Raw genomic sequence first — 115,343 nt, 5'->3', positions numbered from 1 at the left:
GGGACGGGAAAGCCGCTGGACGGATTGCAAAGATTTTGGTCGGCTGAGTGGGGAGTGGGGAGTGGGGAGTGGGGAGTGGGGAGTGGGGAGTGGGGAGTGGGAAAAAAAATGACAACACTTCTGTGTCCCTTCTTCTGCAAAGAACTCTTCTTCCATTCGCGCTAATTAGCGTTATTCGCGGGCAAACTTTTTAGCCGGCTGATGGATCGTTTTGCCCGCTAATCACGCGAATGGGAGCTAATTGAGCCCCGGATACTCACGGATTAAACATGGATCGGGATGGTGGGGCCCATTGTGTCGCGGTGGTCAAAGCCGATAGGCAGCAGAATCTGGGTGGTGATGAGCATGCAAACCAAGAGACGATATCGGTTGCCCCCATTCTGCTGTCTCGATCTACGACGATTAACGCGACCCTAGCCAAGCGGTTAGATAGACCTCGACTGTTACGCCGAAGGAGCTTTGGAATGCTTGCTCGAACGGCTCTCCTTGGCCTAGTTTTCGGAGTAAGGAATCAAAACCCTTTCGCCGTGGACGTTCCGTCATCGACGCGACAACCGCGGCACTGATTTGGTCGGTTTGCTCAGGCTTTAGTTTTTCATCGAGGAATTGCTTGGCGTCTTTCATCGCTGCGGCTGCGAGCTGCAGTTCAGCCTGCTCGCGGCGTAACGTGTCACGATCGACCCTCTGCCGATTCTGCTTGCGGATCGTTTCGCCGACTCCTGTGGCAAACCAAATCGGGACATCTTTGCCGGATGTCGCCAATGCCAAACTGACGAGTGGGCCTGTCAATCGCTCGGCGATTTCTTTGCTCTCCTCTTGCTGCGTCGCGACGATGGCGACGTAAGCATCGAGTCCGTCGTATTTCCAGTGACTGTTCCAATCGGCGGGCACGTCTCTGGCTTCGATCATCTTCGCAAATTCGCTGTAGTCATATCGTCTGGCCCAAACAAAGAGGGTTGCCCGACCTGCGAAGTAGGCAGGGCCCTCTTCGCCTGGAACGAGCCGTCTCACCAGATCCATTTTTTCTTCTGCCTGCTCGGCGACGAGTTCGATCGTCTTCTTGTCCGCGGTTCCTGTGACAAAAAAGTGGTCGGTCTCGAGTTGGATGGGGTTGGAGTTTTTGGAATTGACCCATTGCAGATCTTCGAGTGCAGCTTGCTTTCGCTGATCACTGAGTTGCAATGGGGTTGCTTTGTCCGCCCAAGCCAGTTGGCTCATCCGTTTGATTGGTTGGTTCGCGCGATTCCGATCGCCACCGAGAACGGCTCCTTCATTGATCCAGGTCGAAATGAGCTCGATCGCTTCGTCCGAAAACGCCGGCCGTCCACCTGCAGGCATCCGATCGCCCGCCATACCGCGCAGCTTTTGAATGAGTAAACTCGAGGCGGCATCGCCAGGAACAATGATCGGGCCGCTATCGCCACCACGCATCATTTGGGCGAAGGTGTCCATTCGCAGTCCACCACGATTCTGCATCGAATCAAGATGACACCCGCTGCAACTTTGGATAAACATCGGTGCGACCTGGAGTGCGAAATCGACGGTCTGTTTGTTTGCGGGGGTTGCAGGATTGATCGGAGCGGATGCCGATGGTTCTATTTTCTTCGATGCAGACGATAACAACGCGAACAGTGACGTTTCGGGATCGTCGCCATCGAACTTGGCTCCGCTCGCGATCCACTGTTTGAGTTTTTCTAAATCGGAGGCTGGCACGGTCCCATTGGGTGGCATCGCGCCCGACTCGATATTGTCGATTAAAACACTGCTGGCCACATCGCCTGCAAAAACGACTCGCCCGGCACGCGATCCTTTCATCAGTTGCGAGTAAGTAGCCATGTTGAAGTTGCCACGCGAACCGGCGACGTGGCAACGACCGCACTGGTTGACCAGGATGGGCACCACATCGCTGACAAAACCGACCTCCGGACTCGCGGGCATTGGTGGAGTGATCGAAGGAGTGATTGGTGGGGTGGGCGTTGGTGGATTCGACGCCGGCGCGGCTCGGTTTGATTCGTTCACGGAGACGGATGTCTGGTCACTCTCACGATCACGACGGGGCAATTCAAAGGGTGGCACTCGCACGCCTTCGAGTTCGAGATAGACGTGAGCGGCACCGAGCGATTTCATGAGTGGTTTGAGTTCTTCGTAGACCGCAGGCGAACCCTTTTTGACCGCTTCATGCATTTGCTCGCCCGCGATCTTCATCGACTCGACCGCCGCCTGCAACTGGCCCGCTTTATAGCGGCTGCCTGCCGTCGAAAGCGACCGTTTGATCTCGGCGACTGCCTGTTTCTCTTGGATCGTCAATTCTACCGCTGAGGATTTGTTAGCAAAGATTGCCAAAAAGCACAAAAAGCAAACGATAAGTGGACGCAAACGTTGCATAGGTTGACTCGAGCCGAGAAACGAAAAGGTGTGCTGGTGCATTATACACGGCTTGTCGACGTCGGTTCATCCACTGTCGTGTGTCCTGCGAAGACCCCGTTGAGTTGAATTTTGTAGCGGAATCCTGCCGCCGATCGTAAGGGTGGTATCAACTCGTGCCAATAAACAAACGTTTGCATTATTGACGCCAAGTACCCATAATGGGTGGTGTCTGGCCCGCGAGCCAAAATGAACCGTGCTTTTCAGGTGACATCTTGCGATTCCCCGCTTTCCATATTGTTGTTTGCCTGTCCCTATCGGTATCCCTATCGGGTTTGGCCGATGCGGTCGCGGCCTTTCCGCAGAGTTCGCGTATCGTGCAAACGGCAGCGCAAAATGGGGTCGTTCCCACAGCGATACCGTCTGGCGCGGCGAAAAAATCAGAGCAGAATGTCGAAAAAGCCGCAAACGAGAAAGCGGGCGACAAACAACCCAAGAAAGAGTCAAGCTCGGAACCGAAGGTCATCCGCCGTCCCGATAACGCCGAAGACGCATCGATTGATTCAGACCAACTCACCGCAACCGTAGGCGAAGACGGGCGGGTCGCATTCCACTTTCGTGACCAACCGTGGGTTGAACTCGTCCAATGGTTGGCCGAAATCTCGGACCAGCCTCTCGATTGGTTGGAATTGCCTGCTGACCGGGTCAACTTGTCATCGCCGGGTCGGTACACGGTTGCCGAAACACGCGATCTCTTCAATCGCTATTTGTTGGCTCGCGGCTATACGATTTTGGAACTCGATGGCGGTTTGACGGTTGCTAAAACGGAAACGATGAACCCAGCGATCGTACCTCGCGTGACACCCGAGCAACTTGCGTCGCTGCCGCCACATTCGTTTGTCCGCACTTCGCTTGACGTCGGTTGGTTGTCCGCCGAAAAACTGGCCGAAGAACTCAAACCGATGGTCAGTTCCAATGGACGGCTGATCGCATTATCAACCACCAACCGTATCGAAGTGCTGGATGCAGCCATCAATGTCCGGCAAGTCGCCGAGTTGTTGGCGCAAGAACGAAGTGTATCGAGTCGCGAAGCCCTTGCACCTGAATTCGCGTTACGGCACATCCCAGCCGAAGAGGCGAAGCGAATGTTGGAGGAGTTTTTAGGCGTTGACAAGAAAAATTCGGCACCCATGACGGCTCAGCAAATGATGGCTATGCAGCAAATGCAGCAGCGTGGTGGTGGCGGCCAACCAGCTCCGGTGGAAAAGAAGACCGAGGTGTCGATCGTCGCCAATTCGCGACAAAACTCGGTCATCATTCGTGCTCCGGCTGATCGGGTGGCAATCGCAACCGAATTTCTAAAACGGATCGACGTCCCCAGCAAATCGATGGTCTCCTTAGCCGATATCGAAGACCGTGTTCAAGTCTTTCGCCTGGCTTCACTCGATCCAGAAAAGCTGATCGAAATCGTCTCCGAAATGAACATTTTGGAACCGACCACGCGAGTCCGAGTCGACAAGGATAATAATGCGTTAATCGTCTCTGGATCACCGGCGGATCGTTTTATTATCAAATCGTTGATCGAGCGGCTTGACGGCAGCGGACGGAATTTTCATGTCTTACAATTGAGAAGGCTTGACGCGGGTGAGGTTGCTGAATCGATCGCGTTTTTGATGGGCCAAAAAGATGGAAAGGATAAGCAAAACAACAATCAACGCTACAATTATTGGGATAGTTTTAGTAGGCAAGAGGAGGACGAGAAAGAGAAAGACGAGTTTCGCGTTGCTGCGAACAACCGAAACCGTCAAGTCCTCTTGTGGGCCAACGAAATGGAAATGGAGCAGGTGGAATCGTTGCTGATAAAGCTCGGTGAATTACCACCGCCAGGCGGAAGCCCGCGTACGGTACGGGTCATCGAGGCTTCCGCGACCCCCGAAACGCTCGAATACCTCAAACGACTCAAGGTTCAATGGGATCGTGTTTCCCCCAACCCGTTGGAAATCCCCAGCTCCGATCAATTTGACCATCCCCTAAGCGATGAAATGTCACCCAAAGAAAGGGACAAATGGGATGACGCAGACGGCCAAGAAGCCTCCCTGCCGAGCGAGCCGAATGGCGTTCGGGAAGATCACGATGTGATCACGTTTGCGTCAACGGGCAAGCCTGAATATCAGTTGGCATGGGACTATCCGCCCGCCGCTCTCATCGATGATTTGGCTCCAACAAAGGCAAGGACTGAAAATGCAAGACCGGCGATCCAGTCCACCCGCGATTTCGATCGCGAGTTCGGCGACCAAGACGCACCCGATGCCGCGAACCCCACGCAAACATCGACCGGAATTCGTATCGAAGTCGACTCGTCAGGCAATTTGATTCTGAGCAGTCCTGACACCAAGGCGCTAGACCAACTTGAATTGCTGATGCAACAAGTCGCACCACCGAAACGTCCTTATGTCGTGTTTAAAATTGAAAACACAACCGCCTATTGGATGCGATTGAACTTGGAAGAGTTTTTTGAAGACGAGGAGGAAAAAGAGGGCAGCGGCGATTCCTTCCTTCGTATGTATTGGGGGATGGCTCAAGACGATTCGAGCGAGGAACCATCTGGTTTGGGGAAAGGCAATAAGCTGAAATTTGTTGATGATGCCGACACCAACACCCTGGTCGTCAGCGGTGCGACGGCAGACCAATTAAGAACCATTCGGGATTTGATTCGTTTATGGGATGTGGAAGCATTGGCAAACAACCGCCGCGCTCGGTTCACGAAACTGGTCCAAATCCATCATGGAAATGCGAAAAGGATTGCGGAAACCGTCAAGGAAGCCTATCGAGATTTACTCAGCAGCAATGACAAGACATTTCAAGGTGGTGGTGGAGCAGGCGGCGAACAAGCACAGCGAGCTCAAAAGAATGCCGCGCGGAATCGAAGCGGCAGCGGAAGTGAGTTGGTCGCCAGCGAAGGCGGTGGGAACGGTGGCAACGCCGACTTTTCTTTCAAAGGAAAATTGTCGATCGGAGTCGATGAGGTCGGCAACACGTTACTAATCAGCGCCGAAGGCGAACCATTGTTAAACTTGATTTGCGAAATGGTCGAGCAACTTGACAACGCGGCTCTCTCAAGCGGTGAAGTACAGGTTTTGAAACTGTCCGGCAGCATCAGCAGCGGATCGCTCCAGTCGGCGCTGAAGTCCTTCGGTGCCGATCGTCGCACGCAAGCCACGACCGAGCCACCTTCTCTTCAAGACAATCCGAAGTAAGAGTTGGATGCAGCGGGGCAAATTGACTATTCCTCGTCGCTTTCCGACTCGGCATCGGCACGAGGATTGTCATCACCGAACCCCTCCTGGTCTGCTGCGGAATCCGTATCGCGAAAATAGGTGCGTTGACTACGAGGCAGTGGGTCAAATGCTAATTGGTCTTTCAAGTATCCCTTTTGTTTCGCCTCTCTGAAAACGGCAACCACATCACCATAACCGCCACCAACCGCTGCGATCCCTTCGGCAACCGATTTCGCATTGCTAGGAATCGTCACTCGGCGATCATCCTCACCCGCCTTGAAGCGGCTAATGCGAAGCATCCCTGGCGTGTCAGGATCATTTTTTAACATGATCCCATGCGGGCCCATCAGGAACGTCGGAATGTCGAGATTCCCGGGGCTTCCAAAGAGCACCACTTCAGGATGATGTTTTAGCGAAATGACAATTGCAGGCGAGGCGGTTGATGCAACGTCGTACAAGCGAAACGCTTCACCAAGCGTCTCGCCAAGCAGATAGTGTTTCGCGTCGGGTCGGCTCCGGATCGCTACGAACGCTCCGTAGCGGGTTTCCAAACTCGGTTCGTCCATCAGACTCACCAAACCGTCGATCGCCAATTGCTGGTCGAGACCTTGCAGAGCAAGGAGAGCGGGATGTCGGAAAGCAGCAACGGAACGAGCGGATTCCAACAAGGGATCAATCGCTTCGTTACGGTCGAGGTATGCCAGTGCCTCGGCTGCATAAAAACGCAACTCGGGGTTGGTTGCCTTGAGTCCCTCTAGCAGCGTCGGAATGGCACACTCGCCTAACCCTTCGAGTTGCAGGGCGGCATCCGATGCGGTTGCTGGTTCCTTCAATCGGCTGGCAAGTTCTACCAGTCGTTTTTGAGTTGCAGAGGACTCTGGTGCAACGCCAAGTGCGCGAATGACCGCGACCATACGTGCTTCGTTCCCGCGGTAGCGAGGGTGGGCTTCGATTTCGATAAAGTCGTCTTCGATTGCTTTGGCGATACCCCGCCGAGTGGTTCCGTCGAAAAAGTAGAATCGACGATTGATCGCCGCCGCAATCGCGGTGGCCATTTTGACGTGTTGATACTGAGGGCGGAGAATCAACCCGATTTTTCGATCGATTTGAATGCGTCCGCCACCGAGGACAACACCCTCAAGCCGGTAGGCATCGTCTTCCGATGGATGGTGGTCGGCTCGCGTTAAAACGGGGCCCGTGCCAACGACCATGACGTCGCTTTGACGCACGCTACTTTGCAAAACTTGTTGATGACGAAGTCTTGACTCAAGCATCCAGCCACCGTGTAGATCATGCACCTCCGATCGTGGTGGTGTGATGAACCGCAAATCGACCGGATCGCCACGGCGGGCTCCGGGGGGAACGAAAGCGCGGACACGGACCAAGGCGGTTTGTTTGAGTTCTAAAAAATGGTTCGGGTCTTTCACCTCATGACGCTGCATTTCATCGAGCAGTTGGTCACGATAGATCGAGGGGACTGCCGGACCGCCCGTGCCAGGTAGACCGTTGATTGCCGCAACCCCGTCCACTTGGATCGTATTCATCCCCTGGGTGATGGAGGCATCACGAATCAAATCGGGCGGCTCGGGGACTTTGAGAAGTTCTTTGAGCCTCGCTTCTTTTTCACTGTCTTCGGAAGTTCCATTCCAAAAGGAGGTGCATCCAACGGTATGGATGCAGCAAATAAGAACCAAGACGGCAGCCTTTACAGCACGCCAGCGTTTGGAATCGAAGACGATTTTTGGCTTCTTGCCTCGCATCGGATGACTCGGTCGAGAGTTGAAAATGAGTGTTCAAACCTCATTCATAGCTAACATTCAGCTTCAAATGCAAGACAGATTGTCGGAGCTCCTAAGGAGGTCCGACGTGCATGCTGTCGCAGACGTTGTCGAGTCTTTCGGCGAATCTCTGCCTGCCGAAAGTCTTGACGACTTTCGCGACGAGAGATTTGAGTGGCGACGAATTACCGGTGCGCGGTCAACGGGCGAGAACCGGCCGCTGACTCGCTACGATTGATGAAATCAACAGGTTTTAAGCGAGAAAAACGCTGGGTTTGGAAGGTCGACACGCGGATTCGTGGTGACCAACGCTCAGGTGGCAATCCAGCCTTCAGACGCAAATGCCGGAATAATTCGACCGGATCTTGCAACGTTTCCCAAATTTCGGGGAGGAACATCGCATGCCGCCGGCCGAGACGCAGGACAACCCCGTCGACTCCAGGCTGAATTTTGGCGATCACATCGCCGAGGCTCCGAGTAATCAAATGCTTTAGCGGACTCAGAACGGTGACCTGAATCGTCAAGCTGGGAAACTCGGCTTCCGTCAACGCTGGGTACCGTCCATTGTTGAATGCCGCGCGAAAAGCATTGTGGCTAACGTCAAAGACGAGTGGATCGCTCGCTTCTACCGAACCGACGCAGCCACGCAACTGCTCGTCGGTGCGAAGCGTTACAAAAGAGGCTTGGACGTGCCTCAACGCGTCACTGTAAGAGACAAGTTCGGGTTCAACGATCCGCCGCGTTTGAAGCCCCGCTGCAATGCTTTGCTCGGCAACATCAAGTAGCCTTTCGCGGTCTGATTTGGGTAGCCGCGATTGTTCAACACTCATTTGCATAACAACTATCCTAACTTTCTAAGTTTAACCGCATACCCACCAGGACACGCGATTGTTGGGACCGGCTGGTCCTCAGGCTCCTGCCTGGGAACCTGATCATCGGCGGGCCCCCGCCACACTCGCCACACGCTTGCGAGGTGGGGGCCCCGAATGCCTTCCACTCCCAAGGCAGAAGCCGGGGAATGAGTTCCACCAGTCCTTAGTGTATCAGAATTGCAAACGTTTTGGATTGACAAACCCGTTTTCTCAATGATGCATAGGATAAGCCTCGTCGGTACGCAATCGTCAAGCCAACATGCTTTGCCGAGAACGGCAAGCTGGGAAGATTTTAACGGCTGGGTTCGCTTGGGTGAAAGATCTAATTTGATTGGCGCGAACGGAAGGAAGTGTTCGATGACAGTGAAACGAGTCGGTCGATTCGCGTGAGACGCCCACGGAGCTGCTTAGTAACTGATGAAAACTCCCTTCCCTTTTCCGTCCATGGCGATTGATCGAGTGTTGCTGATTGTCACACTCTTCGTCCCCTTGGCTGCCGACGCGTATGGACAAGGTGAGGGTGGTGAAGTTCCCACCAGTCTGCGGCAGTTGATTTTGCAGGATGGGGGGAGTGGACAACGGGGTAGCGATACCGATGCGGCCTTGGACGATAGAGCGAGTGAGCGAGAGAAAGAGGTTTCGCGAGGACGCCAACGGCGTGAATACTTGTCAGCGCTCCGAAAACCGGTATCGTCAATCGATGTAGAGCCGCTTGATCGCACGGCGAAAGAGCCTCCGAGGATAGGGATCGAACAAGACGGAGAACGAACCCTTTTTATTTCGTCAATGGCATTAGCGGTGCATCGACCGGATCGTTATCCGGACGTGTTTTGCCACGAACCTCTCTACTTTGAACAGATCAACCTCGAGCGTTGTGGTCATCACTGGGGATTCTTTCAAAACGCGGTTTCATTTGCTGAGTTCTTTGGGCGGACGCAGACGCTACCGTATCATTTGGCGACGGAGCCAATCGACAGCCTCACCCCTTCGCCAGGCGATTGTCGGTCAGGCGAATCCTTTCATCGAGAGAGTTTACTTCCGATCGACCGCCACGGAGCATTGCTCGAAGCCGCCGCGATTGCTGGTTTTATTGTTCTGCTTCCGTAGCGAATCGTCGCTCGCTTGACCTCGCTATAACGGCTTGTTTTGCCGAGGTTTATTTTTGAACGTCAGATTGCCGATGCACCTAGATCGCTAGAAACCAGCATTGGTGTGAAGCCCGTCATAGGCCAATGCCATGCCAGGGGGCAGCTTTGCCATCACCGCGTCGTAATCCAAATCGTGCGATAGATGGGTGAAGTAGGTCTGTTTCGCATTCACCTGTCGTGCTACCGCGATCGCCTCTTCCAGATTGAAGTGAGTTGGATGAGGTGTGAATCGTAAAGCTCCGACCACAAACGTACGGACGCCTTCAAGGAGTTTCATGGACGCAGGGGGGATTTCGTTGGTGTCGGTACAGTAGGCGAAATCGCCGATCCGAAATCCCAGGACATCAAAGTTCGGCCCATGCTTCATCGGGATCGGCACGACTCGAACCCCCATCACTTCGAAGGGTTCCGTATCGATCGGACGGAATGCTAATTGGGGCACCGACCCTGCGTGAGTTTCCTTGCGGTTCGTGAACGCATAATCAAAAGAGGTTCGAATGCGATGTTCAACCTTGGCGGTACAGTAGAGTGGTACGGGATGGCCGAGTCGAAAGGGGAACAGCCGCAAATCGTCGAGGCCAAACAGATGGTCGGCGTGCTCGTGAGTAAAGAGTACCGAGTGGACAAGTTTGACTTTTTCACGCAGCAATTGAATCCGCAATTCGGGTGGCGTGTCGATCAACAGATTGCCTTGCTCCAAGTGGACGAGAATCGCACATCGTGTCCGGCTGTTATGAGGATCCGCGCTTTGGCAGACCTCGCATTCACAACCCAGGACGGGGACTCCGACACTCGTCCCGGTCCCTAGGAAAACAACTTCAAATCGGCGAGCAGGCAAAACGTCAATGGGCATAGAACGGATAAGGTCTTGAGAGAGTTGCAACCGTTATCGCCTCGATGGTCGCTCTAACTCTTTGAGCGGACAGCGATTTCGGCGTAAAGACCAGAAGGTCTGGGATCGAAAGTTGGATCGTGCGAATCGGTGGACGCTTTCCGCACGCGAGAGCAGAGCGACCCTACGGCGGAGGCCGCCCCAAAATTATCCAAAGTCTTGGCGACTTTCGCTATGGGTGGCAAATGCATCATCCCGATTCAAACATTGGTTTTTCAACATTTGCCGTTTGGGTACTAGCGGCCTGCTGATTTAATCGTTTAACGCTTAGCCGAAGGCGTCAGCTTTTCCATCATCGGTCGCCTATGGCTTGGCGTTAAACAATCAGTCGAGTCAAACCGATTAAATCAGCAGGCCGCTAGCCCCTTTTTTGGGGAGCTGTACGAATGCCAAAACAGCTTCTCTAAAACCGAACGTGGTTGAAGCACTAACTAAAGTTTGGGGTCGGTGGTCGATAGTCGCCCAAATCGATCGACTTGAACCATTCGATTGTTTTAGCAAGTCCCTCTTCGAGCTTGACTTTTGGTTCCCAGTCAAGTTCTTTTTGGGCTAGGGTGATGTCGGGACGACGGCGAGTTGGATCGTCGGAGGGTAACGGGCGGCTGACAAGCTTGTTTTTTGTGCCGCAAAGCTTGATGACCGTTTCGGCCAATTCGCGAATCGTAAACTCATCGGGATTGCCAATGTTGACGGGGCCGATAAATCCATTTTCATTGTTCATCATTGCGATGATGGCGGTAACCAAGTCGTCACGGAAACAGAAGGATCGCGTTTGCGACCCGTCACCAAAAATGGTCAAGTCTTCGCCAGCCAACGTTTGACGGATGAAGTTGGAAACGACGCGGCCATCATACGGGTGCATGCGTGGTCCATACGTATTGAAAATACGAACAATGCGAATGTCGACATTGTTGGCACGGTGATAATCCATGAACAACGTTTCGGCGACACGTTTGCCTTCGTCATAACACGCGCGGATCCCAATGGGGTTGACGCTGCCACGATAGCTTTCCGGTTGTGGATGCACTTCGGGGTCGCCGTAGACTTCGCTCGTGCTCGCCTGCAACACTTTCGCACCGCAGCGTTTTGCCATCCCCAAGACGTTGATCGATCCCATCACACTGGTTTTGATCGTCTTGATCGGGTTGTATTGGTAGTGTCCGGGAGCAGCGGGGCAAGCCATATTGTAGACTTGGTCGACTTCCAAGTGGATTGGCAACGTTATATCGTGCCGAATCAGCTCAAAGTTGGGTCGATCCAGCAAGTGGCTGACGTTTGATTTTTGGCTGGTAAAAAAGTTATCCAAGCAAATAATGTCGTGACCTTCGTCGACGAGTCGCTCACAAAGGTGGGAACCGAGGAAACCAGCGCCGCCGGTAACAAGAATTCGCTGGATCATGCTGTTTTAAGCCGCTTGCTGACCAAGAGTAGAGAAAGAAGGACGATCGGGCGGCTAGTCTACCCCCATCGACAGGGAAGGTAAAGCGGAATGAGTGAGGAGTGTGTTACCGGTTAATCGGCGTGAATCGCGTGAAGAAAACACCCGATGGGTAGAAACCAACAACGGAGAGAGCCGTTGGGTAGGAAGAGTCTCGGCAAACTCCCGCTCGTCGAGCGAAACTCGCGAGGCGGGAGCTACCAAGGCATGGAGTTCCCAGGCAGGAGGGGCTGTGTGTTTTTGTAGCGATCACCTGCCAAGAGTATCGGCAGCGGTCAAGAAGACGTCGGAAAGACGAAGGTCTTGGCGACTTTCGCTACGGTTGAAGCCGTGATTTCGCCTGGTTTCTAAAAAATCACAGCCTCGGAGCCTGGGAACAGGTTTTCATGTTTCAAAACCTTTAATCGTTTAACGCTTAGCCGAAGGCGTCAGCTTTTCCATGAGCGGTCGCCTATGGTTTGGCGTTAAACAATAAGTCGAGTCAAACCGATTAAATCGACAGTCCATTAGCCGCGGCGGGCCGCAATGGCACTTCGGATCAGACTGCGAACGGGTTGCTTGGTTTGAAAGCCTCTGAGCAATTGTCGATTCCATCCGCCAGAATCATTTTTGGTGAACATAATGATTTGAGGAATCATTTTTTCGCCCTTGGTCAATTGTTCAGCTAACTCCGGATCCTCGTCCTTGTTAATAACCGCAACGCTTACCTCGTCCAATTCGCCGGTAGCGGCCATTGGCATGATCGTCGAATTCTTTAAGACAGTACAAGCGGGGCACCACGGAGCGCCGACGACGACCATCAACGGCTTATTTTGTTCGACGGACTTCTTGTAAGCGAGTGTGTAATTTTGTTCAACAGATTGTCCCGTTGGAACACCAGACAAAACCACAGCTAACAGCAACGAAACCATTCCTTAACTCCTAAGGTTGTTCGGTTGAGCATTTTCATGGGATCGGCACGACACCGATTAGGTCGATCCATCGGTTACGAAAAGGGAGGATCGAGAAGTGAATTTGGAGACCACGAAAATGTCAGAAAAGACTTCCAGTCAAGTCACTCCAGCGGGCTCCATCTACGACTCGCATCGATACGAACCGAAGCGGTAACATTCACCGCTATAAGACTCGATTCATTCGAGACGAGTGCCGAGTGACACAACATCCATTCGTTTGAGCAACACGCTGCAAATCGAATGGAATACTTTTCGCCAAGACGTAAACTGGAAAAGCTAGCAAGCTTTTCTGGTTCAGGTCGTTCGGGCGAGTTGCGAGGATTCTATGGTTCGATCGGGACTCCACAAGGGTCAACGCGAAGATTTTTAGAAATTGTCTCTCGACAGAAAATCCTGGATTTTCCAATTTAGCTCCTCCGCAACTGGCGGGCAGGCGCTAAATTATTGTGAAGAAACGGTTTGCAACGGACCAAAAAGGTGTGGCATTTTGCAGCATCCCCCTCATTTGAGCCGGTTACAGCGTCAAAAAAAATATTGAAGATGGTGGTGTTTTTGATGCGGGACTTGTCGTGGAATCACGCTCTGGGAGCCGATCGGTTACATTAGGACGGCAACATCCTTCCGTTTTGGCGATCGTCGCCTTTCATTGAGCGAAAGCAACGTACGAAAGGTGAGCTCAATGCGTACTTTTTCGGGGCGAAGGGCGATAATTGTTTTGTCGAATCGCGTGAAATCAACAAGTCCTTTGCCGGGCAATAGAGCAGTCGATTATGAAACTTCGTATAGGTTTGATTGGTTTAGGCGACAGTTGGCAAACACGTCATCGCCCGGCCATTCGCATGCTGCAGGACCGCTTTGATGTCCGCGCGGTCTACAGTCCGGTCGCCAAATTAGCGGAAAACGCGGCTGCTGAGTTTCAAGCGGATCCGGTGGACGGGTATCGAGCGATGGTGGCGCGTTGTGATATCGACGCTGTGATGGTTCTGCAGAATTCATGGCTAGGATGGTTGCCGATGTTGGCCGCCTGTGAAGCGGGCAAAGCGATCTACTGGGCTGGGGATTTGGATTTTGATCCCGCCGAGGCGCAACCGATTCGCGAAGCGATTGATCGCAGCGGAATCGCATTCATGACGGAGCTACCCAAGCGATTTGCTCCGGCAACGCTTCGTTTGAAAGAGCTAATCGCGACCCGACTTGGCCCCCCGCAACTGGTGTTCTGTCATCGCCGCGTCCAGCACGAATCGAACCATTCAAAACCGAAATGTGTGGCGGACAACCCTTTGCATCAAGAGCTACTCGAGTTGATCGATTTATGCCGCTACGTTGTCGGACGCGAACCGGCGACCGTCGTCGCAACCGGGGTCAGCCAAACCGTTCCGGCTGACTACGAGAGCATGAGTTTACGGTTTGATGCTCATGAATCCCAACCAGCGGTCACGGCACAGATTAGCTGCGGCAGTTATATTCGACCAACTTGGCACGAAGCAATCGGTTTCCGCCCCCCTTCGGCCATGCAGATTTGTTGTGAGCGGGGTGTCGCATTTCTCGATTTGCCGACCAGTTTGGTTTGGTTTGATGACGCCGGCCGACACTTGGAGTCACTGGAAACCGAGTTGTCCGTGGGGCAACAACTGTTGACCCAATTCTATCGTGCGGTGACTAGTTTGGTGAGAAACATGAGCGATTTGGATGACGTGTGTCGATCCGCAGCGATACTGGCAGCCGCCCGAGAAAGTAGCCGTGACGGACGTCGAATCGAGTTGGCATAACCGTCTGCTCTCCTTCCCCACAACAACATCTCCCTCAAAAAAGGTCTCCCGTGTTAAAGGTTGAATCACTTGTCAAGACGTTTTCGGTAGAGGGCGAAGACGTCCATGCTGTCGACGAGCTGTCCTTTCAGGTCACGCGAGGGGAAGTCTATGGGCTACTTGGTCCCAACGGTGCAGGCAAAACGACGACGCTGCGAATCATTCTCGGCTTGCTTGAGGCGGATCGGGGGTACACGGAAGTGGATGGTTATCAAACGGCCGAAGATCCGATCGAAGTCAAGTCGCGGCTCGGCTTCGTCTCGGCAAGCGATGGCGTTTACCCCTGGCTAACTGTCCGAGAAATGCTGCTCTATTTTGCCGACCTTTATCACGTCGATCCCTGGGTGGCGAGGGAGCGAGCGGAAGGGTTGTCGCGGGTGATGGATATCGAAAAACTACTGGATCGTCGCGCTGGAACGCTTAGCACCGGGCAACGGCAGCGAGTGACATTGGTTCGCGGTCTGATACACGATCCGCCCGTCATGCTACTCGATGAACCGACGCGAGGTCTCGATGTCGTGGGCGTGCAAACCATTTTTCAATACATCGACCACTTAAGACATCTCGGTAAAGCCGTTGTCGTTTGTACTCACCGGCTCGACGAAGCGGAGCGTTTGTGTGATCGGTTTGGCTTGCTGCTTGAAGGCAAACTTCGATACGAAGGAACGATGAACGAATTGCAAGCGGCAACGGGACGCGACCACTTGGTCGATATGTTTGTCGACATGATGACAGCAGGTGCCATATGACTCAAAGCGACATGCCAGACCCCCACTCGAAACGGCCAGTTCTCAAAGGACGTTTGTTTCGGCTTTGTCAAAAGGAACTGCGTGAGACGATCCGTGACCGTCGCACCGTGTTCACGTTGCTGTTGATGCCGCTGCTGCTCTACCCGTTACTCAGCATGGCGCTCAACCGGTTTTTGCTGACATCGGATACCCATCAAGCGAGTGGCTACCTTGTCGGAGTAGCGAGCGAAGAAGAAGGATCTTTGCTGCGATCCTACTTAAATGATCCACGCAGCAAACCACCCGAATCGATCTTGCAGGTTAACAGTGGAGAGTTGGCGGAGTTCCGGTTTGGAATCACGAATGAATCGGACGCAGTCGAAGCTCTGAGGAAAAACGCTATCGATGTAGCGGTATCGGTTGAACCGGGTGAAATCCCGGTATTCAAGATCACCGCGTATCAAGGTGATGCCGCCAGTGAGACAGCGCAGCGGATTTTGGTAGAACGTTTACAATGGCTCGAGTCGAGTGTCGCTCAGGAGGTGGCCACGGCAGCATCGCCCGACTATCGATCGGTTGCCAAGGTGCAGGTGGCAGAAATTGGTGGCGCAGAACAACTGCCGCTGCTCGCGACCATCGTTCCACTCGTCTTGGTTTTGATGACGATCACCGGCGCGGTCTATCCCGCAATCGACTTGACCGCGGGTGAGCGTGAACGGGGCACGATGGAAGCATTGATGGCTTCGCCTGCATCCCGATTCGACCTTTTGTTCGCCAAGTATATCGCGGTGGTGATCGTTGCGCTGTTAACCGCGATGATCAACCTGTTTGCCATGTTTACAACGCTGTGGGCGTCGGGGCTTTTGCAATTATTGACGGGCGATGACGCCTTTCCGTGGTTGTCGGTTCTGCAAATTCTTGGTTTGTTGATTCTCTTTAGCGGGTTCTTTTCAGCGCTATTGCTGTCGCTAACGAGTTTTGCAAAATCGTTCAAGGAAGCACAGGCATATCTGATTCCGGTGATGTTGCTGGCGCTTGCACCGGCGATGCTTTCCTTGCTGCCAGGTGTCAAGCTTTCCGGCCCGCTGGCGATCGCACCCCTCATCAGTATTGTCATTTTGGCACGAGACATTTTGGCGGGCCATTTTGAACCGGCGGGGGCTTTGGCTGCAATCCTTAGTACGATCGCTTATGCCGCAGCCGCTTTGGCCGTCGCGGCTCGGCTATTCGGAAATGATGCTGTTATGCGAACGAGCGATCAATCGATTGCGTCTTTCTTTCATCGCCCCAAGAAACCCAGCCTTGTTCCGAGTGTCGAGTCGTCCGCCTTGATGTTGGCTTTACTCGTTCCCTTTTACTTTCTGGTCTCGAACGGGCTGATTCGCTTAGTTGAAATTCCTCGTGACCAACTTTCGTTATCGATGTTGTTCGCTTTCAACTTGCTCGCGTTGGTGTTGACCTTCGGGCTAGTGCCATTGCTTGTTGCCACGATTGGCCGCAACCGGTATTCGAGTACCTTTCGTTTGACGGGGCCATCCGCATCCGGCTTGTCGGTCGGCGCGTTTGGAGGATGTCTCGTTGGATCGGTACTGATCGGATTGGGAGCATGGGCACTTGCCCATGAGTCGTTTGTGATTGGGGAGTCGCTCGGGATGGGTGGGCTCAGTGAAGAACGAATCCGTCAAACATTGGAGGCGCTCGAAGCGCAGAAAGAAGTGCCGTTTTGGTTGGTGCTGCTGACCTTTGCGGTTGCCCCGGCGATTATCGAAGAGTTGTGCTTTCGCGGTTTTTTGTTTTCGTCCTTGTCCGCCGTACTCTCGCCCATTCGAGTTGTTTTTCTAACAGCCGTTTTGTTTGGCATGTTTCACGTTTTGACTGGAAATGCACTGCTGATCGAACGTTTCCTGCCGACGACGCTACTCGGGGGCATCCTCGGCTGGATCGCCTACCGAAGTGGCAGCGTGTTGCCAGGAATGGTGATGCACTTTGTTCACAATGCCCTGCTCAAGAGCGTGGCTCGCTACCACGACTCGTTCAGCCTGTTCGGTAGCGAGCTGAATGACCAATCGCATTTGCCGGGCAATTGGTTGATCGGAACAACGGCGGTTGCCTGTGCCGGTGCGATCCTGATCTGGTTATGTACGCGGCAACGAGTTCATGGGGCGACCGACTCGATCGGTTGATGGCAGGTGTTCGTTTGCTTCCAAAATGGCAACTGCCCCGCTAGAATGCACCCGTCGTGTTGTTGTGATCCATCCATCAACACAACACGATCCTCTCCTCTAAAAAGGTAACGGTAATGGACGCAATGGATGTACTCGGAGCACTTCTGGGCCGCAAAGGCTCATCAAATCGTGGTGGTGGAAGTGCCGATATTTTAAAAGAGATGATGGGTGGCCGGAAATCGGCTCCCGCACCGCCGAGACAGCGAACGCATCCGCGTGCCCAACAACCGTCCACGATCGAGGGGGCCGCCCGAAGTCTGGAAGAGATGCTCGGAGTTGGACGTGAATCGACTCGATCGGTCCCGAGTCCTCCTATGCCAAGTCGTCCGCGCCAAGCTCCGCCTGTGACCGAAGCGAGGTTGCCGGAGCGGACGCCAGAACCCAGAGTCCCCGAGCGGTCAGGCATGGACGCTCAAAGCGAAATGCTGGTTCGTGCAATGATCAGTGCGGCAAAGTCCGATGGCAGTATTGACCAAGCCGAACAAGAGCATGTGGTCAAACAATTTGGCCAACTCAGTCAGGACGAAGTCAACTTTCTCAAGCAAGAGTTTGCAAGACCGGTCGATGTACGTGAACTGGCTTGGTCGGTTCCAATCGGGTTGGAAGAGCATGTTTACACGGTATCGCTTTTGGCGATCGACTTGGATGAAAACAAGGAAGCTCAGTACTTAGGTGAACTCGCTCACGGCTTGAGGTTATCACCCCAGAAATGCAACGAGATCCATCGCCAATACCGAGCACCTGAAATATTCGGCTCGGCCGAAGAATCCGTGGGTTGATTCATCCATCCCAAGTACCGAAGGGTAGGTTTTTCAGGCACCGCAGGGCAAAAAGGAATGTTTTTGGGGCATCGGCAATCGGACGTTCAAAAATAAACCTCAATAAACCGACACTTCTCGCTAATCGCCACCATCAAACTATCCGCCCCCAACGACCTTGCGTCGTTGGAGCGAACGATTGTTAGCTAAATCCTAGTGTTTTTCACATGATCGACCCCAACGGGCTTGCCCCGTTGGGTGAGCGAGATCTGATTCACCAACGGGACAAGCCCATTGGGGGCTTACTTGACAACGGTGCTGTTTTTAGCTGCCAATCGTTGGCTCCAATGGGGCAAGCCCATTGGGGGCCGCTGCAACAGTGGTGGCGATTAGCGAGAAGTGTCAATAAAACAAGACGTTCTTCCCTCTCTGACCCCGTTGTCCCTAAGTAAGTTGTTCCTCAGAGCCGGCCCGGAATGGCGTGTACTGAAGGAATTCTGAAACGTGAAAGATCCTTCCGTCGAGCTTGTCTCGGCGGAGGAAACAAGTGGCGGCTACAAACCGCACGGCCGAAAGAAATTCGCCCCCACCCCCACGAATCGCCTCCGGCGATTCGTGGGGGTGGGGCGAGCGTGGAATTTTGCATTCAGGGTAGCTGCCACCTGTTGCTCCGCCCGGACAAGCCGGACGGAAGCAGGAAAAAACACCCCTGTGAAACTCACTCCGTTTTTCTTCAGTCCACGCCATTCGAGCTAGCCCGGATGATTCATGGGCTTGCAAATTGTTTTGCTAACGTCTACGCCTTCAAGCGTTTACGTTCATTGCTCGAAAAGCAGTCTGCGTATTAGCCGTTTTGGCTATCGGCCTGTCGATTTAATCGGTTTGACTCGACTGATTGTTTAACGCCAAGCCATAGGCGACCAATTATTGAAAAGCTGACGCCTTCGGCTAAGCGTTAAACGATTAAATCGACAGGCCGCTATCGCCAAAACGGCTAATGAATAATCCGGGCTAAACGCTTCGTGGCGTCGTCTCACGAGACGGCGTCGATCGTAGACTGGGATCAGGTCGTTTCTTTATACCGAGATGCGATACCGAGATGCGATACCGAGATACCGAGGCGACCCCGGCAAGAAACCTTCCATCAAACGTCGGATTGCAAAAGGAGGCAAAAGATGTCAGGCAAGTCATGAAGGCAAAAATCACATGCGCGATTTTTACCTTGCATTTCTTGCCTGCTTTTTCGTTGCGCCCAACACCCTTTGGTCGAGCCTCATTCGCTGGTTGAAGGTTTGATTCCGACGGTTCGCAAGTATAGTTCGGTGAGTTGCGCCGCATCGACGTTTCCAGGTGCCTCGGTCATCAAGTCGGCAGCCTTTTGGGTTTTCGGGAACGCGATGACTTCGCGAATGTTATCGAGTCCTGCAAGCAACATCACCCATCGGTCGACACCGAGTGCGATTCCGCCGTGTGGGGGTGCTCCAAAGCGTAGCGCGTTGAGCAAGAATCCGAACCGGTCTTCTGCGGTCGCCTCATCGATACCCAATAGCCCAAAGACTTGCGACTGAATCTTTGAATCGTGGATTCGGATCGTCCCTCCGCCTGCTTCACTGCCGTTAATCACCAAATCATAGGCCTGGGCACGGCACCCGCTCGGGTCATCGGCAAGTTTCGGTAGGTCCTTTGCAAGCGGTGCGGTGAACGGATGGTGCATCGCTGTCCAATTCCCCGTTTCCTCGTCCTTTTCGAACATCGGAAACTCGGTGATCCAGCTGCAACTGAGTTGGTCAGGTCCGTACAATTTGAGCTCCGCCCCGAGTCGTTTGCGAAGTGCATAGAGGCCTTTGCAGGTGACCTCCCAAGTGTCGGCCAAGAACATTAGCAAATCGCCTGGCTCACCCTTCATCAATTCCTTTATCTCGGCCAAATGAGCATCATCGAGATTCTTACTGATTGGGCTCCAGAGCGATCCATCGTCTTCGACGCGGAACCATGCCAGTCCTTTGGCGCCGAACTCTTTGACATAGTTGGTCAAATCATCGATTTGCCGGCGTGAGTACTTGCTAGCAGATTCTTTGACGTTCATGCCGCGAACGAAATTGCCTGCGTCGGCTGTGCCGCGAAAAACGCGGAATTCGGTTTTGGCAGCAACCGCTGTGATGTCGACAATCTCCATATCGAATCGCAAATCGGGGGCGTCGTGCCCATAACGACGCATCGCTTCGTCGTAGGTCATGCGCGGCAGCGGCGTTTTGACATCTTTGCCAAGTACCTCTTTGGCCGTAACGGCGACCAAACCATCGATCAAGCTCATGATATCATCGGCATCGACAAACGACATCTCGAGGTCGAGCTGAGTGAATTCGGGTTGCCGGTCGGCACGTAAATCCTCGTCGCGGAAGCACTTTGCGACTTGGACGTAGCGATCAAAACCCGCGACCATTAGGATTTGCTTGTACAGCTGTGGCGATTGCGGAAGTGCGTAAAACTTCCCTGCATGCACGCGGCTGGGGACGAGATAATCGCGAGCACCTTCGGGGGTACTACGGCCGAGAATTGGCGTTTCGACGTCGATAAAATCGTGTTTCGCAAAGTAGTCACGCATCGTTTTGATGATTTTGCTGCGAAGAATCAAACTTTGCTGCATCTCTTTGCGGCGAAGATCCAAGAAACGGTACTTGAGTCGTAGATCTTCTCCAGGCAAATCGTTTTGGCCAGGTGTGAAAGGAGGCGTCGCGCAGGTGTTGAGAATCTCAACATGATCGCTCCGCAGCTCGATTTCGCCTGTCGCCAGTTTCTCGTTCGTTTTGCCCTCAAGCCGCTCGGCGACTTTGCCTTTGATGAGTATCACGCTTTCGGTAGGAATTTTGCCAGCATTTTCGATCTGCTCCCCATTTGCTTCCGGCGGCCCCACAACGACTTGAGTCAATCCGTAGCGGTCGCGAAGGTCGATGAAAACCGCTCCACCGTGGTCGCGTTTACTTTCAACCCATCCACAAAGGGTGACTTCAGATCCGATATCAGTTTTGCGGAGTTGGCCGCAGGTATGGGTTCGTAGCAAGGCTCGATTGGGGGCTTTAAGGGGGAATCGACGTAAGGGAACAAAACGACAGGGCCAGATTCTAGCGACAAATCGGCTCGCTGCTTAGAGGGGGAGAGGTTGCGGGGTTGGCAGAAAAGCTCGTCGACATTCGGTCGATTGCCGTAGCAAAAGTCGCCAAGACTTTCGTCCCGCCTACTCCCGTTCCTCCTGCCCGCCGCCGCGATATCCGCCAAAGTTTCATTTTTCGCAAGCCAAGGCAGTCGGCGACCGCGGGTCTTGACGACATTCCGTGACGTTTTTCCCCCTGTTTCCCGCTTTTCTGGATTAATTTCGTACTTTCCTGACGGTTAGCCATTTCGCTACGATAGCGAAATCATAAAATTTCGGTAAGTTTCCTAGTCGGAATGATCGATACAAACGTTACAACGTTTCTTGAAATCGTCGTTAATTTCCACCCCTACCCAACAAGCTGCGATTCGTTGTGGCGTTTAAATAGAGATATATGACCGTTCCTCCAACTCCATCAAATGTAGTTCCTCCCGATTTGACCACCTCCAAGAGTGTCAAAACGGTTACCGGCATCACCGTTCGCCTTGCGGGTGACTCAGGGGATGGGATGCAGCTACTCGGTACACAACTGACGAACACGTCGGCCCTTGCAGGGAACGACGTTGCCACATTCCCCGATTTCCCCGCTGAGATCCGTGCACCGCGGGGGACGCGAGCGGGCGTGAGTGGTTTCCAGGTTCAATTCGCCAGCGAAGAGATCTTTACGCCTGGTGACACGCTCGACGCTTTGGTGGTGATGAACCCTGCGGCGATGGTCACCAACTTGGCGGATCTGCGCAAAGGTGGCATTTTGATCGCCAACGTTGACGGTTTTAATGAGAAAGAATTTAAGCTAGCGAAGGTCGAATCCAACCCGCTTGAAGCGAGCGTGATCGAGGAGACCTATCGGATCTTCAAGGTTTCGATGACCAAGTTGACTCGGGATGCGGTAGCCGAATTTGGCCTTGGTACGAAGGTGGCCGACCGCTGCAAGAACTTTTTCGCGATGGGACTTGTCTATTGGTTGTTCGGCCGTTCGCTCGATACGACGCTTCGATTCATCGACGCAAAATTTGGCAAAAAGCCTGATGTGGCTGCCGCCAACGTCGCCGCCTTACGGGCTGGTTGGGCTTATGGCGAAACGACCGAAGCGTTCGGCGAGAGTTTCCAAGTCGAGGCCGCTACGTTGGTTCCCGGGACATACCGAAACATGATGGGTAACCAAGCACTTGCCTGGGGCTTGATTACCGCTTCCAAGTTGAGCGGCAAAGATTTGTTCTACGGTACGTATCCGATCACGCCGGCAAGTGACATTTTGCACGAGTTGTCGAAGTACAAGAATTTCGGTGTGCGAACGTTCCAAGCCGAAGACGAAATCGCAGCGGTTTGTGCGACGATCGGTGCCGCATTCGGTGGTACGATGGCGGTAACCGCCAGCAGTGGTCCTGGTATCGCTCTGAAGGCGGAAGGCATGGGACTCGGTATGATTTTGGAACTGCCGATGATTGTCATCAATGTTCAACGCGGAGGACCAAGTACCGGTTTGCCGACCAAGACCGAGCAGAGTGATTTGTTACAATGTATGTATGGCCGAAACGGCGAAGCTCCGCTGCCTATCCTGGCACCTCGATCGCCCGGCGACTGTTTTGACATTGCCGTCGAGGCCTGGAGAATCGCAACCGAGTGCATGTGTCCCGTTATGATTTTGTCGGACGGATATATCGCTAACGGTTCCGAACCTTGGAGGATTCCCGATGTCGCGTCGATGCCGAAGATTACGGTGAACCATCCTGAAGGCACCGACACCGATGAGCCATACATGCCGTATGCTCGCGATGAATATCTGGCGCGCCCCTGGGCGATTCCGGGGACGCCCGGCTTGATGCACCGCGTCGGTGGCCTTGAGAAACAGGATGGGACTGGCAATGTCAGTTACGATCCTGCGAACCACCAACACATGACCGATACTCGTGCGGCCAAGGTTGATCGGATTGCTGAACGCATTCCGGATCAAGATATCTTTGGCGATCCGACGGGTGATGTACTCGTCGTTTCGTGGGGTGGCACCTACGGTTCTTGTCACACTGCGGTCAAGCAGTGCCGAGAAGCGGGTCGCAAGGTCAGCCATGCACACCTGCGTTACATCAATCCAATGCCCAAGAATGTCGGTGAACTGCTGCGGTCTTTCAAGACGGTTATCGTACCTGAATTGAACAAGGGGCAATTGCGATTGCTTCTCCGTGCAAAGTTCCTCGTCGACTGTATCGGCGTCAACAAAATCCAAGGCAAACCATTTAGCGTGAGCGAATTGGTCGCGGCGATTGAGTCGCATGTAGCCGATTCGAGTTCGGCAACCGCTGATCCGCACTCGTCAGCGAATGGCAAGCCCAAGGCCGAATCCATCGCGGGTTAGGTTTTGTTTGCTGTCTGCAGCCGTACGCTATACAACCCACTCACTACCAATAAGATAGAAACGAAATATGCTTCCCGTATTGAAAGCAGCTGACTTTGCATCGGACCAAGATGTTCGTTGGTGCCCCGGATGTGGTGACTATTCAATCTTGGCCCAGATGAAAAAAATCTTGCCCGATCTCGGAGTGCCTCGTGAAAAGACCGTGTTCATTAGTGGAATCGGCTGCAGTAGCCGCTTCCCGTACTACATGAACACCTACGGGATGCACAGTATTCATGGTCGAGCGCCGACTTTTGCGACCGGCTTGAAATCGACGCGCCCGGATTTGATGGTTTGGGTGATAACCGGTGATGGCGATGCTTTGTCGATCGGCGGAAATCATTTCATCCATCTGCTTCGTCGAAACGTTGATTTGAATATCGTACTCTTTAACAACCGTATCTACGGGTTGACGAAGGGGCAATACAGTCCGACGAGTACCGAAGGGCAAGTGACGAAGAGTACGCCGATGGGCTCAATCGATCATCCGCTAAATCCGTTGTCAATCGCATTGGCGGCCGAAGGGACCTTTGTTGCTCGCAGTATCGACGCGCACGTGAAACATCTTGGCGAAACGCTCAAGCGAGCGGCCAATCATAAGGGCACGTCGCTCGTGGAAGTTTATCAAAACTGTAATGTTTTCAACGATGGTGCGATGGCATATGCTCAAGAGAAGAAGCAGCGAGCGGATAACGTGGTCGAACTCGAACATGGGAAGCCGTTGATTTTTGGCTCAAAGAGTGACAAGGGAATCCGTTTGGTGGGTAGCCGTTTGGAAATTGTCAACTTGGCCGATGTCGCTGTCGACGACCTGTTGATTCACGACGAAAAAGAGCCCAACCCCGCGATTCAAATGATGCTAGCGCGTATGCGTTATCCCGAGATGCCTGAGCCTATCGGAGTGCTTCGAAGCGTGGAGGGGGTCGCAACCTATAACGACCAGATAAACGAACAGGTCGAATTGGCCAAACAGAAAAAGGGCGTCGGAGATTTGCAGAAACTGTTTTCGACCGGCGATACTTGGCAAGTCGCCTAGCAGAAGGCGTCAGCAAAGGCGTCGTGGATCTTGTCAAAGATCCCAATGCAGCAAGGATCCCTATCAAGATCCTCGACGACGCATCTGAAAAACTAACATTTTTTCAGCAAAGCGGCTAATCCGAAAGCAGACCGACTCCGAAAACCTAAGGGGTGAGACTCTGACCGGTTTCGTCGCGGTTGTGGATAGAATGGGTGTTACAATCGTTGCTCATTGAGCATGTGTTAATTAGAACGATCAACTGAAAATTGGGAACAATGCCATGCCTCGCGGAAAAATCTATACGGACGTTTCGAAAGCAATCGGCGATACGCCGATGATTCAAATCAACCGACTCGTTCCGAGTGGTGGCGGTGTCGTGCTAGCAAAGTGTGAGTTTTTCCAGCCGCTCAATAGTGTCAAAGATCGTATCGGTGTGGCCATGATCGAGGCAGGCGAACGGGATGGCAAGATCAATAAACAAACGCATATCATTGAGCCGACGTCCGGCAATACTGGCATCGCATTAGCATTTGTTTGTGCAGCGAAAGGATATCGGTTGACGTTGACAATGCCGGAATCCATGTCAGTCGAGCGGCGAGCACTATTACGTGCAATGGGCGCAAACTTAGTTTTGACGCCAGCGGCCGAGGGTATGAAAGGAGCGATCAATAGGGCTAGCGAAATGGTCAGCGAGGATCAGAACGCCTTCATGCCTCAGCAATTTGAGAACCCTGCCAATCCAGCGATCCATGAAGCGACGACTGGCCCAGAAATTTGGACCGACAGTGATCAGAACATTGATGCCATTGTTGCTGGCGTCGGGACGGGAGGAACGATCACGGGTGTTGCCCGATTTATCAAGAAGCAAAACCCCAACTTCAAGGTCATTGCTGTTGAGCCAGTCCATTCGGCTGTGATAAGTGGTGGCGATCCAGGTAAGCATCGCATTCAGGGACTGGGTGCTGGTTTTATCCCTGGCAATTTAGATATGTCACTCATAGACGATGTCATCAAAGTGGAGGATGAGCATGCGTTTGAGTGGGGCCGACGGTTGGCAAAAGAGGAAGGGATTGTTGCAGGTATTAGTAGCGGAGCGAATATGTGGGCAGCGGCTCAAGTGGCCGCTCGACCCGAGATGAAGGGCAAGCGAATCGCAACGATCATGTGCAGTCTCGGCGAACGCTACCTAAGCACACCGCTCTTCGGCGATCTAGGTCTGTAGCCAAATCCGTCGCCACGTCTCTCCGAGACGCGATGGAAACAAGTAGCCGCGTCTCTCCGAGACGCGATGGGAAATAAGTAGCCGCGTCTCTCCGAGACGCGATGGGAAATACGCGTCTCGGAGAGACGCGACTACGATGCTTTGGAAATACGCGTCTCGGAGAGACGCGACTACGATGCTTTGGAAATACGCGTCTCGGAGAGACGCGGCTACTGATCAAGCTTCTTTTGGTAGTGCAAGAACTCGCCTTTTTGCAGATTTGCTTTGATCGGATTTTCAGCGATGTAACGACGAAAGTACTCGAAATAGTCATCGGTGCGAATCAGATGGTCGAATTGGTCGACCTGCCAGAACTCACCGGTTTGCCCTTCCGATTTGTTAATCCTTCTGCCTGTAAACCGCTTCCAATTCTCGCACTGGAAGAGCATCAACTCCGTCGCTGGAAAGGCAGCGATGAAGTGGGCATGGTTTGGCATCACGACAGCATCGGTCAAAAAGTAGCGGTCGACGTCGAATCTCAGGAGGCTTTCGAGTACCGCTTCCGCATGTTCCGGTTTGCGAAGCAGACAGTTTCCCAAACCACGATCCAGGAAACGATCGCGTACCGCGAACTCGTCCCAGTAACATTGGGTACGTTTTTCAATAGGCAAACTGGCAACGGTTGGGTACTTGGAGCCGATGTCGAAGCTTCGGTGGACTTCGCTAAGTTCAGCGTCAAGTCGATCGAGAACGGCTTTGGGGAGAGAATCATTCAGTCGCCACGTAATGAAGCAAAGCGTTCCAGATTGTCCCCAATGCGGAAGGTGACGATCGAATATCGTAAATTCTTCATTGCGACTAAATGTTTGGATATCAGATTGGTCCATCGCAACCATTCCAATTCGTAGCCGCGTCTCTCCGAGACGCGATGGGAAAAGAGTAGCCGCGTCTCTCCGAGACGCGATGGGAAATACGTGTCTCGGAGAGACGCGGTTACTGATTGTACACTAAAGATTGTGGTTTCGCGTCTCGGAGAGACGCGGTTACTGATTGTGTGCTAAGGATTGTGGTTTCGCGTCTCGGAGAGACGCGGTTACTGGTTGTGTGCTAAGGATTGTGGTTTCGCGTCTCGGAGAGACGCGGCTACTGGTTGTGCGCTAAAGATTGTGGTTTCGCGTCTCGGAGAGACGCGGTTACTGATTGTACACTAAAGATTGTGGTTTCGCGTCTCGGAGAGACGCGGTTACTGGTTGTGCACTAAAGATTGTGGTTTCGCGTCTCGGAGAGACGCGGCTACTGGTTGTGCGCTAAGGATTGTGGTTTCGCGTCTCGGAGAGACGCGGCTACTGATTGTGCGCTAAGGATTGTGGTTTCGCGTCTCGGAGAGACGCGGCTACTGGTGACGGTTCTTATTTGAAAAGCCTCGGCGGGTGACCGTTAACACATCGGAGCTAGGGATCATGATTCGGCGATTGTCTTCAGTCTTGACCGACAACTGCTGCGATAAAATGTCTTGCCCCAACACCGTAGCACTACCATCTCGCGTGAGAATGAGGCTGCCGATGGGTGGCAGTTCGGATGCCAATTCTTCATAGGTATCAAACTCGTATCGCAGACAACACTTCAGTCTGCCACAACGTCCGGAAATTTTTGTCGGATCGAGTGTCGCTTTTTGCAATTTCGCCATCCTCATGGAAACAGGCGGCATCTTACTGAGGAAACTGGCACAGCAGATCGGTTGGCCACAATCTCCATAGTCGGCCAACAGTTTCGCCTCATCACGCACTCCGATTTGACGCATTTCAATTCGCGTTTGAAAATGCCCTGCTAGGTTTCGAACCAATTGCCGAAAGTCAACCCGTTTTTCGGCTAGGTAATAGACGACGACTCGTTCACCGCCCAAGAGTCTTTCGACATCGACAACCTCCATCGCTAACCGCAAATCGTTTGCCGATCGTTGACAACCGTCAATATCGTTCTTTGCCAAATCGTCGAGTTCTGCCATTTTGCCTTCGTCCACCTCGGTGGCTCGTTTTAGAATCGTTCCATCCGTGGGTTCTTCTAAATGATCGATCGCAGCAGGCGTGGCTTCGCACAACACCGTCCCCAGTTCGGTTCCACGCGATGTTTTTGCAACGACTTTCTCTCCGTAGCGATAGGTTTGGTTGCTCGTCATGACTCCGAGAGTCCGTGCGGAACCAAAGCGAACGACGTACTGTGGCGGATTCACGGCCGATGGGGCTAGCGATGAATCCTGACGAGTCTGCTGGGAGTCTCTACTCATGCGAATGCTATGCTCCATCCGATTTTTCAGGAACTCGCTCGAGGATATCGAGCAAGACCTGATCGGGATCGATGCCTTCCGCCTGAGCCTCGAAATTCAACAGCACACGGTGCCGCATTGCTGGTAAGAATACGCGGCGAATGTCTTCGAAGCTGACGTTGTAGCGTCCGTCGAGCAGAGCACGCACCTTTGAAGCCAAAGCCAATGTTTGTGCACCGCGAGGACTGCTCCCCCAGCGAATATAGTCGTTGGTCGCTTCGACGCTATGCGGACCTTGTGGGTGCGTAGCGAGTGTCAAACGCACCAAGTAATCTTGGACGTGCGGTGCCAAGATGACTTCACGAACGAGCGCTTGCCATTTTAAGATTTCACTAGCGTCCATCACTTTATCGAGCGTGACTTGATCACTGCGAGTCGTCCGATCAACGATCGTATTCAGTTGTTCGCGAGTGCTATAACCGACAATCAATTTGAATAGAAAGCGGTCCATTTGAGCTTCGGGTAACGGGTAGGTACCTTCCTGCTCGATCGGGTTTTGAGTGGCCAAAACGAAGTAGGGTTTGTCGAGTTGGTAGCGATGCCCTGCCGCGGTAACGGTTCCTTCCTGCATCGTTTCAAGCATCGCGGATTGCGTCTTGGGGGTCGCCCGGTTGATCTCATCTGCCAAGAGAATTTGTGTAAAAATCGGGCCACGCTGGAATTCGAAACGGCGATGCCCATGTTCGTCTTCGACGATCATGTTCGTCCCTAAAATGTCTGCTGGCATCAAGTCAGGTGTGAATTGAATGCGGCTAAAGTCAAGGCTAAGGACATCGGCAAGCGTCCGCACCAGCATCGTCTTTCCGAGTCCTGGCACACCTTCTAGCAGGCAATGTCCACCACACAACATTGCGGTCAATACACCGTGAACGATCTCATCGTGGCCGACGATGACTTTGCCAATCATCTCTTTGACCGCCGCGTAACGTTGGCGAAATTCGTCAGCTTGGGCCTGCATCGATTCGACAGCAGTGGTCATGTTGAGTCGCTTTCAAAAGGAAGGGGATGGTGTCGGGTTTGATTCGTCTTTCTAGCCGTGAGCCTTGGCAAAGGTTCGCATGTCCGTTTCGATCCCTGCCAAACGTTCCGCGAGTCTTTGCTCTGCTACACCGAGGTCACCGGAGTCTTCAGGGGATAGTCTTGTGAACACGTAGAGCTTGATTTTGGGCTCAGTCCCACTCGGGCGCGCTGCAACGTAGTTACCTTCTTCGTCCAGATCCAAGATAATCAAGTTGCTGTGTGGCCCTTCCAGTTTTTGCTTCTCACCACTCGATACGTCGGTCGTGGTTTGATCGCCGTAGTCGCGAATCGTGGAAACCGGGATGTCTGCAAGTTGCTTGGGCGGCGAATGACGAAACGCGTTCATGAGCCGCTGCATCGCTGCCATTCCTTCGCTGCCTTCCATCATCAAATTGATTAGCGTCTCTTTGTGGTAGCCATGCTTGCGTTGCAAATCGCCGAAGAAGTCATGCAGCGATTGTTTTTTCGTTTTCAGCTCCGCAACCAATTCGCTCATCAACATGCAAGCAACCGCAGCGTCCTTATCCCGACAATACTGGCCAACCAAATAGCCATGTGACTCTTCCGCACCGAAGACAAAACCATTGGGGCCTTCGCGATCCATTACTTCGGCGATGTACTTGAACCCAACCAAAAGATTGCCGACGCAGCGAACATTGTATTGCTCTGCAATCCGCCGCAACAGTTCGGTGGTGACGAGTGTTTTAATGATGTAGGAATGGTCATCGAGCGATTTTGTTTCGGCCCGTTTGGATAGCACGTATTCACACAGAATCGAAGCGATCTGGTTTCCATTGAAAGTCCCCCATTCTCCGCTGGGGTCGGTTGTTAGAGGAGCGGCGACGCCAAGCCGATCACAATCGGGGTCGGTCGCCAAGACGACGTCCAACCCGTTCGCTTTGGCATACTCGATCGGCTTTTCGAAAACGGCTTTGTTTTCTGGGTTGGAAACGTGACCGGGCACGTTGGGGAAATCGCCACTCTTTTCAGCATGAGGTCCATACAATTCGACGTGTTCGAACCCATCCCGTTCAAGAACGGGTAAAACGGCGGCGGCACCGACGCCATGAAGCGGTGTGTAGAGTACTTTTGCGTCTCGGGGGCCCGCAAACGATTGTTGCAAAACGGCTTCAAAATAGGCTTCGTCAACTTCGGCCGTCACCATCTCGATCATGCCATCAGCGACCGCTTGTTCGAACGGGGTGATGTTGATTTCTTGACAGGACATCACTTTTTCGATGATTGCTTTGTCGTGTGGCGGTAGCACTTGCGCACCACTCGACCAATACACCTTAACGGCATTATCGCTAGGCGGATTATGGCTGGCGGTCACCATAATCCCACAGTCGCAATTCTTGTAGCGGACGGCAAATGACAATTGAGGCGTGGCGCGATAATCATCGAGCAAATAGACCTTGAAGCCCGCGGCTACCATGATGCCTGCGCAGAGTTCCGTGAAATGCCGCGATTGATGACGGGTGTCGTAAGCGATGGCGCAAGACAATCCGCTGCGTCCCTTTGCGTACTCGACCACGTAATTCGCTAAACCTTGTGCACTTTCGCCGATCGTGCGATCGTTGATCGCATTGGAACCGATCGGATACATCCGACCTCGACGTCCGCCGGTTCCGAACGGGATGATCGTCCAAAAGACGTCATCCAATTTTTGCCAACGCTCTTCCTCAATATGTTCGACCACCGCACTTCGATAATCAGCGTAGCGATCCTCGGTCAACCACGAGCGGATATTATCGGCTGCACTTGAGCTGATTTTGGATTCGCTTTGAGCGGTTTTGACGGCAGAAAGTGGATCTTGCACGAATGTCTCCGAAAGGATTTAGGTTTCGATGGAGTGGGTTGATTTCTTGTCATTCCGTTGATGATTCGACCTTCGGTTGGGAAACAGACCTTGATCGACTCTCACGGACCGATTCTATTTGTTTTTCCCGACCGCTGGAACGTGGGGCAAGAAAAACAAGTACGAGAATGGACAAAATAATGAGTGGACTGATTATTAGTGTGAGTGGCTTAAGAGGCATTGTTGGTGAAACACTGACTCCTGACGTTGCGGTTCGATTTGTCGCTGCGTTTGCCTCCAAAATGCCGTCAGGTCCGATTTTGGTGGGGCGTGATGGCCGCAGCAGCGGTGCAATGCTCTCTCAAGCGATTTTGTCGGCCTTGCGGGCGTCAGGTCGAGAGTGTGTGGATTGCGATGTGATCGCCACTCCGACATTGGGCGTGTTGGTCCGCGACCGGAATGCGGCAGGTGCGGTCCAAATTTCGGCCAGTCACAATCCGCCCCCCTACAACGGAATCAAGCTGTTTGGACCGGAAGGCCGCGTTCTCGATGCCGGCCGAGGGGCCGCAATTCGCGATGCCTATTTCAGCGGTGAAGCGGCTTGGTGTTCGTTCGATCGAATCGGAATGGTTCATCCCTGCGACGATGTTCATCAAGCTCATCTAGACAAAGTCTTGGCGACCGTCGACGTCACGGCCATTCGAACCGCCAAGCATCGGGTGTTGCTCGACAGCAATCACGGTGCCGGAGGCATTTTGGGCAAACGCTTGCTCGAGGCGCTGGCGTGCGACATCGTCATGGTCGGTGAAACGCCCGACGGTCATTTCTCGCACGTCCCCGAACCGACGGCTGAAAATTTGCAAAATATTGCCACTCGAGTGAAAGACGAAAATTGCAGTGTCGGTTTTTGCCAAGACCCCGATGCCGATCGACTGGCTCTCATCGATGCCGATGGGCGATACATCGGTGAGGAATTCACGGTTGCCCTTTGCGTTCAACATGCCCTCCGCAAATGGACGCGAGCGAAAGCATCCGAGACCGATCCAAAATCGGATGCAGCGATTGTCATCAATGGGGCGACCAGTGGTATGAGTGAACGGTTGGCCGCTGACGCGGGCGTCCAATCTCATCGCAGTGCGGTCGGTGAAGCCAATGTGGCTGACAAGATGATTGCGACCAAAGCAATCTACGGTGGCGAAGGCAACGGTGGTCCTATCGATCCCAATGTTGGCTACGTTCGCGACAGTTTTGTCGGGATGGCACAAGTACTCGACTTGATGACAAAGACGGGAAGGTCACTAGCGATGTTGGCGGATGCACTGCCTCAGCTATTCATCTATAAAACGAAGGCGGAGGTATCGAGTGATAGGTTGCCAAAACTTTTTGAATCCTTGATTGCGGCACATCCGGATGCGTCGGCCGATACAGGGGACGGTTTGCGATTGGCCTGGAATGACAAATGGTTGTTGGTGCGTGGCAGTAATACCGAGCCGATTGTGCGTTTGATCGCCGAAGCCGAAACGATGCAAGAAGCGAAACGGCTTTGCGAGTCCGCCGCAAAGTTTCTCTGATGGAAAGTTGGGGTCCAGGCTTGAGTCGTTTCCACGCGATTTACCACAATCGCCTAGAGGCTGGACTCCAACACACGATCAAGCTAGTCGGTGTAACCGTCGAGTGACCCATTCCATGGTTAGTAGCGTTGCGATCAACCACATCAACACCACGTTACGGCGGCGATTGAAATCGAGGTCGGGGGTGCCAGGCAAAACGGTCGTTTGTGGCTGCGGTTTTAGCGTTGAGGTCAATGTCGAGACGACGCTTTCATCAGACGTTTCCGAATCGATCGCCGTGTAGATGCCACCCGTCATATCGGCCAATTGTTGAAGCTCATCGTCGTTGCGGCGAGGTCGTTCGAGTTCGATGGTTGGCAACCGAACTTGGACGCTTTGCTGTAGGACCTGTTCATCCAACGCGTCGCCGAGCGTGACTCGGATCTCATAGTTGCCAGCTTCTCGTGCAATGAACTGACCGCCGTAGGTTCCCGGTCTCGGTTCTCCTTTGAGAGGCAACAATTTGACGTCATCGATACGGCCACTTGGGGCCAGTAATTTCGCAGCCACTTCGGGAACGTCCAGCGGTTCGAATTGATCATCGGTCAAGATAGCTCGAATGGCAATCGTTTCGCCAATCATCGCTCGCGAAGAATCGATGAGCAACACGCCGCGCGTGCTATCGCGAAGCAACCGTCCCTCGCTGACCCAGCGGACGAGTTTCGTATAGTAGCTATCGAAGTAGGCATCGCTTTCGCCTCTCAACCGCCACATCTCACCGCTACCTTGGAAGTAAACTCGACCGGCGCCGTAAAAATGGGAAGCCAGATAGACAGGCAGCGATCCGCCTATTTCAGTCGTCGGATCCGAAAAATGGGCATAGACTTTCGCGCCCGGCTTAGGGCTTTTGACGCCGACGAAGTCAAAGACACCGCCAAATTTCTCCCAAATATCAAAACTTTCTGCTGGATCGTCGGCGATCCAAAGAAACTCGGCCCGGCGTGCTTCGGGCGTAAATTCCAGCGGCCAAGGATTCTCACCTCCTTGCCGACCGCCACCCAAAAGGGCACCGCGAGTGGTTAAGTTGACGGGATAAAACCCCGAGATGCGATTGATCCGTGGATCGGTTCTCATGCGAGTCCACTGTGGATGGTAGACAGGGCCAGCAATCAAAATCAAACCGCCTGCTTGCTGGCTAATCCAACGGTCGACCAGATCAATCGACTCGGCGGAGATGGCGGTCCAATCAGGATCAAACATGATGATCGAGTCGTACTCAAACAGCGATTCAGGGTCACTGGGGAATTCGGTCAGCACCTTGTCAGCGTCTTGGCTCATGCCCGGCATACCCGTCTGCAGCCACACATCAAATTCGATCGATTTGTCTCGGAACATCAAATTCCGAATGAAGCGATACTCGCGCGTCGGGCCGCCAGCGACGGCAAGAACTCGTAGCTTCTTGGCAACCACTTCGTAGCGCGCGGTGCGAACATCATCGCGGCGGTTCTGGTCGTTCTCGGGGGCAATCACTCGTATTGCCAAACGACGGCGACCGACCGACTCTGGTTCGATCTCGAAACGGATGGCGGCTAACGTTCCGTCGCTGTTGATACGGACGCGTTGACTATCGATGACTTCGCCAAGGTTTTCAGCTGCATTGTTTAAGTCGCTGCTCGAGACGTCGGCTGGTTCATCGTCAAGAGTATCCAGTAATTGCACCTCCACCTCGACCGAGTTCGGACCACTGGCTTGAAGCATTGCCGTGATGGCGAACTTGTCGCCGGGGTAGACTCGCCTGGGGGCGTCAAGATCGACAACCCGGACATTGAGCGGAGCGTCGCTACTGCCGAGTCCCAGTGGGTAGAGGGCGACCTGGCTACGCCGGGCGGCTGCTATCGCGGTCGCGGTTCCTGCCCCTCCGTTGTTTTGTCCGTCACTGACTACCACGATACCTGATAAAGTCGAAGGGTCGTGGTCGGTCAAGACATTTCGTATCGCGTCACCTATCCGACTCTCCGTTCCCGCTGCGGCAACCGCCTGTGCCCAATCGACGACCCGAATAGGCTCCGTTGCCCCATCGATAGGCGACTGCTCCATAGGCGACTGCTCGATAGGCGACGGCTCGATAGGCGACGGCTCATCGATGTCCGACGATCGCTCGGTATCCTCGGTCGTAGGCGAACCCGAATCCGTCCCCAACAATTCCGCCAGAGAGCGATTGGTGTTGACTGCGTAGATGCTTCCGAGCAAAACGATGCCGAGAAACAGTGACAAGGCTGAGGACGCGATTGCCCATGGAATCAAACCGCTCTTGCCCGCTGCCCCGACGAGTAGCGAAACGATACAGAGAAGCAATCCAAGTCCGACAAGCAAGGCTCCTAACTGTGCGGCAAGCGACGCACCGGCAAGGTCTTCCGATGCTTTGGCATCGAGTTCACGAACGGTTGCCGATTCGGAATCCGCCCGCCGATTTTCCAGCAGTTTCGGTTCGCTGTTCTGTGCGAACGAATAAACGCTCACCAAATGTTCTTTTTCAAGCTTGTCGAGTAAACCTGAGTTCCCCAGCAGTCTGGCGGCACGATCCGATCGGGTCTCGGTTGCCGACATTGCACCGACCGATAATGACATGCTTTGGCTTGTATCCACGAGCACAACCACTTCGCTCGATCGCGTCATCATTCGTTCCGAGCGGCGATGCAAATCAAAAAAGAAGAACACCAAGGCGGCGATCGTCGCGAGTCTCAGCAGGATTAAGGTGCGTCGCATGACGGGCGAAAGCTCGGCGACGTCGCGGCGATACAAACGGACACACAAAAATAGCAACACGGCCAGCGAACCGATCAACAACGCCCACGACCACCATCCTTCGAGCGTGGCGGCGCGAGCGAACTCGTATACGATTTTCTGTGTACTGTTTCCGATCGATTCTGTATTCATGCTTCCCATCATCGTGCCGCCCGTACTGAAAAGGGACCACGATGCTTCAAAAAAGATTGCTTCGCTGTCGCACTCGATTGATCGATCGTCTTGGTGTGGTAGCTAGCCCAATAGGCTAACACTTGTTCGATTGCCAGTAGCAGGCCGAGCAAGCCGAGCAGCACGAGTGCCAACGTGCTGCTGCCGGCGGTTTGCGTTTCGTTGTTCCAAACTTCGCTATCGATAAATTTTACCTCCAGCGGCATTAATTCCTGTTGAATCGACGCGGCGTCGATACGTCTCAAGTCTCCTTCACCGTCACGGATAACCGAAGCGACCGGAGCCACTTCTCCCTGACCATCGCTGCGAACCAGCGACCATTCGCCGACTCCCGGTCGCAGCACATCACTTATATTCGATTCGCCTGAAATCACCATCTCATTTGGGTCGAGCGAGAATTCTGCGAGCATGTCGATTTGGTTGGCGTCACCTGGGACCGTTTGAGCGGCAACTTCCAGAGGGATTCGCGGTGGTTCGTTTGATGCGGGTAGAAAGGTCGCTTCCGGTGCGTAGGACTCGAGCGAAATCGTGCGGCGGATCGGATCATCGACAAATCGCTGCGTCGACGCTGCCGCACCACTCCACAAATCTGCGTTGGCTTGTAACAAGAAGACGACAAACGTGGGGTCACCCGCCCAGTTCGTCCAACGATTGTCGAGGCCGGTCAAGACCGTGATCACACGGCCTCGCTCGACATCGTGCTTCGTCACCAATGGTTTGCCATCGCGTCGCTTGAGTACCGTTCGCATTCGCGGACGCTTTGCATCGTCACGCGACTCCAAGCTCGGCTTTTCGAATGTCCACGAACGGGACAAACCAATCATGGAAAGGGCCGCATCGCCAGCGACTTGCAGGGGTGCCAACAATTCAGCGTCCTCACCAAACAATACATCGGCGGATGACACTTCGGCAGACGAAAGACTATCGGGCTGAGGAATGTTTTGTTGCTCGGCGAGCGGCATCGGCAACAGGCGTCGCTCTCCGGCTAAGAGACTGTTGTTGTATGAATCGGCATTGACATTTTCCCCTAGGAACCAAGCCAAGCCGCCACCTCGACGTACGTAGCGGTCGAGTGAATCCGCAACGTTTTCACCAATCTCCTCAACGTCGATTAAGTAGATCGCTCGGTAGGGTAAGAGCGTTTCGAGCGTCGCCGAACGCAGGAACGACGGCGGCTTGATATCGGGGATCGCACCAATACGTACTTGGCTTCCTGGATCGAGAACCGATGCGACATGGTACGCACCGCGACCATCGGTTGTCCCATCAATCACCAACACCTTTTCGGCGTCCGAAAGCGGCAGCGTACAAACTCGTGAATTATCGATTGACAAGGCATCATCACGAAGCGAGACCTTGACCGCATGCGTTCCCTGATCGGCGATGTAGACTTGGAACGACTTGGTGATCTCTTCGCCTACCGCGAGCGACTCGATGACCATCGTGGGCAAGGACTCGACATTTGCTGAAACGACCAAGGTTGGGTCGGCAAGCGTTAAGCTTGACGGATATTGAAAAATCTGAGTGTCGACCGAAACATTATTGACATCGTTTGGTCCGTAGTTTCGGATGGTTGCATGAACCACCACCGGCACGCCCGCAACCCACACATCGGGTAGTGGTGCCAGTTCGGTCACCGCCAAGTTCGATGTTGGTGCGACCGCACAATCGATCATCCGAATCGATACGGAATCAGCCGAGATCGCTTTCAGAGATTCGGCCAACCGCCGAGGCTCGGCCCAATCACGATCACGAAAATCGCTGGCGATGTAGAGGATGGTTTGATCCGTTGGCGTGTTTTCAATTAGCTCTCCGGCCAAATCGATAGCGGCCACGAGGTCGGTTCGTATTGGTGAAGCCTCTGTGGCCATGATACGGTTGATCAGCCGGGCGTCGGAGGTAATGGTTTGCGCCGACAAATCTGCGGCAATGTCTCCTGACTCATTCCCCCCGCGAACGGTCATTGCTGCACGGCTCGATCGCATCACGGTCAATTCGTGGATGCCGCCGTCGTTCGCCAATTGTCGAGTCAGATTTTGTAGGGCCACCAATGAGCGTCCGTAGGCCGTGGTTCGGCCGCTGGAATCGCCCATGGAATAGCTGTCATCCAAAATCACGACGTGGTGTGTCGTGCTGCCCCCTAGTACGCCGAGCATTTGTCGGCTGCCGGTCCATCCGCAAAGCATGGCGATCAAGACGGCAGCGACCGCGAGCCGCGAAAGGAGCAGCAAAAGTTGGCGCAGACGAATCCATTTCTTCTGCTTGCGGTAACTGGCGAGCAAAAAGTCCATGGCGGCCCACTTCTGGCGTCGATGCCGAAGCATGTTGATCAGATGGACCAACAACGGCACCGCGACGAAGAGAAAACCGATCGTTAAAGCAGGGTAGAGAAACAATACTAAAACTATTTGATTTTTGGTAACGATTGACGGGCGGCTAAAAACTTGGCGAGCACTGCATCGAGCGGCTCGTTGGTACAGACTTGCAGATAATCGATCGACAAGCGACTGCACGTTTTTTTCGTGCTATGAAGGAATGCGTTCAAGGCTTCCAAGTAACCGTCACGCAAGGCACGGGGGTTACAATTGAGCGTATCTTCGGATTCCAAACCTTCGAAGCGAGTGGCTCCGCTAAAGTCGAATTCTAACTCGTCGTGATGCATGACATGAAACAAAGCGACGTCATGGCCTCGGCTTCTCAGTAGCCGCAACCCCTCGATCAACGAATCGACACCCAGCAGATCGGAGACGATAACGATCAATCCTCGTCGTGGAATCGCTTGAGCAATTTCTTTGGCAACGGCGGACAAATCGGTTCGTCCGTCGGCACCCACATCGTCGAGCATCGAAAGGATGCGAGTCAATTGTTGTTGGTTGCTTTTGGCGGGCACCATCGCTCGCACCCGAGTATCGAACGTATAGAGTGCCGTGGCGTCCTTTTGTCGCAATGCCAGGTAGGCCAACGAAGCAGCGAGTGATGCGGAATAATCGAACTTGTTCGTCTCACCATCGCCATACGCCATACTGGCCGATCGATCGACGAGCAGGGTTAGCCGAAGATTCGTTTCCTCTTCGTATTGTTTGATGTGTAGTTTGTCTTGACGCGCGTAGACCTTCCAATCGATATGGCGAATTTCGTCGCCTCGAGTGTATTGGCGGTGTTGTAGGAATTCGATCGATTGTCCAAAGTAGGGACTTCGGTGCATTCCCGACAAAAAGCCTTCGACCACGCGCCGTGCCGTCAATTCAAGTCGACGAATACGGGCGGTGACTTCAGGACGCAAATATTTTTTGGAAGCGGGCATCGCGTGACAGTTCGTCCTCGGTCGTTGGCGTGGAAGCAATGAGTCGGTCAATCACGTCGTCGCTAGTCACTCCGTCACTTTCGGCAGCAAAATTGACGACCATCCGGTGACGCAAAACCGGCTTCGCCAGATACTGGATATCCTCGACTTGCACATGGAAGCGGCCTTCGAGAAGCGCGCGGGCCTTGCCGCCGAGAATCATGAACTGGACCGCTCGCGGACCAGCTCCCCAGCCGACCAGTTCGTCGACGAAATCGGGTGTGCCATCACCGCCGACTCGCGTTTGCCGAACTAAACTTAGGGCATAGCGGACCACATGATCGCTAACAGGAACTTGGCGAACGAGTTGTTGGAGTCGAAGAATTTCGTCGGCGCCGAGGACCGCTTCGACGGTTTCGGTTACCGTCCCCGTCGTCCGCCGGGCAACTTCGAACTCTTCGTTGAAACTCGGATAGTTCACAAAGACTTTGAACATGAAGCGGTCTTGTTGAGCCTCCGGCAGCGGGTAGGTCCCCTCTTGCTCGATCGGGTTTTGCGTTGCCAGAACAAAAAAGGGATCCGACAATTCGTGGCGGTTGCGCCCAACGGTGACCTGCCGTTCCTGCATCGCCTCAAGCAGTGCGGCTTGCGTCTTCGGCGGCGTGCGGTTGATTTCGTCAGCCAGCACAACATTGGCGAACAATGGTCCTTGCATGAACCGAAATTCACGTTGTCCGGTCGAGCGATCTTCTTCCATCACCTCGGTGCCAGTCACATCGCCTGGCATCAAGTCAGGTGTGAATTGGATACGGCTAAAAGACAAATCCAGTGCCTGGGCCAACGTGCTAATCATCAGTGTTTTGGCCAAGCCTGGAACACCCTCGAGCATGCAGTGGCCACGACTGAACAAGCAAATCATGATCTCATCGATCACCTTTTCTTGCCCGACGATGATCTTGCCAAGTTGTTCAATGATCCGTTTGCGAGCTTCATGAAGCCGATTTGCATCCGCTTCGCTAATCGGGTTTTCATTTGCCGCGGTATTGGCCGTCATGCAGCTTCCTTCGGTGGAGTGAGGCAATCATCAATCAGATACTTGGTATAGGATAGCAAGAAATCAAGCCGCTTGTAGTCCGGTAGGAATTTTCAACCTCCCCCAGCGCACCGGTTCGTTTGCGGGAGGTCGTCCGCTCGGCAATAAAATCGACGTCAAAATCGACGTCTCTTGGGCAAGCGGAGAGCACGATCGAGCCTTCGCTATCCTTGCATTTTTAGCACTGCATTTTTAGCACTGCATTTTTAGCACTGCATTTTTAGCACTGCATTTTTAGCACTGGCAATCGGCTGCGTTTTTCGATTTGATCCCGAATCGGCTCAGGGGTCGAATCGCTGGGCCGCGAACGTTTTGCTGGATCGACTTTGGGAGCGACATGTTTGGATCCTTGCCGCGTTCCGCGTCGTTTGAATTCGCCTTCGATTGCCAGCCGCACCGAAGATTTTTCCAAACACCATTTGGGGGCGATCAAGTAATTCGGCGGCGCTTCCCCGCTGACTCGTTCTACGATCGTTTCAGGCGGAATTCGCTCAAGGAAATCGACAACGGTTTGTATGTAATCCTCTCGCCCCATCAATTCGGTCTTTCCCTTCTTGACGTCTTCGCCGAGGGGCGTTCCTTCGACCGCGTACAGATTGTGCAATTTGATGGAATCGAAGCCAAGCCGGCCGACTTCCTCCGCCGTTTGCATCATCATTTCATGCGTTTCGCCAGGGATCCCGAGAATAATATGGGTACAGCACTCGAAACCTCGGCCTCGGCTGCGGTCAATCGCATTGATCATGCTGGCGTGGTCATGCGCCCGGTTCATCCAATCCAAGCCCGCTTGATGGATTGTTTGCATGCCAAATTCAAGCGAAATGTGTTTGTCTACCGCGAGTCGTTCCAGCAGATCCAAGACGCAATCGGGAACACAATCTGGGCGTGTGCCGACCGCCAAACCGACCACTCGATCATCGATCGACAATGACAATTCGAATAATTCTTCCAGCTGTTCCACAGGAGCATAGGTGTTGGTCGCTGGTTGGAAATAGGCAATGAATCCAGCAACTTTCTTGTAACGCTCGGTGACCGCTGCAATCCCGGATGCCAATTGTTCACTAACTCTTTTCAATCGCACGCGCCGCGAGGGACTGAAGGAGCGATTGTCGCAAAAGTTGCATCCTCCTTTGGTCATCGCTCCATCCACGTTGGGGCAAGTAAACCCCGCATCGATGCTGACTCGTTGAATCCGTCCTCCGAATGTCCGTTTTAGGGAAGCGCCGAATGCGTTGAACGGCAAATTCTCGGTTTGCCATGCCAATTTTACCGATTCCGGTGATTGAGAGAGGGGAGAATATGGGCTTGTTGCCATAGAAACCGTTGCCATTTTTTCAAAAGCGGTCAAAATAATAGTCTCGGCGGAGACGAAGGGGTCTTTTCGCGTTATTAATCTTGGGCCCTACCAATCAAACCCGTTTTCGCCCGAATCACCAACCGTCGTTTCATTACGGTTTGCAATTTTACCAAGCTAAAAGGAAGAGCCAAACGTGAACATTGAATCGAAACCTCAATACGCTGGCCCTTATGGCCAACTTAGCCCTACTGGTGGCGGTGACATTATCCCGCTGGTCAAAGACAGGATCTTGGTCGGTCGACGTGCTGAGAGCGATATTCAACTCAAGTTTGCGAACGTCTCTGGCCAACATTGCCGTTTAACGCTCGAACAAGGGTATTGGTTTATCCGAGATTTGAACAGCCGTAATGGGATCAAGGTGGATGGACATCCCGTCATCCGAAAAAGACTCGACCCCAACTGCAAAGTGTCCATTGCCCGCCATCATTTTACGATCGAGTACGAACCGCAACTTCTCGGAGCTTATGGGCCACCACCAGCGGACGACGATTACTTGGATGATTTGTTAAAGAGTTCGCTGATGGACCGAGCCGGGATGAGCCGCCGTGATCCGAAAAGCCCCTATTCCAATCGCAATCCGAGCGAGTAAGGTTGTCATTCGTTTCCGTAACTTGCAACCATTTAGAACCACAGGTATATCGATGGCACGATTGGCTCATCATGTTTTCTTTCTCTTAAAGGACCGTCGCCCTGAAGCAATTGAAGCTTTGGCGGCTTCGTGCGAAAAGTATCTCAACGGTCACGATGGCGTGGTCGATTTTTCCGTTGGAACTCGCGATCACGAGCTCGACCGCCCGGTGAACCTCGATTTCGATGTTTCCCTGCATCTCGTCTTTCGTGATCGAGCGGCTCATGATGCTTATCAGACGATCGAGCAGCATTTGTCATTCATCGCGGAGAACAAAGAAAGTTGGCAGCAAATTACGGTGTGCGACAGTAATTTGAGGTAGCGAGCGATCGTGGCCCAGGCTTCCAGCCTGGGAGTTTTCGTGGCCCAGGCTTCCAGCCTGGGTGTCTTCGTGGCCTAGGCTTCTAGCCTGGGAGTCTTCGGTCCCTATGCTTCCAGCCTAGATGTTTTCGTGGCCTAGGCTTCCAGCCTGGGAGTCTTCGGTCCCCTATCCCGGATGATTCATGGGCTTGGAAATTGTTTTGCTAACGTCTACGCCTTAAAGCGTTTACGTTCATTGCTCGAAAAACAGTCTGCGTATTAGCCGTTTTGGCGTTAGCGGGCTGTCCATTTAATCGGTTTGACTCGACTTATTGTTTAGCGCCAAGCCATAGGCGACCGCTTTTGGAAAAGCTGACGCCTTCGGCTAAGCGTTAAACGATTAAATCAGCAGGCCGCTATCGCCAAAACGGCTAATGAATCCTCCAGCCTAGATGTCTTCGTGGCCTAGGCTTCCAGCCTGGGAGTCTTCGGTCCCCTATCCCGGATGATTCATGGGCTTGCAAGTTGTTTTGCTAACGTCTACGCCTTCAAGCGTTTACGTTCATTGCTCGAAAAACAGTCTGCGTATTAGCCGTTTTGGCGTTAGCGGGCTGTCGATTTAATCCGTTTGACTCGACTTATTGTTTAGCGCCAAGCCATAGGCGACCGATTATGGAAAAGCTGACGCCTTCGGCTAAGCGTTAAACGATTAAATCAGCAGGCCGCTATCGCCAAAACGGCTAATGAATCATCCAGCCTAGATGTTTTCGTGGCCTAGGCTTCTAGTCTGGGAGTCTTCGGTCCCCTAGGCTTCCAGCCTAGATGTTTTCGGTCCCCAGGCTGGAAGCCTGGGCCACATGTTCCGGCGAAGCCGCGTTAGGATCCTAAGGCAACGGCCAACCCCATTGCCTATACGGGTCACCGAATCGGCACGCCGCCGGGCAGTGCTTTTAAGATCCCCGCTGCCTTTATCCAAGTTTCCGCTTCTTCTAATTCAGGGCGACTGCGGGCGGTGATCCCTCCGCCAACGGGTATTTGCCAATAGCGTGGTGATGATTGCTTGACTGTTTCGCAATCACCTGAAGGGGCGTTTGAACGAGTACCTGCACGGGTGGCGGACGTGATCGTTCGAATCAAAATATTGAACTCCGCTGCACCGTGACAGCTGATGTAGCCCATCGACCCGCAATACGGACCACGACAATGGGGTTCGAGTTCGGCGATTGTTCGCATCGCTTCAATTTTTGGCGCACCGGTGATACTGCCGCCTGGGAAACAAGCTTTGAGTAGATCCACGATTGTGCGACCGACATCAAGCTTCCCTTCGACAACGGATACCAGGTGCTGTACGTACTGGTATTTTTCGAGTTGGCAGAGCTTGCGAACATGAACACTTTCATCGGTGCACACCCTCGACAGGTCATTTCTCATCAAGTCGACGATCATGATGTTTTCCGCCCTCTCTTTTTCACTTTTCGATAGTTCGTTAGCGAGGGCACGATCGGAAACCTCGTCACCGGTTCTGGCAACGGTTCCTTTGATCGGCCTGGTTTCCACCCAACCGTCTTCCAGTTTTAGAAACGACTCGGGTGAGCTGCTGATTACCTCAAAATCCTCGCCCTTCAAGAAGGCACCAAAGGGAGCCGGGTTGATGCTTCGTAGCCGTTGATAGAGGTCGGCGGAGTCGGATGTTGCTCGGCACAGCAACCGTTGGGCTACATTGACCTGGAAGCAATCCCCATTGAAGATTTTCTCGACGACCCTGGCAATCGCATTACGAAATGATTCGCTTGAAAAATTACTCTCCACGCGCGATCGATCAACATCATCGAGCGGAAGTGGTTGCTTTGGTACGGACTTCGATCGACGACAAGCTGTTTCCAGCCATTGTTGCACCTCATCGGCTCGTCGCATGGCTCGCGGCACACGGCATTGGTACGAATTGTCTTGATCGAGGGCCGCAAAACCTTGGCTGATTAGCCAAGACTTTTGTTGGTGGTGATCCGTTGCGATCGTCCAGTCGTAGAGTCCGAGCCAGATCGCTGGGGTCGGGAAATTGTCCTCTCGTGCAATCGGTATCGTTTCGAGCCAAGTTGCTGCTTCATAGCCAATCAATCCAGCAATCCCGCCCTGCATCGGCGGCAGGTCATTTTGGGAATGGTTGACCTTGGGCATGTGGTCGTACCAAGCTGCAATTTGCGGCCATGGATCGCGATCACCAAGATAGGCGATTAACCGGTCGACCGGATTGGACATCAAAAACGAATAGCGACCGGATGGTAAATCCGAATCCTCGTTGTCGGATAATGGGCCGCCGTCGCGCGGTGTGGAACTAGCGGAATCGAACCATAAACAACCATCGCGGTTGGCAAAGTCGAAAAAGACGTCGGCAATCGAAAAGCCAGCCGGCAATTCGCGGACAATCGGCAGCGGTTGATCTTGGTTTGGCGGCAAAGAAGGATTCAATTTTGTGGTTTTCGAGGGTGGTTTTTTTTGAGTCGGTGTGACATTTCGGGGGCAGTCAATAGCCCCCAATCCAAGGATTGATCTTGGTTGTATCGCTTGCCCAATTGTAAAGCAATCATCGCTTTCGCCATTTCGAATCCCAAATAGAAAGCATGTTCGCGGTTTACGTTATCCGATGGAGGTTTTGTCAACAAATCAGCAAAAATTTCCATCGGATCGGTTCCCGACAACTGTACGTTCGCGGCAAGTAAGTGAATGAAGCCGTTTTCAGCCAAAATGCGATAGTTGTTGTCCTTAATCGAGTTCGCCAAAGCATCAATCGCCTCCTCCGTGTAGGTGGGTAGGGATGCGTCGCGGAGCATGACAACGTCGCCCGTCAGATTCTTTGGTGGGACATGGTTTTTCACGCTGTGATAGACAAGCCGACGAATCCGATCGCATTCACGCACGCTCGACCTCGCCCAGTTGATCACCTCGGTTGTCAGCACGCTACGGATGCCCAATTCTTGGCAGACTCCCAGTAGCAGAAAGTTGACGCCAGCCGAATCCACTTCGGTCAACTCGGTTAGATTACCGATGCCCATCATCGTTTCAAACTCGGGATAGTCGCGCCGAGTTTCCGCGTACCGAAGCAAACTGTTGGTCAAGCCAATTCCGATTGGCTCAAGAATAGGATCCAAACGGCAGGGGACCTTGGCTTTCGACAAAAAATCGATGTTTTTTTCAAAACTTTTTTTGTCGTTGGGATGATCGGGAATCACGACCACTTCCACCCCCCAATCGACAGCCTCATGACAATTCTTTGAGTTGACCGAAAGAACTAAACAAGCACCATGACGAGCGGCTTCATTTGCTTCCCAGGCATCGAACGTATCAATCGAAACACGAAGTCCTGCATCGACAAGTAGCTTGACATAATCGCCAATTGCAGCGCATCGAATCGTCGGGTCACAGCCAATGTCAATGATGTCTGCGCCTGATTCTTGAAGCTGCGTTGCACGCCGATGAAAATCCGCCAACGACATTCGAGGAACATGATTGATTTCGGCAATGATTTCGATGTCATAATCGCACAGATCGACCTTGTCGACTTCTTCGCCAAACACGTTGGCCAATTCACGGCAATCTTTTGGTCCGTAAATCACGGGTATTTTGACGCTCTGGTCAAGTTCTGGCGTACCGCTCGTCAAATATCCAGGGACGATGATGTGAGTTGTTTGCGGTGGTGGATTTAGATGGCGGGCAAGCCACTTTGGTGTCATCAACGCTGCTACCGTAATCGGCATGACGCCAATACTAAAGTCAAAGCAGTGCTTCTTGGCCAGTATCGAAACCGTCTCGCGAAGAAGCCCTTCTGCCAACTTTCCAGTCACGAAGTGATAATGGTGCGACGGTTCAGGTGTGACTCGGCGTTGCATGAAAGGCTATTTTAAGTGAAAGGAATATCGAGAAGAATGTGAAGCGAATGGATCCAGTGCAAAGGGTTGTTTTGGTTTCAGACGATGCTTCAAAGGAGCCGCATACGAGGCGCTTCCAATACCGATGTCCTTGCTTGAATCCTGTTTTTGTTTGCGATGTTTCCATTTCATGTCTTGACGCGCATGAAGAACGCTTTACAAATTAGATCAACGAGAGATTCGTCGATCAACAAATGATTCATTTTCATTGTTGTCGTGGCCGGGGTCTCTCGTTTTTTTATTGCCACTTGCTGCTTGCTACTCAACACGACTCTACGATGCTCGATCGAATTCGTATTCTACACGATGCTGTTTCGATGCTCGCCGTTGAAAAGCCAGCGGGTCTTTTGACGCAAGCGCCGAACGGTATTGATAGTTTAGAGCTTCGACTACGTCAACAATTGGCTTCACGCACCGATTATTTGGCGATGGTTCATCGTTTGGATCGCGATGTCAGTGGGGTGGTGCTCGTTGCCTTGTCGAAACGCATCGCCAGGCTACTGAGTGATCAGTTCGCGACCCAGAAAATCCAAAAGAACTATCTTGCCGTTGTTTCGGGGAAAGTCGATCAATCGCCAACGACGTGGGTCGACTATCTGCGAAAGTTACCGAATCAACCTCAGGGCGAAGTGTGCTCCGAACGTGTTGCGGATGCCAAACGGGCCGAGACCAACGTGGAGGTGTTAGACGTCGCAATCGATCATCGTTGCTCCTTGCTACGGCTAATGCCGATGACAGGTCGAATGCACCAACTTCGCTTGCAGTCGGCTCAGCGTGGACACCCTATTTGGGGTGATAGGCTTTATGGTGGCCCAATCCTGAATGACGAATTGGTACCCGATGGCAAGGGCGATCGTATTCTCTTGCACGCCGAATCGATCGCCTTTCATCACCCGCGAACAGGTGTTCGTACGACGATTTCGTGTGCTCACAACTTTCCCCTGAATGCTTTTGGATTTGCTTAGCGCGGATCAATAAGGCACATCGATGGCATTGCAGAGGAAAACCATCAACGGTCGGGCAGCACGAATTCGCTCGATGATCGTTTTCACCACATCATGGTGGACAAGCTCCCCCGGCGAGAGCGGCGCGATGGCGATGAAGTCGATCCGTCGCAAATCGTCGATCAGAGGATGCGTTAGATCGTAATCTCGTGGCTTCGTCTTCAAGCGTTCCCCCGACAAATCAAAGTGCTTGCGAAAGGCTTTGTTATCACGAGCTTTTTTCCATGCGGTCGGTTCGTGGTCAATTGCCGATCGGATCGCTGCTAGAACGGTTCGCTCGGGACGCCAGCACCCCATGCCGACAAAACACTCATCGGCGGCCAAGTGGATATAGGCACCCGGGGCGTGGATGTCCTTGTTCGCCTGATGCCGAAGCGAAATACCCACGTTTGTTTTGTAAGGAGTCTTGTCTTTCGAAAACCGAGTGTCGCGATAGATTCGCATGACGCTCCCACCATGCCCCTTCGGGATAGCCGAAAGCATCGGAGCGACTCGGGCGAGTGGTTTTTCGAGTCTGCGGACCAATTCCACCGCTGGGCCTCGAACATTCTGTTCATACTCTGCCTTGTGCATCGCAAACCAATCTCGATTGTTGTTTTCCTTTAGCTGCTGAAGAAATTCAAAAAGTTCATTTGTCAAAATCAGGTCTCTATTTGGCATGATTGATTCCAAGGTCTCCGTTCAAACGCTCGTTCCTAGCCAGAAGGCTGGGAACCAGTGGTGACGCTTATTGAGTACGACTTCTCTTTGCCCTAACCACGCCTTTCGCGTCAACCACAAATAACTCATGGTCATCCAAGCGATACACCGCACGTTGCCCATACTTCGAGGCGAAGGCAAGGATAACTCGTTCTTCGATTTCGGCTACTAGAAAACTCTCTTCTTTCCACCTTTCACAACGTGATTGACTCACGACATGGCGAACTTTATCGGTCTGCAATTCTAGGCTTTTTAAAAGCATGTCATTGCGACGCCGATTGGTTGACGGATCGAGCACCTGTTCCTGAGGGTTGTAAGCCGTGATCACAAAACAAGGTGTTTTGAATGGTAGGTTGACTGCATCGGGACCCGCGTAGATCGTTCTCGACCTACTATCTAGAATCAACGAATGACTGAACGCGGACCAGACTTGGTCTCGCTTTTCGATTATCTCTATCGCTCGTAGCATTAGCGTCTTAGCGGCTAGGAATCGTGGCAGCGAAAAGGATCGACGGGAATTCTCATGCAACGGATGCTCCGCATTCGAAAAACGCGTGCGATTGTCCATGACCCAGGCTCCTATTGCACGAAAATCTTGTTCCGACCAGCCTAGTTCAGCGAGCAGTTCCGGAATCCTTACGACTTCGCCATACACCCGCGCTGCATCCCCCATTTCCCGGCCATCGCTGATCGGATGATTCGTATAGGTTCCTACGAGTTGCCGCAGTAACCGTTCGAGGTTAACCAAATGTGCATGGACAAACGCCATTCCAGCTGGTTTCTCGAGATCGTCACGTGTGATGATTCCTTCGATCTTGTCATCCCGAGTTAGCAGCAACCAAGGCAATACCTCCAAGTGGGAAAAAGCATCGCTTAGAGAGAGATCCGCGGGAAAGCAATGCTTGTTTGGGAGCGGTCGAGTCCAATCGGCAAGCGTTGAATCACGATTCGCATTCGCCAATTGGTCGCGATGCACAATCAATGCAGCGGGACTACTTTTTACAAAAGAGATGTCGAAATCAAGTGCTGTCATCCAGTAAAACTGCTCGAGCGCTGATTTGCACGGTTCCGCTAAGTATACACCACGGCTAGCGATATCGAGCGCCTTCATCCAAAGATGTGGAGACCGACCATTATCGTATACTGTCATGGCAAATGGGTTTCGAATGTGATTGTCGTGTACGTCGTTGCTGTTCTATTCAATGCTTCCACGAATCACATCGACGGGCAACGCGTAGCAGTGCGTTCGGCTACGGCGGGCGATAATCAAACCGACTAAGTTACCCTCAAGGCGAATTCTTAAACATGGCGGATATCGAACAAAGTAGCATCGAACCTAGCCCGGTGGGCGAAACATGTTCTGTCGGTGGCGTGAGCCACCGGAATGGATGACGGCTGAACCACTAGTCCGGAGGGCGACACCGCTCGATGATGTGTCGCCCTCCGAAGCTTGTGCCTCCGGAGCTTGTGCCTCCGGAGCTTGTGAGAACCGGGGAGAGGTGTCGGTGTGAGGCAAGAAAACAAAAGACAGATAACCTCGAAGCCGAGGAGGTCTTAAGAAGGATTCTCTACGAATTTCCGATACTGTCGCTGTAAGTCGGGCTGTTTGGGTGGAGATGTCAACAGAATGTAAATGGCTCGTTTTCGGCACTCTTCGTCATCGCCCAACTGATTTAGCCCTTCTAACGCCTGTCGTTTGGCTTGATGCCAAGCTTCACTGCCGATTTTCAAACCGCTGGCAAGTTGATCCCATCGCTTCACGCTTTCCCGCACTGCGGACGGGGAATTGGATTGACCGAGCATCCGAGCCGCTTGGTTCAACGTTTCCGCTCGGTCGTTTGAATTGGCTAATCGTTTTTCAATCGTTTCGTTTGCAGCGTCAATTTGACCCGCCCACAGCTGACGTTGAGCATGCGAAAGCGAGCCATCTGCCAATTGCGGCCAACGGAGCAGTGTCTGGCCTATCGTTGGTCGCAGTGAGGAATTTTGCCGGGCATCGTTCATGAGTCGCTCGGTAACCGTGTCTTGCAACGCGTGTGGCGGCGATGGCAGCGGCGGTGCCGTCGTTGGGCTGCGCCGGAATCGATAGAATTGTGTCTGGTATTCGTCTGCACTCGATTCAAACTTTTCTGAATCAATCGCCAATAGATCCGGACGATCAAAGTAAAAGACCGCTAAATGGGTGTATCGATCGAGTATTTCGTGGCGGCTGAGCAGTGGAGTCAACGATTCGTTCAAGCGCACCATCGATGTTTCCCATTCTTTTTGCACCGCGTTGTCTTCTGGTTTTCGCAGCAATTGCTTCCAAAGCTCAAAGGCGGCGTCGATATCGGCAATGTTCGAATCATCCGTCAGCATCCGAGTCGCCGTCTCGGCGGCTTCCAAGATGTGGTTTTCGGCTTTGTAAAGGTTGATCAGCCAATCGGCGGATTGCTGTGCTTCGCTCGACCGAGGCCAAAGCGCAATGGTTTCATGCAGCCGAGCCTTCGTTTCCGACACGCTTTGGCCCGAGTTCGCAGCCAGGATGGTGGATTGCAGATGAGCGGCCGCTGCGGCCTTCGCATCCGGGTGGTCGACAGCGGTTTGCATCAGAATCGTAGCCGCATCGGCCGGTCGTCCTGCAGCGGCAAATGCTGCTGCCGATTCGATTGCCACAGAGATCGCCTGTTCCGAGGATGGTGTTGCCGCCGCCGAGCGGGCCAACATCTGTGCGGCACGAAGCGGTTGATCTTGGCGAAGCAGTTGACGTCCTTGCGTAGCGACGATGGAGGGATTGAGGCTGACGCCCGAGAGGTCGGAGGAGTGAAGGCTGCTGAGCAATATCGCTTCGGCTCGGCGTCGGCCATACGCGCCGTGCCGAACACCAACTTCTTCCATCCACTGGCTGATTCGATCATCGTTGGAATTTCCGGCCGCAATCAAATACTCCAACCGCACAAGATCGATGTCGATCGATGCGTTGGAACGATCGGACCGAGCAGAGTCGAACGCTGCGAGTCGATTCTTGACTTCGGCTAGATTCCCATCTCGCAGTTCGATGCGAATTCCGATCGCTAGAAAGCGAGGGTCTCGGTTCGCGGAGGACGATTGTGCCAAGCCCTCCCACTCGCTTCTCGCCAGTTGGAAGTTGTTCATCTGCTCGAGTGCGACAACTCGCAACTGTTCCACCTCGTCTCGAGCATCACAGCGGTCAGGCAATCGCATCAACGCCTTGTCCGCGGCATCGACGGCCGCGGTGGCAGCCGCGATACGATCCTTGCTACCGGGATCAAACCTTTCGTTGGCGAGCAACTTAACACGGAGAAGTTCGACCAGGGTTTGCTGCGACAACCGATCGAGGTCGTCGATCATCACGTGACGGCGGGGGTCCGAAGTTCGTGTCTCCGATGCCTGGGTATCAAGCTCGATCCGTTCGCGGCGAATCTGCTGTTGCAACTCTTGCAGGGCGGACGAGAGACGAGTGAGTCGCTTGAGTCCTCGATCCGCCTTTTCCACATCCGCCTTGTTAATGACAAATGCCAGTAAGTCCTGTTCAGCAGCGGCGACCAAGACCCGCGATACCGCCAATTCAAGAAATCGTTGGCGGCGGTGGTCGGGGTTAGCCCTTAAAAAGTCAGTGATCGGTTTTTCAGCAAGCTGGACTTCGAGGTCACTAAAATCGTCCAATGAACGCCGGCGTGCCGTTTCAATCTCGCAGCGGCGCATTGCCCAACGGGCGGCATCGTCGGAATCGGGTGGAGAAAGGTTGGCGGCCGATTCCGCAATCTGCGACGCTAGGTCGAATTGCCGATCGAGAATGAGAGCCTTTATCAAGTCATGATCCCGATCGTTTGTTGTCCGGCCAGGCGATGCAGCCGCAACAAACGACGGCGTCGCTAGAGCGTTCAGAAAAAGCGTCAAGAGGAGGAGAAGGATAGCTTTTAGCATTGGTGTCGTTAGCTTGTCGAAATGGGGGTGAACGACTTGTAGTTTACCAAAAAGGTTGGAGTCGATCCTTTAGGCGATTCGGTTCGTTGCGGAAATCGGCTAAAGCCTGGACTCCAACTTTGCGGAAGGTTACTTGGGAAAACGCCTCCAATCGACTAAATTAGTCGACTCAAACATTTTTTATCGCCTCTAACCCCAAATAATAGTCTCTTGAAAGCCAACTTAGTCCTGCTACCTGGCGACGGTATCGGTCCTGAAATTATCACGCAAGCTCGACGCGTCCTGGAAAAAATTGCTGACCTTCACGGCCATGAATTCAGCTTTTCGTCGCATTTGATTGGCGGCATTGCCATCGATTCGTGCGGCAATCCTCTTCCCGATGAGACGGTCGCAGCATGTAAAGCGAGTGATGCGGTGCTGCTTGGAGCCGTTGGCGGTCCCAAGTGGGATGATCCTGCTGCGAAAACGCGGCCAGAAGCGGGCCTGCTAAAGATTCGCAAGGAATTGGGTCTGTTCGCCAATTTGCGTCCGATCAAACTGTTCGATCAATTGGTCGATGCTTCGCCCCTAAAGCGAGAGATCATTCAAGGGACCGATATCCTGTTTTTCCGCGAATTGACGGGCGGAATCTACTTTGGCGAATCGGGCCGTAGCGGTAGTGGAGCCGAGGAGACAGCATTTCAGTCGATGGCCTACAGTGTTTACGAGGTCGAGCGAATCGTGCGGATGGCGGCCAAGGCGGCTCAGCAGCGTGACAATCGCTTGACAAGCGTTGATAAGGCGAACGTTTTGGAGCCAAGTCGGCTGTGGCGACAAACCGCTGCACGCGTCATGGCTGAAGAGTTTCCTGAGGTGAAGTACGATGTCGTGCTCGTCGATGCAATGGCCATGCATTTGATCAACAGGCCCCGTGATTTTGATGTCGTGGTGACAGGTAACTTGTTTGGCGACATTTTGACGGATGAAGCATCGATGTTGCCTGGATCACTGGGGATGTTGCCAAGTGCGTCCTTGGGCCAAGATGGACCGGGATTGTACGAACCGATTCATGGCTCGGCTCCCGATATCGCTGGTAAGGGCTTGGCGAATCCACTTGCGACGATCCTGGCCGCGGCGATGCTACTGCGTCACTCATTGGCGCTAATGGCGGAGGCGGATGCCATCGAGACCGCGGTCGGTAGCGTGTTGGCGGATGGTTTACGGACAAACGACCTCGCCCGAGGTGGTGACGCGATCGGCACCACAGCGATGTGCGATGCGGTTTTAGCACGGTTACAGTAAGATCAATCCACAAAGCTCTTTCATGCTGCTATCCCAATTGATCGACCCCAGCGTTGGCCTAATCGCGGCTGCAGATTCGCGGTGGCTTTCGAATCGCACCTACATTCTGCTAGCGGTCATCCTGTTGGCGCTGGGGATTTCGACCGTGGTGGGAGAAATCCTGTCACGGCGGGAAACGATGGGCGTCGAGTCGGCGTTAATCGACCGGTTCAAGAACAAAGTCCGGGTGTGGTGGATGATGTTGGCGATCTTTGTGTTCGGCTTTGTGCTGCACCGCGTCGGCGTGGTCATTCTGTTTGGCTTGGTTTCGTTTTGGGCACTCCGCGAATTCATCACCATGACGCCGACGAGGCGAGGTGACCACCGGACACTGTTTTGGGTGTTCTTTATATTCACGCCCTTACAATACATTTTGATTGGGTTGGGAAGTAACCCGCCAAGCTGGCTCGGTGCGGCAGCCAATCGTGACTTCTATGATTTCTACAGTATCATGATTCCGGTTTACGCCAGTCTCTTCATACCAGCACGGGCTGCGATTGCGGGCGACTACAAGCGATTTCTTGAACGCAGTGCAAAGATCCAATCGGGGCTGTTGATTTGCGTCTATTCGCTTAGCTATACGCCTGCCTTGTTGGATTTGAAACTGGTGGAAACCGGCAAGACACCTTGGCAGGGCAGTAACGTCAGCCTATTGGTGTTCTTCGTGTTGATCGCACAACTCGCGTCGGTATTCGAGCGAATGTGGGGTAAAATTGCCGGTCGAAACGTGATCGCTCCCAAGATCAATGCCAATCGGACGTGGGAAGGATTTCTCGGTTCGATGGTCACGACGGGACTGGTTGCCGCCGCACTTTCCTGGGCCACGCCCTTTCATCCTTGGGAGGCTTGGACTCTCGGCGCGGTGGTGACGGTGATGGCGTGTTGTGGTGCAATGACGATGAGTGCGATCAAGCGAGACCGTGGCGTAACCGACACCGGTACCCTCGTTCAAGGACATGCCGGTCTGCTTGACCAAATCGATTCGATCTGTTTTGCTGCGCCGGTCTTCTATCACCTGACTCGATTCTTTTGGTCCGTATGAAACTCGCACTTTTTGATACTCACGCTCATCTCAACACCGATACGTTTGCGGAGTCGGTCGACGAAGTCGTCGGTCGAGCGAAAGCGGCGGGCGTCGTCGGGATCAACGTGATCGGTATCGATGCGACGACTAGCGAGAGAGCTGTGGAATTAGCAGCCGAGTATCCCGGCTACTTGTACGCAACTATCGGAATTCAACCCAATTCGGCAAAAGAAGCAAGGCCGGGTGATTGGGAGCGGATTGTCGATTTAGTAAGAAAACCAGGGGTTTGCGCGATCGGCGAAACCGGCATCGATTGTTATTGGGACGACACGCCGATTGAGATGCAAAAAGAGTATTTCGATAGACATTTGCAATTATGCCGCGACGTGTCGTTACCGATGGTGATTCACATGCGAGAAAGCGGTGAATTGATCGTCGACCAATTGCGTCAACAACCGAGTGTTCCGCGCGGAATCATGCACTCGTTTACCGGTGACCTTGCTTTGGCAAAAGAGTGCTTGGATCTTGGTTTGCACATCAGTTTTGCTGGCATGGTTACATTCAAAAAGAGTGATGCACTTCGCGAAGTTGCCGCAATGGTACCCGAGGATCGCTTGCTCATCGAGACCGACTCGCCCTATTTGAGTCCTGAGCCCTTTCGGGGCAAGCGGCCCAACGAACCGGCTCGTGTGGAGCATACGCTGCGTTGTTTAGCGAAAACTCGATCGACGTCGCCCGAACATTTAGCACGCGTCACAACCGATAACGCGAAGTGCTTGTTGGGGATTGGAAACGAGTGGTTTGCCATGGAGTTAGATTGACGGTTGGCCGTCGTGGATCTTGTCAAAGATCCCTGAGCGTCAGGAACTTTAACAAGATCCAATCCCCGAAGCTTCATGGCTGCCAAAGTACTACATGCAAGTGTTGTGAAGCGATACGTTTTTTGTAATCCTTTACTTTTGGAGCTAACCGAATCGATGTCAGCAGCCCCCCAATCGCTTGATTCCGCGCCCGAGATGATTCCGATTCGCCGTGGTCCCTATCCTGAGTTTACTTGGGTCGCCGTCTTGCTCGGTTGGATCATTGGTTCGTTGATCGCTGTTTCGATCGGCTATGCCGCATTGATTTTAGGGTTTGCGATCGAAGGGTCCGAGCTTGCTGCGATCCTCGGTTGGGGCGTGCTTCGTGGTGTGATGCGACGAACCAGTATTGTCGAGAATAACATCAATCAAACGATTGCCTCCTCGGTCAATGGCGCATCGTCGGGGATCATGTTTACCGTCCCCGCACTGTTCATCCTCAGTCGGACTTCAGGCCTTGAATCGGTAGCCGACTTCAGTGTTCCGCTAATGATTCTGGCCTGCATTACCGGTTCGATTCTTGGCTTAGCGTTTGTCATCCCGCTGCGGAAACAGATGATCGATTTTGATCGGTTGGCATACCCGGGTGGGATTGCGGTCGCAACGATATTGAAATCGCCCGGAGCGGGTGTGCGCAAAGCCACGCTATTGCTTGGCGGTGCATTGATCTCCGGCGTCTCACACATTTTGGTACTCAACTATTTCGGCGAAGACGGCAATTGGGATGCAGGGCAGATGTTCGGGCTTCCATCCATGCTAAACGTCAGTTTGTATTTGTCGATCATGACGATCGGCGTCGGCTATTTGTCGGGCAAGGGAGGGTTTTGGTTCGGTGCAGGAGGGTTCTTGTGCTACTTCTTGCTGTCTCCTTTGCTGGGCAGCTATGGGTCGACGGAAGTGATCGAATTGGTATCCAATCCGACCGAAATGCGAGGGGTTTTGTACAAGCCACTTGGGATCGGCATGTTGGTCGGGGCGGCGATCGGCGGCATTATCGCTGCGCTGCCACTGATCCTAAGTGCTCTGAAGTCGATGCACACCGCTGGCAACGCAAGCAGCGATTCCAAAGCGGCATCCGATGAAATGCCGATTCGATTGCTCTACGCAGCGATCGGATTGGGAGCAATGACGATGATCTGGATTGCCTACAATAGCGTCGATTCGATGACAATCGGCCGGGCGGCTGCGATGGCCGTTTTGGGCACCGTTTGGGTTTGGGTCGCTGGGGTGGTGGTTGCCGAATGCGTGGGCCGCACCAATTGGTCGCCAACTTCGGGGATGACGTTGATCGCAGTGACGATCGTCATTTTGATTGCTCAAGGTGGGCTGGAGAAACCGGAAACGATCACCAGTTCGATCTTGATCGGAGCCGCAATCTGTTTAGCAATCTCACAAGCGGGCGACATGATGTTGGATTTGAAATCGGGGTATTTGATTGGCGCCATTCCTCGACGGCAACAAATTGCACAGTTCCTTGGCGTCTGGCTCGGGCCGATTATCGTCATTTCATTGATGATACTGTTGAACGAACAATATGAGATCGGATCGGAAAAGTTACCGGCTCCCCAAGCCCAGGCATTGGCCTCGGTAGCCGAAGGAATACTCAACGATGACGTGCCGGCCTATCGTTACACCGCGGGCGGTGGCCTGGGGTTACTGTTGGCACTCAGTGGCCTTGGTGGTATCGGTGTGCTAATTGCTTTAGGTTTTTACATGCCTTTCCAGATTGCACTGACCTACACGATTGGAAACGTGCTTCGCGTTATCTCTGACAAGACGATGGGTAGCAATTTTGGTCATGAGGTCGGGATACCGATCGCTGCTGGGTTGATCGTGGGTGAAGCCTTGGTGGGGGTTGGCTATGCGTTGATGCAGGTCTTCTTTTCCAAACCGTTGTCGACGGAGACTGCCATGAGTTTGGGGACCGTTTGTTTCGAACATTTGTGTGGGTGGGTGTGATGCGAATTCTAGGACATACTTTGTTGTGGGCCGGCTTCTTAGCAGGTGCGTTTGTCTCGTTGAGGCATCTCGAATCCGCAGGCGAAGGCTGGGCGACGATTCGCTGGGATTTGTACGCGGTGACGATCGTTGTCGGGATCATCGGGGTCGTGTTGTTGAGAATCGATAATCAAAAGGTCGAGGCAGATGATACAAAGACGGACGGCCAAGTATCGATACTTCGCAGTCGTCTTGCTCGCTTGATCGAGGTTGTCGACCAGCTTTGTCGTAGTGACTCCTTGCACCCGACTCAGGTACGCGATTCGATTGATGCGGATTGCACCGGACCGCTGGCCGAATTTGCTGAAGCGAGAAACGCTCTGACTCGGCGATATGGTTTAACCGTTTACGCTGACATCATGACCGAGTTTGCATCGGCTGAACGTTACATCAATCGGTCATGGTCCGCTGCCGCCGACGGCTATGTTGATGAAGTCGCAGCGAGTCTCTTGCGGGCAAAGGGGCACTTGGCGAAAGCGAAAATTTTGATTGATAATGCGGATGAACGTTAACTTACACAGCGGACTGGGAGACACCGTAACGAACAAGAGCATCTCTTAGATTTTGGCGGAAGATTGACGCAGAAAACCGCTCGGCGTTCGCTCGGCAATCAAGGGGCGAAATCGCTGCCTGACCTAATTCGTTGACAGCGGCTGCCAGCGACTCCGGTTGCTGAGCGTCGAAGAAGATTCCGGTCTTCCCTTCGATGACGGTTTCCAGAGCACCGCCAGCGCGGAAGGCAATGACGGGGCAGCCGGACGCTTGGGCTTCGACGGGCGTGATGCCAAAGTCCTCAATCCCAGGGAAAATGAATGCCGACGCTGTTTCGTAGTGCTGCTTGAGTACTGAAAAGGGTTGTCGGCCGAGGAACTCGATATTCGGTTTCGCCAATTGCTCCAGCTTCTTTCGCTCAGAGCCATCGCCAATCACAACCAATCGCTCGCCCAATTGGTTGAATGCTCTTACCGCCAAGTCGATACGTTTGTACGAGACCAATTCCGAAATGACGAGGCTGAATGGCTCGCGGTTACGATCGGATTGGAAATCGTCCACTGCAACGGGTGGATAGATAACCTCGGATTCACGCTGATAGTATTGGGCGATCCGATCGGCAACGAATTTGGAATTCGCTATAAAATGATTGACCCTTTGTGCAGCTTCGAAATCGAATCGGCGCAGTTTGGGTGCGAATCGGTCAAGTGCGATTCGGGCGGCGAGGGAGTCCTTTTTGTAGGCCTCCCCAAGTTCCCAAAGGTAGCGAGGCGGGGAATGGCAATAGCAGACATGTTTGGTCTCTGGTGAAAGCGTTAGCCCTTTGATTAGCGACGCATCACTGCTGACTAGTAAATCGGTATTGTTTGGAACGATAAGGCGTTTGATTGCAAACGGATGAACGGGAATCAAATGCCGGTAGAGCTTTGTGGCAGCGGGAAAGAATCGGATCGGGCTTGAAAGGATCCGTCGCCCCGCTAGTCCTGGAACCTCCACGTGAGGGTTTTGAATCAGCGTGTAGATGTCGCTATCTGGAAAAAGAGCGGCAATTTGTTCCAAGACTCTTTCGCCGCCTCGATAACTTGCGATCCAATGGTGGGCGAGCGCAACCTTCATCCTAGTAGGCTCCGCGTTTCATGAGAACGGCAGCGGGCGTGCGAAGTAGAATCCAAGCGTCGAGCCAGGGTGACCAATTGATCGCGTAATGATGGACCAGGAAAAGTCTTGTCTCAAAGTTGGTATCATTGCGTCCCGAGACTTGCCATAGCCCGGTAATTCCTGGCCACATTTGGGTGTATTCGTAATAGCTCGATGCATAGAGCACGATCTCATCGGGTGGAACGGGTCGCGGGCCAACCAAGCTCATTTCGCCGACGAGAACGTTCCATAGTTGAGGCAATTCATCGAGGCTCCAACTTCGAAGGACGGAACCGATACCGGGGATAATCCGAGGATCCTCTTTGAGTTTGTGGTCAACTTGCCATTTGGCTCTGGCGACCTCGTCCGTTTCAAGTCGTTGCCGGAGCACCTCGTCCGCATTGGGCACCATGGAGCGAAATTTCCACATTCGAAACGACTTGCCGTGTTGGCCCGCTCTTACGCTGCCATAGAATATCGGGCCCGGTGAAATCACCCGGATGGCCAATGCGATGATGGCCATGGGCAAAGCCAAAAGAACCAGCAGCGGAATACAAATCAGCAAATCAACCGCTCGTTTGAATACTCTTGGGAAAAATCGCAAGAACGGTGTGGTCCGACCATGCGTTACCACACCCGGCAATCCACTGGTGTCGACGGAATCGTCATCGACCGTCAGGGTGTTGAGCCAAACAACGCTGGGGAACTGAAAAACGAGTCGGTCGGAATAGGCAAAGGCGCTTTTCGGTGAGACGAGGCATACAACCGGTGCAAGCTTTTGTCGTCCGATCGTTGCGGCGTCATTGTTGTGGCCAAGGGAGGACCCGGTGTCCTCTCGTCGATCTAAGTTCGAGGTGAAGCCAACAGGCCGGTATCCAGGAACTCCACGGCGATTCAGTAAGTTCATCGCGCGGGTGCAGTCTTGTTGATTTCCAACCAGCAATAGCCGCATTCCCCACCATGATGTTTTCGACAAGATCCGCCGGGCGATCCCTCGCGTCAGTGGTATCAGCGCACAGATGCAAAGTCCTGCAAAGACAAAGATTGCGAATTCAATTCGAGGCAATTGGCCAAGCACAAGATTGGAAGTCGAAAGGATGATCAGTCCCATAAATGCGGAACGAACGACCCCCCGAATTTCAGCGACCGGACTAAGGCCCGCACCAGGATACAGTTGATGGAGCGAAAAGAAAACGCTTTGTAGCAACAGATAGATTGGGATTTGAAACCAAATGCCTCGGTTGAATGGGTGCCCTTCATGTAGGTTGACGAGGTAGCAGGCGAATACCAGACATAATGCGCTAGCGACCAGGTCGAGCAAGAAGATCGGAAGGCCTGTGGAGAACGATTGTAGTGTGTAGGCGGCCCGCAGCATCCGACTCGGCTGGATTGCCGTATGCCTTGCAATGATCGTCTCTAGCTCTGCAGACTCGGGTCCGAATGCACGCGTTTTCGTTGGCGCGATGCTAATCGGACCACCGAGCAACTCGCTAGCGTCCGCATATCGAATGGTTTCGGCCGGTCTTTGGATCACAATCTGGAACAGTCTTGATAGAGATAAGTTTGTCTACGTTCGCGTGGAACGACATCAGCAGACTCGCAACCATAGCTCGCGTTATGCACGCACGAGTGGTCGAGTCGGTCTTTTCTGCGTTTCGAGCCGTTCAGCAGCCATCGGTTCATGAGCGGCATATTCGCGGTGATATTGACCGACATAGCTGTACTCGTCCGCCCGATAGTTGCCATAGCCGTAGGTTGCTTTCGCATTGTTACTGACGCCGTTGACCACGATCGCCAACGGACGAATGCCAATATCGCTCAAAATCCGACTGGCTCGCTCGACCGGACGTCGGCCATTTTTGCAAACCCGGACGGTCAAAATGACTCCATCTACCAGTGGAGCCACGATCGCAGGATCCGCGACGGCTAGTACGGGAGGTGCATCCACCAAGACGATGTCGTATTGGTTTCGTGCCGATTGCAGCAATAAACCCATGCGATTGGATTGCAGCAATTCGGCTGGTACGGACGTTTCGGTTCCGTGAGGCATCACATCCAAATTCTCAACCGACGTTTTCGACGCGGCCTCAGCGAGTGTGCTATCCCCTTTGAGCACATCGGCCAGTCCGAGCCGGCCTTCGAGTCCGAACAGACCAGCGACAACGGGACGTCGTAAGTCAGAGTCAATCAAGAGGACGCGTTTTCCGGTTTGAGCAAACGAAATTGCTAAGTTCGCAATGGTCGTCGACTTGCCATCGCCAGGATGCGGACTCGACATCATCAGCACTTGCGCCTCTTGGCCGCTTGCTTTGATCATCAATGACGTTCTTGCGACTCGGTACACTTCGGCTTCGGCGGAGCGTGGGCAATGAGACGTGATGAGCGACGGAGCAAGCGAAGTCTCGGAGGGGCTTGGGATATTCATTTTGCGAAGGTCAAAACGCGGGACATGAGCAATTGCAGGTGCCGCAAGCGTCTTTTCGAGATCCTCAACATCGCGGAACGTCGTATCGAGCAATTCTGCGGCAAGCGCCGATGAGCTGCCAAGGAACATGCCTAACATCGCACCAAGGACGACAACGATCGGCAACTTAGGCCAGGATGGGTTGCGAGCGGATTCGGGACTGGCCAATAGATCCGTCGAAAAACCTGCATAGGAACCAGCCAAATTCAATTCTTGCAGACGCCGGATGACTTCGTCATATCGAGCTTGGGCGCGTACCAGTTTGGCTTTCTTTGCACTTCCTTCAAGAAACGCATTCTCGACTTCTTTGGCCAATCGCAATTCCTCTTCGCAGGTTTCGACTAGAACCTTTTCGCGAATCTCGTACTCCGATACGTCATTTGTCAACAGCCGAGTGTAGGTGCTCAGCATCCCTTTGGGATCTAGTTTGTTGTCACGTACCGGTTCTTCGGCAGGGGCGTTTTGGGCGATGAATTGGCGGATGACTTGGATTTCCTGCTGTGTCGATTCGACAAGCGGATGGTTCGCCCCGTAAACGTCCACCATCGTCCGTTCTTTTTGCAGCAGGTCCAAAAGCCGATTGTACTGAGCTCGTGCGGCTTCCGCCCTTAACGGTTGATCCATTTGAAATGCAACCGACTGGGTTTCGCCACGCGTCATATCGAGAAAGAGCTTTAATCGGGTCACTTCCTTCTGGCTAAGCAAAGCGAGTTTATCAAGATCGTTGACGTCGTTTGTGTCATCTCGTTTCGCATACGAACTGATCACGATAAGCCTTGATTTGGCTTCGGCTAATGATGAGCGAACGTCTGTCAATTCCTGTTCCAATTGATCGAGACGGTTCTTGTGTACGTCGCGAACCTGATCCCCTTCAAGCAAGACGGGAACCTTGGAAATGAAATCCCGATACTCGTTGTCGGCCGTTACCAATTCCATTTCGTTCTGTACCCGAGCCGCCTCAATCAATTCTGCTGCCTCGCGACTCGTATTTTGGGAATGAGATTCCACATACGTTTGGTAGGAAGAATAAACGGCCGCCAAGATCATCGCCGCGTCGTCGGGATGGGGAGCACGAAACGACGCGGACAAAACCATCGCGTTCTCCGCTGCTCCCTCACCGCCTCGTCCTACTTCCATCTGTTCAATGATGTAATCGATGGGATTGCCATCTTCGGACAAGACTTGGCGAATCGTCTCGGTCGCTTTTAGGTTCCCCGTTTCAATCGCGTTCGCAACGTTTTTGCGGCTGAGGAAAAGCCGCATGTGTGTTGCTAGCAAGTCCTCGTGAATCGAGTCACCGCTCGCTTGAGCGTTACTCATTGTTCCGTTCGATGCCATTTCGCTCGATCGTTGCCCGACCAAGATCTCAATATGCGATTCGTACATTGGCGTCGTTGCATAAAAATACAACAGACCGACACCAACTCCGAAAACCGTCCCGAGGACGAGATGGTACCAACGGCGACGGATCAATCCGATAATATCCAGTTCAACCGATTGATGTCCGACATTTTGCTCGGATGAGTTGGAAGGCATGGAAGACTCAGCAAAAGGAAGCGAGGGACCGATCGAAAACGAGTCGGTTCCCTGTCAGCCATCGATGAATGAAGAGTCTGCGTGGGAACCGCCATTGGGTTCTTTCGGCCAATTTGCTTAGCGGAATCGGACTTCCTTCAAGATGCTCGCTCGTCGGAGTCGTGCGGTTTTTTCTAGTTTTGCGGGTCGTGTGGATTGTAGAGAGGATGCTGCTGGGAAACCCCCCGGCGAGCTTGCTCGACTAGATTTTCAAAGCGAGTGTCGATTGGATGCAGTGTACGCCCGACGGTCGCCTGGTTGAGCGCTTCGGTGAATCGGCCGAGCCGAAGCAGTGATTGGATGTAGCGGATCCGGTAATCGATGTTGCGTGGCTTCTTGGCCACCGCCTGTTCCCAATAGAGGACGGCATTTTCTTGATCGAGTAACTTTTCATAAAACTGGGCTACGACCGAGAAACGTTTATCTTCAGCAATTTGCTCTTCGCCGACTTCTTCAGCTGCCAAGAGGTACTCGATCATCTCGTGCGCAAGTAGAGGGTCGAGTTCCAATTTTTCGGCTTGATCTTTGGAGTTCTCGTTTGCCGCCACAGGAGTCGCGGCCAAGCGAAGAAAGATATCGGGACGCGTCGCGGGCACGAGTTGCTTGGCAACTCGCATCGGTTCAAGACGTTGACAAGCTAGACTAATGATCGGTTCGATGTAGCGATGCTCGATTGATAGGGACCGGGTCCATTGGTCGATCATTTGCTCATCGTTCTTGGTGATAAAGGCAACCAAGCCATTGCGAAACAATTTGTCCACGTCATTATTGGATAAGCGAATGGAACGATCGAGAAAGACATTCCTTTTCATTCCGGTGATCGATGCGATTGACGCGGACCGATAATAGGCAGAAGGACGTAGTGAATTGAACGCAAGCGAACAATACAAATCGGCCATCATCTGCGATAGAGGACGGCGGAGTGCCTCGGTTGAAACGAAATCTGCGAGAAGTTGCTCGTGATATTCATCGGGAATGGCCGCCAGAAGATTCAAAATATTGATCGGATCGGTCGATTGCCAATCCGCGCTTTGGCCACGCCTTTGTATTTCGTCCATCAGTTCGGTTCGGTATTGTTGCAATCGCCAAGCGGCACGGCGTTCATACAATGTGGCACTTCTCGGATGATGGTCGATTGCTTCGTCGAGCTGAGTCAATCGCTCTTCAATCATTTGCGGCTGTGCAGAATCATCAAGCTCAGTGATCCTGGTCATGGCGAGCGCCTGCCGAGCGATCATCTGATCGCTGCTAATCGAAATGGACCAAAGCAAACATGCTACGCAAGCGATGGTCCATACGCTGCGATGGGAACACCTTTGGATCCATCGGTCACTGGTTTCCAGCGGTATCCGTGTCGCCATCGGCGAGATTGGTGTCATTAAGCCGCTCGCGACGACACTCACAAGAATCGCATAGACGAATAGGTTCGTCGGGATCGTGATGACAAAATCAGCTAAACTCTGAACGAATAGTAAACAGAAGAGTGCGATTCCGAACGATGCCCAAGCCTTTGTCTCGAGAGATCGATCGCTGCGAAGCGATGGAATGCATTGTTTCAAAAACCAAAGCATCAAAAGTCCGAGTAAGACGATCCCGATCAGTCCCGATTCGGTCCCGATTTCCAGAAATTGATTGTGGGCTTCACGGAACCAAGTTGAATGCGTTTGAGTTTGTTCGCTTAGCGTCGCGTAGCCGTAAGTTCCCAAACCCGACCCGCTCGGGAAGTGGGCGATGGCGGTTTGCACCCCGTCCTTCCAATGTTCCCAACGCGAGTCGGCGGCAATCACATCGAATGATAAGTCGCTGGTTCGCTGCCCAACCGATTCCCCCACGTCTTTGGCAACCCAGGTGATACATAAAAAACAGATCGGCAACGCAATGGCAACGTACATCACTTTTCTTGAAAGGGACTTGTAACGCAGAATTGCGATGACGAGACAGGCGAACAAAGCGGCGGCCCAAGCACCTCGCGATAGCGAAACACCCACGCCGATGATGATCAAGCCGAGACAGATGAGAAGCGTAATGCTATAAGGGGTCAACCACTCGTCCGACCGTTTGTAGCGATATTGAGAACGGACCGATCCTCGACGCTCTGCCAATAACAGAAGAGCCGCCGCCGCAGCGGGCATGATCGCTGCAGCACCCGCATTCTTATAAGCAAAGCTGCTAAATGGGATTCCCGGCACGGTATTGCGAATGCCTGGCAGAATTTCGACGCTACCGCCTGCCCGCTGAAGAATTCCCCAAATCGCTAACAAAGTACTGTTGGCGACCAAAACCCACAACAAGATTCGGCGACTTTCGCTGGTTTGAAACAATTGCGCGGCAAGTACGGCAAAAGCCAATCCGATTAAGTACGGAACAAGTGCCCAACGTGTTTCTTCCACGGCGACCGATGCGTTCGTGGTGGATGGTGACAGCGACTCAAGAGCTGGATCGGAGGTGGAGATGCGCTCTATCGCTGGCAACAACTCGGCTTCAGCCGGCAGGGTGAATTGTTCATGAATTGCAACGGGACCTTGAAAGTACCAATTGCTAGCCCACGGGACAGGCAAGAGCTGAATACCGCCATAGAGGATCCACAGAAGTGCCAATACGAAAAGGGTGCGCGGGATGGGGCGTTTCTCTTCGGTGCGATAGTTTGCAACCGCGGCACAGAAAAACGCAATGCAAAGAACGATCGAGATGTTGCGGAGCGTGTCGGGTTGCATCGCCCCGTTCAGCCACGTTCCATAGGCGAATGCACCGAGCATCAAGGCGCGGCCCACGTGGGTTAGGCCCCTCTTCCAAACCGATTCCCGCTGAGAATCGGTACCAATGGTTCGGGGTTTCAGTGTTCGTGCTGGTTCGGCCACCCGCAACATCCGTTCTTCTCCAAGTGATTCAATCGATGGGCGTCACTTCTTGCTGATATGTGTTCAAGATGATCCATACTCTGGTTTGGGCCCGTTGGGCAATAGCGTTTCCGCGGAGCCGCAGGTGCTGATCCAGGTTCTCGATGGAGATAGAACCATTCTTGCTGATCTCATCGTCGACATTTTTAGATGCCGACGCGCGATTGATATCGAGCAGGGAATGCTCATCCACTTTGGTGCGCACCAAAAAAAGATTTCCTGGTCACAGTGGCGGCGTGTAGAATGTTGAGAAAGTGTAGAATGCTCTTATAAAATGCTCTTTCTAGGCAGTTCGATCGAATTGTCGCTCAAAATCCTTCGAAAACCTGCCACTTTTGCGTTCATGTTTAAATCTGAATTATCGGCAAATGACCTAGGTCAGAATGTCTCCGATCGAAATGCCCTGTATCTTGGAATTGACGTCGGCGGGACGGAAGTCAAGTTGGGGCTCATCGATTCGGATGGCGAAATCCTGGCTCTGAAGCAAACGGCGACATCGGACTTGGTCTCCCCCGAAAATGTGCTAGCGTTTGCCATCGATTTTGCAAGGTACCATTGTGAGAAAAACGGCTGGCAATCGATTTCGGCAGTCGGATTGGCCGTTCCGGGAGTCTTGGACACGCGGAAGTCGATTATCCGCGAGGTGGTCAATCTTGATGGTTGGCTAGGCGTGCCTCTAAAGGACATGCTTTCGCAACGGATTAGCTGTCCAGCCACCGTGGTCAATGATGCCAACGCAGCCGCTTTTGCGGAACACGGCGTTCGGAAACTCAATGACCGTTCGCTAGCGATGCTGACCCTTGGGACTGGAGTCGGTTGCGGGTTGGTCGTCGATGGCAAGCCTTGTGGAGGTGATTTTGGTTGTGCGGGTGAGTTGGGGCACGTGGCGATTGACTTTTCCGACAGCGCTTTACCATGCGGTTGTGGCAGTTGTGGTCATTTGGAATCGTATGCGGGTGCGGGTGGTGTCGTCGGCAGAATGAGAGTGGCGTGTCTCGCGGCAAACCAGCAAATCGATTCCGCTCTCACGCCACGGGGAATCGCCGAGCGGGCAGAATCGGGCGACAAAATTGCCATTCATATCGTTATCGAAACGGGAATGTATATCGGGCGAGCGATTGGCATGGTGGGACAAGTCATCAATCCGGCCGTCGTCTTGCTTGGCGGAGCCATGACGTTTGGGGGGGAGGCCTCAAAGGTTGGCCAGCTGTTTTTGCAGGCCGTTCGCGAATCCGTTCAGCAAACCACGCTCGTGCAAGTCAGCGGCAACATGCAGATCGAATTCGCCCGACTTGGAAATCGTGCGGGCGTGATTGGCGCAGCGATGGTTGCTCGTCATCATCTAGACCTGTCACCCGAGCGTACCTATCACACATTTTCCTGATGAACGTTATCAATTCTGCATTGTCAAACACTCAACTTGATCGCAACGAAAAGATCCCATGCCGGGTTTATGCCAAAGCATCGGACGCTAGTATTGCTGCAGCGGCAGAAATCGCTCGTTTGATTCGCGCTCGAGCGCTCGAAGGTTTGAACTGCGTCCTCTCATTGGTGACCGGCTCTTCGCCGACGCGAATCTACGAAGAATTGGTTCGACTGCATCAACAGGATGGGCTTTCTTTTCGCAACGTCATTGTCTTCAATCTTGACGAATATTATCCGATGCAAACGGATGAGCTGCAGAGTAACGATCGGTTTTTGCGCGAGCATTTGACCGATCATGTCGATATTGACGAAGCGAATATTCACTTTATGTGCGGTTCGATTGCGAAACAGGATGTCGCGGAGTATTGCACGAAGTATGAGCAGCAGATCATCGACGCCGGCGGGATCGATTTGCAAATTCTGGGGCTGAGTCGAAATGGGCATATTGGCAGCAATGAACCGGGAAGTGATGAGAGTACGCGGACGCGAATGATCACGCTTGATCAAGTGACCCGGACCGACGCCGCGAGCGATTTCTTTGGAGCGGAGAACGTGCCACGTCATGCGATCACAATGGGTGTGGGCACGATTCTAGAAGCACGCCGCTTGTTCTTGTTGGCGTTCGGTGAGGGGAAAGCATCGATTGTTGCCAAAACCGTCGAAGAGGAAATAACGGCCTCCAACCCGGCCTCGTTCTTGCAATCGCACGATTCGGTTGAGGTCTTCTTGGACGAAGCGGGGGCGTCGGGGCTAACACGGTTCGCCACCCCATGGCTCGTAGGGCCGATTGTCTGGGACGATACCATCACCCGTCGCGCCGTCATCTCACTTGCGTTTCAAACCCAAAAAGCCATCTTGAAACTAACGGAGGCGGATTACAACGAAGCGGGATTCCAGGACTTGTTAGCAAATTTTGGGAGTGCTTATGATATTAACCTGCGAGTTTTCCGGCATTTGCAATCGACAATCGTTGGTTGGCCAGGTGGTAAGCCGGCACATGCAAAACAGGTTGGTGATCGGCCGGGCAACCGTGACGATATCTTTCCGAAACGAGTGATTGTTTTTTCACCGCATCCCGATGATGATGTGATTTCCATGGGAGGAACCTTGATTCGTTTGGTCGATCAATCCCATCAGGTTCATATCGCTTACCAAACCTCGGGTAATATTGCGGTCTTCGACAATGATGCGCTCAAATTCGCTGAGTTTGCAGCTGATTTTTGCCGTGAGTTTCACATTGCCGCGGCGGGCCTCGACGAGTTGGAAAACCATGTCGACGAGTTTCTTAGGAACAAACGGTCTGCTCAAGTCGATAGTCCGGAAGTACAGCGAATCAAGGGGCTCATTCGCCGCAGTGAAGCTCGAGAGGGAGCTCGATGCTGTGGCGTGCCAGAGGAGAATCTGCATTTTCTTGATTTGCCGTTTTACCAAACGGGCCGGATCAAGAAGAATCCACTTTCAGAGCGAGACATTGAGATCACTGTTGATTTGCTACGTCAGGTCAAGCCGCACCAGATCTATGCCGCTGGTGATCTCTCCGACCCGCACGGCACGCATCGGACCTGCCTAAGCGCGATTTTGAAAGCGTGCGAACATTGCCGCGATGACGATTGGTATCAAGTCGCCCAGGTTTGGCTTTACCGCGGTGCCTGGCAAGAATGGGCGTGCGAACAAATCGAGATGGCGGTGCCGCTCAGTCCGGCGGAAGTTCAGCGTAAACGGATTGCGATCTTCAAGCATGAATCTCAAAAAGACCGAGCCCTTTTCCCAGGTTCGGATATGCGTGAATTTTGGCAACGTGCCGAAGCACGCAATGCCGAAACAGCCAAACGCTACGACATGTTGGGATTGGCGGAATATGCAGCCATCGAAGGCTTTGTCCGCTGGGACGGTCACACCGGGATCGAGTTGTAACAACCGTGGTGTGTCATGGGCACTCATTTGAGTTGGCGGTAGTGGATCTTGTTAAAGATCCTCGCGTGTAGTGCATCTTGTAAAAGATCCACGCGTGTAGTGCATCTTGTAAAAGATCCTCGCGTGTAGTGGATCTTGTTAAAGATCCTCGCGTGCAGTGCATCTTGTAAAAGATCCTCGCGTGTAGTGGATCTTGTTAAAGATCCTCGCGTGCAGTGCATCTTGTAAAAGATCCTCGCGTGTAGTGGATCTTGTTAAAGATCCTCGCGTGCAGTGCATCTTGTAAAAGATCCTCGCGTGTAGTGGATCTTGTTAAAGATCCTCGCGTGCAGTGGATCTTGTTAAAGATCCTCGCGTGCAGTGCATCTTTAACAAGATTCACGACACGTTAAGATGCCAGTCGGAAAAAAGGCGGACGCGTCCCTACAAAACTTCGCTGTTTTCCAGGATCGTGATCTCGGCACCGTCCAAGAAGCTGACCAGCGATTTGGCTCGGTAAGGCTGTTGTAGCTTGCGAACCGCCTTGCTCTCAATTTGACGCACACGCTCGCGAGTGACGTGGAAGATCCGTCCCACTTCTTCAAGTGTGTAGGTGTAGCCGTCAGCCAAACCGTAGCGAAGCCGTAGGATTTCGCGTTCACGATAGTTTAGCGTTTCCATTGCCATATCGATTTGAGCTTTCAGGGCTTCGCGGTTCGATTCGAGCAGAGGATCGTCATCACGATAATCTTCGAGGAACTCGCCGAACACGCTTTCGTCGTGGTCACCGATCGGTTGATCGAGCGACAACGGCTGGCGGCTCATCTTCAGAATCACTCGTGTGTCGTCGATTCCCAAACCGCTGCGTGCCGACACTTCCTCAGCCGTCGGTTCACGACCATTCTCTTGAACCAAGTCACGAGTGATTTGACGGATCTTGTTCATGGTATCGATCATATGTACCGGCACTCGAATGGTTCGGCTTTGATCTGCGATCGCTCGTGTAATCGCTTGACGAATCCACCACGTTGCGTACGTGCTAAACTTATAGCCTCTGGCATGTTCGAATTTGTCGACCGCTCGCATCAGTCCCGTATTTCCCTCTTGGATCAAGTCCAAGAAGGACAAGCCTCGATTGCGATACTTTTTGGCGATCGACACAACGAGTCGCAAATTTCCGGCCGACAAAATACGTTTGGCGGCATCGTAGTCTTCACTGTAGTGATCGCATCGCCTGACGCGGCGCGACAGCGTTTTGGGTGTCTCAAAAGTCAACCGCATCAAGTAATGCAGTTCATTTCGCAATTCCTCTTCCGTTGGCATTGCAGGAAGTTGCAGGCGAGCGGGATCGCCAAGTAATGATTGGATCTCTTCCATGCGGATTACCGTCTTACGCATTTTTTCGTAGAGCGGTTCCAACTTATTGGTTCGGAGATTCATCTCTTCGATCAGACGGACCGCTTTATTGCGGCGGATGACCAGATTCTTCCATGCGGCACGGCGTCTGCGCATGCTAAGTTTTTTGTTGATCGCTGCGAGAAAATCGAGCCGATTTTGTTTCAATAGATGTTGCAGCGTGCGGACGTTGGGAACGATCCGTCTCATGATCGCTTTCTTTTCGGCCGCGTTGGTAACACTGACTTCAATCGTGCGATCGAGCCGGAGTTTCTTGTCACGAACTTGTTCGAGTAGTTTGAGTGCACCTTGGAGCATGAAGTCGGTCGCGAGCATCCAGTGCCGGTAACGCAACCGCGTTCGTTCGATCTGTTTGGCTGCCGAAACCTCTTGGTCTCGGCTGAGTAGAGGAATTTGTCCCATTTGCATCAAATACATGCGGACGGGGTCTTCGGTGGGGTCGGTTTCCACTTCGAGGCGGCGTTGCAACAACTCGGCCTCCTCCTCGCTCATTTCGACCGAATCCTCATCTTCGGCGTCGACGTATTGTTCTCCCATGACGCGGGTCCGTCGGGTAACCGATTCCTCGGCATCGTAGGCGTCGTCTTGTAGACTGCGGCTTCTAAATTTCTTTCCCATCATGCTCTCCTCGGCACCCGTGTCAAAAACGTCATTTAGGTGCGATGGATACCATGCAGTATCAGTGCCGGTGCCAAGAGTCAGTGTCGATAAAATCATGGCAAAGTGTTTCCTGTGAATAGTTTAGGTGAATAGCGAGGTGCGCGCCAATGATTTACATGTTGTCTAAATGCAACAAGATCGTGTTGCGAAAATGCAACCGCTTGTCGCATTCGTCGCATCTCGTGCGCAGCAATCTGTTTCCCGCCGCAAAGGCCCCCCGTAGAGAAAGGTTAGGTCACATTTTGTTGCGCACTACACGAATCTTGAAAAACGCCTTACACTTGTTTTTCTTCCAATTCACTGCACTTTTTTTGGGGCACGCTTTTCGAGGCCTGTCTTTTGGTGCGTTTCGTCTTTGATGGATAACAACATGGACTCTCATTCGGATAGAGACAAACCGATCGGTGGCCTGGCCGAGTCCGCTGATTGGCTGGAACCGCTGCGGTTTGTCGACCGAGAAGCTGCTCTCCATAGCGCACGTCAAATATTCCATTTGAATGCGGATCCCACATCGCTTTCGTCGCTACAACAAGCCTTGGCTGAACACCTGGCTGTTGAAGATTGCCCCGACCTTTTGCTCAGTCGACTTCGCCAGTTTCTCGTCGCGAGCTCGGATGTAAACTCGCTGCTTTCCTTGTTCCAAAGCGAACCATCGTCGCTGGCGGAATTGTTGCAACTTTTTGCGACGAGCGAGTCGTTATCGAAGCAACTCATTGCGAAACCCGATTGGTTTGAGCAACTTCGCTCTTGTGCGAGCCAATCGTTTGATCCAAACGACTTGCTTAGCGATCTCGAAAGTCGTATCGAAGCGGTCAAGGAGCCGGTGGTTGCCGCACGCGTGATCCATGACTTTGTGCAGCAGGAAACGGGACGAATCGAATTCTTGCAGTTCGTCCGTTCAATGTCCCCCGAACGCGTCGGCCGTCGGTTAACCTACCTCGCCGAAGCGGTTGTCAGAGTGGGTTTCCATTTTTGCCAAGACTATTTTCGTCAAACCCGTGATGAGCCTCAGTTACCCAACGGCGATTCGCCGAAATTGGTTGTCATTGGAATGACAAATCTCGGTGCCGAAGAAATGAACTTTGGCGATGCTCTAAAACTTGTGTTCCTCTACGACCGGATTGATCAATGGAACCAAGCTCACCGTGCCTATTACGCCGATCTGATCAACGAATTCACGCAGATTCTACGATGTGATGGGCTGTATATGATTGAAGGAGAGCGGGGTTTGAACCTTGATTTTCGTGGAAACCCTAAATACGAAACAGGCACGCTGATTTGTAGTTCGTTTGACGCGGGACGGATTTTCGAAACCTCCGGTCGGACTTGGCAACGGCTTGGGTTCATCAAGGCTCGTGTCGTTGCCGGCGACGCCGAATTGGGCTCCGCATTTCTCAAGCGGCTAGAGCCTTGGGTGTACCGACGATTCATTAGCCGGGCGGATATTGCCGAGATTCGTACCTTTCGGCAAAAGTTGGCGCGGCGGACGCAATCATCAGCCACGACGAGTCGCAACCAATCTTCTGAAGAATTGACCCATGATCAGGGGGGTGTCGTTGTCAACATTCATACGGCTGCCGGAGGAAAAAAAGACATTGAACGAACGATCCGGTTTCTGCAATTGCTGCATGGGGGAGATCTACCGAATGTCCGAGTTGGCAATACCTACGATGCGATCGTTGCCCTGGAAAAAGCGGGATGCGTGACCGACCAGGAAGCATCGCTGCTTTCAAAGAATCATGCACAGCTTTGTCGGCTACAAAGCCAACTTGCGGTTATGTTTGATTCCTTTGCCGGAGATCTGCCGACCGAAACGGAAAAAATCCAACGGTTGGCTTGGCGACTTGGTCTGCGAGACATGGAGACGCTTCAAGGAAATGCGGAAAAATTCTTGGCACAGCTAAAAGAGATCTTTGAAATCAATCGCCGGATCATTAATCACTTGATGCTTGATGCTCCTGATGATGGGACGTCGGTGGCCAGCGAAACCGAGTTGATGCTTGACCCCGATCCCTCCCCTGAGCTGGTCGAACAAATTTTGTCTAAGCATGGCATGAAACATCCTCGGCGTGCGATGGAGGATTTGGTTGCCCTGAGTACGGAATCGGTTCCCTTCTTGTCTCCTCATCGATGCCGGCATTTTTTCTCTTTAATTGCACCACCGCTGCTTGCCGAGATTTCGCGAACTCCGATGCCCGGTCGGACGTTGGCATCCCTCGTTAGGGTGGCCGATTCGTTGGGCGCCAAAGGGACTCTATGGGAACTTCTTTCGGCAAACCGGCCGACCATGCAAATGATGGTACGGATCTGTTCGGCGGCTCCTTATTTGGTCGAAATCTTGACCGACAATCCAGGGATGATCGATGAGTTAATCGATTCACTGTTGATCGATCGTTTGCCGTCTGCGGAACGTTTGGACGCGCAATCGATTGAGCTTTGCCGAGGAGCGGCAGAGATTGACCTGATCTTGCACAGTTTCAAGTCAAGTGCTCATTTGACGATTGGCGTTCGAAATATCTTAGGCAAAGAGTCCTTGGCGGCAACGCAGGCCGCAATTGCCGACACCGCTGAAGCCTGTTTGCGGCGAATCGCAGCGTTTGAACAAGAACAGTTGGCCCGGCAGTTTGGTGATCCAGTCGATCCAACGGGCTCACCCGTAGAGCTGATGATCGTCGGGCTAGGTAAACTTGGGGGCAGAGAGCCTAATTATCACAGCAAGCTTGACGCCATCTTCTTGTACTCTGCCGAGGGAGAAACTCAGCGGCGCGTCGGTGGTCCTCGTTCGACAACTAGCAACCGAGACTTTTTCAATCGACTTGTGAATCGCATGATTGCCCGCATCGATACCGCTGGCCCAAGCGGGCGACTCTACGAACTCGATGGACGCTTGAGACCAGCGGGTGAAGAAGGCGTTCTGGCCGAATCCGTGGAAGAGTTTTTGGCTCGCTTTCAAGACGGTTCAGCTCTACCGTGGCAATGGATGGCGGTTTGTCGAGCAAGAACGATTAGCGGTTCGCGAAAAAAACGACAATCGCTCGATTCGGCCATTAAGCGAGTGATCGCGGAATCGGCCTGGACAAAATCGATGAAGTTCGAAGATCTGGCAGCCAAGTTCTTCGAGCTGCGTATGCAATTGCAAGAAACGGCCACGCCCGAAAACTTCAAACGGGGAGAAGGAGGAACGTTGGATGTCGAGTTCGTCACGCAAACTTTGATGCTACGTTTTGCTTCCGACTCCACGACCATCCTCAAGTCCAATACCATTGAGGCACTTCAGACGCTTGCCAAAGCTGGTCATTTGCCCGAAGAAGAATCGTTGCAATTGATTACAGGCTACCGAACGATCCGAGCGATCGAGTTGAACTTGCGATTGATGAATTCGCAAGCTCGGCACGAGTTGCCCGACCAGGAGTACCTGATGCAGAAATTGGCGTTCCTCATGAATGAGGAGGACCCGAGAATGATTGCCGCGGCCTGTCACCAAGCAAGGCATCGCAACCGCAAACTTTTCGAGCGAATTTTCAAGCGATGGATCGGGTAATCGATCCGAAAGAAATCAACCGATTCACAGGCTTTACGCTCCCCGCAAGTCGATCGCTTTGTCCCACCGAAGTATGAGAGTAAGCCTCTTTGGTGGCTGTGGCTTCCAGCCGCAGCTTACCGGGTCAAGATGCCCAGCCACTCTTTTGCCAAGCCTCAAATCAAGCGGTCACATAACCCTAGGATTTTCTGGGGCGATGCGAGCGACCGAATCACGGGATTCTGACCGTCGATCCAGTTAATCAAGTAATTTACGTATAAATGTTGTCTTTGGGGACGCCCTTAGCTCAATGCCGCAACAATTTGTCGAAAATGGAAACTTGACCACTCGCGGAAAGAGTGGAGGTGGATATGATTCGCAAAGTTAGCGACGCGATATGCTTTTGTAATCGCTCCTAAAGATTCCTAAACCAGAACTCATGGGAGAATCCGTGTCTGACTGCGACCAGGGCCAAGCCAACCAACCTGACATCAAAACGACATCCGGATCGAGCGATGAGATCGATTTGCGACAATTTGAATGGAATCTTGTCGTTCGACAAACGAGGCTCGAAGATTTTGAGGCATTGATTCGGATTCAAAAGAAGTGCTTTCCTGATATGGAGACTTGGACGATCGAGCAACTGCAAAGTCAGTTGGCTCGTTTTCCCGAAGGTCAAATGGTGATCGAATGCGACGGTAAAGTCGTCGCGTCGTGCAGTGGACTCTTGGTCAATTTTGATGACAGTTTGGAATGGCATAATTGGAAGGTGATGGCCGATGGAGGTTTCATACGCAATCACGTGCCGACGGGTGATACGATGTATGGCATCGAGATTATGGTTGACCCCGAGTATCGTGGGATGCGGTTATCACGGCGGTTGTATCAAGCTCGCAAAGACCTTTGCCGGCAAAAGAACATCGCTCGCATCATCATTGGCGGTCGAATCCCTGGCTTTCACAAGTATGCGGATAAAATGTCCGCGCGCGAATACGTCGAAGGGGTCGTCGATAAGTCTCTTTACGATCCCGTATTGACTGCCCAAATTGCTAACGGCTTCGCACTTCAAGGTCTGATTCCAAACTATCTACCATCGGACCATGAAAGTGCCGGATACGCGACGTTCTTAGAATGGAAGAATCTCGATTATTCGGTGAACCCCAACCGTCGTTTTCGCCGCAGCGTTGAGTTGGTGCGTATTGGAGCGGTTCAGTATCAAATGCGAGCGGTAAAGGATTTTGACGAGTTTGCTAAACAGGCTCGATACTTTGTCGATGTCGCAGGTGACTACAAATGTGACTTTTTATTGTTCCCCGAGCTCTTCACGCTTCAGTTGTTGTCATGCTTGCCGTCCCAGCGTCCAGGCAGCGCGGCGCGGGCATTGTCCGTATTCACCCCTCAGTACTTGGAACTGTTTACCGAGATGGCGATCGCGTTCGATACCAACATCATTGGCGGGTCCCACTTTGTGGTCGAAGATGACACGCTCTACAACATCTCGTTCTTGTTTCGCCGCGATGGCAGTATTGAAAAGCAATACAAGTTACATATCACTCCCTCCGAACGACATTGGTGGGGCGTACAAGGTGGCGATAAGGTCGAGGTGTTTGACACCGATTGCGGGCCGATTTCGATCCAGGTTTGCTACGATTGTCAGTTCCCCGAGGTGTCGCGAATCGCTGCTGAGCGAGGGGCCAATCTGTTGTTTGTGCCCTTCAATACTGATACACAACTGGGCTATCTGCGTGTCCGTATGTGTGCTCAAGCGAGGGCGGTTGAAAACCATTTTTATGTTGCCATTGCCGGTTGCACGGGGAATTTACCGTTTGTTGAAAATGCCGATATTCATTATGCACAGTCGGCGATTTTTACTCCTGCAGATGTCACTTTTGCCCGCGATGCCATCGGTGCCGAAGCGAATCCGAATGTTGAAATGGTCGTTATCCACGATGTCGATATCGAACTGCTTCGTCGCCACAGGAAGCAAGGCAGTGTGACGAATTGGAACGATCGGCGTCAGGATTTGTACAACGTTCGATACCACACCGAACATGGGACTCGCGACATTTAGCATGCCGCGATTTTGATGCATCAACTTTCACTTCGTATTGAGTCTCAACCGAGCGATTCCGATTGCGGGCCCACCTGTTTACACGCTGTCTACAACTATTGGAAAGACGAGATATCGCTCGATCAAGTGATAGAGGAAATCGGCCAGTTTTCCAAAGGTGGAACGTTGGCAGTTCAGTTGGCGTGTCACGCACTACGGCGCGGATACGAAGCAACGATTGTGACCTACAACGTCCAATTCTTCGATCCGACCTGGTTTCCATTTGGACGCGTCGATCTAGCCGAAAAGTTGATTGCTCAACGAGAGGCTAAACGTGCGACGGATGAGCGTTTTGATGTCGCGACCGAGGCCTACCTGCAATTCCTAGAACTCGGCGGCGTCGTCGACATGGAGCCGCTCGAAGAAAACTTGATTGTTCGTAGCTTGGTCGCGGGCGTACCAATTCTGAGCGGGCTCAGCGCAACGTTCCTCTACCAAGAAGCACGCGAAGTTTCACAACCCCGTGACGAGCGGGGCCGAACCAGTGTCGCCAACGATATTTTGGGTGAGCCAGCAGGACATTTTGTGGTTTTGTATGGCTACGAGACGCAAACAGGGCAAGTCATGTTGGCGGACCCCTTGCAGAACAATCCTATCGCGAAGACGCATTTGTATGCGGCCCCTCTATCGCAAGTCGCCACTGCGATTTTGCTTGGAATCGCCACCTATGACGCAAATTTATTGATGATTCGCAAAAAACACGAAAGGCCTATGTCAGCAAAATTTGCGATGAGTCCCGTGGCGAAAGTCGCCAAGACTTTCGATGAACCCTAATGCTTCCAAATCGCCTGACGCTTTTCTGCGATCGAAGAAAAAGCCTAATATTGGAAAGACTTTACCCATGTCCGATGTCGTTGTAACGGAATCTCAATCAGGATGGATCGAATCGATTGATGGAGTCGAAGTCGTCGATCCTCGTGAGTATTTGACCAATCCAATGTGGAATCGCCGCCGAGGCATCAAAATCTACAACTTGGCCAATTCTTATCGCTACCAAAGTTTAGGCTATTACGTCTCGCTGTTAGCGGAAGCACGCGGCCATCGCCCGATGCCAAACATCACTGGCATCCAGGACTTGGTTGGCTCAACGGATGTCCGTTTGATCTCATCCGAGCTTGATGAGCTGATACAGCAATCGCTTGCACCGCTGACCGGAGAGACCTTCGAGCTGAGTGTTTACTTCGGCCGCAACCTAGCAAAACGCTACGATCGACTCTCGCGAGAACTCTTCAATACATTCCCCTGTCCACTGTTGCGATTTAACTTTGCCCGCCGTAAAGACAAATGGCGTTTGAAAAGAGGCGGGATTATCGGAGCCAAATCAATACCAAAAGCCCATTGGCCTTTCGTCGCCGAGCAGGCCGAACGGCATTTTGCCGGGCGAGGGGCTGCTAAATCAAAAAAGAATACGCTGCGATACGACTTGGCAATCTTGCACAACCCGCTCGAAAAAGAACTCGCACCGTCCGATGAAAAGGCACTCCACAAAATGCTCAAAGCGGCAAGTGCGGTGGGAATCCATGCTGAGCTACTCACACACGAAGATGCAGGTCGGCTGATGGAATTTGATGCGTTGTTTATTCGCGAAACAACAGCGGTGAACCACTACACCTATCGGCTTGCTCGTTGGGCCGAGCGTGAAGGCTTGGTCGTGATCGACGATCCCCAATCCATTATCCGTTGTACGAACAAGGTTTACTTGGCCGAAATTTTAGAGAAAGCCAAAATCGATACACCCAAAACGTTTGTGATTCATCGTGCGAACGCGGATAAAATTGTTTCCGAAATCGGTTTGCCTTGCGTCTTGAAACGCCCCGACAGTGCGTTTTCCAAAGGGGTGACCAAGGCTGAGACCGAAGCGGAATTGGCGGAGAAACTCGAGGAGATGTTCACTCATTCCGAACTGGTGATTGCGCAGCGATTTATGAAAACCGACTTCGATTGGCGGATCGGGGTGCTCGATGGACGTGCCTTTTTTGCCAGTAAATACCACATGGCACGCGGCCATTGGCAAATCGCTAAGTACGGAGAGGAGGGCAAGCAAACGTTTGGCCGAGCCGAGACGCTACCCGTTGAATTGGCTCCGCGAAAAGCAGTCAATATCGCCGTAAAAGCAGCCAACTTGATCGGCGATGGTCTCTATGGTGTCGACGTCAAAGAAAGCGATGGAAAGTTCTATGTTATCGAAGTCAATGACAACCCCAACCTCGATAGTGGGGTCGAAGATAGCGTGCTAAGAGAAGACCTATATCGCCGAATTATGGAATCCTTCCTAAGGCGAATTGAACGAAAGAAATCAGGTGAGGTGATTGGATGAGCAATGACCCTAAGCGTGAATTATTTGATCGTTTTGGTGTCGAACTCGAGTACATGTTGGTGGATCAAACCGATTTGTCGGTTCGGCCTTATGCCGACCAAGTTCTGCAATCGCTTCATGGAACTACCGATACGAACGAGTTCCCGTCCGATTTCACATCAGGAAAAACGACTTGGTCGAATGAGTTGGCCAGTCATGTGATTGAGTTGAAAAACACAGAACCGATCGGAAGCTTGATTCGATTGCCGTCTCTTTTTGAATCGGCAATACAACAAATACGGCCAACGCTCGATCAACGGAACTTGCGATTACTGCCGACCGCGATGCATCCGTGGATGGACCCCAAGACGGAAACGAAGCTTTGGCCGCATGAGTGTAGCGAGATTTACGAGAGCTATGACCGCATTTTTGATTGTCGATCTCATGGATGGGCGAACGTTCAAAGTGTGCATTTGAACTTGCCTTTTGATGGCGATGAACAATTCGAGCGTCTCCATGCTGCGGTGCGATTGGTGTTGCCGCTACTTCCTGGAATCGCCGCCAGTTCACCGGTCATCGACTCGCAGTTGGGTGATTGGCATTCGATGCGGATGAAGATGTATGTCGACCACTGCGCCCGAATCCCCGTAATGATGGGCGATGTCATTCCCGAAGCGATCTATGAGGAAGCCACCTATCGACGGCAGATTTTTGCGCCGATTGAAGCGGCGGTTCGACCGTTTGATCCCGAACATTTGATGCAGTGCGACTTTTTGAACGCTCGCGGTGCAATCGCCCGTTTTGACCGAGGGTCGATGGAATTGAGAGTGATGGATGTGCAAGAGTATCCGGCAGCGGACGTAGCGATCTGTGCAGCCGTCGTTGCGGTCATGAAGGCGATTTCCGCCCAGAGATGGAGCGGTTTGGAGCTGCAAAAGGCAATGCCGACGGAGAGATTGAAAGATCTACTGATTCGAATTTCAAGGCATGGCGAGCAAGCCGTGATTGAGGATGCCGAGTACCTAGAACACTTTGGCATTTCGGATCAACGTATCAAGACACAGGATCTTTGGTGGTACTTGGTCAAGACGCTTCGAGGTAACGATAAGGAACTCGACCGATTGATGACGCCCTTAAACATTGTGCTGGAACACGGTTCGTTGTCGACAAGAATTCGTCGAGCCCTCGGCCCCGTTTTTTCGCACGAGGAATTACACAACATCTACGACCAAATCGCCGATTGTCTAGCCGAATGTCAACCGTTTTTGGCTGAGTAACAGGTAGTGCGTGAAGCGACGACTTAGCCAATTACCGCGAATAGGGGACAAGGCTAGATTGCTGAAAGCTGGGATTGACACTTGTTGTGATGGTGTTGTTTTTGTTCCCGATAAACAGGCCAGAGGCCGACATATCTGTGCCATTGGGCTAGCGCCCTGCGGCTGATGCTTTTGGTAAACTCGTTGGGGAAGCATCGTTTCAAATGAGGGGGCAATCTGTCATGAATCATGACGATCCGATCGCGTTCTTCGTCACGTGGACGGTCTATGGAACTCATCTCCAAGGTGATTTTCGGGGCTGGCGGCGTCGGGACGCTGGCAACAAACTCCACAACCATTGCTCGCGGCGTGGCACGCCGATCGGCTGAAACATCCGATCGTTTTACTATCCGCATTGGTATCATCATCAGCAGACCACCGACGGGAGATCGAACGAGATAGGAGGTGACAAAGCCCGTCAACAACAACATCAGGCTAAAGAACAGCAGGGGTGCCACGCCAACGATGATTCGCAAGTCGTCCAACGTCAGGTCGCGTGTGGGTGGAATCGCAAGACTAGCGATCAACATAATCGCCGAAGCGATCGCCCAAACAGCAAGAAGTGCTACCACCGCAACGATGCACTTCGAGCCGACGACGTGCTGCCACTTAACCGGCAAAGTGCGCAGCCAGCGGAGTGTTCCAGCATCCTCTTCAGTTCCCACTAGTACCGCCGGAGCACCAATGGCGAACAAGTTTGGCATCACAATCCACAGCATCGCAAAAGGATCAATCACAAATCTGCCGTCGATGGACAAGGCGGCCACAGCGATCAGGTGAAAGCTGACGATCCCCACGAGGACGGCGAGAACTAGCGACTTGACTGTATTCGCATCCTTCCATAGCAAGCGAGCCAGTATTGCGTTTGACTCTGTCATGGTGTCACCTCGGTGGTCGGTCGGTGTGCTCGGTCGTCGCAGACCGCAACAAAAATCTCTTCCAACGTTGCCTGCGTGGCCGATAAATTGGTCACGCCACATTCGCTCCCATAACCACTTTGCCAATCGCCTGGTAAGTCTTGAACGACCCAGCGCATTTGGCGACCGCTTCTTAATTCAGTCAGCACCTTACCAGGTGGCAATTCGGCAACGGCATCACTGTCGTCCATCGTCGCGGTCACAATCCAGGTCGACGATTTGAGGGCATCAAGTGGCTCGACGATTTTCAAGTGTCCTTGGTGAATGATTCCCACCCAATCAGCCACCCGTTCGACTTCGCCGATTTGATGACTGCTAAGCAACACGGTCCTCCCCAGTGCCGCGCGATCGACCATCGACTCCAAGAAATGCCGACGGACCATCGGATCAAGCCCGCTGGTCGGTTCGTCCAAAATCAATAGTTCGGGGTCGTGGGCGATCGCCAAAGCTAAGGCTACCTTGGCGCGTTGCCCTTTACTTAGATTCTTCAGCCGTACATCGATCGGAACATCAAAGTCGGCGATCAGTTCGTGGTAGCGGTCCAAGAATCCGTCTTCGTAGAACGCCGACGTGAACCAACCGATCTCGGCGGGCAACATCCATTCATAAAGTGCCGGTGCATCGGAGACGTAGCCGATCGCTCGGCGAATCTCGAGACCCGCGAATTCACACGGGCAACCGAGTACCGACGCGTGCCCTGAATCTGGCTTCAGAAAGCCCGTCAAAATGCGGATTAGGGTTGTTTTGCCAGCACCATTTTCACCCAATAGTGCGAACACGACTCCGGCGGGTATATCGATCGAAACCCGATCGAGTGCGATGTTGTTGCCGAAACGTTTGGAGACGTGATCAAGAGAGATTACCGGTTGCATCGCCGTTTTCCTGATTGAAAAGAAGTTATTGGGTTGATCCGTTTTGGTTGGCCGATTCGGCTTGCCGACGAAGTTCTGCTTCAAAAAGTTCACGCAGATCCTCGGGTGTCATTCCTCCCGAGAGCGCATCGGAGAGAGCCCGACGGACGGCGTCGGCGACCAATGAATTGCGTGCCTTCGTGCAACGGGCGACCGAGTCACGGCGGACAATCATGCCGCGACCTCGCAGCGGTTCTAAAACCAGATCGGTTTGTAATTGCTGATAAGCGCGTGCGATCGTATTGGGATTGATCGCCAATTCGCCAGCCAATTGCCGCACGCTGGGCACCATTTGGCCACCAACCAAAACACCGTCGGCAACGGCTAATTTGACCTGACGAACGATTTGTTCGTAGATCGGGACGTCACCGCCGGGCTCGATAGAAAAGAACAAATTTCACCTCGACAATCGCGAGTTGGCGATTGAACCGACAAGCCGCTTCCCCAAACGCAGAGAGCGTACTGGTGTCATGGTACACCGTCTCACGCGGTGAGTCAAGAGGCGGTGGGGCTGCGTGTCAAAACGTTTTCGCTTCCCGGCAGCCAACGCATCCTTCTTCTCTTTCTTCGCAATGAATGCGGATAAAGGACCTTGATCCGCTTGATGAACGGCGTTTGAGAAGAGTCGATTGTGACCTGAGATCTTTAACTTAAGCTGTATGGATGCTTAGAATTTCCATCCCGCTTGGATGAACAGCCCGTCACTCAAGTCAATCTCATCTTCGCTCACTTCGTATTCGATCGAGCGATTGAAGCTATAGCCAGCTTCGGCGAAGACCCCTCGGTTACCTCGGCGGATTTCTTCGTAACCGAACAAAAATCTCAGGTCACTAATCGTCAGTTCATCATCGCTACCATCGTCACGACGAACGGCCCACGTATTGCCGCCAAGCGTTCCGCCAACGTAAGCCCAACCTTCGGCGTTGCCAGCATCTTTCCAAAGCCGATGTGACAAGCGAGGTCTTGGCAGGATGGCGTCCAATCGCCACCGAGGTGTCGGTGTCCAACTAAAACCAAAAGCGGGTAGCGGAGGAAGATCGGATCGGCCCAGATAGACGACACCGAGCGAAAGGCTTAAATCAGGACGCTTTTGCCAATTCCAAAGTGCTAACCCAAACAAGCGAAACGCGTTTTCGCTCGTTCGGAAATCGCTACGCACCGAGGGGGTTAGTATCAATGTATGGGAGAAGCGATCGGACCACTCTTTTCGATTCAAAAGGGTCACGCCTGTGTCATACAACGTCTCTGACGCATCGATTGTCTCTGGACCATCAAGTTGATCAACTCGAAAATAGGGACTGATGGCCAGGATATTATCGAGACTTCCAAGAGGGATACCAAAGGAGGCCCGAGCCTCTTGGTAGGTCAGATTTAGGCCACCCGCTTGGTTGCCAGTATCGCCAAGGTAACCACCATTCAGATCTGCTCCTTGATAGAAACTCTTGCGGAATCGATCAACCGGAATTTCATCAGCCAAGATCACCTGCGGCGGGCCTTGTCCATGGGGGCCATTGTGTTGGAAGACAATTGATGGTTCGCTTCCATGGTCCGTTTGCGGCGATGACTCGATGAGCAAGGGGACTTCGTTAGCCTTGGCCTGCCGAGCGAGCGGCAGCAAAGCGACAAGCGTCATCAGTCGAACGGTTACCGATAGGCGATTTCGCGGCAGCATGTCTGTCCTAATCCCTTCAACGGATAGCGTATCGGAAAACGAGTGTTCGGTATGGCGAGCGTTCTGGTTGCTCATCCCATGCAAGACGCCCTGAAGACTGGATACGCGTCCTCCCAAATTGGAATCGAGAAGAAATGCCAACGGTTCGCGTCTCATTGCCACCCAAAAGGCTCCTGCAAAATGGCAAAGAGTACGCAAACAAAAGCACCCGCACAAAAAATGCGGGCGATTTATCCGTGAAAGCCCCTTAATCAGTCAAATCGGCCTGTGGGGCGGCAATCTTGAAGGCGACCACTGAAATCGCGATGCTAGCAAGCAATTCGCAAAGATTCACTGTTTCTTTGCGTTACTAGGAGAGGAGGATCGCCCGCTATCTTCGACGCGGTTTTTGCCTTTTGACCGCGTGGGCAACGCCCGGCGAGTTTATCGCCACCAAGACTAGCAAAAAAACGTGCTCCACCGTCGTGCTCTCCGGGGGGCCAGTTGTAATCGCTAAATCATATCGAGATAGCGGTTGATAACATTTTCGAGCATTTCTTGGCGACCGCTGACGTTGGGTTCTGCGTCGCCTTTGCCGAGCATGTAGGCTTCGAGATCTTTGAAGTTGACCGTGCCTTTTTCAATCTTTTCGCCAATACCCGAGTCAAAACTGCTGTAGCGTTTTTCCACAAAACCGTCTAACGCTCGATCCGCACGTATCGCGGCGGCGATTTTTAAACCTTTTGCGAACGCGTCCATCCCGCCGATGTGGGCATGGAACAAATCGACAGGCTCAAAACTCTCTCGTCTCAACTTTGCGTCAAAGTTCACGCCGCCAGGTGCCAGACCGTACTTCAGCAGCATCAGCATCGTTTGAGTCGTCAGGTAATAATCGGTCGGAAATTGATCCGTATCCCAACCGAGTAGCATATCGCCCGTGTTTGCATCGATCGATCCGAGGGCTCCTTGCATTCCAGCACAGTCGAGTTCGTGCATCATCGTATGCCCCGCCAAGGTGGCATGGTTCGTCTCGATGTTGAGCTTGAAGTGATCCATTAAGTCATAGGTTCGCAGGAAATTGAGGCAAGCGGCCACGTCCGAGTCGTATTGGTGCTTGGTCGGTTCCTTGGGTTTTGGCTCGATTAAAAATTGGCCTTTGAATCCAATCTCTTTTGCATAGTCGACGGCCATGTGAAAAAACGCACCGAGGTGATCGAGTTCGCGTTTCATGTCGGTGTTGTAAAGGTTTTGGTACCCTTCACGTCCCCCCCAAAAAACATAGTTCTCGCCACCGAGTCGGTGGGTGATTTCGAGTGCTTTTTTTACCTGAGCTGCGGCATAGGCATAGACGTCTGCGTTGCAAGTCGTCGCAGCACCGTGCATGTAGCGTGGGTGACTAAACATGTTCGCGGTTCCCCACAACAATTTAACCCCCGATCGCTTTTGCTCCGCTTCTAAAACGTCGGCAACTTTATCGAGATTCGCGTTGGTTTCGGATAGGTTTGAACCTTCGGGAGCCACGTCACGGTCATGAAAAGCATAGAAGGGAACGCCAAGTTTTTCGAAAAATTCGAATGCAACGGGGACTCGATTGCATGCGTTTTCAACCGATTCGCTGCCATCATCCCAGGGCCGCTGCATCGTCGGACCGCCAAATGGATCGGCTCCAGTCCCCCGAAACGAATGCCAATAGCAAACGGTAAAGCGAAGGTGCTCTTTCATCGATTTGCCTTCGACAACTTCCTCTGCGTTGTACCAGCGAAATGCCAATGGGTTATCGGACTGAGGACCTTCGTAAGCAATTTGAGGAATGTCGGGGAATCCAGCCATGGTGTTACAATACCTTGAGAGAGGGAGGAAAAAGTCTGAAATCAGTGCCAGGGGGCGTGCTCTAGTGTAGCGAGATTTAAACGCTCGTTGTAGACGCCGCAATGAATATGCCTAGGCTCGGTTGAACATCGGCATCAGGAGGATAGCGTTTTCCGGAGCCGGGCAAACATGTCGACAAACACCACAACCCGTACCGATGTTCTCGATGGCAATCGGTTTGCCGTCACGGAGCGAAATCCCAGCACGCTGCATGCAATCCCAGCACGCTGCATGCAATCCCAGCACGCTGCATGCAATCGTTGAGTACTTACCGAGCCAACTGGAATGGAGAGTCACCGTTGGTATCGGGGCTCTCGGGCTGATCGGGGCTCTCGGGCTGATCGGGGTTCTCGGGCTGATCGGGGTTCTCGGGCTGATGGTCTTTACGATCGCGATCAAAGCAGCGTTGCCAACGTTGAAGCCAGGCGGATGAACCCAGTCGCCCTTTCGGCGGTTGATGGAGATCTTGTTCAAGATCCGTTCAGTGAGGATCTTGAACAGGATCCACGACGGGTTGAGGATCATCCGATCGGATTACGGCGATCGCGACAGCAAGCGGGCGCGGATTCGGTTGCCATGTTCTTGAAGATTGCCTGAGGTCTTGTAGAGCTCGATCGCCTCTTCCTCGTCACCGAGTTGTTCGAGCGAACGACCGAGGTTGTATTGGGCCGACGGCACCCAGTGCGACAATTGGCCTTCATCGAGCACACGTTTTCTTAGCCAAGTGACGGCGTTGTCATAGCGAGCATCGTCGTACTGGATCAAGCTTACCCAATAGGTTGCGGTCCGTTTGCCGAACTGCATCATTTGCTGCGCAAATTGTAGCTGAGCATCGTAGACTTCGGGTGCAACGCCCAGTTGCCGGCGGACCCCATATTGTTTCTGCAGGTCGACGTCAATCCGCAAATCTTCAATTTCGAATTCGGGTGCTCTTTGGGCCAGATAGAGTGGGCGAGCGCCTTTCATGTCTTTGGATTCATCATTGTCAAACTGGCCATGTAAATGCCGCCAACGAGCCAGAGCAAATTCTTTGCTCGAGTCGGCTTCGCTTTCAAGAATCGCCCAAGAGGAATCGCGCCAAACCGACAGCATCGGATCTCGCTCAGCCGCTTTGGCTAACGCTTCTTGGTAGACATCCGCCAAGATCGGGACCGGCCAAAGACGCACGCCCGCAATCCCCACTGCTGCATCAAGTTGTTTGCTCGCGGCATCGACGTCCGTGAATAGATTCATTCGTCGCTCTCCGGCTAAACGGGATTGCAAGAGCTTCATGCGAGGGCTCAACGCGACTGGGGTGATATTAAGCATCGCCGTGTTTTGCTGAACATCCTGCTTGCTGAGCGGATAGTCAAAGAACCCTGGGATATTGAGCCGCCGCATGACCGAGGCGTCCGACCTAGCTTGCGCCAAAGTCGCAATTCCAATTTGATCGGGCCCCGGGACAAAAATTCCCAAGTTGGGCTCAAACAGATAGACGTCCTCGCCAATCAAGACACCGACGGCCCAAGGACGAAGTTCACCGGTGTCGGCGATTTGCAGAGAAAGAACAGCCGAAACGATACCGGCTTGGTTGCAAAGCTGGGTAAAGACACCAGCACGCTGCAGTCCATCACCGATTCCTCGCCACACGGTTTGAAAGTCGGTCTGCCGATAGCCGGGACCTTGGAATACCATTCCCAGTGGAAATGTTGGGGCTGAAATCCGACCGTCGGCTGACGCGAATGCTGGTTCAAGGGCGATGTTTCGAATCGTCCAATCGAACAGCCGAGTCGCAGTACGTAATCGAGTCGCATTGGCTTCTCCGAGCGTTTCCGTTTGATCCGCCAACCAATCGGCTAGCAACGGATCGTCGCTCGATGGTCGATCGATCCATTGCAAAATCGTACGAAACAGGTAGGCGTCTCGCAGATGATCGACGTCGGAGCGTATAAAACGCTTGTTGAATAGGACCCGATCGATCTCGTCGGGCGTGATATATTCGTTGACCGTCTTGAGGATAGCGGGTTTGCCGGAGGACGATCGATCGAATTCGGGCAGCGGATTTTGTTCGAGCCAGCGATTGAGGTGGTAGGTGATTTGACGACTCGCTTCGTCCGGGTTTAGTTCGATCAAACGAGTCAGCATCCGATGAACTTGGCCAAGGTGATCCTGCTTGGACTGCGATTGCAGCCGAGCTTGTCGGTCGGCCTCGATCTGGCCAATAATATCCTCGTTCTTGCCACACCCGGAGAAAACCAGTGTGCCAAAAAGCAGTAAACTCGTCAGCAGAACGCTAGTAATCAGCGTTAACCGATTGGAGGAACATGAGGTAGCGGTAGGAGTGGAAGCCATCGTAAGTCTGTGAGAATAAAAAGCGTGAACGCCGGTATTCGTAATTTCCTGCACGTATCCGTAGTGGATCTTGTCAAAGATCCCATCCACGTATCCGTAGTGGATCTTATCAAAGATCCCATCCACGTATCCGTAGTGGATCTTGTTAAAGATCCAATCCACGTATCCGTAGTGGATCTTGTCAAAGATCCCATCCACGTATCCGTAGTGGATCTTGTCAAAGATCCTATCCACGCATCCGTAGTGGATCTTATCAAAGATCCCATCCACGTATCCGTAGTGGATCTTGTCAAAGATCCCATCCACGTATCCGTAGTGGATCTTATCTAAAGATCCCATCCACGTATCCGTAGTGGATCTTGTTAAAGATCCTATCCCGAGTAGCTCTCCAGCGAGATTCACAGCGCAGGCCGTGTCACTCACCCAAGTGATCGGACCGTCGCGTGTAGCTGCAACAGCTTGTCGATCATCGATTCGAAGGCCGCCAGCGGAATCATGTTGGCCCCATCACTTGGAGAAGTGTCGGGATCGGGGTGAGTTTCGAAAAACAGCGCATCGGTACCCATTGATACGGCAGCGCGGGCCAATGGTTCAACCATTTCGCGATTTCCGCCTGTCGCACCGCCGAGCCCACCCGGTCGCTGGACGCTATGGGTCGCATCGAACACGACCGGAACGCCAAAAGAACGCATGATTGGAAGCGACTGCATGTCATTGACTAGACGTCCGTAGCCAAAAAACGTCCCGCGTTCGCAAAGCATCACGCCGCCATCACCACTGGCTCGAGCCTTCTCGACGACAAATCGCATGTCTTCGGGAGCCATGAATTGTCCTTTCTTTATATTCACTGGCTTGCCCGTTTTTGCGGCAGCGACAACCAAATCGGTTTGCCGAGCCAAAAAAGCGGGAATTTGAAGCAGTGAACAGACCTGCGACACAGGGTCGCAATGCTCCGGCAAATGCACGTCGGTAGTAACCGGCAAACCACTGTGACGGTGAACCTGTTCCAATAGTCGCAGCCCCTCGTCGATGCCTGGACCGCGGCGAGCATCAACACTGGTGCGATTCGCCTTGTCGAACGATGCTTTAAAGACAACGTTTACGTCTTTTCGCTCGTTGATTTTGGTTAGCAGGTCGGCGATTTCAAACGCCAATTCCTGGGTTTGCAGCACACAAGGCCCCGCGATCAACATCAGTGGCTCGGAGCCACCGCATCGGTAGTCGGCCACACGGACCGGTGTGATGGAGGGCGATTCGTCATCTCGAGTCGATTGATTCATGCACGTTTGTTGATTTCGGAGTGCTGCGGGGGTGGCTCAGAAGGCCATTTAATCAGGAAAACACTTCGAAAACAAGCCGATCGGCGGAAGTGCAAAATAGCGTTCATCGCTTTCTCGGCTCGTTAAATTTCGGGATTATCATTTCGGGGTTATCAAGGTGTCTGCCGTTCATCCGCAATCGTTTCAGCTTGCTTCCGAACCGTTTCCGTTGCCAAAAGTTGCAAGTCAGGCGGATAGCTGTGCTGGCGGACGATATTTCGATTTCGCGAAGCCAAAAAATTTCGCGAAGCCAGAAAATAGCAGATTCTGTTGTTTTTATTCCATTCATCAACAAACGTTTTGGCCACGAATCGCACGAATCGCACGAATCGCACGAAATGACGCGAATGATAGAAAACGGATTCGTGTAATTCGTGTAATTCGTGGCGGAAAAAAACGATGGATTCTTCGCAGGCTTGAACTCCACGACTTCGTTTTCAGGGGGCATCACCAGCAGTGATTTGAGCTTGGCGGTAGGATTGGCTTGGCGGTAGGGTTGGCTTGGCGGTAGGGTTGAAGGTGCGATTCATCGTCAACGCGAACCTGCCCAGACATCCGTATCGGAAGCAGCGTGTCGCGGAGCTTTTTGAGGGTGCGTCCGGGCTGCTGAGCTGCTGAAATGAATAAAAAATCGCTATTGCGTTGAGAATTAAACCCTTCTACCCTGCCAACTGTTTTCGGTAGATGTTACCCGACCGTCCCTCGTAAAAACCGATGAATTTGCCATGGAAGGCTATCCTTGCGGCGGCTTCAATGCCCCTTCTTTATCTCTGTTGCTGTGTACCAACATGCGATCGACGTCGATCAAATGTTTAACGCTGGCGTTTCTCGGCTTGCTTTTCGGTCCTCTGGTTTCAGCCGTCTCGGCGGATGAAGCCCAATGGATTTGGGGAGCCAATACAACGCCTCAGACTGAAATCCCCGTTGGCGAAACGTGCTTCTTTCGAAAGCCGCTTAACCTAAAAGTTCGCGCGGAAGGGCATATCGAAATTGCCGCCGACGATGAATACGAACTGTATGTCAACGGAAACCAAATTGGGTCGGGTCAATCATCGCGGCAAATGGACGATTACGACATTACCGATTATTTGGCAATTGGACGAAACACCGTCGCCGTTCGCGTTCGCAATACCCACGGCAACAAAGCCGCCTTGGTAGCCCGTGTCTCGGTGTTACCCGACGGCAGCGACCAATGGTACACCTTCAGCAGCGATCCCTCTTGGAAAGTAAGCAATGAAGAGGATTCGATGTGGCAAACGTCGCTCTACAACGATCATTTGTGGGGCACTGCGTCATCGTTTGGTGTGTTGGGCGATACCGCTCCTTGGGATGTTGACGAGAATGTGGAAGTGGCAACGCAGACGGACCAACGCGAACGATTCCAAATCCAAAAGGGATTCGGTGTCCAACGTGTCTTGAAAGACGAGCAGATTGGCTCTGTGATAGCAATGGCGTTCAACGAATTTGGGCATATCATCTTGTCGCAAGAGAACGGGCCACTACTTCTGGTCTTTGATCGCGACGAAGATGGCGTTCCTGAGAAAGTCAAGACGTATTGTGATAAGGTTAAATCATGCCAAGGAATTTTGGCGCTCAATGGCGAGGTCTTTGTGACGGGTGAAGGCCCCGAAGGGTTGGCCTTGTATCGTCTATCGGATAACGACCGTAACGGATCGCTCGAAAAAGTCAAAGCGATCGTGAAGTTCAAAGGGAATGCAGGTGAGTATGGTCCCCACGGTTTAACGCTCGGTCCCGATGGCATGATCTACGTCGTCTTGGGCAACCAAGTCGAAGCGATGGGCAAGAGCGGTCCAGCGGAAACCTACCGCGATTTTTATGAGGGCGACCTACTGCCTCGATACGACGATCCAACGGGTCAAGAAGCGAATGCCAAAGCACCAGGCGGTACGATCATCCGTACCGACATCGATGGATCCGTCGTCGAGCGGGTCGCAGGTGGTATTCGCAATGCTTACGATTTGGCGTTTCATTCGTCGGGCCGATTGATGATCCACGATTCCGATATGGAATCGGATATCGGCACGCCATGGTATCGTCCGACCGCCATCTTTGACGTTACGGAAGGTGCTGAGTTTGGGTGGCGTGGTGGATGGTCGAAGTGGCCCGAACACTATTTCGATCGATTGCCGAACTTGCTCGACACCGGTCGTGGTAGTCCAACGGGAGCGGCTTGCTATGACCATTACATGTTTCCGGTCCGCTACCAAAACACCATGTTCTTTGCCGATTGGGCAAATGGCCGTATCTTGAATGTACGGCTAAAAGAACGTGGTGCCGGATTCATTGCCGACAGTGAAGTGTTTTTAAAGGGACAACCACTGAATGTCACGGATATGGAAGTCGGCCCCGATGGAGCGTTGTACTTTAGTACCGGTGGCCGCGGTACCTCGGGCGGCGTTTACCGGGTCGTTTACAAGGGCGAGATCCCCGATCGAATGAAAAATCTCGGCACCGGTATCGCGGCAGCCGTTCGCCAACCACAAGTCGGTTCGGCTTGGACACGGCAAGAGGTGGCATCGATTAAACGAGAACTTGGCGATCAATGGGGACAATTGGTTGCCGGCGTTGCGTATAGTGACGATAACCCGCCTCATTACCGTACCCGCGCACTCGACTTAATGGAATTGTTTGGACCGGTTCCTAGCGAGGAATTGCTGCATGAGCTTAGCCGTGCTGCGAACGAGGCCGTGCGAGCGAGAGCCGCAATCGCGATGGGGATTCACCCAGGTCCCAATACCGCGCAACGGTTGACCGAGATGTTGACTGACCAAGACCCCAAGGTTCAGCGGGCGGTATGCGAAGCAATGTTACGCAGTGGCAATGTTCCCGATAGCGTCGATCCAGTATTGGAACTGCTCTCATCCGACGATCGGATCTTGTCGTTTACTGCTCGACGAGTCCTCGAGCGGATGCATCTGCACCTTTGGCGTGATGAGGTGCTACGAACCAACGACACGCGAATTGCTTTACAAGGCATGTTGGCGTTGATGAATGCCGACCCCACCGAAGCTAACGCGATGTTGGTGCTGGCGAAAACCAGTGAAATGATGACCGACTTTTTGAGCGACGCTGACTTTGTCGATACGCTTCGCGTTTGCCAAGTCGCTTTGCATCGTGGCAAGATTGATCCCGCCAAGGTCAAACCTTTGGCGTCTCAAATCGCCGAAGAGTTTCCTGCAGGTGAAAACCGGATGAACCATCAATTGATTCGTTTGGCAGCCTACTTGCAAGCCAACCAACTCGCCGATCGGGCACTCGACTTCATTGAGTCCGATGCATCGGTTGCTGACCGGTCTCTGGTGGCGATGTGTTTGCAATTTTTTGAAAACGACTGGAACGCGGAACAGCGTTTCCGAATTTTGAAGTATTACGAGAACACGGCGAATGCGTCTGCCGAAGGTGCGTTACCGTTGTACTTGGCCGATGTGACTCGCGATTTTGCGAAGTCATTGTCCGATGACGATGTGCGAGCGATTTTGGAGCAAGGGTCCGTTTGGCGAAATGCTGCCTTGGCTGCCATCTACAAGTTACCTCGTCCTGTCGATGCTGATACCGCAGCGTTGTTGATTGAGTTGGACGAAAAACTCGTCGACGACCCAACCAATAGCGACGTGGAACGGCGACTCCGAACAGGTATCACGGCTATGTTGTCGACATCGACCGAGAAGACGTCCGCCGAATACTTGCGATCGGGTTGGCGAAGTGAACCAGAACGTCGGCAGATTATTGCAATGGCTTTGGCGCAGCAACCCGACGGCGAGAATTGGGATTATTTAGTTCGCAGCCTAAACATTCTTGAGGGTGATGCAGCCGACGAGGTGGTGAAGGCCCTCAAGACGGTTTCCATTGCAACGGATGATCCGATGGCGATTCGGCAGCTGATTCTGCTAGGTCTCCGCGCCGAAGCAAACGGCAAGTCGTTTGAAGGTGTTGAACAATTGCTTGAGCATTGGACCGGTCTGCAGCGACCGAGTGATGCCAAAATATCGATGGCTCCTTGGCAAAAGTGGTACGCGAAAACCTATCCCGATCGCCCGGTTGCGGATCTTCCCAACACCGACGAATCTCGCTGGGACTTGGACCACTTGGTTGCCTACCTGGAAAGTGATCGTGGTCGCCAAGGGGATCCGACCAATGGTCTTGCGATCTTTAACAAAGCAAACTGTAGCCAGTGCCACCGCAGTGGACGCGAAGGCAATTCAATTGGCCCAAATTTGACCGCGATTGGGCGGCGTTATACCAAACGTGAGATCGTCGAATCGATCTTGTATCCCGGACATCTGGTGCCTGAGAAATTCTCAAGCAAGAAAGTAAAGATGCTTGATGGAAGCTCTTACATCGGAATCGTGACGACCGATGCAGATGGCACCGTGCTTATCCGTGACAGCAACAATCGAGTCGCTCGAGCCGAAGAACGGCAAGTCGATCAAGTGTTGCCAAGCAACTCGAGTATTATGCCGACCGGGTTACTCGACGAGTTGAGCACTCAAGAAATTAGCGACTTGATGAGCTTTCTCGGCGTCGTTCCTACATCGGAAGTTGCCGCCAAGGGGTCAACCACCCGGAAGTAATGGAGGCCGCAAGACGACTTCACCACCGTGTCGCTCCGTTCGGAGAGCAGAGCGACAAACGTCGCCAAGACTTTTGACGATTTCTATCGGTACAAAGCTTGGATGGCGATTTGACTCCACGTTTCAAGACGTTCCATGTCGGCTCTGAGTTCGTCAATGCTAACGAAACCGCCATCGGCTAAGTCGGCTTCATTACTCTTGACGTCAGGTGTCGAGAGTACGAAGCGATGGACCACGCCGAGATGAACCTTGCCGACATCGTTCGATGGATCATAAAGCAATCCTTCGGTGGTTTCGTGGTACGAAGATTTGAGCTGGATCTCTTCAGCAATTTCGCGGTGCATTCCGGTTGTGTAGGCGTCGGCACCCATGGCGGCATCCTCGTCGCTGATATGACCGCCGATACCGACGCTGCGTTTGGCGTGTAGCCGTTTTTCTCCCCCGCCACCTCCACGAGTATACGTGAATAGCTTGATCATCCCATTGGGATCGGTCCACTCCAATAGGACATACGGAATCAACTGTTTGAACCCCGGATCGATTTCCATTGCCGATCGCGGCCGGAACGACAATTGGTCGCTGGCCAATATAGGCTTCAGGAATCGGTCAACATCCGATTCAAAGCCATCAATCGTCCCGATCGACAGAATGAATGATTCAGGAATGACAAGAATTTGTTCTTCAGTAGGCATGGACACGGATAACTTGGGTGAAGGGATAAGGTGGTCAATAGTTGCGTAGCGATGTCAGCACGAGCCCCAAAGCAATCGTTCGACGAACGAAACAAGCCAGTGTTCCAAGTGCCGAGAGGGGTGACAGGTTTCGGCCTGATGTTCCTGTCATTCCAATTAGGATGAACAGCGAAACGTTCACCGTAACCCCGGGGCTGCTTCCCTCGGAGTTCTGAAGCCTCCCCGCAGTCGATGCCCATCGTGCCGTCGAAGCCAAAACGCAACATCAAAAAACTTACGCTCTATGCGAGTGCTTCAACGAAATTCGATGTTAGGATTAGCCGCTGGGCATTAGCTTAACGACGTTAAGAATCTTTTGAAAGCGGCGAGCATCTGTTCGACCGAGCACTCGTGTTTTGTCACAACGGAGAACGAGGGTAAGCATCTTTCGTGGCTGTGGCTTCCAGCCGCAGCTTGCTGGGGCAAGATGCCCCAGCCACTGTGTTTTTCGTGGCAGTGGCTTCCAGCCGCAGCTTGCTGGGGCAAGATGCCCCAGCCACTGTGTTTTCGTGGCAGTGGCTTCCAGCCGCAGCTTGCTGGGGCAAGATGCCCCAGCCACTGTGTTTTCGTGGCAGTGGCTTCCAGCCGCAGCTTGCTGGGGCAAGATGCCCCAGCCACTGTGTTTTTCGTGGCAGTGGCTTCCAGCCGCAGCTTGCTGGGTCAAGATGCCCCAGCCACTGTGTTTTTCGTGGCAGTGGCTTCCAGCCGCAGCTTGCTGGGTCAAGATGCCCCAGCCACTGTGTTTTTCGTGGCAGTGGCTTCCAGCCGCAGCTTGCTGGGGCAAGATGCCCCAGCCACTGTGTTTTTCGTGGCAGTGGCTTCCAGCCGCAGCTTACGGTGGCAAGATGCCCCAGCCACTGTGTTGCCAAGTTTAAAATCAAGTGGTGAAAAAGCATTCGCATTGTGCGAATGAGTCCGGTTGTGCTGGTTTTCAGGGGGGGGACGTATGGCATCGGCTCCGGAATCCGAAAAGCAAGCTCGGAATTGTGTTCGTATGTGAGCTAAGTTTTCCTCGTCCTTTCAAATAAGTGTCTGTTTTCTCTGTTCTTTTTGGAACGGCTTCATGCAAGTTCTTTCGCCCTCTTTCCAATGTCTGGCTCAGTCGAGCAACACGGCCGCGGTGGACTTGCTCCTATCGATGATAACGGATTCGGATGCTGTCATTCGCGTATCCGTAATGGGTGCATTGCTCGAGCGTCAAGAAAAACGCTGTTGCGAGGCTGTGTTGGCGGCCTGGGATTCGTTGGATTTGGATTGTCGCAGGATCCTCCGCAAGCGAAAGCAATGGTTGGAACCGGCCGTTGAGCGGGCGCTCAAGGGGCGGGGAAAGGACTTGCCTTTGGCCATTTCAGCGACCGAGTCGCTAGGGCTCCATTCGGTCGTTCACTTATTGGTTCCGATTATTGAAACGCATCCATCGGAACTTATTCGCGAATCCGCCAGTAAAACGCTACTGGAATTGGTCCATCAACTCGGACGCGAAGCGCGAGTGGGACGCATGAATTCAAAGATTCGCCCAGCCTTGGTCGCGGCGCTTGCCGATTCATGTAAGCGGTACGATAAGCACCGAAACGCCGAATTGGTCGATGCGTTCTTGACTCTATGTACCTGGGACGATGCTGAGTTGAGAGACCTGATATCAGCAAAATCTACCAGTGCCAAGTTGATTGGCGAAAGGCTGCAAACGACCGAGCGAGTTGCGATCGTTGAATTGCTAACGGGATTTATCCGCAAGCGGAATGTTCCATCCTATATTTTTAAAATCATGGCTCAGCGTGATGACGAAATCTATCGTGATGCGCTGCTGCGAACGATTGGCCGGGATCCCGCGTCGATCGTGCTCAGAAATTTGCAAGAAATGGGAATGCCCCGTTGCTGCGTTGGCGGAGCGGCATTGATGGATCGAGTCAGTCCCGATCATCGTGCGGCAGCGGTTCACGTTTACAACCGAACGCATACGAACCTGCTGGGATACCTGCGTTTGCTCGTCGCGGCGGTCGAACTCGGCGGTCCTGGATGTGACGCAGCGGTGATCGCTGGTCTCAATCGCTGCGCTGTTCCTTCCGCAAAAACTTGGCTGCGAGCGGCAATTATTCTCTCATCGGGAGATCGAGCTTCCATTGATTCCGATCCAGATAGTGACCTACTTGAACGTTTGATCCATCTCCTTGATCGAAGTAATACGGGATTAGCACGAGCGGTTCGCCGCGTCCTTGAACCTTTGCACGCCCAACCGATGCTTGAGCGTTTGCAAGGCTTACCAGTCGATCACCGCCGAGCGATGGGACGCATCGTGATGATGGTCGACGGAGATGCGATTGGAAAAATTCGTGACGGGCTTCGTCATCCCGTGTTAAAGAAACGATTGGCAGCCATCTCGGCTGCAGATGCTTTGGCCACCGTCGACTTGTTAGGTGATGCCTTCGAGCGAATTGCTCGCGAAGATCATCAAGACGCTCGCGTCTTGGCATGTCAAGTCATGGCGAATGCGGAGAGCCGTGTGTCGCTTCAGCTACTCAATGAAATGGCGAATCTGCCACCGTGTCCCGTTCGAGACGCAGCAATCGAAGCGATCGAAAAACGCTTAACCACCCTGCAAAAGTAGCTTCTACTGTTCCTTCACTTCATGCTTAAACCTTCATGCCTAAACTATGATCTTTGCATTCACAATCGTTGCGGAAACACGGATGGCTGAAATCAGCATGCAATTCCGAGAAAACGCTACCAGCGTAGCGCCGTCTTACCTTTGGATGATCGCGGTCGCTGTGCTAATCGGGGTGGGCATCGGAGGCTATCGTTTCTACATTGAGAACAAGCGGCGGCAGTATTGCCCGAAAAGCCTTTTGGCCGAATTGTGTGATGCCAACCAAATCAACCGAGCTGGCAAGAAGATGCTGCACCTCATTGCATCGAACGCGGCTGTCGATCAGCCCGCCAGTCTACTGCTTAGCGAAGCCAGGTTCGACGCAGCGATGAAAAGTGCTGCGAACCGTGCTCCGCTAACTCCCGAACAGGTCAAAATGCTATGCATGATCCGTCGAAGGGTGTTTGCCATCCAACAACCGCCTCTAACGAATCTCTAGTCCGTGCTGATCGTGACTTCGAATCCGAGGTCCTCGATCATTTGACGATCCGCATCAGGGGCTTGCCCTTTGGTCGTCAAGTAGTCACCGATGAACATGCTATTGGCAACGTACAAGCCGAGTGGTTGAAGTGATCTCAGATGGACCTCGCGTCCACCCGAGATTCGCAATTCACGGTCTGGAGCAACGAATCGGAACATGGCGAGTGCTTTCAAGCACTTGTTCGGCGTCAATGCGGCTTTGCCTTCAAACGGGGTGCCATCGATCGATTCGAGAAAGTTCAGTGGGATCGATTGGACGCCTAGCTCTCGCAGATCGAAGGCCATTGAAACGACATCTTCCGATCGTTCATCCATACCGATAATTCCACCGCTGCACATTTCCATGCCCGCTGCACGAACATGCTTGAGCGTTTGCACACGGTCGGCGTAGGTATGGGTCGTACAGACTTCGGCATAATGCGTTTCGCTCGTATTTAAGTTGTGATTCACGCGGTTCACTCCGCATGCCTTCAAGCGATCGGCTTGCTCTTTGTTGAGGAGTCCCAAGCAAGCACAGATATCGAGTCCATACTTTTCCTTGATCTCGGGAACGATCGCCTCGACCGCCGCCATTTCACGTTCATTGGGGCCACGTGCGGAAATGACCAAGCAGTAGGTCTTTGCTCCCTGTTCAGCCGCTTGCTCGGCGGCCTTCATCAAGTCGTCCCGCTTGAGCATGTTGTATTTTGGAACCGGAGCTTCGGAGACTTTCGATTGGCTGCAGTAATGGCAATCTTCGGGGCAAAGGCCGCTCTTGGCGCTCATCAGAAAATTCAGTTGAACGGTGCGGCCGAAGTGATGTTTTCGAATTTCAAAGCCAGCGGCTAAGATTGCGGGAACGTGTTCATCGGGTGCATCGAGAATCAGCAACGCTTCTTCGCGTGTGATCGATTGCCCGTTGAGGACATTGTTGGCGAGTTTTTGATAGGTGTCGATTCCGATTTGAGGCGCTGTCAGCGTCATGTTTATCTGCCTTGTGGCTCGGGTCGTTGGACATTTTCGGAGATAGCTTCGAGTGGCACAGGATCGTTTCGAAGCGAAATTCTTTGCAATTTAGCTCGGATTAGCTCGCGATGCCCCGTCACGAGACATCCAAATTGCGATACCATAGTGGACTTAACCAGCCAAATCAGCAAGCCGTCTTTCGATTGATTTTTTTCATGGGACTCTACTTTGTACGAATTGGATCGCTAGGGGACCTTTTTGTCGCCCAAGCCGATGCGGCATTTTGCCGCAATGATCGGGTGATTGCTCGTACCTATCGAGGAATCGAGCTGGCCCAAATTGTGTCACCCTGCCGATCGAGAGAAGCCGCGACGACGGTCCAAATCCTGCGAAAGACGACCCACCAGGACGAGCTTCTCTTGCGGCGTCTCGAGCGACACAAACGCGATGCGGTCGAAGCCTGCCAAGCGGCCCTGGCCGAGGCAGGATCGTCTGCGGTCCTCTTAGAAGTGGACCAGGTTTTTGATGGTGAGACGTTGGTCATGCACTTTCTTGGAAACGTGGATCCGGTAGCCGAACGGATCACCCGCGACGTTACCGAACGCTACGAATCGATCGTCCGAACCAAGCATTTTGCCAAACTGCTACGCGACGGATGTGGCCCCGACTGCGGTACAGAGAATGGAAGTGGATGTGGGACCGGTGGAGGGTGTGAGGGGTGTGCGTCAGCAGTCGGTTGTCTGGTAAAATCTGCGACCCCGTACCAGGACCGCGTCAACGAATTTTAATTGGGCACTGACCAACCAAGTCATTGTGTCGCAGACAACAAAGCTCGCTCGATACTCGCTTTGCGCTCATCATCCAGGATTTTATTGCCTTCCCGATCGGAGATGTAGAACACGTCGGCTACTTGGTCCAAGTGCGTATCGATCTTGGCAAAGTGCAACACAACCTCGGATGCGACAAATGCTGATGCGACACGATAGAGCAAGCCCACTTCGTCATAGGCAAAGAACGAGACAATTGTGAATCGGTCAACCGTGTCGTTGTCAAAGGTGACCTTGGTCGGCAAAACGTTGACCTCTTGGCTTTCGAATACCTTGTTCGACCATTTTCGTTTCTGCGAAGGCATCGGCTGATCGGGAGAATCGAGCAAGTCGCAGACCCTTTGGCAAATCTCCATAATTCGGCTCGTGGGGGGGCAATCGGGATGGTCGGGATCGTTCACCCAAAAATCATCCCAAGCAATTTCATCCCCCACGGTTTCAATTTGGGCCCGCAAAATGGATAAACCTGCTGTCGTAAACGCTCCCGTCGCACGTGCAAATGTACCGATCGATTGTTTCGGTTCTTTGCGAACCACGGTATAGCGCACCGCAGATAAAGAGGGGTCGTATTGCGCCAGACAAATCGATCCAGGATGATTGTCTAGTTTCTCAGCAATCAAACGAAGTTGTTCTGATAACTGCTCGGGCTCACTACGCGTCATCAATGACAAAGGCATGTTGTTAAGCAAGTCAAAGCAAGACGCCGGAGCATTTTTCGCCTTGAGGCGTTCATACACGCTCGATTGTATTTTTTCAATCTCAGGATCGTCTTCACTACCCGGCAAATTGCCCGTATCAAAATAACGCCGAGTCCGCCGATACAAGTCTTCGATAAGGCTACTTTTCCAATCCGTTAGAACATCCGGTCCAACCGCTTGCAAATCGGCAACTGCATGAACGATCAATAGCTCTAAGCGACGAATCGATCCCACTTCGGCCGCAAACGCCAAGACAATTTGAGGATCGCTCAGGTCATGCCTGAACGCAGCAACGTTGACGATCAAGTGCTTGAGAACCAGCCAATGCAATGTTTCGGTCGAGGCGGGATCGAGTCCGAGTCGCTTGGCGGTCTCCAACGCGATGCGAGCGCCAACGACGCAATGGTCTTCATCGTAGCCTTTGCCGATATCGTGAATCAGCAGGGCGAGGTGCAGTAGTCCCTTGTCATTCAAGCGTCGGTATCGATTCCCCATTGGCGACGGGTCATCATTCAGGTCCGTTGCTGCTTCCACCGCACGGATACAATGGATATCGACGGTGTACTTATGGTAGGCATTGAATTGAAGTAACCCACGCGTCCGTTTGAAGGCGGGAATGAATTGTTCGATGATTCTCAGTTCGTGTAACCGGCGAAGCAATTCCGCTAAATGACCGGGTTGGGACAATAGCGATAGAAACGCGCCAATCGATTCGGCGTCCGGAAGCGACTGAGGCCGTTCCTGCATCGCCAACCGAATCGCTTGCCACGTTTGATGAGAAATCCGTCGCCGATGCTGATTCGCCAAGAACATCAAGCGAAGGACATCAGGAAGACTCGAAGAAAACTTGGCGAGCGCTTTGGTTGGAACCCAAATATGATTGCGTCCCATTCGGATGTTTTCCGAGATTTTTCGAGACAGGGAACGCTCGAGTACGTGGTGGAGCATCGGTTGAGTACGCGCATCGTCGGCAAAGAATCCAGACGCATAGCGGACGTTTCGCGTATTGTCGAAATAGTCCTGCATGAACTGCTCGACGGGCAACTTACCCTCTTCGCCGGGGTAGCCCCACGCTTTGGCAATATCCAATTGCATGGTACGATCAAGAACGTCTTGGCTCTTTTTTTCACGAAAATGAATTTCGTTGCGAACCCTCAAAAGAAATTCCGCTGCCCGCCTGAGAACCCGATAATCTTCCTCGGGAAGACCACCTAATTTTACGAGCCTTTCCAGGTCCGTTTCTCCATAAAGAGCAAACCCAATCCAGCGGATGAGTTGAATGTCTCGTAACCCACCACGCGATCGTTTCACATTGGGCCGAAGCAGGTAGTTGGTGTCGCCCCATTTTTTGCGTTCTTCCCTTCTTGCAGCGATCACATCCGCGATCACACGCTTTTCGCGTCGCATCGCTCCGCGGCGAAGGGCATGAAAGTAAACGCTGTAAAGCTGCAAGCTACCGGCAAGCAAACGCGATTCGGTTAGTGAGGAATAGATGACCGGATCGGCCCAAGCTAGCGAACATGCTTCCTTGGGTAGCCGAATGGAGAATCCCGTTTGGATACCGGAATCGACCAGATTTCGAGTCAGACTTGCAGCAACCTTGTTTGCCAATGGTTCCGATTGCCGGGTGGTCAAGAGCATCAAATCGGCGTCGGAATAGGGGGCGAGGTCTCGACGACCAAAACCGCCGTGGGCGACAAGCGCGATCCCGCCAATCGCACTATCGTTCGCGAATTCTTCGGTCGCGTCGTTCCAAACATCCAAGACAATATCGTCGTACAGGTCGGCCAAACGCGCCGAAACCAGAATGCCTTGAGACCCCGAATCATGCTGCGCCTTTGCTTTTGCGCGACCATCCGAAAGCCGATCACGGCAACGGAGGACGACATCGCGAAGAAAGGTGCTTTGGGACATTCTAGATGGCGTCTTCGCCACGCTCGCCCGTTCGAATGCGAATCGAATCTTCTAAGTTCGTCACGAAAATCTTGCCGTCACCGATTTGGCCCGTCTGAGCCGTTTGCAAAATCGTGTCGATGACCGTCTGCAGATTATCGTCCGCACAAATCACTTCAATCTTGACTTTGGGCACAAAATCGATCGCATATTCCGTACCACGATAGATCTCGGTATGGCCTTTCTGGCGTCCAAACCCGCGAACTTCGCTTACTGTCATGCCGTGAATGCCTTGGTCGGTTAAAGCGTTTTTCACGTCTTCTAGTTTAAAGTGACGGACAATGGCTTCAATTTTCTTCATTATGCTTGCCTCTTTTGCTTGGCGAGATGGGATTTTCTATAGCAATCCGTGTCATTGTACACGCGTCATCACGCGTCACCAGCGGTCAGGAGGACCGAGAAAGTAGAAAATTGCTGAGCAGGCCTGGACCGCAAAAAATCCTAGGCATTTCAATAGGAGTGAGCGGTTTCCTCATTCATTGAATCTGTCAAACCACTCGTATATCTATGTCTATCTATGGCTGTTGTTTTTGCCGCCCTTCGTAACGGCCTACGGTCTAATTCGTAACAGCCTACGGTAGAACCTGATGCCAAGCAAACCGATCTTTCAGTTGCCTGTCTCACCATAAAGGTCAATGAGCGATTCGGGGACGCGCTGCAAACGTCCGCTGCGGTCGACAACCGCCAACGTGACGATCGCATCGACAATCGAATCGGTGCCTCGCGTGATCTTGTAATGATGGATGATTTTCGCAGCCGTCACCTTGTCAATTCGTGTCGTGACTTGGATCAAGTCGTCATACATCGCTGGTTTGCGGTAACGACAATCGACACGGACCACCACGACCAATTGACCAGCGGCCTCCATGTCGCGATAGCATCCGCCCGCGGATCGTAACAACTCCGTGCGTCCGATTTCAAAGTAACGCAAGTAATTGGAGTGATGAACGAACCCCATCGGGTCGGCTTCGTCGTATCGAACTCGCAGTTCGATGGTTTGCTCTCGCATTGAATTAGCCCAAGCGACCTATGCTCTTGTTTCGTTGCTTCTCTTATTTCGTAGCTGCTTTTCTTTCTTCGGCAGCTTCTCGGTGCTGCTCAGCAATCTCTTTCTCACCGATGGAGTCGTAGCATTTGGCAAGGGCAGCGTGAGCATTGGCGGCTAGAGTGTCAACCGCCAAGGCGCGTTCTAAATCGGGAATTGCTTCATCGTAGCGTTCAAGTTTGACCAGGATTTGGCCACGAGTCTCGAAAAAGTGGGGCGACGCGTTCGGTGTGTTTTCGATCGCTGAGTTCGAGATTTTTAAAGCTCTCTCCATATCGGCGTCTTCGCGAGTGGCCATGGCAACAGCTAAGTTGTTCAAAATCGCTCCGCTGCGTGGCAGCATTTCGACGGCTAATGACAAGTGCCGCTCTGCCGTCTCGTTGTCACCATTCACTAATGCGGCCGTGCCTCGAATAAAGTGCGCAATCCCTGGTGATGTGCCTTTAACCAACGCTTCTCGGATCAAATTTATTTCTTCGCTATCCTGCGTCGCTGCTTTCAGCACACGATCGACGACGAGGGTGAGAACACGAGGATTGTTTGGAGCGAACTGTAGGGCCATCTGCAGCATCTGCAGCGACTTTAGCCCGTCATCGTCATCTCTTGATGCGTTTGGATTCTCTTCGATGTAGGTCACCCAAGCAACAATTGCGTCGCCCAATGCGATGCGAAGCATTTGTGCGTCCTCGGGTGTCTTGGCACGTTTCAGAGCGAGCGACAATGTATCAACGCACTCCTTGTGGCGATTGAGAAACAATAGGTTTTGGGCGGCTGCTAAACCGATACGGGCGTTCGTCGGTTCTTCCTCGTATAACTTGTTTACCGCCGACAGTGTTTGTTCGGCCAATCGCGATGAGACGCCTTCTTGCCCTGCGTTCTTTGCGATTGCAGCAGCACGCAAACCTTGCATTGGTTGAACGGCCGCTAATTGTGCAAGGACTGGAATCGCCGCTTCTTCCTTGTGTGTTGCAATCAAATAGTCTGCATACAACCTTTTGACGCTGAAGTCTTTCGGATTTTCTTCGTGCAACAGCGTCAACAAGGCGCCTAGCTCGTCTTGCGCGGAAACTTCAAGCTCGTTCCAACTGCCGCCAACGTACTCGTTTTGCAGCAACCAACGCGCGGCGGGTTCATGCTTTCGTAAAGCCACAAGCCGACGCATCAATTCGGTCGTCTGCTCTTTCTTGTCCTGTTCTTGCATTGCCAGTCCAAGCCGAAACATCAACTGAGTATCATCGGGACGATCTTTGATTTGACGACGCAGAATGAGTTCAGCCGTCTCGAAATCATCTGCTTCCCAAGCTGTTCGGAATTGTTTGCCCATCAGATTACTGCGCCAACGATTACCGTCGGAATAAGCAATCACGCCCGTCACAAGCAGAACGAGAAGTAACAGTAATGCTGGAATCGCTTTGGGGGCGCTGTCCCAGGGGATCGATACTGCCCAAGCATGTACGAATTGAGCAAACCAACGGCCCCATTGGAGCGGGTTGAGGTAGCGTAAAGATGTCATCGTCTTACTCGTAGGGAACTAGTGATTGCTTCGCTTGAAATAAGAGGAAAGCGATCGATGGAAGGAAATTAGGAGGACCGCTCCGCGATTTTGTTATGCGCTGGTTTCTGTGACCGTGGCTATTGGCCACACTCGGTCTCGCACTGAGGCTGGAAGCCTCAGCGGAATCCTCTAAGGTTTTGCAGCCATCGGCTCGCTCAGAACAAGCTGCTCGCTGTCCGTTTGCCTGCTCGCTTCCAACATTGCGGTCGAGGAACCCGATGCTTTGCTGGCCATCGCGTCGGCGACATGCTGTCTGGATTTTTCAAAACCAATCTTCAGTTTGTCCAAGAGCTCGGGTTCTAATTTTCGTGGGGAAACAAACCAAAGTTGGACCATCACAAGCTCTTGTCGATCAACGACGCCATAGAGTTCCAACCGGCTGAGAAACCGTGCTCCATAGGCACCCAAATTGGATGGAGCTGGGCAGATCGTGCCATCCTTGAAGACAGCACCAAAAATCAAATAACCGTACGTTCCATTTTCTTGTTTGAATTTGCCGGTTACATACGATTCGTCAGCATTCGGTTCAGCCTCCATCGGAGCGGCGGTTTGATCGGATACCGCTGAGACGATGAAGTCAGCGTCATCGGTCGACAAAGGAGCGCAAACCTCCCGATCGATCAGCTTCCACTCCATGTTCTCGTAGCATACGCACAACTCATGCCACCCGGTATAGGTTTGGCTAATGACGAATTGGCCCTCGTTGTTGTCAAATTCATACGTCCAAACGTCTGAGTTTTTTCCGAGTTTGGGATCGGATCCACCCCGGCTAATCCGATGGTCTACGAAATTCAACGCACCTACTTCACCATCGAGCAATTGGCTGGTCGGTTCGTAGATCATAAAATCCTTCACCAAACTAGCCATCGGCGTTTCAATCGCGGCGTTCGAAGCGCGAATCGTTGCACCAATGGTCAAGACGGCTGCGATGCCCAACATCGATGCCCATACAACACGGTTTCGCAAGAAGGGTTCAAGTTTCTTGGAGCTAAAGACCCCCTGTTCGGTATCCCGGGTTTCCAAGCCAACCGCCTCTTGCGAATAAGCACCACGCGAATATTCGACGCGGGCATCGGAATCCGAAACGAAGTAATCCCAAACGCGAAGAAACGGGTTGGTCGACATGTCGTCGCCAAAGTCCGATGCGGGATGCAATATGGTGATGACAAGTTGGTCAAACGACAGCAATAAGAGGCCAGCGATCGCTAAGGCAATGTAGCCAATCATGTCGTGGGCCAGGCCATTGGCTAGATCCATTCCCCAAAAATACTCTGCAACCGCGACCGTTGTGACTCGAATCACGTTTCCAAAAATCGCTAATAGGAGTGAGATGAACACATAAAATGGCAGCAACCACAATCGCCGTCGGAAGTAGGCGATAATCACACTTGCCAGGAACGCAAGCGTGAATACCGACTGAACACCACTGCAAGCTTCGGCCACCAACAGCTCACGCCCAGCCAGTTGAATGATATTGCCCTGAACCGCGTGCGTCACACCGATCACATCGAGCAAAACACTGGCTAATTGAGTCGTCACGCCCTGCAACTGCTTGATCAATATCTGGTCTAAGCCGACCGGCAATCGAACCAGCATCAGCAGCGGGACCGATAACGCAAGCAGCGTTTCGTCGACCGTTCCCGCCTGTGAGCCAAAAAAGGCAATTCCTATCAACACAAAACCGACGGCTGCGAACCAAGTCGAGCTAAAGACCAAACTGGAGCAGATCAAGCCAGCGGCAGCCAACAAGACAATCCATAGCGACAATGATTGTGGCCCTCGAATCGGCGTTTCACGGTCAATCCGCGAATAGGCCAACGCACCGACGACAATAAAGACAAACGGAAAGTACTGGTAGTGCTCCAGTCGCCACATCCCAATAAAGTAGGGAACGAGCATCGGCAAAGAAACGAGTGCAAAAGCTCCCCAAAACCATACCCAGGGCGAAAACAGTTTTTTGAAACTATGTGAGGAATCCACGTCGGCGGTGGTCGCGGAGTCAGATAGCGTGCTAGGCATCGAAGTCATTCAGATTCAAGGGAAGGTCAACAAAGTGTATGGTTCCGTCTCCAAGTCACTAATGAATGTTAATTCGTAGGAAATGTCTGTTAGGGTGGATCGTGCCAATGAAGGTTCGTCGTTCATGGTTTCCTCCCAATGGATCTTTGACAAGACCCCCCCCAAGGTGAAATGTCTGCGAATCAGACGACTATCCGTCATCGAGCTGATTCGAGAAACAGAGTCAAACTCTTATTCATCGCCGCGAGAGACCTTTGCAGCGACTGGGCCGCGAGGTGCTCCAAACTGCCGTCCTTCGATAACGATGGGCTCGGCACTGGACCTGCCGTTTCGACGATAGTAAGTTCCTTTCTTGCGACGATGGTAGCGGTTTGTGTATCTGCCGTAACGATAGTACCCATAACCCTTGTAGCCATCGCTCGATCCGGATTCGTCCGAATTGTTGATTGCAATGCCCAGTATTCGAGCACCGACCGTCCGCAGAATATTTACGGATTCTCTCGCATTTGGCTTGCTCTTCCGACGCACACGAATCGTGAGGACCACTCCATCAACCATGCTGGCAGTAATGCTAGGGTCGGTTACGACCAACAAGGGGGGTGTATCGACGACAACATAGTCGTATTGTTCCCGAAGCATTTCAAGCAATTCGCCCATTTCGGGTAACGTCAAAGCTTCGGCGGGGTTCGCCGGGATGGGGCCACTCGGCATGATCCGCAGCGTTGCAACAGGCGTTTGGTGACTGGCGTCACTTGGATCACATTCGCCATTGAGAACGTTGGTCAATCCCAACTGATCTTGCATCGCGAAATTATCGGTCAATTGTGGACGGCGAAGGTCACAATCGATCGCGAGGACTCGTTTCCCGCTTTGCGCGATCGAGACGGCCAAGTTACCTGCGACGGTGGTCTTACCATCACCTGGTAATGGGCTCGTGACTTGGACCACTTTACCCCCTTGGATTCCTGCCAGATCAAAGAACAGTGCGGTTCGCATTGACCGGACCGCTTCGGCAGCAACCGAGGATGGATGGTGGAGCACCGCCAACGACGTGTCGAGATCCTTGTATGGATCCTCTTCGCCCTGTTTGATCCGTTTTGGACGGGCTTTGAAGAAGGGCACATGGGTCAGAACCGGTGCTCCCAACAACTCCTGGATCTCTTCAGGGTCTCGGAATGTATTGGCATTTTTCTCAAGAAGGATTGCCAAACCGGAGCCCATCGCCAAACCTAGGAAAACGCCGATACCGAGGCACTTGTAGATAATCGGGCTAATCAAGTAAGCCATGGAAGGCGCGGTCAGTTCGATGACGCGGGTTCCACCCCCCTCTTCGGTCAGTGAAACACGAGCCATTTGCTCTTCCAATTGGCTCATCAATTCATGGTTGCGTTCGATTTCTCGGAGCATCCCCGCGTCATCTTGCTCGAACTTCGCCAGCTTAATCGCTTCTTGCTTTTCTTCTTCAATCTGTTTTTCCAGTTGTCCAATCTGGTCTTCAACCAATTGAACCTCGGCTTTCGACGCCATCAGAATCGCATCGATTGCGGAACGGGCCTCGACTTTCGGGTCCGAAATCTCGATCGCATTCTCCTCGCGAATCGTCATGATTCGAGCAACCTGTTCGCGGACGATACGGCCAAGTTCTTCTTTCATCATCGACAATTCTTTGTCCAACTGGCGGACGGTCGGATGCTCGGCCCCAAACTCGCTGACCATCTTGTTGCGTTCGATCATTAGAGGAATCAACTGCTGGTCAATTTGCAATTGCATCAACTGATCATCTTCGCTCTCTAGATGTTGTGCGATTTTATCGGAGTCATAAGGCAAGGCGAGTCGAATGTTGAAAAGTTGGCCAATCACGTTGAGGGCAATACGTGGGTCTTCGGTCTGTTTGGCAATCGATTCGACGGACGCCAACAAGATTGCCTTTTGTCGCATTTGCTCGACCATCTCACTGCGGCGACCGACCAGGAACAATTGTCGTTCGCGGTGTGGGTTGATCGCGGAGCCGTCGGTGTTCCATACCAAAGGTGCATCACGGCGGAAATCGCGGTATTGGCGTTCCAATTCGGACATTTTTGGATGCAACTGCTCGATCGCGACCGAGATCAGACGCAATAAGTCGCCTCGCGAACTTCGGTGCCGTTCATTAAAGAATTTCTGCAACGCGTCACTAAACGATTTGACGGCCGCTTCGGCTAATTCAGGATCGGTGTGCTGGAACCGCAAAACGGCTACCAACGATTGAGCGGATCGGACGTCCGTGATTTCGGACTCCAACTCCAGCGATTCGCGAGACATCTTGATGAACTCACCTGGATTCCCCAGGAATTGCTCGTGGAACGGGACCATTCGTGGATCTTGAAATGCCATCGAGACCACTCGGTCACTGAATAGCTGGGACTCCAGTATCTCAATGCTCGGGACACCACCGACCAAATCACCGGTCGCGGAGTCTAAAATCGCGGGTTGATCCGATTCGACCATCAATCGAGTGGCGGATTCGAACGTTTCAGGCAACTTCAAAAAGATCAAAAAGCCGAGTACCGCACCAGCGATTCCAGCGAGCACGACTGCCCAGCGATATCGCCACAGGGCAGCCACTAGGTCGGGCGAACTCGAGCCGGCAGCAGGTTCTGCCATGGAAAACTCCGAAGCCCCATAAGATGGAGGCTGCGAAAACGCCGGGCCACGATCAGTCGTTAGATTCATAGCTTCGATAAGTCACGAGAGGGAAATGGGAGATCACAGCGCTCAAATTGCCTGTTCTGTATTTTTACCTACTAAGTCGTAGTCGTCCACGTCCAAATGTGAATTTCGACACGGTTCACTGCGGGAGACAACAACTTCGACTCGACAAAGCACGTTCAGCCGAGACGGTTTGGGTCCCTAAAACCCAACACGAAGTAGGTGATAACTAGTTTACCGGTTGCCCCTCGACTGGACTAGGAAAAGATACGGCAAAAATCAAGAATCGCCAGACTACCCGGACAAATCCCGCCTTTTCGTCATAACCCGCCTATTGTTTCACGCTTGCCTGGGGCGAGGGTGTTGACGCAGATGGTGTTGGCCGGATACCGACCGGTCGGATCGGTTGGGCGGCATGAAGAGCGGATCGAGGGCTTTGTCAGCGTTTGATTTTCGGCTTGGCAAAAGAGTGGCTGGGGCATCTTGCCCCGTAAGCTGCGCTGGAAGTCACTGCCACGAAAGATCCTTGCCCTCATTCTTCGTTGTGACAAAACGCTAGTTTCTGGCTGAACCAATCGGCGATTCAATGACCCAGCGTGCGGTTCGCTCTTCGCTCGGAAAACCTATCGATAGAATTTGATCATCGATCTTGATTTCGTAAGACTGCCCCGATGACTCTTTAGGAGGTAACGAGTATGAATCCACTTCGATCCGTTTGCCCGATCGGAATTTCGACCGGCGCAGCGCGGTTGCGAGTGGATCCCATTCATAGTCCATGCGATCATCCCCTGAATGAATCTGCATGGGGAACGTTCCCGCTTCGGCGACAATCTTATCAGCGATTCTAGCGTCTGCCCGGATTCGATCCGCTAGCCGCACCACGTTGCGGCGAACTTGGCTTGCTTCACCCGTTCGCGTTCCTAATTGTGTGACCGCTCGCAGGATCCCAGTCGCCATCATCGCGAACATTAAAAACATTGACATGACCGCCATCGTTTCCAATATCGTCATTCCCGAACGGGGGCGACCGCTTAAACCTCGATACTTATTCATCCGTATCCTCTGGGGTTTCTGGCTCGGATCGGTCCAGCACCCGCCGGTCCAATTCCCGCCGGTCCAATATCCAGCGATGCTGGGTTCGCGAGATGCGGTCGGAAATTCGGGTTGTCATGATCAGGTGGATTCCATTGCGATCCCCGACTTCGAACGGATACGATGTTATCTCGCATTGGCAGTCGCTCGTTTCGGAAACGGTTTTGGCAACTTTGTCGGTTTGTCCAGCGATTTCGTCAAATGGGATGACGCTCATTCGCTCGGCTGCATTGTCCGTTGCTAGCTGCAACGCAACTCGTTGATCGGAGCTTCGACTTAGCTGAGAAGAGGTCTTGGCCAATTTTAATAGGGCAACGGTTGCTGTTACCATCAGCAACGCCGAGATCGCTGCTTCTAGAATCAAACTTCCTCGTCTGTTTCTCATGATTGTTTCTCTCCTAGGAAAGGTTCACTTCGCCCCTTCAGGTTTACGCCTTGCCTGCTTACCGATACGACCAAGCCATTTCTTTGATCATTGCAGTCAAGGCGTTGAAAAATCCAAAAGCGTAAGTCATCACGACGGCTCCTAGCAGCAGAATCGCCGCTGGAAAAAATATCTCCATGAACCAGTGAGCGTTTTCATTCGCATCACGAACTTTTTGGTCAGCGAACGTGCGAAGCAGCTCTGCGAAACGGGGCGGATTCGCTCCCGCCAACCAATTGGCCTCGCGGTCATTGACCCAGCCGCTATTTTGCATCGCAACCGCTGGCGGCACACCCTTCTCCGTCTGCATGATCAACTCGCGAAGATCACGTCGTTGATAGGAATTGGTCGCCAAGGCATGGCCAACGGACAATGCTTTCTCCAATGGCAATCCCATCTCAATCGCTTCGGCAAGTCCGGTGAGGAGGTCCGATTTCGTCTGCGCCTCACGCGGGGTCGCCGGGAGCCAGTTGGGCAACACCATCCGCGCCATCCGCCCGCGCGTGAGCAACACCGTTGCCAAGAAAATGCACAACAGCAGACCAAGCAAAAGCGTTTCCAAACCCATTGCAGGTGGCGACGCAACCGACGATCCAGTAGCGACATCAAATTCCTCTAACATCATTTCAATCGTTGGCACGATAAAAAGCATCTGAAACCGAATCACAAAAACCAGAAAAAGTGAGGTGAGAATGAGATAGATAAATTGGCCGTAAACAGGCACCATCGTTGGATCGGGGGCGAACCGATCGCTGGATCGGATCGTTCGCTTAGGAGCCACGCCAAGCTTCCGTTGCTCAACCGTTTCCTGTTCCTGCTGCGGCAGACGAATCGCAATCGCCGTTGACAACTCCAGCGGAACTCCAGAGACGGCAGCGGCTTGAATCGGTTCTTGGCCAGCTTTTAGTCGCTGTAAATATTCGTAACATTGCCACTTGAGTGGTCCCGACCGCGAAAACGCTGCAATCACTTTTTCAAGTCCATCTCCTTGGCCGACGACGACACGGATCGCCGCATTCATCGTGCGAACAAAATGGTGAAAACGCCTTGATCGCAGGTCATTAAAGATGAAAACAAACAGGATCGTAATGATGAACGTCAGGATGGAGGGGGCAATCGCAACCGCCACCAAGACGAGCAACATATACAGAATCGCAACGATTACTTTTTTCATGTTAGCCCCGATATCAGGTCGGCGACCATCGCCCAAAGCCAACCAAGCGATAGGTTGAGGGTAAACCACAACAAAACACCGCTAACAAGCGTCGACAAAAGGGGGGCGGTTTGGCGAATCAGGGTGAGTCGACTTTCGGCGACATGAAGAAAATGCTCGGATGCCAAACCCCATTGGTAAGCCGGTTCTTTCACTGTGGGGCCAACCAAAGCTTCTAGCATCGCGGTGTCTTTTCGTGCTTGGCTATTCTTTTCCAAAACGCTTCCACCCTGCTCGACGCGATTCGCACTGCGTTCTAACCAGTTTCGGATTCGCCGCGTCTTCATCGCCCTAGCAGTTGTCGCGAATGCTTCGGGATAGGTGCACCCGGTTTGCAGTAAACGGCTGACCGCATCGGAGGCACAAGCCCAATCGATTGCCGATCGAGTCGAGCGGTAGCCGGGAAACACGCCAAAGATCGCTCCAACGATACCTCCGATGAGGAAGAAACAAGCAATGATTACCGTTGCGGCTGGAAATGCGATCCAACGCCACCAATCAGCATTGTCGCTACTCAAACCCGTTTCGTCAGACATGTTTTTTAGATCAATTGACAACTGAATTGCAATCAGACATGAAATCACGGATGCCGCCGTGACCAACAGCCAAGCTCCGAACGTTGACCAAAAGACTTGGCGAATCATCGAGTGGCGGTGGGCTTGCATACGCAGCCAATCAATCAATTGGTGAGACTGCCATTCACTCGATCGATCACCCGTAGCGATCAAACGCTGGGCAACGGGATCGAGTTTGCCGATTTGCGTTGTTGTTTGGCTTACCAATGGATTACCTGGCGATAGACGGGGCCGATGACAAACCAGACATAGCCAAAAATGAAACCGCCTCCCAGAACGGCCATTGCGAAGCGCGGCAGCCAACGAGAGTAAAAATAAACTTGCCGATGGGCTCGCTCGGCATGTTTCGATGCGACCAAGCCGAGCACCGGTATGACAAGTCGATTCCGATCAACGGTGGAAATGTCATCCGTCGGCAAACGGATCTCCGATAGAATTCGCTGTATCGGTGGTGCAGCCAACGTTGGATCTTCGATCGCCATCAACTCGGGATCACCAGAAAGACAGGCTGCCGATTCAATCGCAGCTTTATCCGGCACATCATGTTCCAGCTCGTCCGCCAACGTGCTGCAAAACAATTGCATTCGGATCGAGCGGGGGAATCGCCCCTTCAAGCAAAACCAGAGGCTAACGAGAAAAAGTAGCAACACCAAACCGCAGAGTGGCCACTCCCAGGAAGTCACAAAATACTGGCTAGTGGTGACAACCCATGAAGGCCATAGGATGCCACCGTCCAAGTTCGCCAAAACCATCGGGGCCAAGTAGCGAACGGTAATAAGGAAAGCGACAAATACGAGCAGGATTGGATAGAACCAAGCCAAACGTAGGCTGCGAGTGTATTGGTCACGGCGACGCAGATGATTCGCCAAACGCTTCAAAAGTTCCGGTTGGTTGGCTTTCTGCGCAGCGAAAAAGCCAGCTGATATTTGAACGCTCATCGCGCCGCCGATGCTGTCAAACGCCGATTGAAGGTTCTGACCCGCCTCCAAACGTTCGGCGATCGATCCTGCCACCTTGCCAACGCGACCTAAACGATTGCCTTGAAGTCGTCGGAGTGCATCCGAAACAGGAATGTCCGTCTGCATCGCACTTGCAATCTCTTCGAGCAGGGATGCGAGTTGAAGGTGAGTCAAACGGACGGAGTTCGATTTCAAGACGGGACTTCCTAACAAGACCGCGTGTTTACGCTAAATGATCTAACCGTAACATAAGCTAGCGGGGATGCGCCTGCAACAAGAGTCCCAGTCGATCCCTCTTCTCGGCGGCTGATGTTCATTCGCCGCGAGTTTTCGCCTTGGTGCACGGCGCAGGTTCTATTTCTTCGTGCACAACCGTGCCAGCCGCCCCTGCCCCCGCACTTCCTACTCGTGCTTCCTACCCGTATTTCCTACCCGTACTCCTACTCCTACTCCTACTCCTACTCCTACTCGCACTCCTACTCGCACTCCTACTCGTACTCCTACTCCTACTCGCACTGGCCTTCGGCGTCGTCAGCGCAGCGGTACATCTGATCGATTTTCCAGTGACAGTGAAAATAAATTTCGATCGACGGGTCCTGTCGGCGGCCGAGCGATAGCGGGCATCGATGTGAAGAACGCTTCGCGGGAGGCAGAATTGATTTTCGGTTTTCAGGAAAAAGGGAAGAATTTGGGTCAGACTCGGGATTCGGGATTCAATCCTACGACAAAGGTTGGGGCCATTTGCTTCCTTTCTTCCGATCTTCCTACCACTCTAAAACGCGGGCGGCAAAGACAAATTGCTAATGCACGCTAATCGACGCTAATAAGATCATTCGAACCAGGACGTCCATGCTTGATTAGCGTTCATTAGCGTCGATTAGCGGTTTCAAGTTACTGAGAAACGAATGCCAGAAAATCGAAGAGCTACTAGGACTGAAAACCGAAGATCAAAGTTGACCCCCGCGAAGCGTTGCCTGACCCCCGCGAAGCGTTGCCCGACGCAATTCTATTGAACCGCAACCGATAGATTATCGAAGTCCGAGAAGATTTCGCTCAGTCGTTCCATCGGCAAGCCAACGACGTTTGATTCACTACCCGATTCGAGGACTTCTAGCCAATCGTTTCCATCTTGATAACCGAACGCACCGGCTTTTCCATCCCACAGCATCGAATGGAGATAGTCACGAAGCATCGTCTCGCTGAGTGGTTGCATGAAGAGTTTCGTACGGACCACTTCGACAACGCAGCGCCGCGTAGCAATCGACCAAACGCAGATCCCGGTGTAGACATCATGTTTTCGTCCGCTCAGCCGGCGAAGCATCGATTCAGCATGTTCGACATCGTATGGCTTACCGAGAATTTCTCCATAACAGGCCGCCACCGTATCGGCCGCCAGGACAAGCCCAATCGCATTCTTACTAACGATATCGGCTGCTTTACGATAGGCGTAACGGGCAACGAGCTCGGGCGCGGTTTCGCGAGAGCAGATCCCGCATTCCGCCTCATCGCTAGCCCGCTGAGTTCTGAACTCATAGCCAGCTGCGGTCAATAATTGGGCTCGCCGAGGCGATTGGCTAGCCAGGATCAATGGCTCCTCGGTCGGAAGGTCCGCTTTGG

79 protein-coding genes (2 of these 79 cut by a window edge) are annotated in these 115,343 nt (G+C 52.8%); 31 read left to right on the top strand and 48 right to left on the bottom strand.

The features are described from left to right. Window positions 1-47 carry the end of a non-hydrolyzing UDP-N-acetylglucosamine 2-epimerase gene (wecB, locus tag Q31b_RS20920; RefSeq protein WP_146601609.1) on the top strand. Its footprint begins 1,057 nt before the window's first position, so only the last 47 of its 1,104 coding nucleotides appear in the window; its start codon lies off the left edge, out of view; it ends in the stop codon at window positions 45-47. A 355-nt stretch (window positions 48-402) separates the two neighbouring features. Here wecB and Q31b_RS20910 read toward each other — a convergent pair whose 3' ends face one another. Then, entirely contained in the window at window positions 403-2,385 is a 1,983-nt protein-coding gene (locus Q31b_RS20910; protein WP_197171970.1) for a c-type cytochrome domain-containing protein, read from the bottom strand. Between the two features lie 254 nt (window positions 2,386-2,639). Between Q31b_RS20910 and Q31b_RS20905 the strand changes: the two genes are divergently transcribed. Next, window positions 2,640-5,621 (top strand): secretin N-terminal domain-containing protein, encoded by a 2,982-nt coding sequence (locus Q31b_RS20905; protein WP_231617734.1) that lies wholly within the window; start codon window positions 2,640-2,642, stop codon window positions 5,619-5,621. A gap of 26 nt (window positions 5,622-5,647) precedes the next feature. On the opposite strand, the gene Q31b_RS20900 is transcribed toward Q31b_RS20905, so the two are convergent. Next, window positions 5,648-7,402, bottom strand: a complete 1,755-nt coding sequence (locus Q31b_RS20900; RefSeq protein ID WP_146601605.1) for a flagellar basal body P-ring protein FlgI — start codon at window positions 7,400-7,402, stop codon at window positions 5,648-5,650. A 203-nt stretch (window positions 7,403-7,605) separates the two neighbouring features. Next, window positions 7,606-8,250: an AmmeMemoRadiSam system protein A gene (amrA, locus tag Q31b_RS20895; RefSeq protein ID WP_197171967.1), complete on the bottom strand. Its 645-nt coding sequence runs from the start codon at window positions 8,248-8,250 to the stop codon at window positions 7,606-7,608. A gap of 486 nt (window positions 8,251-8,736) precedes the next feature. On the opposite strand from amrA, the gene Q31b_RS20890 reads away from it, so the two are divergent. Then, window positions 8,737-9,399, top strand: a complete 663-nt coding sequence (locus Q31b_RS20890) for a hypothetical protein (protein ID WP_197171965.1) — start codon at window positions 8,737-8,739, stop codon at window positions 9,397-9,399. 87 nt (window positions 9,400-9,486) lie between these two features. Here the strand turns inward: Q31b_RS20890 and Q31b_RS20885 are convergent, their stop codons facing one another. The 3 genes from Q31b_RS20885 to Q31b_RS20875 all read right to left on the bottom strand — a co-directional run bounded on the left by Q31b_RS20885 (window position 9,487) and on the right by Q31b_RS20875 (window position 12,681). Further along, a complete protein-coding gene (locus tag Q31b_RS20885; protein WP_146601602.1) occupies window positions 9,487-10,293 on the bottom strand; it encodes an MBL fold metallo-hydrolase in 807 nt (268 codons plus the stop codon). A gap of 466 nt (window positions 10,294-10,759) precedes the next feature. After that, window positions 10,760-11,731 (bottom strand): UDP-glucuronic acid decarboxylase family protein, encoded by a 972-nt coding sequence (locus tag Q31b_RS20880; RefSeq protein ID WP_146601601.1) that lies wholly within the window; start codon window positions 11,729-11,731, stop codon window positions 10,760-10,762. Between the two features lie 545 nt (window positions 11,732-12,276). Further along, entirely contained in the window at window positions 12,277-12,681 is a 405-nt protein-coding gene (locus Q31b_RS20875) for a thioredoxin family protein (RefSeq protein WP_146601600.1), read from the bottom strand. A gap of 812 nt (window positions 12,682-13,493) precedes the next feature. Here Q31b_RS20875 and Q31b_RS20870 point away from each other — a divergent pair. From Q31b_RS20870 to Q31b_RS20855, 4 genes are all read left to right on the top strand, one after another. Further along, window positions 13,494-14,492, top strand: a complete 999-nt coding sequence (locus tag Q31b_RS20870) for a Gfo/Idh/MocA family protein (protein ID WP_146601599.1) — start codon at window positions 13,494-13,496, stop codon at window positions 14,490-14,492. Window positions 14,493-14,542: 50 nt separating this feature from the next. Continuing rightward, on the top strand, window positions 14,543-15,280 hold the full coding sequence (locus Q31b_RS20865) for an ATP-binding cassette domain-containing protein (protein ID WP_146601598.1): 738 nt from the start codon (window positions 14,543-14,545) through the stop codon (window positions 15,278-15,280). Between the two features lie 11 nt (window positions 15,281-15,291). Continuing rightward, the gene (locus Q31b_RS20860) at window positions 15,292-17,442 is read left to right on the top strand and encodes an ABC transporter permease subunit/CPBP intramembrane protease (RefSeq protein ID WP_146601875.1); all 2,151 of its coding nucleotides are present in this window, start codon (window positions 15,292-15,294) and stop codon (window positions 17,440-17,442) included. A 116-nt stretch (window positions 17,443-17,558) separates the two neighbouring features. Continuing rightward, on the top strand, window positions 17,559-18,263 hold the full coding sequence (locus tag Q31b_RS20855; protein ID WP_146601597.1) for a tellurite resistance TerB family protein: 705 nt from the start codon (window positions 17,559-17,561) through the stop codon (window positions 18,261-18,263). Between the two features lie 1,252 nt (window positions 18,264-19,515). Here Q31b_RS20855 and aspS read toward each other — a convergent pair. Next, window positions 19,516-21,303, bottom strand: a complete 1,788-nt coding sequence (aspS, locus tag Q31b_RS20850) for an aspartate--tRNA ligase (protein ID WP_146601596.1) — start codon at window positions 21,301-21,303, stop codon at window positions 19,516-19,518. Between the two features lie 484 nt (window positions 21,304-21,787). On the opposite strand from aspS, the gene Q31b_RS20845 reads away from it, so the two are divergent. The 3 genes from Q31b_RS20845 (at window position 21,788) to cysK (ending at window position 26,025) form a co-directional block, all read left to right on the top strand. Continuing rightward, window positions 21,788-23,746 (top strand): 2-oxoacid:acceptor oxidoreductase subunit alpha, encoded by a 1,959-nt coding sequence (locus Q31b_RS20845; protein ID WP_146601595.1) that lies wholly within the window; start codon window positions 21,788-21,790, stop codon window positions 23,744-23,746. Between the two features lie 67 nt (window positions 23,747-23,813). Further along, on the top strand, window positions 23,814-24,821 hold the full coding sequence (locus tag Q31b_RS20840) for a 2-oxoacid:ferredoxin oxidoreductase subunit beta (RefSeq protein ID WP_146601594.1): 1,008 nt from the start codon (window positions 23,814-23,816) through the stop codon (window positions 24,819-24,821). 262 nt (window positions 24,822-25,083) lie between these two features. After that, a complete protein-coding gene (gene cysK, locus Q31b_RS20835; RefSeq protein WP_146601593.1) occupies window positions 25,084-26,025 on the top strand; it encodes a cysteine synthase A in 942 nt (313 codons plus the stop codon). Window positions 26,026-26,234: 209 nt separating this feature from the next. Here cysK and Q31b_RS20830 read toward each other — a convergent pair whose 3' ends face one another. From Q31b_RS20830 to Q31b_RS20815, 4 genes are all read right to left on the bottom strand, one after another. Continuing rightward, on the bottom strand, window positions 26,235-26,891 hold the full coding sequence (locus Q31b_RS20830; protein WP_146601592.1) for a hypothetical protein: 657 nt from the start codon (window positions 26,889-26,891) through the stop codon (window positions 26,235-26,237). Between the two features lie 506 nt (window positions 26,892-27,397). After that, complete coding sequence (locus Q31b_RS20825) at window positions 27,398-28,288, bottom strand: PSP1 domain-containing protein (RefSeq protein ID WP_231617733.1); 891 nt, start codon at window positions 28,286-28,288, stop codon at window positions 27,398-27,400. A gap of 7 nt (window positions 28,289-28,295) precedes the next feature. Continuing rightward, window positions 28,296-29,306 carry an AAA family ATPase gene (locus Q31b_RS20820; RefSeq protein WP_146601591.1) on the bottom strand — a complete coding sequence of 337 codons (1,011 nt, stop codon included), beginning with the start codon at window positions 29,304-29,306 and terminating at the stop codon, window positions 28,296-28,298. Between the two features lie 51 nt (window positions 29,307-29,357). Beyond that, window positions 29,358-31,166: a phospho-sugar mutase gene (locus Q31b_RS20815; RefSeq protein WP_146601590.1), complete on the bottom strand. Its 1,809-nt coding sequence runs from the start codon at window positions 31,164-31,166 to the stop codon at window positions 29,358-29,360. Window positions 31,167-31,345: 179 nt separating this feature from the next. Between Q31b_RS20815 and glmM the strand changes: the two genes are divergently transcribed. Beyond that, entirely contained in the window at window positions 31,346-32,716 is a 1,371-nt protein-coding gene (gene glmM, locus Q31b_RS20810) for a phosphoglucosamine mutase (protein ID WP_146601873.1), read from the top strand. Between the two features lie 78 nt (window positions 32,717-32,794). Here the strand turns inward: glmM and Q31b_RS20805 are convergent, their stop codons facing one another. The 5 genes from Q31b_RS20805 to Q31b_RS20785 form a co-directional block, all read right to left on the bottom strand. Further along, window positions 32,795-35,632, bottom strand: a complete 2,838-nt coding sequence (locus Q31b_RS20805; RefSeq protein ID WP_146601589.1) for a VWA domain-containing protein — start codon at window positions 35,630-35,632, stop codon at window positions 32,795-32,797. A gap of 8 nt (window positions 35,633-35,640) precedes the next feature. Further along, window positions 35,641-38,067: a BatA domain-containing protein gene (locus Q31b_RS20800; protein ID WP_197171963.1), complete on the bottom strand. Its 2,427-nt coding sequence runs from the start codon at window positions 38,065-38,067 to the stop codon at window positions 35,641-35,643. Between the two features lie 8 nt (window positions 38,068-38,075). Beyond that, complete coding sequence (locus Q31b_RS20795) at window positions 38,076-38,954, bottom strand: DUF58 domain-containing protein (protein ID WP_146601872.1); 879 nt, start codon at window positions 38,952-38,954, stop codon at window positions 38,076-38,078. Then, complete coding sequence (locus tag Q31b_RS20790; protein WP_146601587.1) at window positions 38,944-40,008, bottom strand: AAA family ATPase; 1,065 nt, start codon at window positions 40,006-40,008, stop codon at window positions 38,944-38,946. The genes Q31b_RS20795 and Q31b_RS20790 overlap by 11 nt, the downstream gene beginning before the upstream one ends. Window positions 40,009-40,267: 259 nt before the next feature. Next, window positions 40,268-41,362: a TIGR01212 family radical SAM protein gene (locus tag Q31b_RS20785; protein WP_231617732.1), complete on the bottom strand. Its 1,095-nt coding sequence runs from the start codon at window positions 41,360-41,362 to the stop codon at window positions 40,268-40,270. A 175-nt stretch (window positions 41,363-41,537) separates the two neighbouring features. On the opposite strand from Q31b_RS20785, the gene Q31b_RS20780 reads away from it, so the two are divergent. Together Q31b_RS20780 and Q31b_RS20775 are read left to right on the top strand one after the other, a co-directional pair. Beyond that, complete coding sequence (locus Q31b_RS20780) at window positions 41,538-41,993, top strand: FHA domain-containing protein (protein WP_146601585.1); 456 nt, start codon at window positions 41,538-41,540, stop codon at window positions 41,991-41,993. Between the two features lie 52 nt (window positions 41,994-42,045). Next, window positions 42,046-42,354, top strand: a complete 309-nt coding sequence (locus Q31b_RS20775; protein WP_146601584.1) for a Dabb family protein — start codon at window positions 42,046-42,048, stop codon at window positions 42,352-42,354. Between the two features lie 896 nt (window positions 42,355-43,250). On the opposite strand, the gene Q31b_RS20770 is transcribed toward Q31b_RS20775, so the two are convergent. Together Q31b_RS20770 and Q31b_RS20765 are read right to left on the bottom strand one after the other, a co-directional pair. Beyond that, window positions 43,251-44,798 carry an anthranilate synthase component I family protein gene (locus Q31b_RS20770; RefSeq protein WP_231617731.1) on the bottom strand — a complete coding sequence of 516 codons (1,548 nt, stop codon included), beginning with the start codon at window positions 44,796-44,798 and terminating at the stop codon, window positions 43,251-43,253. Next, complete coding sequence (locus Q31b_RS20765) at window positions 44,795-46,216, bottom strand: DUF6513 domain-containing protein (protein WP_146601583.1); 1,422 nt, start codon at window positions 46,214-46,216, stop codon at window positions 44,795-44,797. The genes Q31b_RS20770 and Q31b_RS20765 overlap by 4 nt, the downstream gene beginning before the upstream one ends. Before the next feature lie 317 nt (window positions 46,217-46,533). Between Q31b_RS20765 and Q31b_RS20760 the strand changes: the two genes are divergently transcribed. Further along, window positions 46,534-47,220 (top strand): RluA family pseudouridine synthase, encoded by a 687-nt coding sequence (locus Q31b_RS20760; RefSeq protein WP_231617730.1) that lies wholly within the window; start codon window positions 46,534-46,536, stop codon window positions 47,218-47,220. A 6-nt stretch (window positions 47,221-47,226) separates the two neighbouring features. On the opposite strand, the gene Q31b_RS20755 is transcribed toward Q31b_RS20760, so the two are convergent. The 3 genes from Q31b_RS20755 to Q31b_RS20745 all read right to left on the bottom strand — a co-directional run bounded on the left by Q31b_RS20755 (window position 47,227) and on the right by Q31b_RS20745 (window position 51,885). Further along, complete coding sequence (locus Q31b_RS20755; protein WP_146601582.1) at window positions 47,227-47,919, bottom strand: DUF2461 domain-containing protein; 693 nt, start codon at window positions 47,917-47,919, stop codon at window positions 47,227-47,229. Between the two features lie 67 nt (window positions 47,920-47,986). Next, window positions 47,987-49,108 carry a DUF3293 domain-containing protein gene (locus Q31b_RS20750; protein ID WP_146601581.1) on the bottom strand — a complete coding sequence of 374 codons (1,122 nt, stop codon included), beginning with the start codon at window positions 49,106-49,108 and terminating at the stop codon, window positions 47,987-47,989. A gap of 404 nt (window positions 49,109-49,512) precedes the next feature. After that, window positions 49,513-51,885, bottom strand: coding sequence for a hypothetical protein (locus Q31b_RS20745; protein ID WP_146601580.1), 2,373 nt, complete (start codon window positions 51,883-51,885; stop codon window positions 49,513-49,515). A 210-nt stretch (window positions 51,886-52,095) separates the two neighbouring features. Between Q31b_RS20745 and leuB the strand changes: the two genes are divergently transcribed. From leuB to Q31b_RS20720, 5 genes are all read left to right on the top strand, one after another. Further along, window positions 52,096-53,166, top strand: coding sequence for a 3-isopropylmalate dehydrogenase (gene leuB / locus Q31b_RS20740; protein ID WP_146601579.1), 1,071 nt, complete (start codon window positions 52,096-52,098; stop codon window positions 53,164-53,166). A gap of 22 nt (window positions 53,167-53,188) precedes the next feature. Then, the gene (locus Q31b_RS20735) at window positions 53,189-54,247 is read left to right on the top strand and encodes a phosphatidate cytidylyltransferase (protein ID WP_231617729.1); all 1,059 of its coding nucleotides are present in this window, start codon (window positions 53,189-53,191) and stop codon (window positions 54,245-54,247) included. After that, complete coding sequence (locus Q31b_RS20730; protein WP_146601578.1) at window positions 54,244-55,050, top strand: TatD family hydrolase; 807 nt, start codon at window positions 54,244-54,246, stop codon at window positions 55,048-55,050. The genes Q31b_RS20735 and Q31b_RS20730 overlap by 4 nt, the downstream gene beginning before the upstream one ends. 75 nt (window positions 55,051-55,125) lie before the next feature. After that, complete coding sequence (locus Q31b_RS20725) at window positions 55,126-57,048, top strand: OPT family oligopeptide transporter (RefSeq protein ID WP_197171960.1); 1,923 nt, start codon at window positions 55,126-55,128, stop codon at window positions 57,046-57,048. After that, a complete protein-coding gene (locus tag Q31b_RS20720; RefSeq protein WP_146601577.1) occupies window positions 57,048-57,599 on the top strand; it encodes a hypothetical protein in 552 nt (183 codons plus the stop codon). The genes Q31b_RS20725 and Q31b_RS20720 overlap by 1 nt, the downstream gene beginning before the upstream one ends. A gap of 1 nt (window position 57,600) precedes the next feature. Here Q31b_RS20720 and Q31b_RS20715 read toward each other — a convergent pair whose 3' ends face one another. The 5 genes from Q31b_RS20715 to Q31b_RS29135 all read right to left on the bottom strand — a co-directional run bounded on the left by Q31b_RS20715 (window position 57,601) and on the right by Q31b_RS29135 (window position 65,860). Beyond that, a complete protein-coding gene (locus tag Q31b_RS20715; RefSeq protein WP_146601576.1) occupies window positions 57,601-58,695 on the bottom strand; it encodes a glycosyltransferase in 1,095 nt (364 codons plus the stop codon). Between the two features lies 1 nt (window position 58,696). Then, on the bottom strand, window positions 58,697-60,250 hold the full coding sequence (locus Q31b_RS20710; RefSeq protein ID WP_146601575.1) for an exopolysaccharide biosynthesis polyprenyl glycosylphosphotransferase: 1,554 nt from the start codon (window positions 60,248-60,250) through the stop codon (window positions 58,697-58,699). 81 nt (window positions 60,251-60,331) lie between these two features. Next, complete coding sequence (locus Q31b_RS20705) at window positions 60,332-62,716, bottom strand: polysaccharide biosynthesis tyrosine autokinase (protein ID WP_146601574.1); 2,385 nt, start codon at window positions 62,714-62,716, stop codon at window positions 60,332-60,334. Between the two features lie 173 nt (window positions 62,717-62,889). Next, complete coding sequence (locus tag Q31b_RS20700; RefSeq protein ID WP_146601573.1) at window positions 62,890-65,622, bottom strand: O-antigen ligase family protein; 2,733 nt, start codon at window positions 65,620-65,622, stop codon at window positions 62,890-62,892. Window positions 65,623-65,641: 19 nt separating this feature from the next. Continuing rightward, entirely contained in the window at window positions 65,642-65,860 is a 219-nt protein-coding gene (locus Q31b_RS29135) for a hypothetical protein (RefSeq protein ID WP_146601572.1), read from the bottom strand. 135 nt (window positions 65,861-65,995) lie between these two features. Here Q31b_RS29135 and Q31b_RS20690 point away from each other — a divergent pair, with 135 nt between their 5' ends. After that, window positions 65,996-67,036 (top strand): ROK family protein, encoded by a 1,041-nt coding sequence (locus Q31b_RS20690; protein ID WP_146601571.1) that lies wholly within the window; start codon window positions 65,996-65,998, stop codon window positions 67,034-67,036. Next, on the top strand, window positions 67,036-68,991 hold the full coding sequence (locus Q31b_RS20685) for a 6-phosphogluconolactonase (protein WP_146601570.1): 1,956 nt from the start codon (window positions 67,036-67,038) through the stop codon (window positions 68,989-68,991). Before Q31b_RS20690 ends, Q31b_RS20685 begins: the two co-directional genes overlap by 1 nt. 423 nt (window positions 68,992-69,414) lie before the next feature. Here Q31b_RS20685 and Q31b_RS20680 read toward each other — a convergent pair whose 3' ends face one another. Beyond that, entirely contained in the window at window positions 69,415-70,878 is a 1,464-nt protein-coding gene (locus tag Q31b_RS20680; RefSeq protein ID WP_390622342.1) for a sigma-70 family RNA polymerase sigma factor, read from the bottom strand. A 538-nt stretch (window positions 70,879-71,416) separates the two neighbouring features. On the opposite strand from Q31b_RS20680, the gene Q31b_RS20675 reads away from it, so the two are divergent. The 5 genes from Q31b_RS20675 (at window position 71,417) to Q31b_RS20655 (ending at window position 80,249) form a co-directional block, all read left to right on the top strand. Beyond that, a complete protein-coding gene (locus Q31b_RS20675) occupies window positions 71,417-74,587 on the top strand; it encodes a [protein-PII] uridylyltransferase family protein (RefSeq protein ID WP_197171958.1) in 3,171 nt (1,056 codons plus the stop codon). A gap of 430 nt (window positions 74,588-75,017) precedes the next feature. Further along, entirely contained in the window at window positions 75,018-76,637 is a 1,620-nt protein-coding gene (locus Q31b_RS20670) for a GNAT family N-acetyltransferase (protein WP_390622340.1), read from the top strand. Between the two features lie 15 nt (window positions 76,638-76,652). After that, window positions 76,653-77,450, top strand: coding sequence for a cysteine peptidase family C39 domain-containing protein (locus Q31b_RS20665; RefSeq protein ID WP_197171956.1), 798 nt, complete (start codon window positions 76,653-76,655; stop codon window positions 77,448-77,450). A 67-nt stretch (window positions 77,451-77,517) separates the two neighbouring features. Further along, window positions 77,518-78,993, top strand: coding sequence for a RimK family protein (locus Q31b_RS20660; protein ID WP_146601565.1), 1,476 nt, complete (start codon window positions 77,518-77,520; stop codon window positions 78,991-78,993). Then, window positions 78,990-80,249 (top strand): glutamate-cysteine ligase family protein, encoded by a 1,260-nt coding sequence (locus Q31b_RS20655; RefSeq protein WP_146601564.1) that lies wholly within the window; start codon window positions 78,990-78,992, stop codon window positions 80,247-80,249. The genes Q31b_RS20660 and Q31b_RS20655 overlap by 4 nt, the downstream gene beginning before the upstream one ends. 53 nt (window positions 80,250-80,302) lie before the next feature. Here the strand turns inward: Q31b_RS20655 and Q31b_RS20650 are convergent, their stop codons facing one another. From Q31b_RS20650 to xylA, 5 genes are all read right to left on the bottom strand, one after another. Continuing rightward, window positions 80,303-81,166, bottom strand: coding sequence for an ABC-2 transporter permease (locus Q31b_RS20650; RefSeq protein ID WP_197171954.1), 864 nt, complete (start codon window positions 81,164-81,166; stop codon window positions 80,303-80,305). Beyond that, window positions 81,163-82,077, bottom strand: a complete 915-nt coding sequence (locus Q31b_RS20645) for an ABC transporter ATP-binding protein (protein ID WP_146601562.1) — start codon at window positions 82,075-82,077, stop codon at window positions 81,163-81,165. The genes Q31b_RS20650 and Q31b_RS20645 overlap by 4 nt, the downstream gene beginning before the upstream one ends. A gap of 25 nt (window positions 82,078-82,102) precedes the next feature. After that, window positions 82,103-82,510 (bottom strand): GntR family transcriptional regulator, encoded by a 408-nt coding sequence (locus Q31b_RS20640; RefSeq protein WP_146601561.1) that lies wholly within the window; start codon window positions 82,508-82,510, stop codon window positions 82,103-82,105. 273 nt (window positions 82,511-82,783) lie between these two features. Further along, complete coding sequence (locus Q31b_RS20635) at window positions 82,784-83,944, bottom strand: hypothetical protein (RefSeq protein WP_146601560.1); 1,161 nt, start codon at window positions 83,942-83,944, stop codon at window positions 82,784-82,786. A gap of 336 nt (window positions 83,945-84,280) precedes the next feature. Beyond that, window positions 84,281-85,597: a xylose isomerase gene (gene xylA, locus Q31b_RS20630; protein WP_146601559.1), complete on the bottom strand. Its 1,317-nt coding sequence runs from the start codon at window positions 85,595-85,597 to the stop codon at window positions 84,281-84,283. Window positions 85,598-85,802: 205 nt separating this feature from the next. Here xylA and Q31b_RS20620 point away from each other — a divergent pair, with 205 nt between their 5' ends. After that, on the top strand, window positions 85,803-86,069 hold the full coding sequence (locus Q31b_RS20620) for a hypothetical protein (RefSeq protein ID WP_231617728.1): 267 nt from the start codon (window positions 85,803-85,805) through the stop codon (window positions 86,067-86,069). Between the two features lie 101 nt (window positions 86,070-86,170). On the opposite strand, the gene Q31b_RS20615 is transcribed toward Q31b_RS20620, so the two are convergent. Continuing rightward, window positions 86,171-88,306: a hypothetical protein gene (locus tag Q31b_RS20615; RefSeq protein ID WP_146601558.1), complete on the bottom strand. Its 2,136-nt coding sequence runs from the start codon at window positions 88,304-88,306 to the stop codon at window positions 86,171-86,173. Between the two features lie 80 nt (window positions 88,307-88,386). Continuing rightward, the gene (gene kdsA, locus Q31b_RS20610; protein ID WP_146601557.1) at window positions 88,387-89,247 is read right to left on the bottom strand and encodes a 3-deoxy-8-phosphooctulonate synthase; all 861 of its coding nucleotides are present in this window, start codon (window positions 89,245-89,247) and stop codon (window positions 88,387-88,389) included. 764 nt (window positions 89,248-90,011) lie between these two features. On the opposite strand from kdsA, the gene Q31b_RS20605 reads away from it, so the two are divergent. After that, window positions 90,012-93,878 (top strand): DUF7133 domain-containing protein, encoded by a 3,867-nt coding sequence (locus tag Q31b_RS20605; protein ID WP_231617727.1) that lies wholly within the window; start codon window positions 90,012-90,014, stop codon window positions 93,876-93,878. A gap of 83 nt (window positions 93,879-93,961) precedes the next feature. Here Q31b_RS20605 and Q31b_RS20600 read toward each other — a convergent pair whose 3' ends face one another. After that, on the bottom strand, window positions 93,962-94,570 hold the full coding sequence (locus tag Q31b_RS20600) for a phosphoesterase (RefSeq protein ID WP_146601556.1): 609 nt from the start codon (window positions 94,568-94,570) through the stop codon (window positions 93,962-93,964). 1,102 nt (window positions 94,571-95,672) lie between these two features. Here Q31b_RS20600 and Q31b_RS20595 point away from each other — a divergent pair. Both Q31b_RS20595 and Q31b_RS20590 read left to right on the top strand, forming a co-directional pair. After that, window positions 95,673-97,214, top strand: coding sequence for a hypothetical protein (locus Q31b_RS20595; protein WP_146601555.1), 1,542 nt, complete (start codon window positions 95,673-95,675; stop codon window positions 97,212-97,214). Between the two features lie 46 nt (window positions 97,215-97,260). Further along, window positions 97,261-97,692, top strand: a complete 432-nt coding sequence (locus Q31b_RS20590; protein WP_146601554.1) for a hypothetical protein — start codon at window positions 97,261-97,263, stop codon at window positions 97,690-97,692. On the opposite strand, the gene bioB is transcribed toward Q31b_RS20590, so the two are convergent. Continuing rightward, the gene (gene bioB / locus Q31b_RS20585; RefSeq protein ID WP_146601553.1) at window positions 97,689-98,696 is read right to left on the bottom strand and encodes a biotin synthase BioB; all 1,008 of its coding nucleotides are present in this window, start codon (window positions 98,694-98,696) and stop codon (window positions 97,689-97,691) included. The two genes, Q31b_RS20590 and bioB, sit on opposite strands and share 4 nt — an antisense overlap. Before the next feature lie 197 nt (window positions 98,697-98,893). On the opposite strand from bioB, the gene Q31b_RS20580 reads away from it, so the two are divergent. Beyond that, window positions 98,894-99,466 carry a hypothetical protein gene (locus Q31b_RS20580; protein ID WP_146601552.1) on the top strand — a complete coding sequence of 191 codons (573 nt, stop codon included), beginning with the start codon at window positions 98,894-98,896 and terminating at the stop codon, window positions 99,464-99,466. 20 nt (window positions 99,467-99,486) lie between these two features. Here Q31b_RS20580 and glnD read toward each other — a convergent pair whose 3' ends face one another. From glnD to Q31b_RS20515, 12 genes are all read right to left on the bottom strand, one after another. Beyond that, window positions 99,487-102,117 (bottom strand): [protein-PII] uridylyltransferase, encoded by a 2,631-nt coding sequence (gene glnD, locus Q31b_RS20575; protein WP_146601551.1) that lies wholly within the window; start codon window positions 102,115-102,117, stop codon window positions 99,487-99,489. A gap of 1 nt (window position 102,118) precedes the next feature. Continuing rightward, the gene (locus Q31b_RS20570) at window positions 102,119-102,457 is read right to left on the bottom strand and encodes a P-II family nitrogen regulator (protein ID WP_146601550.1); all 339 of its coding nucleotides are present in this window, start codon (window positions 102,455-102,457) and stop codon (window positions 102,119-102,121) included. Between the two features lie 306 nt (window positions 102,458-102,763). After that, entirely contained in the window at window positions 102,764-103,165 is a 402-nt protein-coding gene (locus Q31b_RS20565) for an acyl-CoA thioesterase (RefSeq protein WP_146601549.1), read from the bottom strand. 43 nt (window positions 103,166-103,208) lie between these two features. Beyond that, window positions 103,209-104,714 (bottom strand): tetratricopeptide repeat protein, encoded by a 1,506-nt coding sequence (locus Q31b_RS20560; protein ID WP_146601548.1) that lies wholly within the window; start codon window positions 104,712-104,714, stop codon window positions 103,209-103,211. 171 nt (window positions 104,715-104,885) lie between these two features. Beyond that, window positions 104,886-106,784: an exosortase U gene (xrtU, locus tag Q31b_RS20555; RefSeq protein ID WP_146601547.1), complete on the bottom strand. Its 1,899-nt coding sequence runs from the start codon at window positions 106,782-106,784 to the stop codon at window positions 104,886-104,888. Between the two features lie 222 nt (window positions 106,785-107,006). Beyond that, window positions 107,007-109,418, bottom strand: a complete 2,412-nt coding sequence (locus Q31b_RS20550; RefSeq protein ID WP_146601546.1) for a polysaccharide biosynthesis tyrosine autokinase — start codon at window positions 109,416-109,418, stop codon at window positions 107,007-107,009. 600 nt (window positions 109,419-110,018) lie between these two features. Next, on the bottom strand, window positions 110,019-110,516 hold the full coding sequence (locus Q31b_RS20545; protein WP_146601545.1) for a PulJ/GspJ family protein: 498 nt from the start codon (window positions 110,514-110,516) through the stop codon (window positions 110,019-110,021). Beyond that, window positions 110,509-110,940 carry a hypothetical protein gene (locus Q31b_RS20540; RefSeq protein WP_146601544.1) on the bottom strand — a complete coding sequence of 144 codons (432 nt, stop codon included), beginning with the start codon at window positions 110,938-110,940 and terminating at the stop codon, window positions 110,509-110,511. The genes Q31b_RS20545 and Q31b_RS20540 overlap by 8 nt, the downstream gene beginning before the upstream one ends. 58 nt (window positions 110,941-110,998) lie before the next feature. Beyond that, window positions 110,999-112,153 (bottom strand): type II secretion system F family protein, encoded by a 1,155-nt coding sequence (locus tag Q31b_RS20535; RefSeq protein ID WP_146601543.1) that lies wholly within the window; start codon window positions 112,151-112,153, stop codon window positions 110,999-111,001. Beyond that, the gene (locus Q31b_RS20530; protein ID WP_146601542.1) at window positions 112,150-112,974 is read right to left on the bottom strand and encodes a hypothetical protein; all 825 of its coding nucleotides are present in this window, start codon (window positions 112,972-112,974) and stop codon (window positions 112,150-112,152) included. The genes Q31b_RS20535 and Q31b_RS20530 overlap by 4 nt, the downstream gene beginning before the upstream one ends. After that, window positions 112,968-113,921, bottom strand: coding sequence for a type II secretion system F family protein (locus Q31b_RS20525; protein ID WP_146601541.1), 954 nt, complete (start codon window positions 113,919-113,921; stop codon window positions 112,968-112,970). Before Q31b_RS20525 ends, Q31b_RS20530 begins: the two co-directional genes overlap by 7 nt. 811 nt (window positions 113,922-114,732) lie before the next feature. Continuing rightward, window positions 114,733-115,343: the 3' portion of a Maf family protein gene (locus Q31b_RS20515; protein WP_146601866.1), read on the bottom strand. Its footprint extends 13 nt past the window's final position; only the last 611 of its 624 coding nucleotides appear in the window; its start codon lies off the right edge, out of view — the gene reads right to left on this strand; its stop codon occupies window positions 114,733-114,735.

Source organism: Novipirellula aureliae (assembly GCF_007860185.1).
GTDB lineage: Bacteria > Planctomycetota > Planctomycetia > Pirellulales > Pirellulaceae > Novipirellula_A > Novipirellula_A aureliae.
Note: the sequence above shows the minus strand (reverse complement) of the source record. Positions and strands in the feature narration are given on the sequence as shown.

What these genes read in the sequence shown, in the direction of transcription:
- Q31b_RS20910 (WP_197171970.1), bottom strand. Translation starts at nt 2,385, where the DNA reads ATGCAACGTTTGCGTCCACTTATCGTTTGCTTTTTGTGCTTTTTGGCA.
- Q31b_RS20900 (WP_146601605.1), bottom strand. Translation starts at nt 7,402, where the DNA reads ATGCGAGGCAAGAAGCCAAAAATCGTCTTCGATTCCAAACGCTGGCGT.
- amrA (WP_197171967.1), bottom strand. Translation starts at nt 8,250, where the DNA reads ATGAGTGTTGAACAATCGCGGCTACCCAAATCAGACCGCGAAAGGCTA.
- Q31b_RS20890 (WP_197171965.1), top strand. Translation starts at nt 8,737, where the DNA reads ATGGCGATTGATCGAGTGTTGCTGATTGTCACACTCTTCGTCCCCTTG.
- Q31b_RS20885 (WP_146601602.1), bottom strand. Translation starts at nt 10,293, where the DNA reads ATGCCCATTGACGTTTTGCCTGCTCGCCGATTTGAAGTTGTTTTCCTA.
- Q31b_RS20880 (WP_146601601.1), bottom strand. Translation starts at nt 11,731, where the DNA reads ATGATCCAGCGAATTCTTGTTACCGGCGGCGCTGGTTTCCTCGGTTCC.
- Q31b_RS20875 (WP_146601600.1), bottom strand. Translation starts at nt 12,681, where the DNA reads ATGGTTTCGTTGCTGTTAGCTGTGGTTTTGTCTGGTGTTCCAACGGGA.
- Q31b_RS20870 (WP_146601599.1), top strand. Translation starts at nt 13,494, where the DNA reads ATGAAACTTCGTATAGGTTTGATTGGTTTAGGCGACAGTTGGCAAACA.
- Q31b_RS20860 (WP_146601875.1), top strand. Translation starts at nt 15,292, where the DNA reads ATGCCAGACCCCCACTCGAAACGGCCAGTTCTCAAAGGACGTTTGTTT.
- Q31b_RS20855 (WP_146601597.1), top strand. Translation starts at nt 17,559, where the DNA reads ATGGACGCAATGGATGTACTCGGAGCACTTCTGGGCCGCAAAGGCTCA.
- Q31b_RS20845 (WP_146601595.1), top strand. Translation starts at nt 21,788, where the DNA reads ATGACCGTTCCTCCAACTCCATCAAATGTAGTTCCTCCCGATTTGACC.
- Q31b_RS20840 (WP_146601594.1), top strand. Translation starts at nt 23,814, where the DNA reads ATGCTTCCCGTATTGAAAGCAGCTGACTTTGCATCGGACCAAGATGTT.
- cysK (WP_146601593.1), top strand. Translation starts at nt 25,084, where the DNA reads ATGCCTCGCGGAAAAATCTATACGGACGTTTCGAAAGCAATCGGCGAT.
- Q31b_RS20830 (WP_146601592.1), bottom strand. Translation starts at nt 26,891, where the DNA reads ATGGACCAATCTGATATCCAAACATTTAGTCGCAATGAAGAATTTACG.
- Q31b_RS20825 (WP_231617733.1), bottom strand. Translation starts at nt 28,288, where the DNA reads ATGAGTAGAGACTCCCAGCAGACTCGTCAGGATTCATCGCTAGCCCCA.
- Q31b_RS20820 (WP_146601591.1), bottom strand. Translation starts at nt 29,306, where the DNA reads ATGACCACTGCTGTCGAATCGATGCAGGCCCAAGCTGACGAATTTCGC.
- glmM (WP_146601873.1), top strand. Translation starts at nt 31,346, where the DNA reads ATGAGTGGACTGATTATTAGTGTGAGTGGCTTAAGAGGCATTGTTGGT.
- Q31b_RS20805 (WP_146601589.1), bottom strand. Translation starts at nt 35,632, where the DNA reads ATGAATACAGAATCGATCGGAAACAGTACACAGAAAATCGTATACGAG.
- Q31b_RS20790 (WP_146601587.1), bottom strand. Translation starts at nt 40,008, where the DNA reads ATGACGGCCAATACCGCGGCAAATGAAAACCCGATTAGCGAAGCGGAT.
- Q31b_RS20785 (WP_231617732.1), bottom strand. Translation starts at nt 41,362, where the DNA reads ATGGCAACAAGCCCATATTCTCCCCTCTCTCAATCACCGGAATCGGTA.
- Q31b_RS20775 (WP_146601584.1), top strand. Translation starts at nt 42,046, where the DNA reads ATGGCACGATTGGCTCATCATGTTTTCTTTCTCTTAAAGGACCGTCGC.
- Q31b_RS20765 (WP_146601583.1), bottom strand. Translation starts at nt 46,216, where the DNA reads ATGCAACGCCGAGTCACACCTGAACCGTCGCACCATTATCACTTCGTG.
- Q31b_RS20760 (WP_231617730.1), top strand. Translation starts at nt 46,534, where the DNA reads ATGCTCGATCGAATTCGTATTCTACACGATGCTGTTTCGATGCTCGCC.
- Q31b_RS20755 (WP_146601582.1), bottom strand. Translation starts at nt 47,919, where the DNA reads ATGCCAAATAGAGACCTGATTTTGACAAATGAACTTTTTGAATTTCTT.
- Q31b_RS20750 (WP_146601581.1), bottom strand. Translation starts at nt 49,108, where the DNA reads ATGACAGTATACGATAATGGTCGGTCTCCACATCTTTGGATGAAGGCG.
- Q31b_RS20745 (WP_146601580.1), bottom strand. Translation starts at nt 51,885, where the DNA reads ATGCTAAAAGCTATCCTTCTCCTCCTCTTGACGCTTTTTCTGAACGCT.
- Q31b_RS20735 (WP_231617729.1), top strand. Translation starts at nt 53,189, where the DNA reads ATGCTGCTATCCCAATTGATCGACCCCAGCGTTGGCCTAATCGCGGCT.
- Q31b_RS20730 (WP_146601578.1), top strand. Translation starts at nt 54,244, where the DNA reads ATGAAACTCGCACTTTTTGATACTCACGCTCATCTCAACACCGATACG.
- Q31b_RS20725 (WP_197171960.1), top strand. Translation starts at nt 55,126, where the DNA reads ATGGCTGCCAAAGTACTACATGCAAGTGTTGTGAAGCGATACGTTTTT.
- Q31b_RS20720 (WP_146601577.1), top strand. Translation starts at nt 57,048, where the DNA reads ATGCGAATTCTAGGACATACTTTGTTGTGGGCCGGCTTCTTAGCAGGT.
- Q31b_RS20715 (WP_146601576.1), bottom strand. Translation starts at nt 58,695, where the DNA reads ATGAAGGTTGCGCTCGCCCACCATTGGATCGCAAGTTATCGAGGCGGC.
- Q31b_RS20705 (WP_146601574.1), bottom strand. Translation starts at nt 62,716, where the DNA reads ATGCCTTCCAACTCATCCGAGCAAAATGTCGGACATCAATCGGTTGAA.
- Q31b_RS20700 (WP_146601573.1), bottom strand. Translation starts at nt 65,622, where the DNA reads ATGTTGCGGGTGGCCGAACCAGCACGAACACTGAAACCCCGAACCATT.
- Q31b_RS20690 (WP_146601571.1), top strand. Translation starts at nt 65,996, where the DNA reads ATGTTTAAATCTGAATTATCGGCAAATGACCTAGGTCAGAATGTCTCC.
- Q31b_RS20685 (WP_146601570.1), top strand. Translation starts at nt 67,036, where the DNA reads ATGAACGTTATCAATTCTGCATTGTCAAACACTCAACTTGATCGCAAC.
- Q31b_RS20680 (WP_390622342.1), bottom strand. Translation starts at nt 70,878, where the DNA reads ATGAGCGAGGAGGAGGCCGAGTTGTTGCAACGCCGCCTCGAAGTGGAA.
- Q31b_RS20675 (WP_197171958.1), top strand. Translation starts at nt 71,417, where the DNA reads ATGGACTCTCATTCGGATAGAGACAAACCGATCGGTGGCCTGGCCGAG.
- Q31b_RS20665 (WP_197171956.1), top strand. Translation starts at nt 76,653, where the DNA reads ATGCATCAACTTTCACTTCGTATTGAGTCTCAACCGAGCGATTCCGAT.
- Q31b_RS20660 (WP_146601565.1), top strand. Translation starts at nt 77,518, where the DNA reads ATGTCCGATGTCGTTGTAACGGAATCTCAATCAGGATGGATCGAATCG.
- Q31b_RS20655 (WP_146601564.1), top strand. Translation starts at nt 78,990, where the DNA reads ATGAGCAATGACCCTAAGCGTGAATTATTTGATCGTTTTGGTGTCGAA.
- Q31b_RS20650 (WP_197171954.1), bottom strand. Translation starts at nt 81,166, where the DNA reads ATGACAGAGTCAAACGCAATACTGGCTCGCTTGCTATGGAAGGATGCG.
- Q31b_RS20645 (WP_146601562.1), bottom strand. Translation starts at nt 82,077, where the DNA reads ATGCAACCGGTAATCTCTCTTGATCACGTCTCCAAACGTTTCGGCAAC.
- Q31b_RS20635 (WP_146601560.1), bottom strand. Translation starts at nt 83,944, where the DNA reads ATGAGACGCGAACCGTTGGCATTTCTTCTCGATTCCAATTTGGGAGGA.
- xylA (WP_146601559.1), bottom strand. Translation starts at nt 85,597, where the DNA reads ATGGCTGGATTCCCCGACATTCCTCAAATTGCTTACGAAGGTCCTCAG.
- Q31b_RS20620 (WP_231617728.1), top strand. Translation starts at nt 85,803, where the DNA reads ATGGCAATCGGTTTGCCGTCACGGAGCGAAATCCCAGCACGCTGCATG.
- Q31b_RS20615 (WP_146601558.1), bottom strand. Translation starts at nt 88,306, where the DNA reads ATGGGATCTTTAGATAAGATCCACTACGGATACGTGGATGGGATCTTT.
- kdsA (WP_146601557.1), bottom strand. Translation starts at nt 89,247, where the DNA reads ATGAATCAATCGACTCGAGATGACGAATCGCCCTCCATCACACCGGTC.
- Q31b_RS20605 (WP_231617727.1), top strand. Translation starts at nt 90,012, where the DNA reads ATGGAAGGCTATCCTTGCGGCGGCTTCAATGCCCCTTCTTTATCTCTG.
- Q31b_RS20600 (WP_146601556.1), bottom strand. Translation starts at nt 94,570, where the DNA reads ATGCCTACTGAAGAACAAATTCTTGTCATTCCTGAATCATTCATTCTG.
- Q31b_RS20595 (WP_146601555.1), top strand. Translation starts at nt 95,673, where the DNA reads ATGCAAGTTCTTTCGCCCTCTTTCCAATGTCTGGCTCAGTCGAGCAAC.
- Q31b_RS20590 (WP_146601554.1), top strand. Translation starts at nt 97,261, where the DNA reads ATGATCTTTGCATTCACAATCGTTGCGGAAACACGGATGGCTGAAATC.
- bioB (WP_146601553.1), bottom strand. Translation starts at nt 98,696, where the DNA reads ATGACGCTGACAGCGCCTCAAATCGGAATCGACACCTATCAAAAACTC.
- Q31b_RS20580 (WP_146601552.1), top strand. Translation starts at nt 98,894, where the DNA reads ATGGGACTCTACTTTGTACGAATTGGATCGCTAGGGGACCTTTTTGTC.
- glnD (WP_146601551.1), bottom strand. Translation starts at nt 102,117, where the DNA reads ATGTCCCAAAGCACCTTTCTTCGCGATGTCGTCCTCCGTTGCCGTGAT.
- Q31b_RS20570 (WP_146601550.1), bottom strand. Translation starts at nt 102,457, where the DNA reads ATGAAGAAAATTGAAGCCATTGTCCGTCACTTTAAACTAGAAGACGTG.
- Q31b_RS20565 (WP_146601549.1), bottom strand. Translation starts at nt 103,165, where the DNA reads ATGCGAGAGCAAACCATCGAACTGCGAGTTCGATACGACGAAGCCGAC.
- Q31b_RS20560 (WP_146601548.1), bottom strand. Translation starts at nt 104,714, where the DNA reads ATGACATCTTTACGCTACCTCAACCCGCTCCAATGGGGCCGTTGGTTT.
- xrtU (WP_146601547.1), bottom strand. Translation starts at nt 106,784, where the DNA reads ATGACTTCGATGCCTAGCACGCTATCTGACTCCGCGACCACCGCCGAC.
- Q31b_RS20550 (WP_146601546.1), bottom strand. Translation starts at nt 109,418, where the DNA reads ATGGCAGAACCTGCTGCCGGCTCGAGTTCGCCCGACCTAGTGGCTGCC.
- Q31b_RS20545 (WP_146601545.1), bottom strand. Translation starts at nt 110,516, where the DNA reads ATGAATAAGTATCGAGGTTTAAGCGGTCGCCCCCGTTCGGGAATGACG.
- Q31b_RS20540 (WP_146601544.1), bottom strand. Translation starts at nt 110,940, where the DNA reads ATGAGAAACAGACGAGGAAGTTTGATTCTAGAAGCAGCGATCTCGGCG.
- Q31b_RS20535 (WP_146601543.1), bottom strand. Translation starts at nt 112,153, where the DNA reads ATGAAAAAAGTAATCGTTGCGATTCTGTATATGTTGCTCGTCTTGGTG.